Genomic DNA, 109,449 nt, shown 5'->3' with positions numbered 1-109,449 from the left:
CAGGAACAGCCCGAACATCAGCACCTGCAGAGCCGCGATCAGCGACCACATCCGCGCACTGCGGACCGCACTGGCCCGGTACTCCTGCGAGGCCGAGCGGTAGCGGTCCAGGAACAGCTGCTCGCCACCGATGCCACGCAGTACGCGCAGACCGGCGACTGTGTCGGCGGCCAGCTCGGTGGCCCGGCCGCCCTTGGCGCGCTGCGCGTCCGCGCGACGCTCCGCGGGACCCATCAGCGGCACGATCGAGAACGCCAGCACCGGTACGGCGATGGCCACCACCAGACCGAGCTGCGGCTCGTAGAGCAGCAGCCCGATGACCACGGCGAAACAGGTCAGCAGCGCGGCCACGAACCGGCCGAGCACCTCGACGAACCAGCCGATCTTCTCCACGTCGCCGCTGCTCACGGCGACCACCTCACCCGCGGCGATCCGGCGGGTCAGCAGCGACCCGAGCTCCGCGGCCTTGCGGAACAGCAGCTGCTGCAGGCGTGACGCCGTACTGATCCAGTTGGTGACCACGGCGCGGTGGAAGAACGAGTCGGCGCCGGCTTTCGCGGCGCCGAAGGCGAGCAACAGGCCGCCCGCCAGGAACAGCTTGGGCCAGGACAGGTCGATCACGGCCTGGACGGCCAGGCCGACGGCGATCGGCGCGGCGGCGATGCCGCCGAAGTAGAGGAGCCCCCAGAACAGCGCGATCGCCTGACCGCGCAGCTGCTGGTGCTCCAGCCAGAGAATGAGTCGGAGGCCGGACCGGGTGTCCGGCACACCCGGGTCGGCGAACGGAATGAGGCGCAGCGACATGACGTCTCACAAGAAGGCGTAGGAGGGTTGAAGAAGGCACCTGACCAGGCGAATGGATCAAGCCTAGGCGGGCCCGCCGACAGTCCGTCAAAGGGTTTTCGAGCCGGTAGTACAGTCTTCAAGTACGACGATGGAGAGGGAGCCGGGTGGAGGAACTGACGCGCAGGCGACGGCTGCTGATCCTCGGCATCTGCTGCTTCAGCCTCTTCATCGTCGGGCTGGACTCCACCATCGTGAACCTCGCGCTACCGGCCATCCGGGCCGATCTGGACGCGGACGTCTCCAAGCTCCAGTGGACCGTCGACGCGTACACGCTGGTGCTGGCGAGCCTGCTGATGGTGTCCGGCTCGACCGCGGACCGGGTCGGCCGGCGGCGGACGTTCCAGGCCGGGCTGGTGCTGTTCGGGATCGGGTCGCTGTTGTGCGCGTTCGCGCCGACCGTCGACCTGCTGATCGCGTTCCGGATGCTGCAGGCGGTCGGCGGTTCCATGCTCAACCCGGTCGCGATGTCGATCATCACCAACACGTTCACCGATCCGCGTGAGCGCGCGCAGGCGATCGGGATCTGGGGTGGGGTGGTCGGGCTTTCGATGGCCGTCGGGCCGGTCGTCGGTGGGGCGCTGGTCGACGCGGCGGGGTGGCCGTCGATCTTCTGGATCAACGTTCCGGTGGCGTTGGTCGCCGTACTGCTGACTGTGCTGTTCGTACCGGAGTCGCGGGCTGCGGTGCCGCGGCGGATCGATCCGGTCGGGCAGGTGCTGGTCGTGCTGCTGCTCGGCGGGGTGACGTACGGGATCATCGAAGGGCAGCGGGCGGGGTGGACGTCGCCGCTGATCATCGGGTGCTTCGTGCTCGCGATCGGGTCGCTCGTGTCGCTGGTGTCCTACGAGCGGCGGCGGGAGGAGCCGTTGCTGGAGCCGCGGTTCTTCCGGAGCGCGCCGTTCTCGGGGGCGACGCTGATCGCGGTCGCGGGGTTCTCGGCGCTGTCCGGGTTCCTGTTCCTGAACTCGTTGTACCTGCAGTCGGTGCGTGGGTTCTCGGCGTTGCACGCCGGGTTGCTCACGTTGCCGATGGCGGCGATGACGGTGGTGTTCGCTCCGCTGTCCGGCTGGCTGGTCGGGCATCGCGGGCCGCGGCTGCCGCTGGTGGTTGCCGGGAGCATGCTCGGCGCTTCCGGGCTGCTGTTGTCGCGGCTGACCGTCGACACTCCGACGCTGATGCTGCTGGGCGCCTATCTCGTCTTCGGGCTCGGGTTCGGGATGCTGAACGCGCCGATCACGAACGCGGCGGTGTCCGGGATGCCGCGATCCCAGGCCGGTGTCGCGGCCGCGATCGCGTCGACCAGTCGCCAGGTCGGCGTCTCGCTGGGCGTCGCGATCGCCGGGACAGTACTGACTGCGCGGCTGGTGGGTCCGCTCGAGAGCGGGTTCGTCGAGGCGGCTCAGTTGTGCTGGTACATCATCGCCGGCTGCGGGTTGCTCGTGCTGGTGCTCGGCCTGATCACGACCGGCCGGTGGGCACGCCGTACCGCTGCTTCTGTCGCGGAGGACCTCGTCAGGGCTCGATGAGTCCGGCGCGAGCGAGGGCTTTCAGGCGTCCTTTGAGGATCTTCTGGCGGCGCTCCTCGTCGGGGAACAGGTCGACGTACGCCGTGCCTTTCGCGGCCAGGAGGTCGTCGTCGAGGCGCCGTACCGTTCCGGCCGGGAAGCGATGGGTCATCGCGGCCTGGACGGCGGAGCTGTCGATGCCGGCGAGCAGGTCGGTCAGTTGCTCCTCGGTGGTCACGCCGAGGCGCGCGAGCACGCTGAGGATCCAGGCGTAGTGGTTGGTCTTCGCGTGCGGCGCGTCCGGGTAGCGCCGGGTCAGGTACGTCGTCAGCGTCGCGGTGGTCAGATCACGCGGCGTCTTGTCCGGCTGGGTCGCCGCCAGCTCGCGGTACAGCCGGTCGATCTCGGTGAACTCGTTGTCCGCCAGCTCCATCAACGCCGCCGCCAGCAGGAACCGCCGGTCGAACTCCGGCTTGCGGTCCGGCGGGATGTCCAGCTTGTACCGGATGTCGTGCTCGAACTCGGCCCACGCGTGCTGGACCGCCGTACGCACCTGGATCTCCATCGTCAGGTTCTTCAGTACGGCGTACTCCGGCAGCTCCCGGCGATGCGGGTTCAGCCGGACCAGGTAGTGCTTGCTCGCGTATCCGAACACGCCCTGCGCCCGGGTGTGCGCGCCCATGTCGGTGTGCTCGACGATCTCGAACTCCGCCTCGATCACCTCGCAGACCCGGTCCACCGCCTCGACCAGGAAGGTGATCACCCGGGCCGCGACCAGGTCGGTGATCTGGTTCAGCGGGTCGTCGTACTTCGGCCGGGCCGGGTCGTCCGGGTGCGGTTTCGACGCCTTCGCCAGGAACGACTCCGGGTCCTTCGCCCGGGCCGTGGCGCTCAGGTAGTTGATGCCCTCCTCCTCGCCGATCAACTCGTTGATCAGCGACTCCAGCTTCCGGGCACCCCCGACGTACTGCTGATGCACCCGCTCGTACAGGCCCGCCGCCTGCCGGGCCCACTCCCCAACCATGGCCGCACCCTAGTGGTCCTGGCGGGCCTAGGCGCGTCTATCGGAATCTAGTCCTGACACTAGAAAGCTGTAGAGAACGCCGACGACACGCTCTCCCGATCGCTACCGATATCTAAGGAAAACGCTAGACGCGGCCATACAGTGAAATGCATGGATCCGATCCGGAATCCCTATGCGCCCGGCGCCGGTCAGCGGCCGCCTGAGCTGGCCGGACGCGACACCGAGGTGCGGCAGTTCGAGGTGGTCCTCGAGCGGGTCGCGGCAGGCAGGCCGGAGCGGAGCCTGGTGCTCAGCGGACTCCGGGGTGTGGGTAAGACGGTGCTGCTCAACACCTTGCGGAGCCAGGCGATCAAGCGCGCCTGGGGCACCGGGAAGATCGAGGCCCGGCCGGACCAGAGCATCCGGCTGCCGATCGCGCAGGCGATCCACACCGCGATGCGCGAGCTCGGCCACCGGCACCGCGACGACGAGCGGGTCGACGAGTTCAGCGCCGTACTGAAGGCCTTCGCGCTGCGGACCGGAGCTCAGGACCGGAAGGGGATCCGCTGGCATCCGCCGGTCGAGGTGGCCGCGGCGAAGGGCCGGGCGGACTCGGGCGACCTGGAGATGGACCTGATCGAACTGTTCTCCGACGCGGCCGACCTGGCCGGCGACCTGTCCGTCGGGGTCGGGCTGTTCATCGACGAGATGCAGGACATCTCCGCCGACGACCTGTCCGCGTTGTGCGCGGCTTGTCACGAGATCTCCCAGCAGAGCGCGCCGCTGGTCGTCGTCGGAGCCGGTCTGCCGCATCTGCCCGCCGTACTGTCGGCCAGCAAGTCGTACTCCGAGCGGCTCTTCCGCTACATCCGCGTCGACCGCCTGGCCCGCGAGGCGTGCGACCGCGCGCTGATGATCCCCGCCGAGAGCGAGGGCGTCCAGTACGACGAGGAGGCGCTCGACGAGCTGTACGCCCAGACCGACGGCTACCCGTACTTCGTCCAGGCCTTCGCGCACGCCACCTGGGACCACGCCCCCACCTCCCCGATCACCATCAAGGACGTCGCCGTCGCCGCCCCCGAAGCCTCCGCCGAGCTCACCGTCGGCTTCTTCGGCTCCCGCTACGAACGCGCGACCCCCGCCGAACGCGAGTACATGCGCGCCATGGCCGAACTGGGCATCGGCGTCGGCGACGGCTCCGTCCCCACCGCCGAAGTCGCCAGCACCCTCAACCGCAAACCCCAGTCCCTCTCCCCCGCCCGCGACGGCCTCATCAAGAAAGGCCTCGTCTTCTCCGCCGAACGCGGCACCGTAGCCTTCACCGTCCCCCACTTCGGCAAATTCCTCCGAACCCGCACAGCCTGAAGAACCTTCCCACGCGTGCTACGCAGCCGCTCCTACGTCGCGACCGCTACGCCCGCTCCCACCCACCCCCCGGCTACCGCCGGTGCACCCCTTGCCAGGCTCCCGCCGGCCCCTTGCGTGCTATCGCCCGCCGTCTGCGCGCTTCCGCGCGCCATCTGCGTGCTGCCGCCCGCACTTGCGCGCTCCTCCGTCGCGCGCGCTCGACTACGGGGGCCGGCGCTGACCCGGGAACCAACTGTCCGAGCGCGCCGGCGCGTTGTCGGTGGTCGCTGATAGATCTGGTGCGCGCCGTCCAGCGAGCCGAAGGGGGCTGTGATGGAGAAGCGACCGCGCGTGGTGGTCAAGGTGGACGCCAGTGCCGACGGGAAGGTTGCTCTCACCCGGGACGCGCTGTTGATGCACCAGCCGAGCACGGATCTGTGGGCCGCGATGACGCCGCGTGCTGCCGATCCGGTTCCGCTCGACATCCTCGAGGTGCTCCGACAGCAGTACGGCTGCAACGCGATCCTGGAGGGCAGCGGCAGCCTGGTCACCGAGGACGAGGTTCCGGAAGAGCTGCCCACCTTCGACGGTGACACCGCCGGCCTCTACCAGCACTTCCTCCCACCGGACATCACCGGACAACCATCCCCGCCGCACATGTGGTTCACCGTCGTCGACAGCCGCGGGCGCGTGCGCTGGACCGAGAAGCATGAGAACTGGGACGTGCTGGTCCTGGTGGCGCGGTCGACTCCGGCCGACTACCTCGGCTACCTCCGACGCGAACGCATCTGCTACCTCGTCGTCGGCGAAGACCGCGTCGACCTGACAGAAGCAATCGCCGCAATGGGCACCGAGCTCGGCATCAGTTGCGTGCTGTCGAACGCCGGCGGCGGACTGAACGGCGCACTCTTGCGAGCATGTCTGTTCGACGAACTGCACCTGACGTTGGCGCCTGCTCTGATCGGCGGACTCGGCACCCCATCGGTGATGGACGGGCCGCCGCTCGCCGTCGGCGAGTCCCCGACCCCATTGCAGTTGCTCGCGGTGCACACCGACACCGGCGGCTCCGTTCGCCTGCATTACGCCGTGGCCGAAAACTCCGGGGGCGGCTCCTTGGCGCTGTGATGTGGGCCGCATCCATGGTGCCGGCGACCTCCTTCCGGTCACTGCCTTTGGTTCGTTTGTGGGGGATGGGGTGGAACTGGGGTTTCGGGAGGTGGTGGGGGGTGGGTAGGGTGGATCGTCGTGACGAGGGCGCGGACCGGGCGGCGTGGGGATGCGCCTGTGCGGACGCGGCGGGGTGGGCGGCACAGTCGGAAGAAGTCGTACAAGGCGCAGTGGTTTTCGGTGACTGCTTTGGCGGTGCTGGGGACTGTGGTGGTGGCACATCCGGGCGCTACTAATCAGCGGAGTCTGGCGGCTGAGGTGGTGGCGGGGGTGGCTGCTTCGGCTACTGAGATGCCGGTGAGTGTGGTGACGCCTACGCCGGTGGCGACGCCGACGCAGAGGTTCACGACGCCGCAGCGGCCGGCGCCGACGTTGACGCGGCCGCCGAAGCAGGCGAAGCCGAACTACTCGGTGTCCAGCGGGAAGCTGGCCGTCGTGCCGGGGTTCGACAAGGCGAGCGGGATCCGCGACAAGCTGACGTACCGGGTGGAGATCGAGCAGGGGTTGTCGGTCAACGGCGCGGCGGTCGCGCAGATCATCCACAAGACGCTGACGGACGCGCGCGGGTGGCAGGCGATCCACCCGGTGAACTTCGAGCGGACCGACAAGGTGGACGCCGACCTGCGGATCATCCTGGCGACGCCGACGCTGACCGACAAGCTGTGCCTGCCGCTCGACACCGGCGGTGAGGTGTCCTGCCGGGTCGAGGACCGGGTCGTGCTGAACGCGAAGCGCTGGATGTACGCGATCCCGGCGTACTCCGGGAACGTCGCGCTCTACCGCAACTACCTGGTCAACCACGAGGTGGGGCACGCGCTCGGTCACGGTCACTCCACCTGCAGCAAGGCGAAGACGCCGGCGCCGGTGATGATGCAGCAGACCAAGGGCCTGGCCGGCTGCCTGCCCAACGCCTGGCCGACGATCAAGGCCACCTGAGGCCGTACGACCTGAGCGAAACCCTCGTTCGTGAGAGGCTGGGCCCGAGGGGAGGCAGCAGCGATGTCGTCACAGGATTTCCCGACGTACGGCCGCGGTGAGCAACCGGAGCAGCCGGCCGAGGAGCACCACTACGCCCCGCCGACGCCGTACGGCGGCAGCAGCTACGGCGCCCCGCCTCCCGGCCAGCAGCAGCCGGGCCACTACGCCCAGCCGCAGCCTTATGGCACCCCACCCGGCCAGTACGGCGCCCCACCTCAGGCACCGCCGCCGCAAGCCCCGCCCGGCGGGTACACGCAGCCGCCGAACTACCGCCCCGGCAGCCCCTACGGCCCCGCCGCGCATCCACAGCAGCGCGAGCTGCCGCAGTACGGCCGCGAGCTTCCGGTCGCACCCCGTGATCCGCGCGCGGCCCGCGTCCTGCTGCTCGCCACGATCATCGCCGCCGTCTACGGCCTGCTCGTCCTGTCGGTCCAGAGGGTCGCCCTGCGCGAGATCTCCCAGGCGCCAGGCTCACCGCTGAATCACCCGCTCCGGACCGACGTCATCGACACGATCGGCCAGTTGCTGCTGCTCCTGGTCGGCGCGGCCGCGATCGTGATGTGGACGCGCGACGTGCTCGCCCGCCGCAAGGTCGGCCGCGACATCGAGCCCCCCGAGCTGGGCGGCCTGCTCCTGGTCGGGGTCTCGCTGGTGCCGATCCTGATCTGGGCGGGGATGGTGCTGTCGACCGGCATGGGCGCGATCGACGACTCGCTCGACCGGCTGCCCACGGCCTACGGCTGGGGCGGGATCGGCCTGCTGATCCTTGCCGCCGGCTTCCTTCTCGGTTACCGCGAGCTGAAGCCGGACGTGTCCAACCCGGTCGTCCAGGCCGCGTCGGCCCGCCCGCCCTGGGAGTGAGCATCCCGGTCGTCCTGGTCCCGGGTCTCGGCCTCGGGCCCAAGTCGTACGCACCCACCGTCGAGCACCTCACCACGCCGTACCGGATCGTCACCCTGCCCGGGTACGGCGAACCCGCCGGGCGCGGCGACGACCTCCGGCCACAAGCCCTGGGGACGGCGGTCGCCGACAAGATCCGGGAGCGGTCGGTGCTCGTCGGGCACTCGGCCAGCTGCCAGGTCGTGGTCGAGACCGCGGTCGCCTTCCCCGAGCTCGTGCACGCCCTGGTCCTGATCGCGCCGACCGGGGACGTGCGCGCAGCGAGCTGGCCGGACCTGGTCGCCCGCTGGCTGGGCTCGGCCGTCCCGGAATCACCGCGCCTGATCCCGGCGCTGTTTCCGCAGTACGCGCGTACGACGTTCGCCACGATCGCCCGCGCGGTCGAGGCGGCCCGTCGCCACGACCTGGCCGGGATCATCACCCGGGTGCGGGCCCCGATCGTGATCGTGCGCTGCCGCCACGACCACCTGTCCCCGGCCGAGTGGACGGACCGGCTGGCCGAGCTCACGCACTGTGAGTGCCGCACCCTGTCGACCGGCTCGCACATGCCGGTGCTGACCAACGGCCCGGAGCTGGCCGCTCTCATCCAGCGGGCAGCGGCTGCACCCAACCCAGCCTGAAGCGCTATCGTTGACGCGGTAGCAAAACCGATGCGGGAGCTCGCACGACGCGCGGGCTGAGAGGGCGACGCCGGTCGCCGACCGCCTGAACCTGACCGGGTAATGCCGGCGTAGGGAGCGGGTCACCATGACCAGTACTGCTGTTCGTCCTGCCAAGCGGACCGAGGCGCCGCTCGTCCTCACCACGGACGCGCCGCGCACGCTCGGCTTCTTCGACCAGTTCACCCTGTGGGGGAACCTGGGCATCTCTCTGTTCGGTCCGGTGACCGGTGCGCTGGTCGCGGCGTACACGGGCTCGCTGGCCCAGGGCCTGCTCGCGGTCGTGGTCGGCTGCGGCATCGGTGCGCTGGTGCTCGGCGGCGCGGCCGTGTTCGGTTCGCAGACCGGTGCGCCGGCGATGGCCTGCCTGCGCGGCCTGTTCGGCCGACGCGGTTCGATCGCGCCGACCGTGCTGAACATCGCGCAGAACGTCGGCTGGGCGACGATGGAGATCATCGTCATCTCGCAGGCCGCGGTGGCGGTGACGAGTGAACGCTGGCGCTGGTTGTTCGTCGTACTGGCCGGAGTGATCGCGACGGTGATGGCGGTCCGGCCGCTCGGCAGCGTGAAGGTGCTGCGAAAGTTCATGGTCTGGCTGGTGCTGATCTCGTCGGTCTACCTGTTCGTGCAGGTGCTCAGCAAGCCGGTGCAGGACCTCCCGCAGGACGGCGTCTTCGGCTTCTGGCCGGCTGTCGACCTGGCTGCCGCCGGCGTGGTGTCGTTTGCGCCGCTGGCCGCCGACTACACGCGGCACTCGCGCACGAACAAGGCTGCCTTTGCCGGATCGTCGCTCGGCTACGGCATCGCGGCGATCGTGTACTACTCCCTCGGTGTGTTCGCCGTCGCGACGCTCGGGACCAACAGCACCGACGTGATCACCGCGCTCGTCACGCTGCCGGCCGGTGCGATCGCGCTGTTCGTGCTGCTGGTGGACGAGGTCGACGAGGCGTACGCGAACGTCTACTCGACCACGATGGCCACGCACAACCTGATCGGCCACGTCGACCGGCGCTGGATCTCGATCGCGATCGGCGTGCTCGCGACCGGCCTCGCCCTGATGGTTGACCTGGGCAACTACACGCAGTTCCTCTACCTGATCGGCTCGGTCTTCGTCCCGCTGTTCGCGGTCGCGATCGCGGACTTCTTCGTGGTCAGCAAGATGAACTGGGACGTCTCCGGTACGGCGCGCTTCCGCTGGCAGCCCGCGCTCGCCTGGCTGATCGGCTTCGTCGCCTACCAGCTGGTGAATCCGGGCACGGTGAAGGGCTGGTCGCCGTTCTGGACCGACGTCCAGCAGTGGGTGTTCAACGACCAGCCGGTGCCGACCTGGCTCGGCGCGACGTACACCTCGATCATCGTGTCGATGCTGGCCGCGGTGCTGCTCGGCCGGATCGGTCGCCGACCGCTGGACAACTGACCCGGAGTAACCGGGATACTTGCGCAATGCTGAACTCCGCACTGCGCAGCCGGGCCGAGTACGCGGAACTGGGGGCCGACGGACTGGCCGCGCGTACCACGCCCGAGCGGGACGCGGCGACCGTGAAGGCCGTCGAGGAAGTGCTCCAGGGCCGTGTGTCGGTGCTCGACCTGTGCTGCGGGTACGGCCGGATCGCGCTACCGCTGCGCCGGGCCGGGAAGGTGGTGCGAGCGCTGGACATCTCGCCGAACCTGGTCGAGGCCGGCCGGGCGAAGGCGGCCGAGGAGGAGCTCCAGATCGACTGGGCGATCGGTTCGATGACCGACCTGCCGTACAAGTGGGACGCGTTCGACGCGGTGATCTGCCTGTGGACCGCGTTCCACGAGCTGTTCGCCGAGGACGAGCAGGTGTCCACGATCTGCGAGATCTCCCGGGTGCTGAAACCGGGCGGGATGGCCATCATCGAGGGCCCGGTCTGGGGTCCGGCGACGGCGGCCGAGATCGCCAACGGGATGCGCCAGGGACCGGAGCACCGGATCGTCACCACCGAGCACTTCGGCGCCAGCAGCGTGCACTTCATCCACGACGAGGCCAGCTACGGGCGCTTGTGCGCGGCTGCCGGAATCGAGGACTACAAGGTGTACAAGCGGGACTGGGGCGGCCGTCGCCGGCTGATCCTGGAGATCCACCAGCCCGGTAACGACTGACACGTCAGGAATTTGATTCACCGCGCCCGGATTCCTTCCAGGCAAGGGAAAACAAGAAGCAGATCCCCACTCCACACTGGGGATCTGCTCCTTTGTTCTTCGAGTGTAAATGCTTTCTGGCCGGCGCGTGAAAAGTCAGTTTTTTGCTTCGAGATTCAGCAAGAATCGTTTCGCGTCCAGCCCGCCGGCGTACCCGGTGAGGGCTCCGTTCGCGCCGATCACCCGGTGGCACGGCAGTACGACGCAGACCGGGTTCGCACCCAGCGCCGTACCGACCGCGCGGGCCGCCTTCGGCCGGTCGATGTCGCCGGCAACCGCGCCGTACGTCGTCGTCCGCCCGTAGCTCGTGTGCGACGGGAGGTCGGTCAGCACGAGCCGCTGGAACGGCGTCGCCAGCGCGAGGTCCACGTCCAGGTCGAACGCGTGCCGCCGACCGGACAGGTACTCGTCCAGTTGCCGCCGTACGTCGTCCAGCGCCCGGGGCTGCCGTAGTACGCGCGGGGACACGGCCTTCGCGAGGCGGTTGGTCATGGTTTCCTCGTCGCCGAACGAACTGGCCACGACGCGACCTTCGGCGACTGCGAGCAGCATGGTGCCGATCGGGGTGTCGTGCAGGGTGTAGGCGACGTCCGCGGTCGGGAAGACCGGTGGTTTGAGGTCCGGTGCGGTGAGCCGGGCCAGCCGGCTCTCGAGATCAGTCATCGTTCACTCCGAGTTTGGTGCGCAAGGTCGCGAGCGCGTCACTGACGAGTCGCCGCGACGCGGCAGGCGTGGTGTCCAGGGCGGCGGCCACGCCGTGGTGGTCCAGGTCGCCGACGTACTTGAGCGTGACGGCGAAGCGTTGGCGTTCGGGTAGCTGGTTGACGGCGTGCCAGAGGTCGGGGTCCGGCCAGTCCGCGGCGTCCGGGCCGGCGACCGCGATCGGCGGGGCCTCGTCGAGCGGGCTCTGTGGTCTTCGGGCCCGGTGTACGTCGGTCGCGCAGCGGGCCGTGATGGTCAGCAGCCAGCTGCGCAGGTTCTTCGCCGAGGTGAGCCCGGGGTAGGCGGCGAAAGCCTTTTCCCAGGCGCGCTGGGCCACGTCGTCGCCGTCGACCGGCCCGGCCAGCGCACGCGCCAGCCGTGCCACGTCCTGCCAGTGCGCGTCGACGAGCGCCTGGAACGGCGGCAGCGAGACCTTCTCCGGAGCCATCACGCCAGTAGAACGCATCTGCCCCAGGGGGTGTGAGTCCGGATCCCGAGATTGTGCAGTTACTCAGTAGACTTTAGTGCCAAGATTGCTGACATGACGACGACCTTGCTCACCCGCCGTCGCGTCATCGATCTTCTGCGGACGGCGAGCGCCACCTGTCGGTGACCGACTACACGCTCTAGTCACCCCGTTGTCCCCGGCGGTCATCCGCCGTACGAGGCCTGTCTGAAGCCGCCTCCACACCCCGTCCGGCTGTTGCCGGTCGTCCCTGCCCCGTTCCGAGGGAGAGACATGTCTGTACCTGCCTTGAACCGTCCTGCCCTGGCCGTAGTACCCGACCGCCTGGAGGAGCGGACCGTCGACGCCGACGTCTACCGGTCCGTCTTCCGTCGCCACGCCGCCGGTGTCGTGGTGATCACCGCGGACGCCGGCCACGGGCCGGCCGGGTTCACCGCCACCTCACTGGTCTCGGTCAGCCTGCTGCCGCCGCTCGTCTCGTTCGCCATCGCCACCAGCGCGTCCAGCTGGCCGACCGTCAGCAAGGTCGACGGCCTGGTGATCAACTTCCTGTCCGCCGACCAGCAGTCCATCGCCGGCCGGTTCGCCACCAGCGGCATCGACCGGTTCGCCGAGCCGACCCGCTGGTCCCGGCTGCGCACCGGTGAGCCGGTGCTGGACGAGGCGCCGAGCTTCCTGCGCGCCCAGGTCGAGCATCGATTCGCCGTCGGCGACCACTACCTGGTCGTCGCCCGCCTGACCACTCACTCCGAACGGCGTGAGCACGAGCCGTTGCTGTACCACGACGGCCGCTACGCCACCGCCACTCCGCACACGAAGGCCCACCATGTCTAGGTCCCGCAAGTTCGCCGTACTCGCCGCAGCAGCCGCCACCGTCGCCCTGGTCGCCGGCTGCGGTGGAGACGCTCAGGCCGGAGGTGGCGGCGCCGAGCTCGCTCTCGACGCCGCGCTGCCGACCACCGTCCCGGACGGCGTCAAGATCGTCGTCGGCGATCCCACCACCCAGAAGGCGCTGGAGCTGTCCGGCCAGACCGGCAAGGTGTCGAAGTTCGTCCAGTTCGCCAACCTCAGCGGCGGTCCGCAGACCACCGAGGCGTTCCGGGCCAAGGCGCTCGACGTCGGCTCGGTCGCGGAGATCCCGCCGATCCACGCCACCTGGACCGGTCTGCACGTCAAGATCGTCGCCTCCAAGTTCCGCCAGGACGCGCTCGACCACCCGATCTACCAGCTCGGCATCGCCCCGGGCACCACGGTCAAGACGCTGGCGGACCTGCGCGGCAAGAAGATCGCCTACAGCCCGGGTCAAGCGCAGGGCGCGCTCATCCTCAAGGTGCTGAAGAAGGCCGGGCTGACCAAGGAGGACGTCAAGCTGGTCGAGCTGCCCAGCACCGGCGACGTGTACTCGCAGGCGCTGGCCGGCAAGCAGGTCGAGGTCGCCCCGATCGGCGGTGTGCAGATCAAGCGGTACCTGACCAAGTACGGCAAGGACGGCGCGACCACGATCCAGCACGGGCTGCGCGACGACGCCGGTCACCTGTACGTGGCTACCGAGTCGCTCGAGGACTCGGGCAAGGCTGCCGCGATCCGCGCGTACGTCGCTGCCTGGGGTGCCGCCCAGGAGTGGATCGACAAGCACCCCAAGGAATGGGTCGCGGGGTACTACGTGAAGGACCAGGGCCTGACCGAGGCCGACGGCCAGTGGCTGGTCGAGAACGCCGGTCACCCGGACATCAGCGCCGACTGGAGTGACGCGATCCAGCGTCAGCAGGAGACGATCGAGTTGCTCGCCAAGGAGACCGGCAACCCGGTGATCCAGGCGAAGGACCTGTACGACCTGCGCTTCCAGACCGTCGCCGCCGACGCGATCAAGGGAGCCGCCAAATGAGTGCCACCACCCTGCCCGGCCTGCGCCCGAAGGAGGTGACCGGGGCTCCCGTCGTAGGCCGTCGCCGGCTCGGACCGGGGAAGCCGATCAAGGGCGGCGCTGTTCTCGGGCCGGTCCTGCTGCTGGTGATCTGGAGCATCGGGTCGGCGACCGGCTGGCTCGACGAACGGGTGCTCTCGGCGCCCTGGACCGTGGTCACCACCGCCGGCGACCTGATCGCCGACGGCCGGCTGCAGTCGAACCTGTGGACCTCCACCCAGCGGGCCTTCGTCGGACTCGGTCTCGGCATCGTGCTGGGCGTCGTACTCGCGCTGATCTCCGGCCTGTCCCGGCTCGGCGAGGCGGTCCTGGACGGGCCGATCCAGATCAAGCGGGCGATCCCGTCACTGGCCCTGCTGCCGCTGCTGATCCTGTGGCTCGGCATCGGCGAGTCGATGAAGATCGTCACCATCCTGCTCGGCGTCTTCGTGCCGATCTACATCCACACCCACAACGGCCTGCGCACGATCGACGCCCGGTACGTCGAGCTCGCCCAGACCGTCGGGTTGTCGCAGTGGGACTTCGTCCGCCGGGTGGTCCTGCCGGGCGCGCTGCCCGGGTTCCTGCTCGGCCTGCGGTTCGCGGTCACCGGCGCCTGGCTGTCGCTGGTCGTCGTCGAGCAGATCAACTCCACCAGCGGTATCGGCTACATGATGGAGCTGGCCCGCACGTACGGGCAGACCGACATCATCATCGTCGGCCTGGTCCTGTACGGCATCCTCGGCCTGCTGTCCGACGGCGCCGTCCGCCTGATCCAAAGGAAGGCCCTCTCATGGCGCCGCACACTGGACTCCTGACCGCTGCCGTCCAAGTTCGGGACCTGGTACGGCGGTACGACGACCGCGCCGTCCTGGACGGTGTCGACCTGGACATCGCGCCCGGCGAGTTCGTTGCCCTGCTCGGGAAGAGCGGCTCCGGCAAGAGCACGCTGCTGCGGGCACTGGCCGGGCTGGACTCGGGTGTCGACGGGTCCGGTGAGCTCGTCGTACCGACGAACGTGTCCGTCGTCTTCCAGGACTCGCGGTTGTTGCCGTGGGCACGGGTGCTGGACAACGTCGTACTCGGGCTGGGGACCGCCGACGAGCGCGGCCGGGAGAGCCTGGCGGAGGTCGGGCTCGCCGGACGTGAGAAGGCGTGGCCGAACGAGTTGTCCGGTGGTGAGCAGCAGCGGGTCGCGTTGGCGCGGTCGCTGGTCCGCGAGCCGGAGCTGCTGCTCGCGGACGAGCCGTTCGGGGCACTGGACGCGCTGACGCGGTTGAAGATGCACGTCCTGCTGCGGAAGCTGTGCGCCGCGCACCAGCCCGCCGTACTGCTGGTCACGCACGACGTCGACGAAGCGATCGTGCTGGCCGACCGGGTCATCGTGCTCGACGAGGGAAAGATCGTCGCTTCGGAGCTGATTTCGTTGAGTACCCCACGTAGCCCGTCCGACCCCGGGTTCGCCGCTGTCCGGACTCGCCTTCTCGATGCATTGGGGGTTTCGTTGTGAGCAAGCGCTTGCACCTGAACGCGTTTCTCATGAGCACTGGGCACCACGAGGCGTCCTGGCGGCTGCCGGAGAGCAACCCGTTCGCGAACACGTCGGTGGCGCACTACCAGCAGCTGGCGCAGATCGCCGAGCGCGGGAAGCTCGACTCGATCTTCTTCGCCGACTCACCGGTGCTGTTCGGGGACGTCGGCCGTCGTCCGGCGGGCTCGCTGGAGCCGACGGTCCTACTCACCACGATCGCTGCTGTCACCTCACGCATCGGGCTGATCGCCACCGCGTCGACGACGTACAACGAGCCGTTCAACCTGGCCCGGCGGTTCGCGAGCGTAGACCACGTGAGTGGCGGGCGTGCGGGCTGGAACGTGGTCACCACGGCGGGTCCGGAGGCCGCGAAGAACTTCAACCTGGCCGACCAGCCGGCACACGCCGAGCGGTACGACCGAGCCGCGGAGTTCCTCGAGGTCGCCTACAAGCTGTGGGACTCGTGGCAGGACGACGCTCCGATCGCCGACAAGGAGGCCGGCGTCTGGGCGCTGAACGACCGCGTGGTGCCGATCGACCACGTCGGCCGGCACTTCCAGGTCCGCGGGCCGCTCAACCTGCCGCGATCGCCGCAGGGGCACCCGCTGATCGTCCAGGCCGGCTCGTCGGAGGACGGGAAGGGCCTGGCCGCCCGGTACGCCGAGGCGGTCTTCACGGCCCAGCAGACGCTGGCGGACGCGCAGGACTTCTACCGCGACCTGAAGGCGCGGACGGCCGCGGTCGGGCGGGACCCGGACACGATCAAGATCCTGCCGGGGATCGTGCCGGTGATCGGCGGGACGGTCGAGGAGGCGTTGCGGCTCGAACGTGAGCTGGACGAGCTGATCCGGCCCGAGTACGCGCGGCTGCAGCTGGCCCGGACGTTGCGGGTCAAGCCGGAGGACCTCCCGTTCGACCAGCAACTGCCGGCCGACCTGCCGGACGAGGACGAGATCGAGGGCGCGAAGAGCCGCTACACGCTGATCGTCACGCTGGCGCGGCGGGAGCAGCTGACCGTGCGCGAGCTGATCGGCCGGCTGGGTGGCGGCCGCGGGCACCGAACCTTCAGCGGTACGCCGGAACAGGTCGCGGACGCGATCCAGGACTGGTTCGACGCGGACGCGGCCGACGGGTTCAACATCATGCCCGCCGTACTGCCGTCCGGGTTGACCGCCTTCGTGGACGAGGTCGTCCCGATCCTGCAGCGTCGTGGTCTCTTCCGCACCGACTACGAAGGAACCACGCTCCGCGAGCACTACGGTCTCGCGCGGCCCGCCGGGCGGACCGCTCCCGCGGAAGCAGCGGAGGTATCGGCCTGACAGTTGCCTCGGGCCCCGTCAGGTGGCGGGGCCCGAGCGCTGTCCTCGCGGCCCATCCCGCCCATCATCGCGACCACCTGCTGCCCGGGCTCGAACTCGCCGCCCGGCGCCCCGTCGACGGTCCCGGTCGCATCTCCATGCGCCCATGCTCGCGACGGCGTCAAGCGGTCGTGAGCAATCGTTTTCCGCTGTCGGCGTGCCTGCGTGACTTGGTGACTTGGGCCCGTGACAGAGTTGGTCACATGGGGCAGATGATGTCCAGCCAGGGCCCGCGCGTGGTGGCCCATCGCGGTGCCAGTGACACCAGTCCTGAGCACACCCTGGCGGCGTACCGCCGAGCGGTCGAGGCCGGGGCCGACGGGCTCGAGTGCGACGTCCGGCTCACCTCCGACGGGCATCTGGTCTGCGTCCACGACCGCCGGATCGAGCGCACCTCCAACGGCCGTGGCGTGCTGTCCACGATGAGCCTGGAGGAGCTGGAGGCCTTCGACTGGGGTTCCTGGAAGAACCCGTGGGCCGACCTCGACGACGAGGCCGAGCTGCCGAGTCCGGACATGCGGAAGGTGCTCACGCTCGACGAGCTGTTGTCCACGGTCCGCGACGCCGGCCGCCCGGTCGAGCTGGCGATCGAGACCAAGCACCCGACCCGGTACGCCGGACTGGTCGAGCGTCGCCTGATCGAGGCCCTCGACCGCTACGGGTGGGCGCACCCGAGGGTCGGCACCGAGTCGCCGGCCCGGGTGATGAGCTTCTCCTGGCTGTCCCTGCGCCGCCTGCGCACGATGGCGCCCAGCCTCCGCACCGTCCTGCTGATGGACCGCGTCCCGCTCCGCTTCCGCGACGGCTCCCTGCCCACCGGCGTCTCCTACGCCGGCCCCAGCCTGGAGATCGTCACCGCACACCCGGAGTACGTCGATCGCGCCCACAAGCACGGCCACCAGGTCCACGTCTGGACCGTCAACGCTGATGCCGACGTCCGCCACTGCCGCGACATCGGCGTCGACGCCATCATCACCGACCGCCCCGAAGCCGCCCTCAGAACCCTCGCCGAACCCCCAACGCCACCCCTTCCCTCCTACACGTTCCCGCCGAAACGCAGGCGTCCCTGACGACTAAGGTTCCACCTGAGGTGGCTCGTCGGTGGGGTTGGTCGCCCGCGCCCTCGCCAGCAACGTGTACACCTTGGTGTTCTCCGGGATGGTCTGCATCGCGTCGTGCTCGAGCTCGGCGATCTGGCGCTCGGCGTCGCGGATCGCCCCGGTCTCCTCGAGGTAGGTGAAGATCTCCGGCAGGCCCATCGTGGTGAAGTCGGGCAGCGTGTCCCCGACCGCGGGATTGCGCCGGAGAAAGGCGTCGGTGGCGAGCAGGACGCTGAAGATCGTCGGCCGGTTCAGCTGGATCTCGGACATCTCGCCGCGCACCTCACCGCTGAGGAACCGGACCTCCTCCAGCCCCCGGCGCAGGTTCGCCTCGGTGACGTCGTTCGTGATCATGGCCGCGTAGTCGAGGTTCCGGATCGCCGGCCCGAGCCTGCCGAGCTGATCGCCGTACTCGGCCGGTGCGATCAGCCGGAGCAGGTCGGTGGTCAGCTGCCCGGACGACCCCTTGCGCAACGCGATGGACCGGTACGTCGCCTCCGGGATCGTCTGCTTGCCCCACTGCAGCTCTGCCAGCATCGCGGCGTTGATCTGCCGCCCGTACTCGGCGATCACACCGGCCGCGGGAATCTCGGTCGTGTGCGAGTCGATGTTGGTCGCGCACAGGACCGCGGTGTGCTGCAACAGGTTGGCGATCTGTACGGCGGACGCGTCGTCGAACACCCGTCGTACCGACGGAAGGCCCCAGCGCTGGTCGTGCTGATCCGCAACGTCGTCGAGGATCACCCGGCCCAGGTACAGCAGCTCGAGGCTGGCGGACGCCCAGACGACCGACTCCGTGGGGATGTCCCAGTCCTGGCTGAACGCGTAGAGCAGCTGCGAGGGACGGAAGCGGGCGCTGTAGCGCAGCCGCTGCTTGAGCTGGCTGCCGACGGTCTCACTCAGCTCGTGGTCGAGCAGGCGGAACAGCCGCGGCACCACGCTGTCCTCGTAGAAGTCCCATTGCGCGTCCCGAAGCTCGACTACCGGCGGCTTGTCGTCGTCGTCGCCGTGGAACTTCCACCATGCCTCAACCATTGCGCCTCCACCGCGGCTGCCCTTCGTACCGGATCGAACCGGCGACCAGCTGCTCGTTCGGACCTGCCTCACCGGTGAGCTCGTCGGGCGTGCGCAGGCACAGCGTCACCATCACCCGGGCCCGATCGGGCGAACCGAGCCCGGCGGAGTGATAGGTCATCCCGTCCATCACCAGTACGTCGCCCGGATTCATCGGAACCTTGACGGCTTGGCCGGCGAGCTCGGGCTCCGGCGCCTCGTCCAGCCAGTACCCGCCGCCATTGCTCGGCTCGGACGTCGGCCACAAGTGCGATCCCGGAATCAGCGAGGGCCAGGCCTGTGGATCGTCTGGCGCACAGTCGAGCATCAGGAGCAGCGTGATCGGGCTGCGGCTCCAGTGCAGGAGGTCGCGATGCATACGCGTACCTCGCGAACCTCCGCCGTGATCGATCACCGCATGGTTGTGCCGGTTCGTCACCAGGACCCAGCTCGGCCCCAGGAGCTCTGCTGCTAGACCACGCAGACCGGGCTCCTCGAGTACGGCGGCGATCACCTCACCGGCCGGATCCTCCAACCGGACGGACTCGTCGGCCTGGACCGGACCGGCAGCTGTCGCCAAGGCCTGCGTCAGGTCGCGGCACCGCTCAGGGCCAACCGCGGCCTGTCGTCGGTAGTAGCCCTGGGTCCGGAGTAGATGCTGGGCGGAGTGCACCGAGTTCCTTTCGGAGTCAGGCAGGCAGCTGCCAGCAGACTGTGGCGCAGCCAGTCGTTGGACTGGAGTTCCTGCAACCGGTCGATGGTTCCGTAGTCGAAGACCGGCCACGGGCTCTCGGCGATCGTCCCATGCAGGAGTCCGTGCTCGACGGCTTGCGGCAGGATCTCGCGCTCCAGGCTCTCCCCGCTGCTGTGCTGCCAGCTGAGCCAGCTGTTCCGGTGCAGGAGGTACACGCCGGTCGACGACGCGTGCCGCAACGAGCTCGCGGGAGCCCGGCCGATCGTCTCGCCCCAGTGCGTGACATCGCCCGAATGTGCGTCGACACCGATCAGGCCCGAGTTCTGCACGCTGTCCGGCACCAGCAACTGGTGAACGGGCGCGACGAGGTCGACCGACTGGTACCAAGAGCTCAGGTCGACCGGCACGATCGTGTCCGCGTTCGCACACACGACCCAGCGCGTCCGGGCGGCCTCGACTGCCATCCGCAGCGCCTGGCCCGTCCCGACGAACTCGTCCTCGACGACCCGCACCGACTTGTCGAACTGGGGATACATCAGCCGGAACATCGCAGCCGCCGGCGCGTCACAGATCACCAGCACCTTCGCGCCGTCGGCGAGGAACTGGTCGGCCAGCATGACCATCACGGGCGGGACGTCTGTCAGCGGCACCAGGCTCTTGGGCAGCGAACGCTCGTCGCGCCGCAACCGCTTGTTGTAGCCACCCGCGAGCAGGACGAGAGTCACGTCCCCACGGCTCAACCTCATCTGCTCCTCGACCCCGATCGGGCTGATGTCAGCGGCACGCTGACGGGCTGGCTGAGCTCTGCCCACTGGAGAGTGACCGTGAGTCCCGCTGGGATCTCGTCCATCTCCGCGCACGCTTCCTCAGGGACATGAATCAACAGAACCGGCTGGTCCACGCTGCTGATCTTGACATTGCTGAGTTGGACGCACAGGTCCGCATCGCCGTTGCTCACATCTTCCTGCTCATCGGGGGCTCCGATCAACCAGCTCCGGTCCAACGGCCGGCCCCGCCACGCAAGCCGTACGACGGGTTCCAGCAGGTGCTCCTCACTTTCGTTGCGCACGGCTACTGTCAGGAGCCAGCCCGGCCGGGAGGAGTTACGGGCCCACGCGGACAGCCGCCCGACCGGTTGCACGAGGTCGAGGTTCTGCGCCCGCCGGCGCTCGGCCGCCAGGCCGATGATGCGGAGTTGGTAGGCGAGCACCAGCGTGCTCAACGCGGTGAACAGCGCGCCCGCCCACTCCGACGCCGGACCCGATCTGTCCAGGTTGACCGACGTACTGCTGAACAGGCCGTAGCCCATGATCAGGAAGACCACGAACGCTAGCGTGGCGGCCACGCCGAGGACGCCGTAGAACCACGCCTTGCTGGTCAGCACCCCGAACCATGCCGTCCGCCGGGCGTCGCCACCGTTCACCGGCCGGCCCGGAACTCCACGTGGCACTCGTCGCTCCTCGCGAACAGAAAGTCGGCACTTCCTCTGCGGTCTACATCCGGCGCACAGCCTGTCACGTTACGAGACCGCTCCGACAGGCTTTACCGCGCGGTAGTAGGCGGCGCCTCCGGTTGCTGTGTGTGACACCCGCTGCGTCTTTTGCCGCGACCGTGTCATGGATGGGCTGTGGGATGGGTCACTCGGGGTGAGAACGGGGGTGGTATGGCTGGGTAGCGGGATGAATGCAAGGCGTTATTGCAACGTTCAATTCCGTCGATTTCGTCTCGGTTTCTTGGCTAAACGTGTGATCTTCCGCGGCGGTATGTAACGGAATACACGCAGGTGTTTTCCCAGGCTGGAACGTGGGCAGATGTGCTTATGGCTGTTCCGATGATGAGGAGACCCTGCTTGTCCTCTGCGACCTTGCCTGCCGACGTGAGCGTCATGGACGTCGTACTGCCGCATGAAGTGTCCGCGGTAGCGGATGCCCGTCGCCGTCTGGCCGCCTACCTCAAGCGTTTGCGGGTCGCTGAAACTGCCCGTGACGACGCTCAGCTCGTCCTGTCCGAACTGCTCTCGAACGCGATCCGCTACGCACCGCCACTGCCGGCCGGTGAGGTCCGCGCGGCCTGGTGGATCGACAAGGCCGGCATCCACGTCGAGGTGACCGACGGCTGCGGTGACACCGAGCCGCAGCGGATCAGCGACGCCCACCCCGAGTCGATCGGCGGCCGCGGGCTGGCGATCGTCGACGTACTCACCTCCAGCTGGGACGTCCGCACCACCACCAGCCACCGCACCGTCCACGCGATCATCCCCAGCTGACCCGCCTCCGGGCTGACCCGCCTCCGGGCTGACCCGCCTCCGGGCTGGTCCTTCCCGTCGGTGCGGGTCGGCGGGTTGGCTGTCTTGGGTGCGGGGCTGCAAGACTGCGGGGTATGGGAAAGAAGTCGCGGCAGCGCACCAAGAACACGACGACCGTCACGCTGGATCCGGCCGACCTGGTCGATGTCGGGCCGCGCGAGCCCTGCCCGTGCGGGTCGGGGAAGCGGTTCAAGCAGTGCCACGGCAAGGACCGGGCGCAGGCGGCGGACACGTTCGTGGTGCGGCCGTTCGAGGGCCTGCCGTCCGAGTGTGACCTGATCGCGTTCCGCGAGATCGTCCCGTCCGGTACGGCGGAGGTCGTGCTGACCGGCGAGCACGCGGGCAAGGTCGTCAACCTGGTCACGCTGCTACCGATGGCGATGCCGGGCCTGGTGCGCGACGACGAGTCGATCTGGATCGGCCTGCAAACGCACGCGTCGTCCGGCGACCCGAGCCGCGACCTCGGGCACGCGATCACCGCCGCGCTGGAGACCGTGCCTGGCAACCCGATCCAGCTGGGCGACCTGCTGAAGGACGGCCCGCGGCTGCAGGACCTGATCGACACCTCGAAGCCGATCGAGGTGAAGGTGCACGAGGGCTTCGACTTCTGGATCGGCGAGAACGTCGAGGACCCGACCGGTGAGGTCGCCGCCGGCCTCGAGCGGGCGAACGCCGCCGCGGCGCCGACGGTCCGGCTCGAGTCGGTGGATGCGGCGTACTGGACGCAGATCGGCGACCGCCGCTACCTCCGCTGGGTGATGCCGCACACCGAGGACACCCTGCTGGACGCCCTGGCCCGTCTGCACGCCGCCGGCTCCTCCGCCCTGACCGAAGGCAGCCGCCTCATCGGCTCCTTCCGCGCCCTGGGCGTCCTGGCCCCCGTCTGGGAGCTCCCCGCCGACACCGAGGCAGCCGACGTGGAGAAGCCCGCCGCCGACTTCGCCGCAGCCCTCGAGAAGGCCCTGGCCACCGAGGCCCCCCTCACCACTGAACAACGAGCCGCCCGAGCCGGCCTCTCCAGCCGCCAACTAACCATCCGCTGACCACCCCACCCACCAACCGCCAGCAAACGCAGAAGCCACCCGCCGCCCACCCCGCCAGCGAAGGCAGAAGGCAGGCCCCGGTCACCCCGCCGGTGCACGCAGAAGGCACGCGCCGGTCACCCTGCCGCCTTCGGCGAAGAACCGGCGCCGGGTGGCTCCCCAAGGCGCGCGCCGGTGACCCCGCCGCCGGTGTAGTACCGGCACAGGGCGGCTCCCTCATGGAGCCAGGAACTCATGCGGCGCCCGGTCGCGCATCGCGCGGCCGGGCGCTGCTGATTTGTGCCGGTGAGGGCGGGAGGCACGCGGGGGTGACCCCGCCGGTGAGGCGCCCGCCAGTCACCCCGCAGCCGACGGCTAAGCACCAGCGTCGGGCGGCTTAGAAGGCGCGCCGGTCACCCTGCTGCCTATGGCGATGCACTGGCGCTGGGTGGCTCGCCAAGGCGCGTGCAGGTCACCCCGCCGCGGACGGCGAGGAACCGGCGCCGGGGCGGCTCCTTCGTGGAGCCGGGACTTGTGCAACACCCGGTCGGGCATCGGGCGGCTGGGTGCTGTTGGTTTGTGCTGGCGCGACTCGGTTAGGTGCGGTGGGCAACGTTGTGGTCTAGGCCGGGAGGCGGGGGCGCGCCTGCTACCGGGTAACGTGGACGGCCCAAGTCCTGCTGACGGGGGAGCAACAGGGCCTGGGCCTAGGCATGAAGAGTACTCAGATTGGTCTTCCGCCACAAGCCCCGATTTCACTCCGCGTGTCGTTGGGCTTACCGGGGCAGTCCAGTACCCGTCCGGTCACGCTCAGCCTGCCGCGAGTGGGGCGCGCAGAACCGGGCAGGACATGCAGCGCGGACCACCTCGACCGGAGCCCAGCTCCGAGCCGGAGATGCGGATGACATCGATCCCAGACTCCTCGAGTCGCGCGTTCGTCTCGACCGTCCGCTCGTACGCGATACACACCCGCGGCGCGACCGCGAGAGTGTTGTTCCCGTCGTCCCACTGCTCCCGTTCGGCGGTGACGGGGTCTAGACCAGTGTCGATCCGCCGGAGCGTGTCGATGCCCAGCGCCTTCGCCGCCGCAACGAGGAACGGCTCAGGCTCCGCGACATGCAGCTGGTCCCCGTCCGTGGTGACCGCGTGCGCCCGCATCTCCTCGGCCATGTTGGGATACATCAGTACGGCGTCGACGTCGACCATCGTGCAGACGGTGTCGAGATGCATCGTCGCGCGCTGCTGAGCAATCGGTACGGCGAGCACCGTGTGCACCAGTCCCTTCGCGAACACACGCCGCGCCAACCGCTCCACCCCGGCCGGTGTCGTCCGCTCGCCGACGCCAACGGCCAGCACGCCCGGACCGAGGGCCAGAACGTCCCCGCCCTCGACGTGTTCGAGCTGGTGGTCGTAGACCTTGTCCGCGCCGGCGAACCGTGGATGGAAGCGGTAGATCAGCTCGGTCAGCTGGGTCTCGCGGACCCGGGCCGGCATCGCCAGCGAGGTCACCGCGACCGAGTCCCTGATCCAGACACTCGAGTCCCGGGTGAAGAGCAGGTTGGGAAGCGGATCGATGAGGAAATCCTCATGCTCCAGCAGCGACGTGACTAGACCACCTGCGCGCACCTCGTCGTTCCGGACGCCGGCCATCAGCGCCTCGGCCAGGCGGGCCGGATCGAGGTCGCTCAAGGCCGAGCGAAGGTAGTCGCGCAGGGTGTCGCCGAGCCGGAGGTCCTCAGTGGTCCCGGTGACCGCGACCGACCGCGCCTCGGGGTCGCTGAGCGCCTCGGTGAGCAGCTCGCCGAGGTAGAGCACCTCGACGTCGCGGTCGCGCAGCGCCTGGGCGAACGCGTCGTGCTCGTCCTGCGCCCGGCCGACCCACGGGATGCCGTCGAAGAGCAGCTTGTCGTTGTTCCGCGGGGTGAGCCGGCGGAGCTCGTTGCCCGGCCGATGCAGCATCACTGTCCGCAGCGGTCCGACCTCACTGTCGACGCCGTACGCCTTGCCGACTTCCTGGGTCTCGGTCATCCGCCTGTCCCTTCTCCGGTCGTCCCAACCACGCTACGGCAGCCGCGTCCTCCGCGCCGGATGCCGCTCCGATCTGTCTGATTGTCCGACAATATGCCTGAATGGCCAAGCTCCGGCCGGCCCGGCTGCGGACTCTCGCCAGAGAAGATGCCCTGATCGGCCACCGGGCCTCCCGGGTTTTCCACAGGTCGTACGAAAGAACGAGATATCCACAGTCGCCCGGAACTGACGAGGTCGATCGGCTGCGGAGGAACTAGGCTGCGGTGCTGTGTCCGGTCATGACCTGCCTTCCGAGCCCTTCGAGCGAGCCGTCGCCTGCGTGATCCCGGCGAAGGACGAAGCGGAGCGGATTGCGGCCACGGTGGACGCGGTGCACAAGATCATCGGGGTGGACCTGGTCGTGGTCGTCGACGACGGCTCCGCGGACGGTACGGCGGAGGCCGCCGAGCGCGCCGGCGCGGTCGTGGCCCGGCACGAGCGGAACCGGGGGAAGGCGGCGGCGATGGAGACCGGAGCGGCGGCGGTCGCGGAGCGGGACGGCGCGCGAGCGCGGCACCTGCTGTTCCTCGACGCCGACCTGACCGACTCCGCGACCGCTGCCGCGCCGCTGATCGAGCCGGTGCAGACCGGCAAGGCGGACATGACGATCGGCACGCTGCCGGTGCAGCTGCGGCCGGACGGTTCAAAGGCCGGCGGTCACGGGTTCGTCGTCAAGCTCGCGCGGGCCGGGATCGAGGAGGCGACCGGCTGGTCCCCGGAGCAGCCGCTGTCCGGTCAGCGCTGCCTGACCCGGGTCGCCTTCGACGCCGCCGTACCGCTCGCCCCAGGGTTCGGCGTCGAGACCGCGCTGAGCATCGATCTCGGCCGCAAGGGCTTCCGCATCCTCGAGGTGCCGATCGACGTCAAGCACCGGGCGACCGGCACCGACCTGCGCGGCCAGTTACACCGCGGCCGGCAGTTCCTGCACGTCCGTCGTGCCCTCGCCGCGCGCAGCGCCCTGCCGGAGACCGGAGGGCCGTCGCTGCGCAGTCTGATCCCGCGGAAGCCTTCGCGATGAGCACCGACACAACTGACGCCAGCGCCGACCCCAAGCTTGCAGAGCGGTACGGTCGCCGCGCGGTCGCGCTCTACCTGGCCTGTACGGCGCTCATCGTGGCCGTCGGCCTGCTCGGCCCGTCCGTGGTCGTGCTGACCCTGACCAACCGGCACACGTGGCTGCCGTCGTACTGGTTCGACTCCAAGCCGAACGACTGGCTCGTCACGATGATGATCTACGTCGCCATCCTGCTCGGCGGGTACGGCGTCTACCTCGCGACCAAGGCGCTCAAGCACGGCTGGGCCCCGCGCGTCGACCGCTTGGTTGCCCTAGGCATCGGCACGACGCTGGCCATCACGCTGGTCCCGCCGATGGCGTCCGGCGACGTGCTGATCTACGCGGCGTACGGCCGGATCATGTCACTCGGCGGCGACCCGTACACGATCTCCCCGGCGGACACGATCCGGCTTGGGTACGACCCGGTGATCGCCGCGACCGAGCGGCCGTGGCAGGGCGCGAAGAGCGTCTACGGCCCGATCGCGACCTGGGTGCAGTGGCTCTCGTCGCTGATCGGCGGCGACTCGGCGCAGCTGACGGTCTGGATGCTGCAGCTGTCCGTCGCGATCAGCCTGATCGTCACCGGGCTGGTGCTGCTCAGGCTGGTCGGCAACAACCTGCCGAACCGGCGGCGCGTGGTGATGCTGGGGCTGGCCAACCCGTTGATCCTCTGGACGGTCCTGGCCGGTGCGCACAACGACGCGATCGCGGTGATGTTTGCGGTGCTCGCGCTGTGGCTGTTCCGGCGGCACGTGTTCTGGGCGGGCATCCTGATCGGCGTCGCGGGCTGTACGAAGCTGTCCATCGGGCTGGTCGGTGTGGCGATGCTGTGGGCGCTGCACAAGGACCGGCGGAAGGCTGCGATCTTCTGCGGCGGCGGTGCGCTGGCGATGGGCGGGCTGTACGCGTTCGTCGGTCTGCAGGCCTTCCAGCAGGCCCGGTCGCAGACGTCGTTCATCTCGACCGGCACGCCGCACAAGGTGCTGCTGAGCTTCTTCGACCTGTTCCTGCCGGGGCCGCTGGTGCGGACGTTCCTGGCGATCATCGCGTGGCTCGGCCTGATCGTCGTCGCGATCCTGCTGTCCCAGGTGTTCCCGAAGTCGCTGGTGCCGCAGACGCATCCGGACGACCCGACCCCGGCCGCGATCCGGTACACCGCGATCTACGCGATCGCCTGGATCCTGACGGCGATGTACTCCCTGCCCTGGTACGACCTGATCGCCTGGGTCGCGCTGGCGGCAGTGGCGGCGTCGAAGGTGGACGGGCTGATGGTCATACGCACGACCATGCTCGCGATCGCCTACGTCCCTGGCCGAGATCCGAACGCTCGCCAGGTGGCGGCCAGCCTGTCCGACTCGCTGGAGTGGTTCAGCGCCCGCCTGCGCGACACGATCTGCCCGGCGATCGAGTTGGCGGTGCTGATCGGGCTCATCGTGTGGGCCCGGCGCGGTGGCGCCCAGTGGTGGCCGTACGACTGGCCCCGCCGCCGGCAGAAAGCCGTGCCAGAGAAGGCCGAAGCACACTAGTCTCGCCGGGTGGAGAAACTGGTTGGGGCGGGCGACTTCGTGCGCGGCGAGCCGAACGACTACGTGGAACAGCTGCGGAACGAGTCGATGACGGTCGGGACGTATTCGATCCCGGCCGGGGGTGTGGACGACCAGCTGCCGCATCGCGAGGACGAGATCTACGTCGTCACGACCGGCCGGGCGACGTTGGTGACGCCGGGCAAGAACACCCCGGTCGAGCCGGGCGACGTGCTGTTCGTCCCGGCCGGGGAGGAGCATCGGTTCACCGACATCACCGAGGACCTGGCGCTGCTGGTGTTCTTCGCTCCTCCCTACACCGGGCGGGGATAGCGCGGGCGGTCGGGCTCAGCGCCAGAGCGGCTCCGCGGCGGCCACCGCTCGGGCGAGGACGGCCTTGACCGGTTGCTTGAGCTCGGCCGCGGCTGCCACCACGTCGTCGTACTCGGGCTGCACGTTGACGACCTGGCCGTCGTACCGGGCGATCTTCACGCTGATCTGCTGGCCGTCGACCTCGACCGTGCTGAACTCGCGGTCGGCGGCGTGCTTGCTGATCGGGAACTCGCGCAGGCCGATCGCCGTGGTCTCGGTCAGGATCACCCGGCGCACCGCGTCGGCGTTCGTGCTGCTGACGAGGACCGAGAGGGTGTGGGCCGGGCGGCCCTTCTTCATCAGGATCGGGGTCAGCCAGGCGTCGGCCGCCCCGGCCTCGAGCAGGCGGGCGAGCGTCTGCGGCCACAGCCGCGGGTCGAGGTCGTCGACGTTGGTCTCGTAGACGAGCTCGGTGGCCGGGCGGTCGCTGGTCTCGCCGACGACGACACGGACGACGTTCGGCACCTCGACCGGGTCGCGGCCGCCGGCGCCGACGCCGGTCCGGGTGATCCGCATCGGCGGCATCATCCCGAACTCGTCGGCCAGCGAGGCGAGCAGCGCGGCCCCGGTCGGCGTGGTCATCTCGTACGGCGCGGTGCCGCCGACGACCGGCGCGCCGGCCTCGGACAGCAGATGCAGTACGGCGGGACCGGGCACCGGAATGCCTCCGTGCTGACCGCGAACCTGCCGCCCACCACCGAGCGCGATCGTCGACACCACGACCCGCTCCAACCCGAGTGAGGCGGACGCCGCGGCGACCCCCACGATGTCCGCGATCGCATCCAGCGCACCCACCTCATGAAAGTGCACCGCATCCGGCTCAACCCCATGAGCAGACGCCTCCGCCCGAGCCAACCGAGCAAACGTATCCAGCGCCCTGGCCCGAACCGCCTCCTCCAGCTCAGCCCGCTGCAGCAACTCCCGCACATCCGCCCAAGCCCGAGTCGGACCATGAGCATGCCCATGCCCAACCGCCTGCTCGGAGTGGCGCTCCTCGCTCGACCCGGCGTCGCCGGTGTCGGTGGGATTGGTGGGGTCGGACGAGGCTCCGGCGTGCCCGGCTGCGCCCGGCTCGTTGCCGTGTCCGGCGTGCCCATGTCCGTGCCCGTGACCGGCGGAGTGCCCGTGGCCGTGGCCGGCATCCGGGATGGTTTCCGGGTGCGGCGTGCCTTCGACGCGGACGGTGGCTTTGGTGGCGGCTATCTGGTGCCGGGAGGTTTGCTCGACGGTGACGGACAACGACGAGTCCACGGCGGACACCGCGGAGTTCACCACCGCCAGATCGGCGCCTGCGTCCAGGAGGGCGCCCAGGAGCATGTCACCGGAGGCTCCGGCGGCGCAGTCGATCCAGGCGATCCTCACCGGTTCTCCTTGGTCTCACGCGGTGCCGAGCGTCGCGCCACGCGGGCCGCGAAGACGCCGGCCCCGAAGCCGTTGTCGATGTTCACCACGGTCACACCCGGCGCGCACGAGTTGAGCATCCCGAGCAACGCCGCGACGCCGCCGAACGAAGCGCCGTACCCGACCGACGTCGGTACGGCGACCAGCGGCACCCCGACCAGCCCGCCGATGACACTCGGCAGCGCCCCCTCCATGCCTGCGACCACGATCAAGCAGTCCGCAGCGTCCAGGCGCTCCCGGACCCCCATCACCCGGTGCAGCCCCGCCACGCCCACATCGTTGATCACATCCACCTCGGCCCCGAAGACCCGAGCCGTGGTCGCCGCCTCCGCCGCGACCGGCGCATCCGACGTGCCGGCCGCCACCACGGCGACCGTCCCGCGCAGCACGGGCGGCTCACCGAGCACCGCCGTACGGCCGACCGGATCGATGACCGCGGTCGGCAGGGCGGCGGCAACGGCCTCCTGCGCCTCGACGCTCAGGCGGGTGGCCAGTACGGCGTGCGTCGGGTGGGTGGCGTGCAGCGTGCGCAACAGTTCCACCACCTGGACAGGTGTCTTGCCGGCGCCGTAGACCACCTCGGCATCGCCGGTGCGCTCCAGTCGGTCGGTGTCGAGCCGCGCGTATCCGAGGTCGTGGACGCCCGGTTGTGGACCTGGATCAGGCAAATGTGTCACGTCGTGAATCTACGTTGCTCCTGACACCACCTCGTCGTCTGGTCCACCAAGCATCACCATGCGAACACTCTCCGCAATCACCTGAATACTCAGCTATGACGAGGAATGCTTTAGGCTTCCGTGCGTGTCTTCGTCGTTAGCCGGTGCATTCGGGATCGCCGCCTTGTTCGTGGCGGTCCTCGCCCTGGTGTTCGCCATTCAGGCGTTGCGGGGGCAGTCCGCGGCCGCCAAATCGGCCAAGCTGCCCGCAACCCCCAGCCCCGAACCTGAGCAGCAACCCCAGCAGCCGGAAGGCAAGCCGGGCACGGTCCGGTCCGAGCTGAAGAAGCTGGGCAAGGACCTCGAGGTGACCCGCGGCGAGCTCCGCGAGACGCTGCAGCACCTGGCAGTGGTCCGGTACGACGCTTTCGGTGACACCGGCGGCAAGCTGTCGTGGTCGATGGCGATCCTGGACGACAACGGCGACGGGGTCGTGCTGACGTCGATCAACAGCCGGACGGACGCCCGCACGTACGCCAAGGAGGTCAAGGCGTTCGCCAGCGATGCGAAGCTGTCCCCCGAGGAGGACGAGGCGATCGAGACCCTCCGCAAAGAGGCCGGCCCGACCGTAGAGGGCTGACGGCGCTTCGGCACAGACGGGCTAGCGGCGCTTCGGCACCCGAGCCACGAGCGCGCCGGCCTCGATCTCCGCGGTCAGTGACCGCCCAGGCCCGATCGGGTCGCCGTCGAGCTGCCGCTGGACGTCGACCGCCGCAGTGATCTCCACCTTCCGCCCGGTGAACCGCTCCAGGTACATGTCGGTCCGGTTCGTCCGCGTCATCAGCCGCCAGACCACGATCGGCCACTGGGTCACCCGCCGCGGCGCGATCACCACCACGTCGAGCAGCCCGTCGTCCGGCCGAGCGTCCGGGAGCAGCGGGATGTTGGCCTGCAGCATGCCGACGTTGCCGACCACCACGGTCCGCACCCGGCGCTCCAGCACCACGTCCTCGTCGAGCTCGATCCGGACCCGGACCGACGGGTGGTTGATGTTCTTCGCCGCCGACACCAGGTACGCCGTCCAGCCGATCTGCCGCTTCAGGTGCGGCGGCGCGTCGGAGATGATCGCCGCGTCCAGCCCGAGCCCGGCCATCACCGCGAACCGGTCGGTGTCCAGCTCGTCGCCGTGCACCTTGACCAGGTCGATCCGCCGGTCCCGGCCCTCCAGGATCCGCTCCAGCGCGTCGTCCAGGTCGAGCGGGATGTGCAGGTTCCGGGCCAGCAGGTTGCCGGTGCCGGCCGGAATCACGCCGACCGGGATCCCGGTGTGCGCCAGCGCCGCGCAGACCACCCGCACGGTCCCGTCGCCACCGGCGACCAGCACCAGGTCCGACTCGTGCTCGATCGCCCGCTTGGCCATCGCGTTCCCGGCGTCGTCCTCGCGCGTCTCCAGCCACAGCGGGTCGTCGAACCCGCGGACCGCCAGCGCCCGGGTCACCTTCCGCCGGAACGCGACCCCGTCGCCGACCTTGATCGGGTTCACGATCACGGCGGCCTTGGGCGGGATCGTCGTACCGTCGTCCTCGGTCGGGGTACGACGCCGCCGCCGCCGCAGCCCGGGCCGGAGCCCGAACCCGATCGACGTCGCGGTCAGGATCGCCAGCCCGAGCGCCCAGCCGCCGAGCACGTCGGACACGTAGTGCACGTTGAGCGCGACCCGGTCGGCCGAGGCGATCCACACCACCGCGATCGTGGGCAGCATCACCAGCAGCCGAAACCGGCGCCGCCACCCCCGGACCGACGGCAGTACGACGCCCAGCGCGCCGGCCATCACGAACGCGGCGGCGGCGTGGCCGGAGACGTACGACCAGCCCTCGGTCTCCACCAGCATCTGGGCCGGACGGGGCCGGTCGAAGAGGTGCTTGACCGTGTGCACCAGGACGAGCTCGGTCGCGGCCGAGACGAGCAGCCAGATCGTCAGCAGCCGGGCCCGCCGGTGCCAGAGGTACACCGCGACGACCACGATCACCGCCCGCATCGCCCAGGGCAGGAATACGTCACCGATCACGTGCCAGAAGTCCACCGTGTTCGGGTGGGTGGCGCCGTACTCCGCGGCGCGGTCGGCGACGGACTGGTCCCAGCGCTCCAGCGGTGCCCAGTGGTTGGCGACCAGGAGGGTGAGCACGGTGAACGGCAGCGCACCCAGCACGACCGTGAACGCACGGCCGACGTGACTGGGTGGATGGTGGTTCATGACCCGCTCGGTGCCCCCTCGAGTGACAGTGCGTCAACCACATCATCCCGAATAGACTTCGCCCCTTCTGACACGCCCCGATACCCTCGTCGTGTGATTGACGCGAAACTGCTCCGTGAGAACCCCGATGTCGTGCGTGCGGCCCTGACCAAGCGCGGCGAGAGTACGGACCTGGTCGACCAGATCCTGGTCGCCGACAGTGAGCGTCGATCGTCCATCTCCGCGTTCGAGGCGCTGCGGGCCGAGCAGAAGGGGCTCGGCAAGCAGGTCGCCCAGGCCAAGGGCGACGAGCGGGCCGCCCTGCTGGAGCGGACCAAGACCCTGGCCGCCGAGGTGAAGGCCACCGAGGCCAACGCGAACGACGCCGAGCGCCGGTTCGACGACCTGGCCCGCGCGCTGCCGAACCTGGTGTCCGACGAGGCGCCGGTCGGCGGCGAGGACGACTACGTCGTGGTCGAGGAGATCGGCAAGCCGCGCGACTTCGCCGCCGAGGGCTTCGAGCCCCGCGACCACCTCGAGCTGGGCGAGCTGCTCGGCGCGATCGACATGGAGCGCGGCGCGAAGATCTCCGGCTCGCGGTTCTACTTCCTCAAGGGCGCCGGCATGCTGCTGCAGCTGGGCATGCTCCAACTGGCGATCCAGCAGGCGGTCGAGGCCGGCTTCACCCCGATGATCACGCCGACGCTGGTCAAGCCCGAGGTGATGGGCGGCACCGGCTACCTGTCCGCGCACGACGACGTCTACCGGCTCGCCGACCCGGACCTCTACCTGGTCGGTACGTCGGAGGTGTCGCTGGCCGGCTACCACATGGACGAGATCCTCGATCTGTCCAACGGCCCGGTCCGGTACGCCGGCTGGTCGTCCTGCTACCGCAAGGAGGCCGGGTCGCACGGGAAGGACACCCGCGGGATCATCCGCGTCCACCAGTTCGACAAGGTCGAGATGTTCTCCTACTGCAGCCTGGAGGACGCCGCCGCCGAGCACCTGCGGCTGCTGAACTGGGAGAAGGAGATGCTCGACAAGATGGAGCTGTCCTACCGGGTGATCGACACCGCGACCGGTGACCTCGGCATCTCGGCGTACCGGAAGTTCGACTGCGAGGCGTGGGTGCCGACGCAGGGCCGGTACCGGGAGCTGACCTCGACGTCGAACTGCACCGACTTCCAGGCCCGCCGGCTGAACATCCGGCACCGCGACGCCGACGGCAAGACCCGGCCGGTCGCGACGCTGAACGGGACGCTGGCCACCACCCGCTGGATCGTCGCCATCCTGGAGACGCACCAGCTGGCCGACGGCTCGGTCCGGGTGCCGGCCGCACTGCGTCCGTACGTCGGTGGTCGTGAGGTCCTCGAACCGGTCGGCAGATGACGGACACCCCGCGGCCGACGGCCGTTGCCCTGGACATCGATGGCACCCTGCTGGACCACGACGAGCTGCTCTCCGAGGCGGTGGTCGACGCCGTACGTCGTACCGCCGCCGAGGTGCCGGTGATCCTGGCCACCGGGCGGGGCTGGCAGACCACCCGGCCGGTCGCCGAGCGACTCGGCCTGGCCGCCGGCGCGTTGGTTGTCTGTAGCAACGGTGCGCGGACGATGCGGTTCCCGGCCGGCCAGGTGGTGGACGAGCGGACCTTCGACCCGACCACGGTGATCGCGTCGGTGCGCAAGCACGCGCCGAACGCCCGGATGGCGGTCGAGGAGTACGACGGCAGCTACCTGGTCACCGCGCCGTTCCCGGACGGCGACCTCGGGTACGACGCGCAGATCCGGGTGGTCAGCGACGACCAGCTCGCGCCGGAACCCGTGACCCGGTTGATCATCCGGGACCCGGAGCAGTCGGAGGCGGACTTCGTCCACCTGGCGGAACGCCTCGGCCTGCACGGCGTCAGCTACTTCGTCGGCTGGACCGCATGGCTGGACATCGCCCCGGAGGGCGTGGACAAGTCGACCGGCCTGAAGGTCGCGCTCGCACAGTACGACCTGGACCGCTCCGGCCTGGTCGCGATCGGTGACGGACGCAACGACATCGAGATGCTGACGTACGCCGGTCTCGGCATCGCCATGGGGTCCGCGCCGGACGAGGTGAAGGCCGCCGCCGACGAGGTGACCAAGTCGGTCCAGGACGACGGCGTCGCCGCTGTCCTCAACCGTTGGTTCTGACCCACGGTTCCAGTTCAGCGCACCCCGGCAGCGACGCCAACCCTTTCGGTCGCCGTCGAAAGGCTTGACAGTTGTCCAGGGCAACCGAAAGGCCCGGAATCCCTGTTTTCACAGGGTTTCCGGGCCTATACCGTTGGTGTCCGATAGTCCGCTGGCGGGCCGAGTATCGGGTCAGGCGACTCGGCTGCTGCCGGTCCGGCGCTGCTGGCGTTGCTGGTCGACGACCGTGTCGAAGGCGTCCAGGACGGCGTTGACGGCCGGTCGCGGACGCGGGGTCTTGACGGCCGGGCTCTGGCCGCGGCGGGCGCGACGCAGGTGCCGCTTCACCGTCGAGAGCGAGCAGCCGAGCCGCATGGCCAGCGACTCCAGGCTGTCGTTCGGGTACTGGGTCCGCAGCCGCAGCACCTCTTCGTGGCTGACCGGCCGGCGGGTCCCACGGGCCCCGGCGAGCTGGTCGAAGTCGTCGGCCTGCACCTCGACGTCGAGCAGGTTGCGCATCGAACGCCGTTGTACAGCAGTGGTTCCGGCGACGAAGCCGCTCACGTCGTGCTCGGCGACCGCGCTGTACAGGCAGTCGGTGAACAGCGGACACGAAGCGCACAGGGCCTTCGCCTCCCGGACGAGCTGCTCGTACCGCTCGCGGGTCCGCCGGGTGGCGGAGGCGGGCGGCGGCTCTTCCATCAGCCGGTGCTGGAAAATGTCCGACCGGGCGATGCAGCCGGTCATTGCCCCTTCCGTGGTGGAAGATGTGTCGACAGCGGCTCGGGAACTGCTGCCCCCTGATCCCGCTAGATTGGCGCTGTTGACGGTCATGTGGCTCCCCAAGTATCAGGACCCGAATGAACGAACGATGAACGTCGTTCGGCCACGCGGATCCACTAGCTGATGGACCGACGAACTGTTGCCGACCCACCGTGTCGTCCCGAACGGGACGCACCGATCCATAACTGTTGACGCCGCTCCTGTGGTTTTGGTTGCAGCCAATTCCACAACAGTTTTTCGACGTTTGTGTGTGCTTCCAGGGTGGGGCTGCATCAGTCGCGCTGATCCAGAACAGGCTTACGACGCGGTCGCGTCGCCCCCGGTTCCCCGCCAGACCACCGCATGAAATCATGCGTAAACCGTGCTGCGCAGGGGAACTTGCTGCCTTTGCAGCATCCTGCCGTAACGGTCTGGTGACGTTGTTCAAGGCTCAATCAGATTGGTCAGAAACGTCTGAAACCGCCGTCTGATCGCTTGCGCCGGACGTGCTGGGAGGGGTAATGAGCATTCCTCACCCGGCCGGATACGGTGGCCTGGTGACGGCACCCGACGACCCGCGCCCGCCCCGTCTGATCGCCACCGATCTTGACGGAACCTTAGTACGCAGCGACGGAACGATCTCCGATCGCACTCGTTCGGCTGTGCTCGCGGCGCAGCACGCGGGAAGTGTTTTCGTGATGGTCACCGCCCGTCCACCTCGCTGGCTGCACGACCTGGCCGACCTGGTCGGCGAGCACGGGGTCGCGATCGTTGCCAACGGCGCTATTTTGTACGACGTCGTCCGCCGGCAGCCGATCCGGACCCGGATGATCGACCCGGCGGTCGCGCTCGAGGTCGCGCAGGCGATCCGCGCCGAGATTCCCGAAGTGGAGTTCGCAATCGAGCGCTCCAACCGCTACGGACAGGAGCCGCAGTACCTGAACCGCTGGCCGAAGCCCGACGACACGCTGGTCGCCGCCATCGACGTCCTGCTGTCCGAACCGGCCGCGAAGCTGCTCGTCCGGCACCCGAGCTTTCATTCCGACGAGTTGCTCGCGCGCATCAATCCCTTGGTGGCCGGGCGGGTCACGGCCAGCCACAGCGGCGGCACCAGCCTGGTGGAGATCTCCGCCAGTGGCGTGTCGAAGGCGGCCATGCTGGCCGATTTCGCTGCATCGCAAGGGATTGCGGCTAACGATTCGATCGCTTTCGGTGACTCGATCAACGACCTGCCGATGCTCGCCTGGGCCGGTACGTCGTACGGCGTGGCGAACGCGCACGCCGAAGTCCTTGCCGTGGTTGACGAAGTGTGCCCCACAAACGACGAGGACGGCGTCGCCGCCGTCCTCGAAGAGTTGTTTCAGCCTTTGAATTAAGGCGTTACAGATACATCCCGCCGCTGCCCGGGCCGTCGGTGTTGTTGGCCCGCGGCGCGCCGGGGAAGCCGGCGGCTTCCTCGCCGTGCATCTGCTGGCCGCCGGGGAGCGCGCGGCGCATGCCTTCCAGTTGCTGGCGGGCCGCCATCTGCTGGGCGAACAGCGCCGTCTGGATGCCGTGGAACAGGCCCTCCAGCCAGCCGACCAGCTGGGCCTGCGCGATCCGCAGCTCGGCCTCGGTCGGCACGGTGTCGTCGGTGAAGTCGAGGCTGAGCCGTTCCAGCTCGTCCACCAGCTCCGGCGCCAGGCCGCTCTCGAGCTCCTTGATGGAGACCTCGTGGATCGACTTCAGGCGCTGCCGGGAGGCTTCGTCGAGCGGTGCCGACTTCACCTCCTCGAGGAGCTGCCGGATCATGTTCGCGACCCGCATCACCTTGGCCGGCTGCTCGACGAGCTCGGTCACCGACCGGGGCTCGTCCTGCTCGTCGTGGTCGCTGTCGGAGCGCGGCGGCCCCTCGACGGCCATGCCGTCCGGCCCGACGATCAGCACCTTGCCGTCCTCGGTCCGCGCCCCGGCCATCGGAACTTCCTGGCCCTCGCTGCTGCTCTCGGTCATCTGCCCATCCTAGGCTCCCCTTTTCGGGGTTCGCGGGCGGGCTGTGGACAAACTCGACGCGACTACGTGGAGCGAGCGCGGTGCCGCCGTACTGCGTCCCGGTTGGCGCAGGCGGGGCTGCAGTAGCGCTGCCGGCCGGTGCGGGACAGGTCGGCGTAGACGTTGCCGCAGCCGTCGGTCGCGCACCGGCCGAGCCGGCTGATGCCGCGGCCCGCGAGGTGCAACGCCGTACCGGTGCTGATCAGGGTCGCGACCAGTCGCCCGACCGGGACCTTGTCCGGCCGGTAGTGCACGTGCCAGCCGTCGCCGGCGTGGTTGGTCAGCCGCGGATGCTCGGTGTACTTGGCCAGCATCGCGTTGATCAGGTCGACGCGGGACCGCTCGTCCTTGGCGTCGACCACTTCGAGCCACTCGTCCAGCGCAACCCGTACGGCGGCCAGGTCCGCAGCCGTCACGCGGCGCTCCCGCACCAGTCGGCTCTCGACACCGCTCTCCTCGCAGCGCTCGGCCAACTCCTCGGGCGTGTTCGCCGGTCGCGTGACCAGGTTGACGGCCAGCAGGACCGCGTCGGCCCCGTAAGGGTTGAGGTGCATAATGGCATTACATCACGATGGATCCATGACAGCCAGACGCGAAGCCCACCGCCATCGCTGGACGGTGGCGTCCTCCCATCAAGTCAGCGAAGGCCTGGTCGTCTACCAGCGGTGTGCCTGCGGCCAGTGGAGAGTCACGAGCACACCGCCGTACCCGGTCGCCTACCCCGAGCTCGCGCTAGTCGATGCGGCTGACCATCGGTAGCCGCGACCGCGTCAGCAGCCAGGCGAGCAGCCCGGCAAACAGCGGTACGGCGACCACGATGCCGCCGATCTCCAGCCACGGCACCACGAAGTGCGGTGATCCGAAGGCCGCGTGCGCTGTGTAGCCGTACAACGCGCCGACACCGACACCCAGCACACACCCGAGTTGTCCCAGCACCCACGCCTGTGCGGCCGCCAGGTTCCTGCGCCGGCGCGGTTGCGCACCGATCGCGGCGAGCGTCGCGAGGTCGGCCCGGCCTTCGGCGGCAGACAGCGACACCGAGATCGCCACGCCGAGCAGCGTGACCACGGTCGCCGCCGTCAGGATGCCGATCAGGAACTTGCGTGCGGGACTCTGGTACCCCTGCTCGATGGTCAGCAGGTCGTCGCGTCCGAGCAGCCGATGCGCCGCGGCCAGCTCGTCGTCGGTCGGCGTACGGCTCAGCTCGTACTCGACGCTGATCGTGTTGATGGTGCCGAGTTTGGCGGCCGCATCCGGGCTGATCAGCGCGTTGGCCCGCAGCAGCCGAATCGCGGGTACGCCGCCGGCGTAGACAGCCGGGTGGCGGGCGACCCGCTTGCTGCTGGTCGGGGTGTCGCTGATCAGCTCGACGGTGTCCTTGGTGGTCAGGTCGGACCTGGGCAGCAGGATCCGGCCCGCACGCAGCTCTGCGGCCGCGCGCTCGAGGCCGGCGAACTTCGCGACGTACGCCGGATCGACCACGAGCAGACTGAATCCGGCCTCGCCGACGGCCGTCTCCGGCGCGCGGGCGATGATCGTCGGCACGTACTCGCCGATCGGCTTGACCCCCGGTGCGGTGACGGTGCCGACGCGGAAGGTCTGCTCGGTCGGCAGCAGCGACGCGATCCGCTGCTCGGTGGCGGTCGAGTAGGGCACCGAACCAGATCCCCCGGTGTCGAACTGGACCGTCGCGTTACCCGACCGTCCCTCCGGCGTGTAGTCCTTCGTCTCCGCGGCGATCGCGTTCGATGCGGCGAAGGCGACCGCCGCCGTACTGGCGACGGCCATCATGATCGCCGCGGTGGCCGGTCCGGTGCGGTGGCGGTGCCGGGCTGCGTCGCGCAGCGCCAACCGGCCGCTCAACGGCAGGCGGCCGGCGAGGCCCGCGAGCTTGCCGACCAGGTTGGGGAGCATCCAGACCAACCCTGCGATGACCGCTGTGATCCCCAGTAAAACAAGGGCAATCGGGCCGGTTGGCGTCACCGTCGCCTGGTAGTCGGCATCCGACGGCAACGTCCGCCTCGCCTCGGCGAGCGCCGACGCGAGCATCGTGCTGCCTATCAGCACCGATGCGACACCCGCGATCACCATCACCACAGCAGGCTTGCGGATCTCCGCCGTACCGACGGTCGCGGCGAACCGTCCGGCCAACGCGGCCAGCGGAGCCTGCCGGCCAGCGGTCACCGCCGGGACGACGGCAGCGGCAAGACCGGCGAGCACGCCGAGCAGCGCGATCACGATCACGCTGACCCACGGGATCTGCCAGGAGAGGAACAGCGTCGAGTTCATCCGTTCCCACCAAGGCTTCCCGGCGACCAGTACGACGGCCGCCAGCAGCACGCCCGCGGTCACTCCGACCACACCGGCGAACAGGCCTTGCAGCAGGACGATCCGCCGTACGTCGCGCGCCGTACCGCCGGTCGCCATCACCAGGCCGAGCTCGCGGGTCTGCCGCCGGGCGCCGACCGCGAACGCGGTCCCGGCGAGCAGCACGATCTCCAACACGCCGAGTCCGATCGCCAGCGCCATCGCGGCGTACGGGCCGATGTCGCCCGATCCGCCGCCATACATCTCCGGCGGCGGGTTCAAGATATTTGCCCGCGGCAACAGGAACAGGCCGGTGTTGCGGAGCGGTGCGGCCAGGCTGGTTGCGTCGACCGCGTCGGGAAGGTCGACCAGGTACTGGACGGAAGACGTCGGGTCGACCGTGATCAACGGCGTGCCGGGCGTCGCCAGAACAGTCCGCGCGTGCGGCCGGTTCGTCGGCCGAACGATCCCGACGACCTGGTACGACGCTCCTTCCGCGCTACGCACCGTCGCACCGTCGAGTTCGCTGATGCCGAGGTATTTCGCCAGCGACGGCGAGATCGCGACCTCCGACGGCGACGCGGGGAGACGCCCTTCGTCGAGCCGGGTCAGGTCCCTCGCGAGCGGGCTGCTCGCATCACCGGTCACGACGCTGACCGCGCTGGTCGTCGACGGTCCCTGGATGTCGACGGTGCCGGCCTCGACGAGCATCCGCGCCAGCACGCTGCCGACTGGCAGCAACGGCCGCGGGTCGAAGGTCGCCGGCACCCGGACCGGCTTCTCGGCGCCCTCGGCGGGCGCCGGTTCCGACGACCCGAGCACGTGCGGCATGTCCATCGGCGCGAACCGGCCGTACTGCGAGACGGTGACGCTCGCGTCCGCCTGGCCGATGCTCAGCCTGGCCAGCGCCTCCCCAGACGGAGAGCTGGTCTTCAGCACGACTCCCATCCAGGTCGCGGCGAGAACCGGCAGGCCGATCAGTGCAGCGACCAGGAACGTCCGGCCCAACGATCTCCTGGTGGTGCGCCGGGCGATCCGGAGCGGCGGCCCCCAGCCTCCCATCAGCGGCTCTCCTGCAGCAGGGCGTCGGCCTCAGGGAGGGGACCGGACTGGCCTACCAGGACACCATCGCGCAGGTAGACGACGCGATCGGCCCAGGCAGCGTGCCTGGCGTCGTGGGTGACGAGCACACCGGCGATGCCGTGCTGGTCGCAGCGGTCCCGCAGCAGCTGGAGAACCGCTTCGCCGGTGTCGGAATCGAGAGCGCCGGTGGGTTCGTCGGCGAGGAGGAGGCGGCGCTCGCCGACGATTGCGCGGGCGATCGCGACTCGTTGCCGCTGGCCACCAGACATGTCCTCGGGGAATCGGTCGGCGAGATCACCGATGGCCACCTCCGTCAGGGCTTCTTCGGCGTACTTGCGGGCAACCCGGGTCCGGGCGCCGTCCAGCTCGAGCGGCAGCGCGACGTTCTCGGCCGCGGTCAAGGCCGGGATCAGGTTGAAGTCCTGGAAGACGTAGCCGATCCTGCGCCGGCGCAAAGCAGCCACCGCGTTCGGGCTCAGCGTGGTGAGACTGTTGCCGTCGACAAGTACTTCTCCTGCGGTCGGACGGTCGAGTCCACCGGCACACGTGAGCAGGGTGGACTTGCCCGAGCCCGACGGGCCCATGACAGCGACGAGCTCACCGGGTTCGACCGACAGGTCGACGTTTCGCAGCGCGTGCACGGCCTGCTCGCCTTGCCAGTGGGTCCTGGTCAGGTTGCGGATGTCGAGGATCATCGCTTCGCCTCCTGCTCCGGCGCTGGTACGGCGGCCTTCGAACCTGTGGACGGTTTGCCGCGGTGGCGTAAGAGCATGGCTTCGCAGTGATCGAGCCAGCGGATCTCTGCCTCGGCCGCGAAGATCATCGACTCCAGGACGAGCTGCCAGGAGATCTCGCTGTCCCGGCTGCCGCGCTTCAGCTTGGTCAGCTCCTGCAGCGACTGCATGGCCGCCATCCGCTGCCGCTGGACGACGGCGCTCACGTCGACACCCGGTACGGCGAGGGCCAGCGCGAGCTTGATCGCCAGCTCGTCGCGCGGCCGGGACTCGCGGGTGACCGGGGTGTCGAACCAGCCGGCCAGCTCGGCCCGGCCGGCCGCGGTGATCTCGTACATCGACCGGCCGTCACCCTCCGACGACGCGGCCCGGACCAGTCCGTCCCGCTCCAGGCGGGTGAGCGTGGTGTAGACCTGCCCGATGTTCAGCGGCCAGGTGGCGCCGGTCGCGGCCTCGAACTCACCGCGCAACTGGTAGCCGTACTTCGGATCCTGACGCAGCAGGGCCAGCAGTCCATGCTTGATCGACATGGATACTGAGTATGCATACCGAGTATGCGCAGGTCAACGCTTGCCCATCGAGCACGAGGGTAGCCCCCTCGGAATTTCGGTGGGCAACCCCCGAACTGCGTGGGCAGCCAGGGGGTTAGTCGGCGCCGACGAGGCGTCGGACGAGGCGGTCGGTGGTTGCGTCGACGTCGTATGGGCGGCCGGTGCCGGGGGTGAGTTGGTCCAGGACCAGGCCGTCGATCGCGAAGTGCAGCAGGCGGATCTCCTCGGCGCCGCCGGGGAGGCCGGCGTTGGAGTTGAAGGCGACGTCGGCGTCGAAGCCCTGCCGGAGGGTCCGGGACAGGATTTCGTGCAGGCCGGGCCGGCGGGCGGCCTCGAGCCGGAGCTCCAGCAGGGCCAGGGAAAGCTCGGGCCGGCCGAGCAGCCGCTCGACGATGTAGCGGACGTAGTCGACCATCAGGTCGATCCCCGGCTCGCGCTTGGCCAACGGTTCGAGCACGGCCTCGTCGGGCGCGAGTCGCTCGAAGATGCGCTCGCCGAGCGCGCCGAGGAGCGCGTCGCGGGTGCGGAAGTAGTTGGACGCCGTACCGGCGGGGAGTCCGGCTGCTGCGTCGACGGCGCGGTGCGTCAGGCCGCGGGCGCCGGCGTCCGCGAGGACGGCGAGGCCGGCGTCGGCGAGTTGGGTACGGCGTTCGGGGTTCCTCGGCATGTTGACAAGGCTAGCAGAGTTCCACTACAACTGTCGTACACAACAACGACAGCTGTAGTAGTCAGGAGAACGTATGCAACCCGCGGCATTCGGCGCGACCGTGGTCACCGACCGACCGGCGGAGGTCGCCGCCTTCTACCAGCAGCACTTCGACCTGCAGATCGCTATCGACCTCGGCTGGTTCGTGACGGTCCGTCGCGGCGAGGCGGACTGGGAGCTCGCGATCTGTCAGCGCGGGCACGAGACCGTGCCGGCCGCCGTCAACAAGCTGACCGAGAGCACGAACCTGTTCGGCTTCGTCGTCGAGGACGCCGACAAGGTCGCCCAGTCCTTGACCGAGGCGGGCGTGAAGCTCGAGACCGAGGTGGTCACCGAGGTGTTCGGGCAGCGGCACTTCTTCGTCCGCGACCCCGAGGGCACCTGGATCGACGTCATCCAGCTGGTCGCGCCGGACCCGGACTGGCTGGCCGCCAACCTGCCGGCCTCAGAGGGTTAGCAGAACCTTGCCGATCTGGGTGGACTGCTCGAGGGTCTCGTGGGCGCGGGCGACCTGGTCGAGGGGGAAGGTGGTGTGGACGATCGGCCGCACCTTCTTCTCCGCGACCAGCGGCCAGACGTGGCCGACCACCTCGGCGAGGATCCGGCCCTTGTCCTCGACCGAGCGGGCGCGCAGCCCGGTGCCGGTGATCGAGCCGCGGCGGGACATCAGCCGGCCGAGGTCGAGCTCGCCCTTCACGCCGCCCTGCAAGCCGATCACGACCAGCCGGCCGTCGTACGCGAGGGACTTCACGTTGTCGGCCAGGTACTTCGCGCCGATGATGTCGAGGATGACGTCCGCTCCGGCCTTGCCGGTCGCCTCGTTCACCACCGACGCCCACTCGGCTTCCTTGTAGTTGATCGCGACCTCGGCGCCGAGCCGGGTGCAGAACTCCATCTTGTCCGTGCTGCCGACCGTGCACAGCACGCGGGCTCCGTGCGCGACCGCTAGCTGGATCGCCATCGTCCCGATCCCGGACGCGCCACCATGGACGAGCAGCGTCTCGCCCGCCTTCAGGTGCGCGGTCATGAACACGTTCGACCACACCGTCGCGACCACCTCGGGCAGCGCGGCCGCGCTGACCAGGTCGAGCCCGTCCGGCACCGGCATCACCTGCGGCGCCGGTACGACGACCTTCTCGGCGTACCCGCCACCGGCGAGCAGCGCGCAGCACTCGTCGCCGACCGACCAGCCCTCGACCTCCGCGCCGACCGCGGAGATGGTGCCGGACACCTCGAGCCCGATCGTCCCGGGTGCGCCCGGCGGTGGTGGGTAGTGGCCCTGCCGCTGGAGCAGGTCGGCCCGGTTCACACCCGCGGCGACCACGTCGATGACGACCTCGTCGACAGCCGGCTTCGGATCCTCGATCTCACCGATCGTCAGAACGTCGATCCCGCCGGCACCCTCACACACGACAGCTCGCATGCAGCACACGGTACCCGCTAGCTCTCGACGATCTCGGCCATGTCTCGCGCGATACCGTCCAGGTGAATCGTGGCGCCTATCGAAGCGAACCAGTCCCATAGCTCAAGCGAATGGTAGAGCCGGTAGAACGTCGTGCGAGCACACCAGTCCGGCGGCAGGTCGCCGTACCCGTCGAGCAGGCCGTCGAGTTTCCCGGTGTCGCCGCGGATGGAATAGGACATGGTCTTGGCGAGGTCCATCAGGGGGTCGGCAGCGATCGCGTTCTCGACGTCGATGAAGCCGGTGATGCGCCAGGTCTCCGGATCCACCAGCACGTTGCCCTCGTGAAAGTCGTTGTGACACAGGGCTGGCGGCGTGCCGGGCAGTACGTCGTGTGCGTCGGCGTACTGCTGGATCTTGTTATGCAGTGTGCGGTCGCCGGTGAATTCTTTGAGTTTGTTGGCGAACTGACGGCGCATGTACTGCGTGTTGTCGGGTAGGGGGTCGATGATCCGGTCGGTCAGGTAGCCGTACGCCGGTTGCTCGATGCGATGGATCGCGGCCAGCAGCCGACCGAGTTGTTCGTACGTCGCTCGCCAGTCGGGCGGATCCGTCTCGGACAGCGGTACGCCGGGCAACTTGGAGAACACGGTGAAGCCGTCCTCGACCTGGAGCACGTGGGGAACTTGGTCGCCAAGGCCGGCGAGCAGTCCGTACACGTGGATCTCCTTGGCTTGTTTCCAGGCCAGGTCGGGGGTGTAGGCCTTGACGATGACCGGGGTGGTGCCTGGGCGTCGCACCTCGAAGACGGTGTTCTGTTGGCCACCGGTTCGCGGGATGATCTCGCTGCCTGGGAAGGCTGTGGCGATGGCTTCAGTCGTCAAGGTCTGACCAGGTGTCGACGTCGCGGGCGCCTCGGGTGGGGGTGGACCAGGTGAGGTCGAGGGGGGCGAGGGTACGGCGTACTGATCTGTTGTGGGGATCGCCGGCCTGGTTGATCGCTTGGGTGAGTTTGGTACGGCGGTACGCCGTGGCGAGGTGTTGTTCGTGGCCGTCCGGGTCCTGCAGGCCGTGGCCGTCGTGGTCGCCGAGGCCGTTGAGCAGGGTGGTGATGTCGTCGTTCGTCAGCCACGGGAGGTCGCAGCTGAGGACGACGACCACCGGAGCGGTGCCGTGGGCCAGGCCGGCTGCGATGCCTGCCAGCGGTCCGCCCGAGGGTGGATCCTCGACGGTCCACGCGACCGGGCGGCACGTCGTGCGCTCCGGGCCGACCACGACGGTCGCAGCTGCATCCGCCGTTGCCGTCAGCACCCGGTCGAGCAGCGTGACGCCGTCGAGCACCAGCATGGCCTTGTCCACTCCACCGAACCGGGTCGAACCACCCCCGGCCAGAATCAGCGCGTCGTACTCCACGCCACGCAGTCTTCCCCATCTGCGCTTTCGGGCACCATGGACTCATGAAGATCGCCGTCGTGCAGACCGCCAGCAGCTACGACAAGGCCGCCAACCGTGAGCTGGTGACCAGAGTCGTCGCCGACGCCGTACGCGAGCAACCGGACCTCGTCGTACTGCCGGAAGCGATCATGTCCGACTTCGCCGTCGAGGGCGGGTCGGTGGCGGAGGCGGCCGAGGCGCTGGACGGCGAGTTCGTCGCCACGCTGCGCAAGAGCGCGGTCGAGCACGGGGTGGCGATCGTGGCGGGCATGTTCGAGCGCAGCTGCGACCAGGACCGCCCGTACAACACCTTGCTGGCTGTCGGCGCGGACGGCTCGCTGCTGGGCGCCTACCGGAAGATCCATCTGTACGACGCCTTCGGCTACAAGGAGTCGGACCAGTTGACACCGGGTGATGTCGCGCCGGTCGTGGTCTCGATCGGCGGGCTGTCGTTCGGGCTGATGACGTGTTACGACCTGCGCTTCCCGGAGTTGTCGCGTGCTCTGGTGGACGCCGGCGCTCAGGTGCTCGTCGTACCGGCGGCCTGGGTTCGCGGGCCGCTGAAGGAGCACCACTGGACCACTCTGCTGACCGCGCGGGCTCTGGAGAACACCTGCTATGTGGCGGCCGCTGCGCAGAACGGGAAGAAGTACTGCGGCCTCAGCCAGGTCATCGACCCACAAGGGGTGGTGGTCGCCTCGGCCGGGGAGGCGGACGGACACGCCTTTGCCTCGGTCTCCGCCGACCGCCTCTCCGAGGTGCGGCACCGGAACCCGTCGCTGCAGAACCGGCGGTACACCGTGCAGCCTCGGTGAGTGGACTCACAGCCCGGGACCGGGTCCGAGCGGTTAGCCTCCTGGGGTGGCCGATGGGTTTGATCTGGAACATCACGGCGATCTCGAGGTCGGCGGTGGGCTGGTCGACCTGGCGGTCAACGTCCGGGTGGGGACGCCGCCGGGCTGGTTGGTCGAGCAGATCGCGGGCAGTCTGAGCGACCTGGCGTCGTACCCGCGGCAGGAGGCGGCGCTGGCAGCGGTCGCCGCGCGGCATCGGGTGACGCCGGATCGGGTGCTGCTGACGGCTGGGGCCGCGGAGGCGTTCGTGCTGGTCGCGCGGGCGTTCCGGCCGCGGCATGCGGTCGTCGTACATCCGCAGTTCACCGAACCGGAGGCGGCGCTGCGGTCGGCCGGGCATCTGGTGGACCGGGTGATCCTGCGGCCGGAGGACGGGTTCGTGCTCGATCCAGGCGCCGTACCCGACGATGCCGACCTCGTTGTCATCGGCAACCCGACCAATCCGACGTCTGTGCTGCATCGGGCCGACGACCTGCGTGAGTTGGCTCGACCCGGTCGGGTCCTGGTGGTCGACGAGGCGTTCATGGACGCCGTACCCGGTGAGCCGGAGTCGCTCGCCGGCGCGTCGATTCCGGGGCTGGTCGTGATCCGCAGCCTGACCAAGACGTGGGGGCTCGCGGGGTTGCGGGTCGGGTACGTGCTGGCCGCGCCGGGGCTGATCGAGCAGTTGGCCGCCGTACAGCCGCACTGGCCGGTGTCCACTCCTGCGCTGGCCGCGGCGATTGCCTGCAGCAACGAGCACGCGGTCGTCGAGGCTGCCCACGCGGCGGCTGACTTGGACCGGGATCGTGCCTATCTGCTGGACGCATTGGGGGATTCCGTCGCGACGTACGGCGTCGCGCGGGGCCCGTTCGTGCTCGTGCAGGTCGAGGGGGCCGACGTACTGCGGAATGCCTTGCGGGAGCGGGGATACGCGGTCCGGCGCGGGGACACGTTCCCCGGACTCGGGACCGACTGGCTGCGGATCGCCGTACGGCCGGAGGAGATCACCGACGCGTTCGTGAAGGTGTGGCACGACCTGTGCGGCCATCGCCGTGGAACCGAGTGGCCGCTGTAACCCGGGCGGGGTTTAGTACGTCTCCCATTTGCGCACAGGATGGTCGCAGAGTGCCTGCTCACGGTCCGGCACTCGCGGCCAACTGCGATGGGAGCAGCACGATGAGTCTGAACAACGACGACATGACGACCTCGTCCGACGGCGAAGAAGGCCTGGCGGACGGCGGCGCGACCGCGGGTGCGACGGACGGCGGGGCCGACGGCGGCGCCGACGAGTACGGGGGCTCGTCCGGCTCTGGCAGCTCTGGCAGTGAAGGGCCCGCGGACGGCGGCGCCAGCCAGGGCACGACCGATGGTGGTGCGGACGGCGGGGCCGGTGGTTACGGGTCCGGTGAGGGGCCTGCGGACGGTGGGGCGACTCCAGGTGGCACCGATGGCGGTGCCGACGGGGGAGCCGGCGGTGAAGGGCCCGCGGACGGTGGCGCCTCGCCCGGTGTCGGCGACGGCGGCGCCGACGGAGGTGCCGACGGAGGTGCCGACGGCGGTGCCGATGGCGGTGCCGATGGCGGTGCCGGGGGCGGCTCGGAAGGACCTGCTGACGGCGGCGCCGACCCGGGTGCGACCGACGGCGGGGCGGACGGTGGCGCCGACGGTGGGGCCAGCGGGAGCTCCGGAAGTTGGTGAGGACGGTGCCGGGGGCCGGGCCGCTGCCGGACGAGCGCCCGGCTCTCCGGCGCTGCGTAGCAGGTGAGCTGGACGAGTTCGCGCGCTCCTACTGGGGGAAGCGCGCGCTGCTGTCACACGGTCCGGACCTGCCGGCGCCGTACGACGATCTGTTCAGCCTGGAGGCCGCGGACGAACTGCTGTCTCGCCGCGGCCTGCGGACGCCGTTCCTGCGGATCGCGAAGAACGGTGCGGTCGTCGGGGACAAGGAGTTCACCGGCTCGGGTGGCGTCGGTGCGGAGATCGCCGACCAGGTGCGCGACGACAAGGTGGCTGCGCTGTTCGCCGACGGGCATACCGTCGTACTGCAGGCGCTGCACCGGACCTGGCCGGCGCTGGTCGACTTCGCGACGCAGCTGACGGTCGACGCGGGTCATCCGGTGCAGATCAACGCGTACATCACTCCTGCCGAGTCGCAGGGGTTTTCGGCGCACTACGACGTACACGACGTCTTCGTGCTGCAGGTGGCGGGCGAGAAGCACTGGACAGTACACGAGCCGGTGCACGTCGATCCGCTGCGCAACCAGCCGTGGACGGACCACTCCGCGGCGGTGGCGGCTGCTGCGCGAGACAAGGCTCCGGTGGTGGACGACGTACTGCGCCCTGGGGATGCGCTGTACGTGCCGCGCGGCTTCCTGCACTCGGCGAAGGCGCTAGGTGGGGTCAGTGCACACCTGACGGTCGGCCTGCACACCATGACTCGCTACCTGCTCGTGCAGGAGCTGGCCGCGCTCGCCGCAGACCAGGCTGCGCTGCGAACTGCGCTACCCCTCGGCTTCGACCCCGCGGACCCTGCTCAGCTCAGCGAGATCTTGCCGGAGGTGGCCGAGTTCTTCAGCAAGCAGATCCAGTCCGCTCGCCCCGAAGAGCTGGCGGCCCGTCTGGGCCGCCGGACCTGGCCCACCAGCCGCCCCGCGCCGCTGCCTCCCCTGGCCCACGCGGCCTCGATCGCCTCACTGGCTGTCGGCGCAACAGTCCACCTTCGCCCCGGCCTACGCTGCCGCGTCATCCCGGGCGACCCGGTAACCCTCCAGCTCCCCGACCGCACCATCACCCTTCCCGCAACCACCCTCGACGCGGTCCAGGCGCTGTGCGACGGGACCGACCACAAGCTCGGCGACCTACCCGGCCTCGACGAACAGGACCAACTGGTCCTCGTACGACGCCTGCTCACGGAGGCAGTCCTCGTCGCGACTAGTGCGTAGATTGGTTGCGACTGGCAATCACCAGGCCGAGGCTTGGTCAGCTCCGAGGTTGTGGCGTGAGGCAGGCAGACGTGGTGGCTGAAAGGTACCGACCAGAGACAGGCTGTGCCGCTCTGGCCGACCAGCGCCGCGACCCCCTGTTCGCCACGGCCCCACCCGCGACCCGCTGGCTCCTCATCGAGTCCCACACCGCTTGGCCCCGCACCGCCCTCACCGCGTTGCGTTCCAACCTCGGAACTGAGGTTGGGCGGCGGTGTGCGGAGCTGGGGTATCGGCCGGTGTTGATTCGGCGGTTCGGGCGGATTGACCGTGGGGTGCCGCGGAAGTGGGGGTTGGTGGATTGCCGGCCCGGGCGGGAGTCGATGCGATGGGGTGAGCTGCCGACGGACGGGCATCTGCTGGACGTGCTTGCCGGCGCGGATCCAGGTGAGGCCAGCGACGAGCCGGCGTACCTGGTGTGCACGCACGGGCGGCACGACGCGTGTTGCGCCGTACGCGGGCGACCGGTGGCGGCCGCGTTGGCGGCTGCTTATCCCGAACGCACCTGGGAGTGCAGCCACATCGGCGGCGACCGGTTCGCCGCGAACGTCGTCGTCCTGCCCCACAGCCTGTTCTACGGGCACGTCTCAGCACCCCGCGCCGTCGAGCTCGCCAAGCATCACGACGAGGGTCGCGTCGTACCTGACCTCCTCCGCGGATCAGGCGCGTTCATGCCTCCCGTCCAAGCCGCCCAGCACTACGCCCGAGCTGCCGGCCACTCGCTCGCCGTAGACGCACTCCTCCCGCAAGCCGTCCGCCAACTCCACCCCGACCACTGGCAAGTCGACCTGACCACCGGCACCACGCACGTCAGCGTCCAGCTCTCAGCGCACCTCGACACCGTCGACGCCCGCCTGACCTGCGCAGGCCGCACGCCATCCCAAGTCCGCCGCTTCGAACTGCACAGCCTCACCACCAGCTGACGTCCGGTAGACAGCCCCAGCGACCAGCGCCGGCTGTGGGAGCGCCGCCGCGAGATCTGATGCGTCTACTCGGGATCGGGTAGCTGACGGTCGTCAACGTGGGCGCCGAAGAACTCCGATTGGCGCGCCATGATCTCGCGCATGGGTGTGCCGCGGGGGACGCCGTACACCGTCCCGGGGAAGTCCAGGTCGCGCTGCACCTGCCAGAGCTCCTCGTGCCGGTCGGGCGAGAAGAGCGTGGCCGGGTCGCCGGCTGCGATCCATCCGATCGGGAGGACCGTGCCGGGTTCCAGGCGCGAGTTCACGTGCAGCACGCTGTTGATCCGGAGTTCCGCGCCCGCGCCGGCGACCGAACCGGGGAACAACGCGGCGCCCGTGGCGATGAAGACCTCGTCCTCGACCGTGGCGCCGTTCACGTGTGCATGGGGACCTACCAGGACCGCGTCGCCGAGCAGGGCGGGATGGTCGGCCCGGCCGCGCACCAGGGCGTTCTCCATCACCACACTGTTCGCACCGAGACGGACCTCGCCGTTCTCCGCCGTCAGCACGGCACCATGCAGGACGCGACTGCCTTCAGCCAGTACGACGGCGCCGCAGAGCACTGCCGATGGTGCGACGTAAGCGGATTCGGGCACGACCGGTCGTCGGCCGCGGTGTTCGAGCAGCATTGCGTGCTGTCCCTTCGCTGAGCATCACCTCGTCCTCGTCAGCTGTACCCGATTCGGCCTGCGGATCTCCACTGCCCGGGCCCTCACGCACCCGGGCGGCGGCGTCTCGGGCGACCGGTCCACATCGGAGGTGGGAGGTTCGGACGCCGGGACGATCCGGGTTGGAGAACCGCGAACGAGGAAAACATTAGAACAGATGTTCGATCGAACGCAACGAATCCTGACCCGTCAACTGACCCGTCAACCAGTGATGTCTCAGGACATCAGTGACGGTTCTGGGGCATCGGTGACTATGGATGTGTCAGGACTTCGGTTACGTTTCGGCCGTTGAATGCGATTGGCGCTAGCACTCGGAGCAGCAAGATCCAACCGGCTTGGAGAAGCACAGTATGGCTCTGACAAAGGACGGGCATCCGACGCAGGAGCTGCACACGCTGATTGCGTCGGCACTGAGCAAAGAGCCGATTGACTGGCATCGGCCGCACACCGGGCGGTCGGCCGCGTCCTTCGTCGTTGGCTTTGCTGACGGCTCGAGCGCCTTCGTGAAGGCTGCGGTCGATGACCAGGGAGCGAAAGGGCTCCGTACAGAGCATAAGATCGTCTCCAGTGTCGATAGCGACCTGGTCGCTCGGGAGCTGGCCTGGCTCGAGGACGGCGATCGCCCGGTCCTCGTGATGGAGGACCTGCGTGCTGCGCATTGGCCGGCCGACCATGACCCGGTGACGTGGAAGCCCGGTCAGTTCGATCTCCTGTTCGCGGCACTGCGGCGGGTCGGTGAGCTGCCCCCGCCGGCATCCCTTCCGTCAGCCCGGGACGGATTCCGGCCGCAGTGGCCGTTGATCGAGCGCGAGGCGGATGACTTCCTGGCGCTCGGCCTGTGCAGCGAGGCCTGGTTCAGCGCTGCGCTGGATGGACTGGTGGAAGCGGAGGGCAACGTCCCGGTCGAGGGTGATGCGCTGGTGCACAACGACGTCCGGAGCGACAATCTGTGTTTCGTCGGTCGACGCGTGGTGCTGGTGGACTGGGCCCAGGCCATTCGTGGGAATCCGCAGCAGGACCTCGCTTCGGCACTCGCTACGTTGCCACTCGAAGGCGGCCCGGATCCGTTCGACGTACTACCTGAAGGAGGGCCTTGGGCGGCCCACATCGCCGGTCAGTGCGCTCGCCGGGCCGCTCATGAGACGCAGGCTCCGCAGTGGCTCCGCAGGGTCTTTCAACGTATCGCCGTGATCTGCCTCAGCTGGGCATCCCGCTCGCTCGACCTGCCACCTTGGACCGGAGCCCGCTGGAGCGAGATCCGCTGACTACGGCAGCTGATCACACGCCGATCAACAAGGTCACTCACAGGCACGCCCGCGGGTGCGCCGCTGACCCGTCAACCGCCTGGGTTCAGCGGCGCTGCGTGGTGGAGTGCGGCAGTGTCCGATCGAGGACCAGGATCGTGGCCGCGGCCAGCAACGCCAGCCCCGAGAGGGCAAGCCACGGGAACTCGTGACGGACCTCGAAGAGCTGCGCGAAGAAGGCCGGCGCCAGCACGGACGCAAAGGTGAACGAGTACTGCCAGTAGGACAAGTACTTCCCATGCCCCACCACCGGCGCCACCGCCGCGGCCAGCGCGTTCGAGGTCGCCGCATGCAGTACGTCGGCAAACGCAAACACCGCCGTGGCCAGGATTAGACCGGGTACCACCAGTGCGGTCGGGATGTGCAGCAGCGACGCCATCAGCACGCCCCACACAGCCCACGTCACCCCGGCGACGATCAGCACGTTGGTACGACGACGGCTCTCGGTGTGCCGCACCACCAGCGTCTGTCCAGTCGCCAGTACGACGGAAACCGCCGCCAGCAACACGCCGACCAGCCACTTCGGCGCGGGCAGCGCCTCAGACACGTACACCGGCAGCGCAACGCCCATCAGCATGGTGCAGAGCGCCAGGACAGTGTTGGCGCCGATCAGCACCAGGAACGGCTTGTCCTTGCGCAGCAGCGGTGCCGGCCCGGTGTTGTCCTGCACCTGACGCGTGTGGTGCGACGGATGCAGCCGCAGCAGGAGCAGCCCGGCCAGGAAGAAGGTCACCGCGTTCAGCGCCATCGCAATGAGGAACGGTGTGTCCCCACCGACGGCCAGCAGTGCACCAGCAGCCAGTGCGCCGAGGCCGAAGCCACCCGCCTGCATCATGCCGCCCAGACCGAACCACCTGTCACGGTCGCCCTCGTCGGCGACGTCCGACAGCAGGCTGAAGATCGACGACCAGAACACCCGCTGACCGAACGTGGTCAAAAGCGCGCACAGGAACAGCAGCCACAGCGACCGCCCGAAGAAGAACCCGGTGAACGCCAGGCCCTGCGCGAACTGCGACCCGACCACCAGGGCCCGCGGCCCGACACGGTCGATCACCACACCTACACCGGCCGGTGCAGCGATCGAGAAGAGCGTCGCCACGGTCAGCAGGATGCCCGCCGTACCCAGTGGGATCTCTGCGACCCGCACGAAGTAGAGCAGCAGCAGCGGACCGGCGCAGCCGCCACCGAAGGAGTCGATCGCCAGGCCGGCGAGCAGCGGTAAGCGGCCGCGGACGTTCGGCAGGCCGAGGGACGTGGCTGTAGGCATGACAGAGTGCTCCGATCGCATCGACTCGGCCCACTCGCAGCTCAGCTACGAGACCACTCCACCAGGGGTGTTCCCCTGACTACAGTTGGGGCTCTTCGGCCAAAGACAGTAGCAAGTCCCGGCCGAGAGCCTCCAGCCCTTTTCAGTCGGCCACCGGGTCCGCGGCGGGCGTCCGCCGTACCGAGACGTGCCTGAGCGGCCGCCACGCGACCACTGTCATCAGCACCATGCCAACGAACGCACCGGCGAACGGCGCGGCCAGTCCGAAGTTCTGCGCCAGTACGCCGCCCAGCGCCGAGCCGATCGCCGCGCCGCCGACAGAGGCCAGCAGGTACACGCTGTTCACCCGCCCCATCAGCGGCTCTGGTGTTGCAAGCTGCCGCGCTGTGGTCGACACGATGCCCCACACCACCGCATGGACGCCGAACACCGCCATAGTCGCGCCGGCGACCCACGGACTCCGTGTCAGCGCGAGGATGAGGTGCACTGTCGTCTCGATGACCAGACCGGCCCGCAGCAGAGTCAGCGAGCCGACCCGTGGCTCGAGCAGGTGGTACACCGGCATGCCAAGCAGGCCACCGACCGCACCGACCGACACCAGCAGCCCGAACTGCGTCTCAGTCAGCCCGAGCCGCTCCCGCGCGAACAGCACCCAGGTCGCGAAGGCCGCACAGAACGTGATGTTCATGACCAGGATCGAACATGCCAGCGTCCGCACGCCCGCGTGCGCCCACAGCCAGCGGACCCCGTCCCGCACTTCGCTCCAGAGCGCCGTACCAGGCCTCTCTGGAAGCGGCGGACGTATGGCGACCCGCGCGATGAGTGCAGCTGCGGCGGCGAACGTGACGGCGTTGAACACCAGCGGTACGCCCGCGCCGACCGCGAACAGCAACGCGCCGAGCGGCGGCCCGCCGAGCAGCTGCACCAGCGTGCCAGTGGCGAACAACCGGGCGTTCGCCTTACCCAGGTGCTCCTTGGGTACGGCGCTCACCAGCAGCGCACCCGATGCGTTGTCGGCGAGCGTCTCCGCCGTACCGAGCAGGAACAGCGCGACGTAGATCGCCCACAGAGGTGAAGTGTCCAGCAGTACGGCGGCGCCCAGTCCGGCGAGGACGGTCGCGCGAAAGATGTCGGCGGCAACGATCATCAACCGGCGGTCGAGCCGGTCGACGAGCGCCCCGCTGAACAAGGCGAACAGCAACCACGGCAGTTGCTGGACGAACGCGGCCGCGCCGACCGCGGCGGGCTCGCGCGTGATCGAGGCGACGAGCAGCGGCCCGGCGGCGAGCATCGCGCCGTCGCCGAGGTTCGAGATGATCGAGGCCGGCCAGATCTTGCCGAAGTCGCGGCCGAGCTCCGAGGGCAGCAGAGCAGTACGGAGGGATCGCATCCAGATCTCCAGAGGGCATGACGGAACAGCCTGACAACCGGCGCCGCTCCGGCGCCGGCGGGTGATCCGGTCAGTCGCTGATCAGCGAGCCGACCGGACGGTGCGTGCCATGTCCTCGAACAGCCGAGACATTGCCCTCACCTCCGTCCGCACAACCACGCGGCCCGTCCGCCTCTCCGCAGAGGCTACAGTCCGCTCCCCGCCCCCGCACGCCCGTTGGCCGCGCCCCCGACCCCCGCGCTATCCTCAACGCTCGGCGACACGTCGCCTGGAGGGTTCGCATAGCGGCCGAGTGCGCTGGTCTTGAAAACCGGTATGGCGGGTGACCGTCATCGTGGGTTCGAATCCCACACCCTCCGCTCGAGAAGTCTGTGGCTATGGCGTGACGATGGGGAAGTTCTTGTCGCCTGGGTCCAGTGCTGCGGTGAGCCGGGCGAGGGCGCCGGCGTCGCCGGTCAGCTCGAGGCCTGCGGCAGCGAGGGCGTCGGCGGTCAGGCCGCCCAGTGCCAGCGCAGGCAGGGCCCGTTTGGTGGTCGTCAGCGTCGCGTCGGCGTCGCCCCGCTGTGGCCGGCCGCTGTACGTGAGGACACCATTTGCCAGCCGCAGTCGGTACTGCTCGCCTGTGTCTGTCAGTGCTACGTCGATCGTGAGCTTCTCGTCCCACGCCTTCGGCCCGTTGACCTGGATGGCGATGGCGTCGAACAGCATCGCCGGAGTGAGTTGCCCGATGACATCGGGAGCCGCCGTCTCGGTCGGCGTACCGAACTGGCCGTGGCGGAGCTCCGTGGCGCCGGACAGGTAGAAGTCGCGCCAGGTGCCGTTCTCCGAGCCGTAGCCGAGTTGCTCGTAGGTGTCGGCCAGGACCTCGCGCGCCGCGGCGTGGTCGGGCTGTGCGAACACGGCGTGGTTGGCGACCTCCGCGGCCCACCGGAAGTCACCGGCGTCAAAGGCGATCCGGGCGGCCGCGACCGTGGCGTCGATACCGCCGGCGAGATCTACGTACCGCTTCGCCCGCTCGACCGGCGGGTGCTCCCACAGATGCGCCGGATTGCCGTCGAACCAGCCGAGGTAGCGCTGGTAGATCGCCTTCACGTTGTGGCTCACCGAGCCGTAGTACCCGTGCGTGCTCCAGGCCTTCTCGAGCGCCGGCGGCAGCACCATTTACCTCGACGTCGCCGCCGAACAGATCGATGGTCTCGGTCAGGTACTGCGACCACCGGTGCGAGTCGCGGACCACCGCGCCACGCAAGGTCAGCAGGTTGTGCAGGTTGTGCGTGGCGTCCTCGGCAGCACACAACGCCTTGAAGTCGGGCAGGTAGATCAGGAATTCCGACGGCGCCTCGGTGTCGGGAGCCATCTGGAAGACCATGCGGACGCCGTCGACGGTTGTCTCGTAGCCGGTCGTCGTGACCAGGTCCGTCGGCTCCGTCAGAGAGACCGCGCCGATCGAGACGGTCTGGCCGAGCCCGGCGCCGACTCCGCCCTGTGGTCCGCGGGCCAGTGCCGCGCCGTACATGTACGCCGCCCGCCGGTTCATCGCCGTACCGGCGTAGACGTTCTCGGCGACCGCGTGCTCGATGAAGCCCTCGGGAGCGAAGATCCGAACCTGCCCGGCATCGACCTCGTCCTGGGAGACGAAGCCCTTGACGCCCCCGAAGTGGTCGACATGGGAGTGCGTGATCACCACGGCTTTCACGGGCCGGTCGCCACGGTGCTTGCGGTACAGCGCGAGCGCGGCCGCGCCGGTCTCCACCGACAGCAGCGTGTCGAAACGACGATGCCCTCCTCGCCTTCGACGAGAGTGGTGTTCGACAGGTCCATCCCGCGAACCTGGTAGATGCCGGGTACGACCTCGAAGAGCCCGTCGATCGCAGCCAGTTGCGACTGTCGCCACAGGCTCGGATGCACCGTGTCCGGGCAGTCGCCCGCCAGGAAGTCGTACGTCGAGTTGTCCCACAACACGGTTCCGTCCGCGCCGACGACCGCCTCCTCGATCGGTACGAGGAGGCCACGGTTCGCGTCCTCGACGTCCTGCTCGTCGGAGAACGGCATCGACGCAAGGGCGTCCTTGTGCTGGTCGCGGACAGTGACGCTGGCATCTCGGGAGGTCGTCATGCGCCCAACCCTCCGCGCGAACGATCCACCGCAGCATCCCCCGGACCGGATGAAGCCGGGCCACAATCCTCTCTACTGGCGGGCCATGGCGACCTTCAGGTCGGTGGTGGTGTCGACGATGAGGTCTCCGGAGAGGTCGATGGCGACGCGCTTGAGGGTGCCGGTGAAGGGGAAGTCGTCCTGGTAGTAGTCGTGGGCGACCCGGCTTCCGCTGTCCCGGCCGCAGGTGAGGCCCTCGGTGCTGAAGATGTTGGGTACGGAGTGCGGCATCTCGACGGCGCCGACCAGCTGGCCGTCGATGTAGAGCTGGCCTTGGGCGGGCACTCCCTTCCCGGCCTTGAAGTCTGGTTTGCCCGTCGGTTCGAACTCGTAGCGCAACGAGACATCGCCGTGGGGTACGTCGACGTCGGAGACGACCATGAAGAGATCCCGGCCGAGGAAGTTGTAGGCGAAGTGCAGCTTGTCGTCCTTCACGAACAGGCAGTAGCCGCCGACGCGGCCGCCATGCGCCACCAGCACTCCCTCAGCACCGTCGTCCGGGACCTGCACGTCGGCCGTGATGCTGAACGCGCGGTTGTAGACCTTCGGCGCCGCTGAGAACGGCACCGGCGCGCCGCCGGGGTAGTAGACGAAGGTCTCGCGTGGCTTGCCGATGGTCGGTCGCTCGACGTTCACTCGCTGGAGCATCGAGCCGTCGAGCGGCATCACGCCGTACTTGCCGGCCTCGGCCCACCAGCGGCCGACCATGTCGATCACCTTGTCGCGATGCTCGGCGGCCAGGTTCTCGGTCTCCGCGTAGTCGTTGCTCAGGTCGTACAGTTCCCAGTCGTTCGCCTCGAGATCGGCGAGGATCGTGGCGTCGATGGGGTCTCCGTAGTGGCGGTTCTTCTGCGCCGCCTCGGTGAAGTTCGGGCCCGGCCACGGGCAGACCGCGCGCCAGCCGTCGTGGTAGATCGCGCGGTGGCCGAACATCTCGAAGTACTGCGTGTGGTGCCGGGTGCCGACGTCGGAATCGTCGAAGGTGTGCGCGAAACTCACGCCCTCGATCGGCGCCTGGGTGACCCCGCGGATCTCCTTCGGCGGGGTCAGGCCGAGCGCGTCCAGCACCGTCGGGACCAGGTCGATGATGTGGGCGTACTGCGTCCGAAGCTCGCCGCGAGCGGAGATCCCGTCGGGCCAGGACACGATGCATGGGTCGCTGGTGCCGCCGCGATAGGTCTCGCGCTTCCAGCGCCGGAAGGGGGTGTTGCCGGCGTTCGTCCAGCCCCAGGGGTAGTGGTTGAAGACGTTCGGGCCGCCGATCTCCTCGATCCGTTCGAGGTTCTCCTCCATCGACTCGGGCACGTTGTTGAAGAACATCATCTCGTTCAGCGAACCGACCGGTCCGCCCTCCGAGCTGGCGCCGTTGTCGGAGATCATCACGAAGAGCGTATTGTCCAGCTCGCCGATCTCCTCGAGGAAGTCGATCACTCGCCCGAACTGGTGGTCGGTGTAGCTGAGGAAGCCGGCGTACACCTCCATCATTCGCGCGTAGACACGTTTCGCACTCTCCGGCAGGGTCTCCCACTCGGGTACGTCGGGGTCGTGCGCGGACAGCCGGGTGCCGGGCGGGAGGACGCCCAGCTCCAGTTGACGCGCGTGGACGACCGTGCGGTACTCGTCCCAGCCCGCGTCGAACTTGCCTTTGTACTTGTCCGCCCACTCCTTCGGCACATGGTGCGGCGCGTGCCCGGCGCCGGTGCAGTAGTGCAGGAAGAACGGCTTGTCCGGGGCGTTGACGTACGCGTCCTTGACGAACTCGATCGCCTTGTCGGCCAGATCGCTGCTCAGGTGGTACCCGTCCTCGGGACGCGCGGGCGGTTCGACCGAGTGGTTGTCGTAGACGAGCTCGGGGTACCACTGGTTGGTGTCTCCGCCGAGGAAGCCGTAGAACCGCTCGAAGCCTCGGCCGAGCGGCCAGCGGTCGTACGGACCGGCCGGCGTCTCGTGCTCGGGTGGAGACAGGTGCCACTTGCCGACCAGGAAGGTGTTGTAGCCCTGCGGCCTCAGCATCTCGCTGAGCATTCCCTTGTCGAACGGCAGAATCGCGTTGTAGCCCGGGTAGCCGGTGGACGTCTCGGCGATGGTGGCCAGCCCCAGCGAGTGGTGGTTCCGCCCGGTGAGGATGGCTCCGCGCGACGGTGAGCAGAGCGCCGTGGTGTGCATGTTGGTGTAGCGCAGGCCGTTGTCCGCCAGCCGGTCCAGCACCGGCGTGTCCACCAGTCCTCCGAAGCACGACAGCTGTCCGAAGCCGACGTCGTCGAGGACGAACATCAGTACGTTCGGCGCTCCGTCGCGCGCTCGTGGCGGTGTCGGCCACGCCGGACTCGACTCGTCGCTGGTCCGGCCCACAACCCCCGGGAACGGCTCTCCATCCTGGTACGTCACCAACTCGCCCATCTGCAGCGACCCCTCTCTGTCTGTCAGGACATGTCGGACCGAACGCCGGCCCGCCCGGGCGGGAACGACACGCCACCCCGCATCCACGCTCCCTGGCCGGGCTCGCGATCGGCTCATCCCGAGGGGATGAGGTGCCCGGGGCCTGGGAGTTCTGTGATTGGTTCCGGCGGACGGACAACCGGTCGTCGGCGTACGCCCCCTGCTGGTTGGGATCGAAAGGCTGCGCCGAGGCCTCGAGGTGGAGGAGCGGTGGCATGACCGCGTTCACGGTGTGGAAGTTCGATGATCCGGACGGCGCCGACCGGGCCGTGCGGGTGCTGCGGGATGCTCAGGCCGACGGGCTGGTGAAGATCCTCGACCATGCGGTGGTCAGCTGGCCGAAAGGGGAGTCCAAGCCGGCGACGCACCAGAGCCACGAGGAGACCTGGCGAGGCACCGGGTGGGGTGCGTTCTGGGGTGTGTTGCTCGGAGCGCTCTTCTTCGTGCCGATCATCGGTGGCGTCGTCGGTGCCGCGATCGGCGCGATCAGCAAGGCGACCGAGGACGTCGGCATCAGGAAGGAAGACCTCGAGCGGATCCGCACCGAAGTGACCGAGGGGACCTCCGCCCTGTTCGTCGTCACCGAGCAAGGGGACCTCGATCGCCTGGGCGAGCGCTTCCACGGCATGGGCAGCAAACTCGTCCACACCAACCTCACCGATGCCGAACGTCAAACCCTCCTGGAGACCTTCGGAAGCCGCTGACCGCTCACCCCGCCGGCTGCCGGTCGCAGGTGGCTGCTTGTTACTTGGTCGTGGCGCGGCGGTGGAGGCGGATCGCTGAGATCAGGAAGAAGATGCCGCCCAGCGTCGCGTACCCGGCGAGGGTGGTGAGCGACGGCTTCGCGTCGGCGGCCTGCAGGATGAAGCTGGTGCCGGCGAGGGTGGAGATTCCGCCGCTGAGGATCATCGCCCACTGGCCGCCGAGCCGGTGGCGCAAGATCGCGACGATCAGTTGAACGATGCCTGCGGTGATGGCCCAAACGCCCCACACCCGTAGGACATCGGGAATGCCGGAGGTGACGGCGACGGCCAACCCGACGGCGGCGAGCAGACTCACCGCCATGTTGACGTACAGCGGCACTCTCGGACGGTCGGCTCCCGAAGAGCGGAAGTCGATCACGGCCGCGGCGACGTCGAAGAGCGGGTAGATCACCAGCAGGGCGATGCTCGCCGGGTTGAGCGTCGAAGCGGTCAGGGCGAGCAGGCCCGCCCAGACGACGGCGAATCCGAAGCGGGCGTAGTACAGGTTCCGCAGGCCTTGTGCCGCGCTGGTGGCATCAGCTATGTCGCCGGCGACGATGGATCCGGACATCAGGTCCCTCTCTCGATGGTGAAGCGGTGGGTGATCCCGCCCGGCGGCGCCGAACTGGGAGACAGAACGATCGGTACACCTGATCTTGCGCAAGCTGGTCGGCGATTGTCAAGACCGATCGTTCTGTCTGCTAGCCTCGACGCAGTACTTCGAGGGAGGAAAGCGGATGTCGGAAGCGCGGTATCGGCTGCTCAAGACGGCTAGTGAACTCTTCTATGCCGAAGGCCTGCACGCGGTCGGCATCGATCGCGTGATCGCTGCCGCACCGGTGACGCGCGCCACGCTGTACAGGCACTTCCCGAGCAAGGACGACCTCGTCGTCGCCTACCTGACACAAGCCGACGAGGCGATCCGCGCACGGGTGGACGCGGCCCGGACTGAGGACGCATCCCCCGACGACGTCATACGAACTGTCGGCCGGTTCATCGCCGACGACATCCAGCGCCCCGGCTTCCGGGGCTGCGCGTTCCTCAACGCCGCCGCGGAGTACCCCGACCCGACTCATCCGGTCCACCAAGCGGTTCTCAGGCACCGGCAGTGGTTCCTGGCCACGATCACCGAGCTCTTCACGGACACCGGAAAGCCCGACCCGGAACCCGCCGCGCGGCACTTCATCATGCTCCGAGACGGCGCCATGACCGCCGGTTGCCTGACCGATCCGAAACCCATCACCGAAACCTTCCTGCGCGGAGTCGAAGGCCTCCTCACCTACCGCAGCCACCTGCAACCGCGCGCCTAGAACCAACCCGCAACGAAGACGGCTGAGCGCAGGGTCGTCTGCGGGTGGTCGTGGGAGGGTGGGGGGATGGAGATGCGGGTTCCGGTTCGGGGTGGTGAGGTTTGGGCTGAGCATGTGGCTGGGCCGGGGGTGCCAGTGGTTCTGCTGCACTCAGGGCTCGGGGATTCGCGGGGGTGGGATCCGGTGATGCCGCGGTTGGTGGAGCGGCATCGGGTGGTGCGGTACGACGTCCGCGGGTACGGGCGATCCGCTCCGCCGACGGGTGAGTTCTCGTTGGTCGGGGACTTGGTGAGTGTGCTCGATCAGCTGGGGCTCGAGGAGGTCGTGCTGGTCGGGTGCAGCCTGGGCGGGGATACGGCGCTGAGTTTGGCGTTGGACGAGCCGGCGCGGGTGCGGGCGCTGGTGCTGCTGTGTCCGGGCGTCAGCGGGTTTCCGATGCCTGAAGATCCGGAGGTCGATGCGGAATTCGAAGCGCTCGCGGAGAAGCGGGACGTGGCCGGGGCCGTGCAGCTTGGGCTGCGGCTGTGGGCGGCCGCCGGAGCCGACGAGGCGGTGGTTGCTCAGCTGGAGGCCGCCGTACCGGCGTGGTTCGACCAGGGCGACTTCCTGCGGAAGGGCCGGCCTGTCTACGACCGGCTGCACGAGATCCAGGCGCCGACCGTCGTGATGGTCGGCGACAAGGATCGGTCGATCCTCGCGGCCGTGGCCGGCGCGACCGCGGCCCGGATCCCCAACGCCGACTTCATCTGGCTGCCCGGCGCCGACCACTACCCGAGCCTCCGCTGTCCTGACCTGGTGGCCGAGACCATCCTCCGCCAGGCGGTCTGACCCTTGCTGTAGACCAGTTGAACCAGATAGGTTCATCAGGTCTAGATGGTCGAGTGGAAGGGAGCGCATGCGCGTCACCGTCTTCCCGACGCCTACCGAGCTCGGTCTCGCGCTGGCGGAGCGGATCGCCGACGGAATCGACGCGGCGCGTGGCGCCGGCCGGCCCTACGTGCTCGGCTGTCCCGGCGGCCGCAGCCCGGTCAGCACCTACACGGCACTCGCGGCCCTCGTCCGGAGCCGCGGATCGGACTTGTCCGGCCTGGTCATCGCGATGATGGACGAGTACGTCGAGCCGTCCGGCCAAGGCTTCGCGTACATCGCGCCCGCTCTCCCGCACAGTTGCCGCCGGTTCGCACGCGAGTGGATCGTCGAGCCGTTGTCAGCCGCGGCCGGGCCCGGCCGCGGCATCCGGCCCGAGCATGTCTGGGTGCCTGATCCGCAGGACCCCGAGGACTACGACCGCCGCCTGGAGGCAGCCGGTGGCGTCGACCTGTTCATCCTGGCCTCGGGTGCGTCCGACGGGCACATCGCCTTCAACGCAGCAGGTAGCGACCGCCACTCCCGATCCCGGGTCGCCCAGCTGACCGAGCCGCTCCGCCGCGACAACCTGGCGACCTTCCCGACCTTGGCCTCCCTCGACCAAGTCCCGTCGTACGGCGTCACTGTCGGCATCGAAACCATTGCCCGCCATTCCCGGTCGGCCGTCTTGGTTGCGCACGGCAACGACAAGCGGACGGCCGTCGCCCGGCTCCGCGCGGCCCGCCGGTACGACGCGCAGTGGCCGGCCACCATCGTGCACGAGTGCCCCGATCCCGCGCTCTTCGTCGACGAGACCACGACCTGAGGAGAGATTGCTTTGTCGCGCATCAAACTCGCCTACCTGGGCGGTGGCTCCACCCGCGCCGCGGGCACCATGGCGTCGTTCATGCACAAGGGCGAGCGGTTCGCCGGCTCGGAGGTCGTGCTGATCGACCTCGACGCCGACCGGCTCGCGCTGATCCGCGAGCTGGCCGAGCGGATGGCCAAGGCCGCGGGCGTCGACATCACGGTGACCGCCACGACCGACCGCCGCGAAGGCCTGCGGGACTGTGACGCGCTGCTGTCCAGCTTCCGCCCGGGTGGCTTCGCCGCGCGCGCTCTGGACGAGCGGATCCCGTTGAAACACGGGGTGATCGGGCAGGAGACCCAGGGCCCCGGTGGGTTCTTCATGGCGCTGCGGTCTGTCGCCGTGATGAAGGAGGTCGCGGCGGACATCGCGGCGGTCTGTCCACAGGTGAAGATCTTCAACTACACCAACCCGGTCAACATCGTCGCGCAGGCGATGACGTCGTACACCGACATCCCGACCGTGTCGCTGTGCGAGGGCCCGATCATCTTCCCGGAGTACGTCGCTCGCGCCGCCGGACTCGACCCGGAGAAGCTGAACGTCACCATGGCCGGCATCAACCACCTGTGCTGGAGCACCTTCAACGAGTACGACGGCCAGGACGTCATCCCGCTGCTGCGCGAAGGACTCGAGGCGCGCGACAAGGAGTTGGACGAGGACCAGCGTCGGCTGCTGCGGCTCGCCGTGACGATGGGGCGCGTGCCGTCGGAGTACTTCAAGTACTACTACTTCCGCGACGACATGCTGCGGCGCATGCAGGCCGATCCGAAGGTCCGCGCCGAGGTGATCCTGAACGCCGTACCCGGCTATTGGGAGCACTACACCGAGCAGTCCCGCTCCGACGATCCCGTGCTCGACCAGGCGCGATCGCGGGGTGGGATCCACGAGTTGGAGCTGGCGATCGACGCGATGCACGCGCATTTCAACGACACTGGCGACGTCTTGCCGGTGAACCTGCCGAACGCCGGTGGCGCGTTGCCCGGGTTCGACGAGGACGTCGTCGTCGAGGTCCCGACTCGGGTGGATGCGAGCGCGTTCACGCCGATCCCGCAGCCGGCCCTCGATCACTCGGTGGCGGGTCTCGTGAAGGCGTTGGCCGAGCACCAGGTACTCGCGGCGCACGCGGCGTGGGAGGGCGACAGCCGAGACGCGGTCCGGGCGCTGGCCGCGCACCCGCTGGTGCCGTCGCTGCCCACGGCGGAGGCGCTCTACCTGGAGATGGCACACGCACACGCGGCCCACCTGCCGGCGCGGTTGGTCCCGTAGGTGATGTACCTCGGGGTCGACGCCGGCAACAGTAAGACCGCGGCCATCCTCTGCATGAGCAGCGGGAAGGTCTGCGGAGCAGCTCGGTCCGGTATCGGCGACATCTACGGCGCCTCGCGGCCTGAGGAGGCAGTGGACTCCGTCGTCGATGCCGTCGAGCAGGCCGCGGGTGAGTCGATGGGCGACATCGCCGGCGCAGCGTTCCGGCTGGCCGGTGTGGACTGGCCGGAGGACCACGCGTTCTGGGTGGAGACCTTGTCGTCCCGGCTGCCGGGCTTGCGGCAGGTGTCGATTCTGAACGACGGCTTCGCCCCGATCCGTTGCATCGAGCCGTCTGGGGTCGGCGTGGCCGTCGTGGCCGGGACGGGGCCCGCTGTTGCCGGACGAGGACCCACGCAGCGCGAGTGGAGTGCAAGCTGGTGGATCCTGGAGCCGCTGGGCGCAGGTGGCATGGGCGACCGCGCGCTGCACGCCTTCTACCGGCACGCGCTCGGTCTGGGGCCGGAGACTGCGCTGACTGCGTCGTTGCTGCAGCTCTACGGGTACGACGACGTCGAGCAACTGCGGCACGCCTTCACCCAGCGAGTCGGGTCGCGGCCGTGGCAGGACAAGGCCCAGGCCGCCCGGGTAGTGCACGGCCTGGCGGCTGCTGGTGATGCCGTGGCCGTCGAGATCGTGCGGACTCAGGCGGCTCACTTGGCCGAGTACGCGAGGACGGCGGCTGTCCGGATTGGGTTCACGCCTGGCGTGGACGCCGTACCGGTGGCGTTGTCGGGGTCAGTGCTGACGGCGGAGGCGTCGCCGCTTGCAGAGGAGCTCGTCCGGGCGTTGCAGGTCGAGCTACCGGGGACAACGCCGGTCGTGACGTCGCTGCCGCCGGTTGCTGGTGCAGTGCTGGATGCGATGGCTGAGGCAGGGGTCGCGCTGACGCCGGAGGTGATCGAGGAGCTGCGGGCGACGATGCCTGCGGCCGACTTGCTCCGGACCTAGACGCCGGGACGGAACAGGTCCGCCTGGAAGCGGTAGGCATCGCCGCGGTACGTCGTACGGCTGATCAGTACGGGCAGGCCAGCCGTGTCGTAGGTGACCTCCTGGCCGACGAGGACCGGAGCGTCGGCGGTGAGGCCGAGCAGGTCGGCCTGCTCCGGTCCGGCGCCTAAGGCCTGCAGTGTGTAGGCACTGCGGGCCACCACGATGCCGCAGGTCTCCTCGAGCGCCTGGTACAGCGAGCGGTCGGTCAGGTCGACGTCGGCGAGTGCACGGGCTCGGTCCGCGATGAGCACGGAGTCGTCGAGGCAGATCGGCATCTCGTTCATCCCGCGCAGCCGATAGACCCGCAGCACCGGCGCAGCGGGGGCGATGCCGAGTAGCTCCGCCTCGTCGAGACTCGCCTGCCGCTCCCGTACGTCGAGAATGCGAGACGTCGGCCGCAGTCCGCGGGCACGGGCCATCTCGGTGAAGCTCTGCAGCACGCTCGGCGGCGTACCGACGACCTTCTCCGGCACGAACCAGCCACGCTGAGCGGACCGCTCCAGCAGCCCTTCGTCGGCGAGCCGCACCAAGGCCTGCCGCAGGGTCGCCCGGCTGACCCCCAACTGCTCGGCCAGCCCACGTTCACCCGGCAGCCGGCTCCCCGGCGCATAAACCCCACGCCGAAGCCCGCCCGTCAGTCGCCCGTAGGCAACCTCACCCGCCGACCGCTCCACCACCCCCGCATCCTAAGACCCCAACTGGCCTAACTGGTTCATTTCATGGGGAACGAGTGGTGTTCGTGCGTGACGGTCCAGCGGCCGTTCTCGCGGCGGAGGCCGATCGTCAGCCGCAGGCGCAGCGCAGGCTCGGCCTCGAACTCGGCGGGCGTGCCGCAGCGCAGGAGGGCGAACGCGAAGGCGACGTCCGAGCCCGCGGTCACCTCCAGCGAGTCCAGGGCGAACGACGCACCCGAGGCCTGCCACTCGAAGAACCCCGGCCACGTCGCGCGGTAGGCGTCGACACCGCGCACCCCGTCGTACGGCGGGGGCACGTCGAACATCACGATGTCCGGCGAGTGGTCGGCGAGCACCGTGTCCAGGTCGCCGGCGTGCACCGCGGTGACCCAGTTCTCGATCAGCGTGCGGACTTCCTGCTCGTTCGTCATCCTCGAGTCCTTTCGAAGGGGTTGTCACACCTACAACCCCGGCACCTCGAGGAAACTCATCGCGGCAGCTCGTCGGGCAGCCCGAAGGACGCGAAGTCCGCGTCCAGGAAGGACACCACCTCGACGATCTCCGACCCGCGGACGAAGATCACGTCCAGCCCGCCCGGCACGTACCGGTCGTGGTCCCACAGGTACGTCCCGAACGCGAGCTGCCCGTTCGCCCGGACCGGCAGGAACCGCCACTTCTCCCGCAGCGGCCCGTCCAGCAGGAACCGCCGGATCCCGGCCCGCCCGGAGAACCACTGCATCAGCGGCGGCATCGAGTACTTCGCGTCGTCGGCCAGCATCGCCACGATCGCGTTGACGTCACCGGCTTCCCACGCGGCTACGTACCGGCGTACCAGGTCACGCTCGGCGGACTCACCCAGCTCCCGCAGTGTCTCCTGCTGACTGGGCTGCAGCGAAGCCAGCACGGCGCGCGCCCGCTGCAGCGCGCTGTTGACCGCAGCAACCGACGTTCCGAGCAACTCGGCCACCTCACGCGCAGCAAACGCCAGTACGTCGCGCAGCAGCAAGACAGCACGCTGTAGCGCGGACAGGTGCTGCAGCGACGCCACGAACGCCAGCTCGACCGACTCCAGCGCCATGACTCGCGCCTCCGGACTCAGACGTGCGGTCCAGTCCAATCGGCGCGACGGGTACGGCTCCAGCCACTCCGCCTCGAAGGACGCGTTCAGGTCGGTCGGCAGCTCCCGCTTCCCGCGCTTGGCGATCAGCGTGAGGCAGCGGTTCGTGGCGATCTTGTAGAGCCAGGCCCGGATCGAACCGCGGTCCTCGTACCTGCCGAGGCCGCTCCAGGCCCGCACCAGCGTCTCCTGGACGGCGTCGTCCGCGTCGGCGTCCGACCCGAGCATCCGGTAGCAGTGCGCATGCAGCTCCCCACGCCACGGCCCCACCAGCTGTCCGAAGGCGTCCTCATCACCGCCTCTTGCGGCGTCGAGCAGCTCACGCATTAAGGGCACGCTAGCGACTGACTGGTCCAGCGAGCCAGCTTTGCCGCAGTCTTTCCGTTGTCCACAGCCTCCCGGCACCGCTCCAGACAGTCTGCGAGCTGCTCGAGCAGCAGCCCCTGGCCAAGCTCCAGCGTGGCCAGTGCAGCCGCTGCATTCAACAGTACGACGTCTCGCACAGCCCCACGCTCACCGTCGACCAGACCGCGCAGCACCCGTGCGTTGTACGCCGCATCACCACCTCGCAGCTCAGCCAACGACACCGGCCGCAACCCAAGCGATCGCGGGTCGAACACCACCTCGGACGCGCGGCCGCCGTACACGACCCAGACGCGTGAGAGGCCAGTAGTGGTCAGCTTGTCCAGCCCGTCGTCGCCACGGGCAACCAGAGCGGACCGGCCCTGCGCAGCGAGTGCACCGGCGAGCATCGGCAGCATCTGCGGGTTGGCGACACCGACCAGCTGGTGCTGCGGGTCTGCTGGGTTCAGCAGCGGTGCCAGCACGTTGAATGCGGTCGGCACGGCCAGCTCACGCCGTACGACGGCCACGTGGCGCAGCGCCGGGTTGAAGCGTGGAGCGAACAGGTAGGTCAGCCCGACGTCGGCGGCGACCCGCGCGGCCTCGTCAGCTGATAGGTCGAGCGGCACGCCCAGGTGCTCCACCAGGTCGGCAGAGCCGCCGGCGGAAGAGGAGGCAGCGCGTCCACCGTGCTTGACCACAGTCACGCCGGTGGAGGCCGCGACGACCGCAGCCATCGTGGAGATGTTGACCGCGCCGGTCCGGTCGCCGCCCGTGCCGACGATGTCGACGAACGGTCCCCGGATCCGCACCGGCGCTGCGTGCGAACGCAGTACCGACGCCAGGCCGCTGATCTCGTCGGCCGTCTCGCCCTTGGCGCGCAAGGCGATCAGGAAGCCGGAGATCTGGGCCGGCGACACGTCGCCCAGCACCAGCTGGTCCATCGCCCACGCGGTGTCCGCGGCGGTCAGGTCGGAGCCGGTCAGGAGCGCGGAGATCAGCCCGGACCAGGTCCGGAACGTTGTTGCCATCGGCAATCCTCGGGGTGCGGGGCCGCCCACGAGGAGAGATCACAACGGCCGCCTCGCAGGAGACGGCCGGGTGGGTACGCGGAAGCAGACCGTCTAGTCGACGGCCCACCAGTTGCCCGCGCACAGGAACATGCGCACGACTATAGCGTCAGGCGACGAGCTCCTCCGCGACGTTCCAGCCGCGGATGTGGTCGATGATGAAGGTCGGGACGAGGTGCGCGTCGTCGCCCAGGCTGCGGTCGGGGAAGTCGAAGACGGCGAGCATCAGTTGCATCGGGTAGGACGGGGCGCCCGGGCAAGTCCGGATCGGCGCGCCGTCGACGAAGAACGTCGCCTCGCCGGGGACCCACTGGACCGCGTAGCTGTGGAAGTCGCGCAGGTCGATCGGCAGCGGCACGACCTCGAAGTCCTGCGGCAGGATCGGGTCACGCAGTTGCTTCAGGCCCATGCCGACCCCGGTGGACACGCCCGGCACGATCGCGTCGCCGAACACCTCCATCACGCAGATCTCCCCGCACCGCTCCGGCTGGTCCTCGAGCCCGACCATCCACAGCGACACCATCGACCGCGGACTGATCTCGGCCCGGGCGCTCAGCTCGACGTACCCGCCGTACGGCGTCCAGCCCCAGAACGGCTCCTGCTCCTCCTGGACCACCAGGCCCTCGCGGTACGGCTGCTGGCCGATGGTGCTGCCGAGCGGGCCGGCGTAGTTGCCGGACTGGATCCCGGACACGCGCAGGTCCGGCTTGTGGTCGCCGTCGCACCACAGGCCTTGGTCGGTGGGGATGCTGAGCGTGAGGCAGGAGTCATCCAGGGTGTACGACGCGGCTGACGCCGTACGCGAGCTCCAGTGCGGGAGGTAGTACGGCGACCACACGGACAGGTCCAGCGAGGAGCCGTCGAAGTGGTCCTCGAACACCAGGTCACCACGGGTGGCAGGCATGCCACCATCATGGGCCCTGTCACATCAATGTGGCGCGATCCGTCAGGGAGATGACGGCGTACGGACGGGAGACAGTGAGCAGTGGACGACCACGACCAGCTTGCGCGGCAGTTCGAGCAGCACCGAGGGCACCTGCGTGCGGTGGCGTACCGGATGCTCGGCTCACTGGCTGAGGCCGAGGACGCGGTGCAGGAGGCGTGGCTGCGGCTGAGCCGGACCGACGTGAGTGACGTGGGCAATCTGGGCGGCTGGCTGACCACTGTGGTGTCGCGCGTCTGTCTGGACACGCTCCGCAGTCGCAAGTCGAGGCGGGAGGATTTCGTCCCGGACCCGATCGTGACGCGGGAGGACTCTGCGCCGGGGCCGGAGGAGCAGGCCGTCGAGGTCGACGCGATCGGGCTGGCGCTGCTCGTCGTACTCGAGACTCTGGCGCCGGCGGAGCGGCTCGCGTTCGTGCTGCACGACATGTTCGGGGTCAGCTTCGACGAGATCGCGCAGATCGTGGACAAGTCGCCCGCCGCGACCCGGCAGTTGGCCAGCCGGGCGCGCCGCCGCGTCCAGGGTGCGCCCGCGGGTGACGGGGATCCGGGCCGCCGCCGGGAGATCGTCGAAGCCTTCCTGGCCGCCTCACGCGGCGGCGACTTCGAGGCCCTACTCGCACTCCTCGACCCCGACGTCGTCCTGCGCGCCGACGCCGGCGACGCCACCGCGGAGTTCGCCGGCCCGGCGGTCTCGAAGCTCGTCCGCGGCGCCCGCGCCGTCGTCGAACAGGCGCTCCTCTTCAGCCGCATGGCCCCCTACACCGAGCTCACCCTCGTCAACGGCCACCCCGGCGCCGCCACCATCGTCAACGGCCGCCTGATGGGCGTCATGGATCTGGTCGTCGTCGACAACAAGATCACCGAAATCAACATCCTCGCCGACCTCAACCGCCTCGCCGAGCTGCCTGTTCCGGCTTGATCAGTGCCAACACCCGCCTGGCCTGCGCTTCAGCGGTGCCGGGCGGGTTCCGGTCGGCACTGGGTCCTCCCGGCCCGACCAAGGTCAACCAGAAGGCCGCCCAGAGACAGCGAGCTGAGTGGAACCGAGCCGGATCGACGGCGAACCGGTCGGCGAAGCCGGTCCAGTCGGTCTCCCGGCCGGAGAGGTGCTCGACCAGGTTGGCGAGCTCGACGGCAAGATCGCCGCGGCCCGCGTCCTCGAAGTCGACGATCCGGACACGGGTGCCGTCCCAGAGGTAGTTCTCCAGGTTCGGATCGCCGTGGGCGACGACTGGATCCGGTACGTCGGTCAGCTCGTCGGCAGTCTCCAGCCAGGCCTGCGCGGCTGAGCCGATGACGCCTGGCGTCTTCCGCAGTACGGCGAGTCCCCGCCGGACCCGGTCGACGAGGGCCGCCAGGTCGATCGGCTGCAGCTCATCAGGAGGTATCGACCAGAGCGTTCGCAGCGCGTTGCCGAGGGCGTCGAGCCGAGGACCGTCCAGGGACCCACTGAGAGGGAAACCGGGGACGACTGTCATCGCGATCGACGGAGGAGGGCCGGTCCGGTCGAGTGGGGTCGGGGCGAGATCCGGTGCGTGGCGGTTGATCAGCGTCAGGGCGGCCCACTCGCGGTCGGGTTCGTCACGGGGCCAGGAGCGGTAGCGCTTGGTCAACACCGAACCGTCGACTTCGACCGCATGTGTGGGAGCCATCCAGAAAAGTTTGGCCGGGGTGTCAATTCTGGCGGGGTTCCTTCGACGTCTGGGTGAGAGCGGACGTGCGAGGGAGTGGTTGGGATGACTGCGCAGGTTGTCGGGTCGGTTGCCGATGGTGTGGTGGCGGGGTTGTTGGGGGCGGGGTTCAACGGGGGGATCTGGCTGCCGGGGAGCGCGGAGTACGACGTTCAGCGGCAGTCTGTGATTCCTACGGTGGACTCGCGGCCGGTAGTGGCTGCGGAGGCCTACGGGCGGACCGACGTGCAGGCGGTGGTGCGGACGGCCCGGGAGTACGGCGTGCCGGTCGCGGTGCAGGCGACTGGACACGGGACTCGGGTCCCGGCTGACGGCGGGATCCTGCTGAAGACGACGTCGATGAGCAGTGTGCTGGTCGACCCGGAGCGGCGGATCGCGAAGGTGGGCCCGGGAGCTCGGTGGGGCGCCGTACTCGACGCCGCACGCGAGTTCGGGCTCGCGCCGCTGTCGGGCTCACACCGCGACGTCGGCGTCACCGGCTACACGTTGGGTGGCGGGGTCGGTTGGCTGGCGCGGAAGTACGGGTTCGCAGCTGACAGCGTGATCCGGGCCGAGATCGTCACCGCAGACGGCCGGTTCGTCACCGCGAGCGCCGAGCAGCACCCGGACCTGTTCTGGGCGATCCGCGGCGGCACCGGTAACTTCGGCATCGTCACCTCGCTCGAGTTCCGGCTGTACCCGGTCCGCCAGGTCCACGCCGGCATCGTGTACTACGGCGCCGACCACGCGGCCGCCATCCTGCGCCGTTACCGCGACTGGACCTCCACGATCCCCAACGAGCTGAGCACAGCCGTCGTACTCACCAAGGACGACGGTGTCGCCATCAAGGTGATGTACGCCGGTGCCGCCGACGTCGCCGAGCACCTGCTGAAGCCACTCTTCGAAGTCGCCGGACCGCGACTGGCCGGCGAGCTCCGGACGATCGAGTACGCCGACGCCGCGATGGGCGGCACGCCCGCCCGGCACCTCGACTTCCTCGACGAGTTGTCGGACGACCTGATCGACACGCTGACCGCAGCGGACGCGACCGTGGAGATCCGGCACTGGGGTGGCGCGATGGCGCATCCCGGGCCCGGCGCCGGCCCGGTCGGTCACCGGAGTGCGTCGTACTCGCTGATCGTCGACCGCGAGCAGCCGCACCTGCCGAGCTCCGGTCGCACCTTCGTGAACTTCCTGGGCGATCCGAGCAAGGCGGACACGGCGTACGCGCCGGAGGACCTGCGCCGGCTCCGCGAGGTGAAGCGGGCCTACGACCCGACGAACTTCTTCCACCTGAACGCCAACATCAGGCCATGACAAAGCGACCCCGCGTCCTCAGGTTCCAGAGGGCGCGGGGTCGCTGGGGCGTCAGCGGAGAGGCCGACGGATCAGACCGTGCCTTCGTTTCCGTAGACGGAGACGTGCACGTGGTCGTAGTGGTTCGCGGTCGCGCCGCCGCGGTCCTCCATCCAGCGCCAGCCTTCGCTGCTGCGCTGCACGGTCCAGATGCGCTGCGCCCAGATCAGCTCGCTGATCCCGAGCTTTTGGTAGTTCGCCTTCAGCCAGGCGGCGACCTCGTCGCCCTCCGAGCCGCTGACCATGATGTCGAGCGCGCGGCCGGTGGAGTGCTCGGAACCGCTGTCACCGGCGCGGAGCCCGCCGTACGACGTGATGTTCGGGAACTTCGCGCAGACGGCCCGGTGCACCCGGATCGCGTCCTGGGTCAGCCCGTCCTCGACGGCCGAGCCCGACTCGCAGGCGGCCTGCGAGATGGTGCCCGCGGTGCTCGCGACCGGCTTGGTGGCCGACAGGTACGCCGCCTTGACCCAGCGGGACTTGCCGTCCCGGACGATCTCGGCCCAGATGCCGTCGATCTTGCCGGTGACGGAGACCTGGGTGCCCTTCGGCACGACGTCGAGCAGCACACCCGTGAGGGGGACGGACCAGACGTTCAGGTCGGTGGTGGTGTACTTCGAGCCGGTCACCTTCGGCGGGGTCGCGCCGGCCGCAGCGGCGGCGCGGGTCTTCGTCGCGGTCGGCTTCGGGATCGGCGCCTGCTTCTTCAGGTGCTTCGCCGTCGGCGACGCCTTCGGCTTCGGAGCCGGGGTGGCGACCTTGATCGGGGGACGGAGGGCGTCCCGGCTGATCGCCGACTCACGCTGCACCTGCAGGGATGAGGTGGCGGTCGGGGTGTCGAGCTTGACTTCCTGGTCGGGGAACGCGGCTGCCGAGCCGGTGGCTACCAGGGCCACCGCCGCACCGGGGATCACCACCTTCGCGATACCGGGCTGGATCACCTTCGGGCGCGGTTGACGGTGCCGCGCCTGTCTATGCCGTCCTGCAGCCACTGACCTTCCCAATCTGTCGAGACCAAACCGTTATCGACCGGAGGAGTCAAGCACACATCCCGGCCGGGGTTCGAATCGACCCCCGTTCTTAACGCATTACGAACATCCAATTGGGGTACCGGGCGTAATCCGCCCGCTATCCGGAAGTTATCCGTCCGAGATCAAGCGATTGGGCCATTTTCGTGTGGTCGTTTCAGCACAGAGCGTCAGTGATCGCCCGCCCGATCCAGGCTTGGTAACGGTCGACCGGCCAGCCGCGAGTCAGTACCAGCAGCTCGTAGAGCTCGACCGAGATGTAGGTCCACAGCACGTCGGCGACCTCGTCGAGCGTGATGCCGGCGCGCAGCTGGCCGCTCTCGAGCAGATGCCGGCCGAGCATCGTCATCCCGGTCAGCCGCTCGTCCAGCAGCGTCTGCCAGGTCTCCCGGAGCGTGTCGTCGTGATGCCGGCCGTCCCGGATTGCGATCTGGACCCGGGCTGACCGCTGCTGCCGGCCGGCGAGACCGTCGACGTACAGCTCGATCTTGCGCCGTACGTCGGGTTCCGCCTGGATGGCCCGGGCTTCCGGGCGCTCGGCCATCGGGACCGGCTCGTCGTCGCCGGCGATGACGAAGTCGAACACCGCCTTGGCCAGCGCGGCCTTGGTGCCGAAGCCCTTGTAGATGCTCTCCGCCGAGACGCCGGACCGCTTGGCGACCGCGGTGATCGTGGTCGCCTGGAAGCCGTCCGCCTCGAACAGGTCCCTGGCCGCGACCACGACGTCGCGCCGCCGTTGCCGGGCGCGCTCGCGCCGGCCGGAGGCGTCGTACTGCCTCTTGACTTCTGCCATCACCGGTCCCATGGTTTTAGGTACAGGCTCACTGTATCGAATTCCAGGGGGAAAGATGAACACCGACGTGACCTCAGCGGGGGAGATCGCCACCCGGGCGATCCGGATCATGGCCGACGGGACGCGGGGCGACTTCGACGCGCTGGTTCATCCGGCCGCCGTCAACTCCGAGGACAACGTCGAGCCGCCGGCCTGCCGGGTCGGCGGGCCCGAGGGCTACTACCAGACCGCGCTCTGGCTGCGGACCGCGTTCGCGGACCTGGCCTACGAGATCCACCACGTCGTTGCCAACGGCGATCTGGTGGCGATCCACTCGACGATGAGCGGCCGGCACGTCGCGCCGTTCGCGGTCCACACCGAGTCCGGCGCCGTCGACACGGTGTTCCCGCCGACCGGCAAGACCTTCGCCATCACCCAGTCGCACTGGCTGCGGATCGAGGACGGCAAGGTGATCGACCACTGGGCGAACCGCGACGACCTCGGCCAGGCCAAGCAACTCGGCTGGGTCCCGCCGACCCCGGCGTACCTGTTCAAGATGGCTCGCGCGAAGTCCCGCGCCAAGCGCGCGGCATAGACCGGACCGTCAGGCCATCACAATCGAGCGCGGTCCAGCGATCCCGCGCTCGCGCGGCCGCTGCGTCGGCGATTGTGATGGGCTGGCGGTCCGCCAGTGTGATCCAGTCGGCGGCGGAGACGGCTGCCGGCTGGTTGACTGCGGGCGTGGACGAGCTGGGATTCCGGGTCGAGGGCGGGGCGGTGGCCCGGCTGGTGATCGACCGCGTCGAGAAGCGGAACGCGCTGACGCGGGCGATGTGGGAGGCCCTGCCCGGGGTGCTCGCCGAGCTGGCCGCCGACGACGCGGTGAAGGTCCTCCTGGTGACCGGCGCCGGGCCGACCTTCTCGGCCGGCGCGGACATCGGGGAGCTGATCTCCGGCACCGATCCGGCCGATCCGATGGCGGAGCTCCGCGCGTTCAACCTGCGGGCGCAGGCGGCGTTTCGGGAGTTCCCGAGGCCGACGGTCGCGGTGGTCCGCGGGCACTGCATCGGCGGCGGGCTCGAGCTCGCCGTGAACTGCGACTTCCGGTTCGCGGCGTACGACGCGACGTTCGGCGTGACGCCGGCCCGGATCGGCGTGGTCTATCCCCCGGATGCGATCAAGGTCCTGCTCGACCTGGTCGGTCCGGCGACGACGAAGTACCTGCTGTTCAGTGGCGAGCTCCTGACCGCTGCACAGGCCGAGCTCAAGGGACTGGTCGACCGGGTGGTCGATCCGGCTGACCTGGACGCCGAGGTCGCGGCGTTCGCGGCGACTCTGGTGTCGCGGTCGCAGCTGACGATCCGCTCGGCCAAGGAGTCGGTCAACGCGCTGCTCGCCGGCGCGGACGCCGACACTCAGGCGCGACGGCGCTACCAGGAGACGATCGCGACCGGCGAGCTGGCCGAAGGCATCGCGGCGTTCACCGAACGGCGGGCGCCGCAGTTCCCCTCAGGCGCTGATCAGCGTCCCGCGTAGCTCGACTCGGTCGCCGACGATGGCCGAGATGCGCGCGGCGACGGCTTCGGCGCCGGCATCGTCGGCCACGTCGATCAGGACGATGCCGGCCACCTGTGGGTCGGCAGGGACGAACGGCCCGGCGGTGGCGGTCTGCTCGTCGTTGCGGATCCGCACGATCCGGCCCTCGCTGGGCAACTGCAGCTCCTCGGCGCTGACGACCTCGGCCAGCTCGGCCTTGACTTCGGGTATCCGGCGGGCGGCGTCCGCCCCGTAGATCATTACGACGTACTTCATGGGCTCACGGTAGCGACGAGGACGGACAGAACCCCGCGGGGCAGGGCGCCCGCGGGGTTCTGAGCTTCAGATCTGTCGGTGTCAGTACCAGTGCCTTCGTCCGCCGACGGCACGGCCGGTGGACCCGAGCAGGAACAGCACGGCCCCGACGAGCAGCACGATGATGCCGAGCGTCCACAGGATCGAGATGTTCAGCACGAGACCCAGGACCAACAGGATCAGTCCGAGGATGAGCATGAAGCCTCCTTGTCGAGGGGCCGCCGGGCGGAAGTGGCGGCCGCAGGAATCCGGTGCCCACTCCGGCCGCCGTAAACCTCCAACACCTGTTTGACCTCAGTGGGTGGCGACTGCCTGCAACTGTCGCTCCACAGGGCGCTTGCGGCTCAGCAGCACGGCGCAGCCCGCGACGCCGACGGCTAGGCACGCCCACACCGCCCAGAACGCGATCCGGTATCCATGTGTCAGCGCGGTCGGGGTGGAGCCCGTCGTACTGGCCGCTGCGACCGCGGAGAGGGCTGCGATGCCCACTGCGCCGCCGATCTGGAAGCTGGCGCTTTGCAGGCCGGAGGCGACACCGGAGTCCTCGCCGGCGACGTCGCTGAGCGAGGCGATCGACCCAGCCACGGTCCCTGCGCCCAAGCCGGCGCCGAAGATCGTCAGGCCCCAGAAGGCGAGCTCGAAGTACCCGGACTGGACGGTCAGCTGCGTCATCAACGTCGTACCGGCACCTGCGACCAGTAGCGAGGCGAAGGCGACCCGGCGCGGCCCGAGCCGGGTGACCAGGTGCTGGCCGATGATCGACGCCACCACAGCAGCCGCCGCGAGTACGGCGGACATCAGCCCGTAGCGGACCGCGGACACACCAAGAGCGAACTGGGCGTACTGCGTGTAGACGTAGTTCAGCCCGAACGCCGCCAGGCCCCAGCTGATCGTGATCAGGTTACCGCCGACCAGAGCCCGCGACCGGAAGATCCGCAGCGGCACGAGTGGTGCGGCCGACCGCTGCTCCACCAGCACGAACAGCCCGAACAGCAGAGCGGACAACAGCACCAGCGCGAGCGTCCGGCCAATAGGTGAGTGCGGTGCCTCGACGACGGCGTACACGAGCACGATGAGCGCAGCGGTCACCGTGACCGCACCGGCGACGTCGAACCCGCGCCGGCCCGGTCCACGGCTCTCCTGCAGCAGCACGGGCGCCAGTATGACGACCAGCAGGCACACCGGCACGTTGATGAAGAAGATCCACTGCCAGCCCAGTCCGTCGGTGACCGGGCCGCCGATGAGCGATCCCGCCGTACCGCCGACTCCACTGGTCGCTCCCCAGATGCCCAGCGCCTTGTTGCGGTCCGGTCCGTCCGGGAAGGTCGTCATCACGATCGCCAGCGCACTGGGCAGCAGTACGGCGGCCGACGCGCCCTGCAGGCCACGTGCCAGCACCAGTGCGTCACCACTCCACGCGAAGCCGCACAGCAGCGACGACGCGGCGAATAGCACCAGTCCGGTAATGAACACCCGCCTCCGGCCGAGCAGGTCGGAGATGCGCCCGCCCAGCAGGAGCAGGCCGCCGAACATCAGCGCGTACCCGCTGGGCACCCACTGCACGCCACCGGCCGAGAAGGTGAGCTCACGCTCGATCGACGGGACCGCGACCAGCACGATCGACGCGTCCAGGATGATCATGAACCCGGTCAGGCACAGCAAAGCCAGCGCCCACCAGCGCTTGGACTCGGTAACCATGTGAGATCTCCAGTACGGCGGGCCGCCCCGGCTGGGCGTGCACTCGGCGGAGACGTCGGTGCTGCCCGGCCCACCTCGACATTTCTGTCGAAAGTCGCCCGGTGGGTACGACGTACCGGGTGAGAGGGGGTCACAGCGGCCTCCGGGAGCGACAGGATGGTGCCTGTGAAGTACGTGCTGCTGATCTACACCAACCCCGAGAGCTGGGCGAGCCTGTCCGCCGAGCAACGCGACGGTCTGTCCCGTGCGCACGACGAGCTCACCCGTGAGCTCAGTGAGCAGGGCCTGCTGGTCAGTGCCGCCGGCCTGGCCGACCCCATCACCAGCCGGACCGTCTCGGTGCGCGACGACACCACCACGACCACGGACGGGCCGTACGCTGAGGCCAAGGAGCACCTGGCCGGGTTCTACCTGGTCGAGTGCGACGACATCGACCAGGCGATCGGCTATGCCGCCCGGATGCCGGACGCGAAGTACGTCGCCGTGGAGGTGCGACCGGTGATGGACGCGTCCGGGCTGGAGATGTGACCGAGCCCGCGGCCTTCGAGCTCCTGCTGCGGGAGCAGGCGCCGCAGGTGCTGAGCGCGCTGGTCCGGCACTACGGGCACTTCGACCTGGCCGAGGAAGCGGTCCAGGAGGCACTGCTCGCGGCCGCGCAGCAGTGGCCGGACGAGGGCGTCCCGGACAACCCCCGCGGTTGGCTGATCCGGGTCGGGTCGCGGCGACTGACCGATCTGCTGCGGAGCGAGTCGGCCCGGCGTCGGCGGGAGGAGAACGCGGCTCAGCTCGCCGCGCCGGAGGAGTTCGTTGCCGCCGGCCCCGACATCGACGATCCGGGCGGTCGGGACGACACGCTGACCTTGCTCTTCCTGTGCTGCCATCCGGCCCTGTCGCCGGCCTCGCAGATCGCGCTGACGCTGCGCGCGGTCGGCGGTCTCACCACCGCGCAGATCGCAGCCGCGTTCCTGGTGCCGGAGGCAACGATGGCACAGCGGATCAGCCGGGCCAAGCGCAGCATCAAGCAGGCGGGCAGCACGTTCGAGCTGCCTCCGGAGGCCGAGCGGGACGAGCGGATGGGCGCCGTACTGCATGTCCTCTACCTGATCTTCAACGAGGGCTACACCGCGTCGTCCGGTGCGTCGCTGCACAGTGCGGAGCTCACCACCGAGGCGATCCGGCTCGTGCGCGGCGTACGGCGGCTGTTGCCTGACGACGGTGAGGTCGCCGGGCTACTGGCGCTGATGCTGCTGACGGACGCGCGTCGGCTCGCCCGCACTGGGCCTGACGGTGCACTGGTCCCGCTGGCCGAGCAGGACCGGTCGAAGTGGAACAAGGCAGCCATCGTCGAGGGCGAGGCGCTGGTGACCGATGCACTGGCGCGTACGCAGCTTGGGCCGTACCAGGTGCAGGCGGCGATCGCTGCCGTGCATGACACGGCCGAGCACGCCGACGACACGGACTGGCGGCAGATTGTCGCGCTGTACGAGGTGCTCGAGCACATGGTCGACAACCCCATGGTCAAGCTCAACCACGCCGTCGCGGTGGCCATGGCGACCGGTCCGAAGGAGGGCCTCGCCGTACTCGAGCCGCTGGAGTCCGACGACCGGATGACCGACCACCATCGCCTGGAGGCCGTGCGCGCCCACCTGCTGGAGATGTCGGGTGATCTGGCCGGTGCGCGGGAGAGCTACCTGCTGGCGGCGCGTCGTACGACGAGCGTGCCCGAGCGCAACTACCTGCAGTCGAAGGCAGACCGGCTGGCCTAAGTCGCGATGCACCCGACGGTGTGTCAAGTTGGAGGGGTGGATCTCACCAGGGCCTCGCTCCTCCGCGAGATGCTGACCGGCACCGAGCTCGGGAGCCGGACGACGGACTTCGCTCACTCGCTGCGGCGGTTCACCACGCGGACCGGCGGCCTGATGCTGTTCGGCCCGCCCGACGACGAGCCCTGGCACCTGACTGCGCACCTGGACGACGAGCTGCACCGGGCCGGCGTGGAGGACGTCCGGCCGTCGCTGGTCCGCTGGTCGCCGCCGCCGGGCGCACCGCCGCACCTAGCGATCGGCCTGGACCGGCTGCGCGACGCCGGCCGTGGCGAGTCCCTGCTGGTCGTGGCCGAGGAGCACCCGGCGGACACGCTGCTCGAGCGCATCAGCGACGTACGGCGACGCGGTACGACGATCTTCAGCATCGGCAACGGGGACAAGGAGCTGACGTCGCTCAGCCATGAGGCGCTGGTGCCGGAGTTGCTGGTGCCGGACGGGTTCGGCTGGACCAGCCGGCAGATCGAGCTCGACCACGACGAGCCGCAGGCCGCGATGACCGACCTCGAGCCCCGGACGACGGAGGGTTTCGAGATGGCGCAGCACCTGGTCAGCCTGGCCGCCGCCGACGAGGACGCAGGCATGCCCAGCTGGCGCCGCCGCCTCCGCGCCGCGATCGAGCGCCTCGGCGGCGAGCCAGGGTGACCGTTGGTCAGTTGTCCAGGTAGAGCGCCGCCAGCCGCGGCAGGTGGGCGTGCAGGTCGTCCTCGTCGTCGAAGTCGATCTCCTGCCCGGCCGGCAGGTCCGGTGTGTCCGGCGCCTCCGCGTCGACCGCCTTCCAGTAGGCCGCCTCGTCGCCGGCCACGTTCTTGTACGCGTGGCTGCCGACGTGCAGCAGCCCCTCGCCGTCGAATCCCTCGAAGCCCTCCGGCCGGTCCTCGTCGACCACGTCGGCCAGGGAGTCCGGGTCGGCCAGCGCCGCCTCCCAGACCTCCCGCCCCTGCGCGACCAACCAGCCCCGGAACGAGTCGAACCCGTCCTCCGAGGCCCCCGAGTTGATCAGGTACGCCGCCGCCCACAGGTCCCACCGGTACGACTCGACCTGCAACCGCGCGAGCTCGACTCCGAACCCGGCGATCTCCTCGGCCTCCAGCCCGCCCAGCAGCTTGGTCAGCGCGTCCGCAACCCCATCCGGATCCACCACGGTGTCGTCCACCCCACCGCGCGCACCCTCGACCAATCCCCAGAACCCGTCCCTGTCCACCCTCACAGCGTCCCTCCGCGGCCGGGACCTGTCGAGGTCCCGGCCCGCGCTCAGACGCGCTGGAAGGTGGTGATCAGGATTCCTTCGCCGACGGTGCTGTTCTGGGCGAGGCGCCAGGTGGTTCTGCCGGGGGTCTCGGCGAAGAGTTTGCGGCCGGTGCCGAGGAGGACGGGGAAGGTCATCAGGTGGAGCTCGTCGACCAGGTCGGCGGCGAGCAGGGCCTGGGCGAGCTGGATGCTGCCGGGGACCTGGATCTCGCCTGCGACCTCGGTCTTGAGCTTGGCGACCTCGTCGCGGACGTCGCCGGACAGGACCCGGGTGTTGTTCCACTTCGGGTCCTTCAGCGTGCCGGAGACGACGTACTTGAGCATGCTGTTGTACCTGTCACAGCTCCTTCGCGAAGTCGCGCAGGACCGGGGCCAGCACCGGCGGCTCGACGTTGTGGTTCTCGCCCGGCACCGGCAGCAACCGCGCGGTCGGCAGCAGCTCGGCGACCGCCTCGGGGCCGACCTTCAGGTACGGCGGGGTGTTGTCGCCGTGCATCACCAGGACCGGAACGTTCACCGCGGACCAGCGATCCGTCGGCAGCGGGTTGCCGGACATCGTGGTGCCCATGATGCGGCCGTCGTACGCGATCGTGCCCGCGATCTGCTCGACGCCGGTCCAGATCGGGGTGCCGCGCATCGCGTCGACGAACTCCGGCGGCATCAGCGCCGCCGCGGTCATGAACAGCTCGACTGCGTCACCCGGGCGGCCGGCCTCGACGCTCGCCTCGAGCCGCTCGACGTAGTCGGTGGGCAGCGGCGGGCGGGCGTCGTCGACGACCACCGGCGGCTCGAACAGCGCGAGCGCTGCGATCGGCAGGCCGGCAGCCGCCGCGTCCAGCGCCAGCAGGCCGCCGGAGGACCAGCCGAACAGGATCGCCGGCTCCCCGGCGTCCTCGATCAGCGCGGCGAGGTCCTCGATCTCGCGCTGGATCGCGTACGGCTTGGTGTCGGTGCTCTCGCCCCGGCCGCGCCGGTCGTAGACGTAGACCCGGAACTCGTCGCTCAGCAGCTTGGCCACTTCGGCGTTCGACGGGTTCACGGCCCGGTGCGCGGTGGCGCCGTCGATCATGATCAGCGGCCGGCCCGCCCCGGTGGCGTCGAAAGCGATCGTGGTGCCGTCAGCGGACTTCACGGTGCTCATCTGCGTGCCCTCCCTGTGGTGTCGTTCGGAACTAGACCGTACAGTACTCACAACGGAACTGGACTGTCTAGTATGATTTTGGGAAATCTTCGAGGAGGACCCCGTGGACCAACGCCAACGGGCTGCCGTCTGGCAGCCTGACCAGGCCGTCGAGATCGAGGGTGAGGGCCGGACGCCGCGCAAGCGCCGCGCGATCCTGGCAGCGGCCACCGAGGTCTTCCTGCAGCACGGGTACCTGGGCGCCAGCATGGACCTGGTCGCCGCCAAGGCCGGCGTCTCCAAGCAGACCGTCTACAAGCAGTTCGAGAACAAGGAGCGCCTGTTCGCCGAGATCGTCGGCGGCACCAGCGACCAGCTGCTCGACGGCCTGACCAAGGCGTACGCCGAGAAGCTCGACGGAGCCACCGACGCACGGGAAGCCCTCGGCAACCTGGCGCGCTACTTCCTCGACAGCCTCACGAACAGCAGCGTGCTGCAGCTACGCCGACTCGTCATCGCGGAGGCGGACCGCTTCCCGGAGGTCTGTGGCGCCTGGTTCCACAGCGGCTTCGAGCGATCACTGGAGGCGCTGGGCATCGCCTTGACCAGCCTGACCGACCGCGGCATGCTCCGTGAGCTCCCCGACCCGACGCTCGCGGCGTATCAGTTCGCCGGTCTGGTCATGTACAAGCCGATGAACCGCGCGATGTTCGCCGGCACCGAGGCCCGGCCGCCGGCCGACGAGTTCGACCAACTGGCCGACCAGGCCACCGAGGTCTTCCTCGCCGCCTACGGTCTAGAGAGTTCCGCGCGTTGAGGTCCTGACGACCAGCTCGGGTGTGAAGGTGACGCGCTGGTGCTCGTGGTCCGGGTTGGACGACTCGTCGAGGAGTAGCTCGGCGGCCGTGCGGCCCAGCAGCTGCCGGGGCTGACGGACGGAAGTCAGCGGTACGGCGGCCGCCGCGGCGAACTCGATGTCGTCGTACCCGACGATGGCGAGGTCCTCGGGAACGCGCAGGCCGAGACTCACGCACTGCTGCAGCAAGCCCAACGCCAGCAGGTCGTTCGCGCAGAACGCGGCGGTCGGGCGGCGGGTCGCCGGGAGGCCGGCAAGTCGTTGCCCTGCGCCCCTGCCTTCGGCGACGGTGAGGGCGCCGGTGGTGAGCTCGATCAGGTTCTCCGGGGCCTTGCCGGCCTTGCGGAGTGCGCGGCGGGCGCCGTCGCGACGGTCGATGACCTGGCCGATCGTGTTCGGCCCGCCGACGTACGCGATCCGGTCGTGGCCGAGCTCGAGCAGGTGCGCGATGGCGAGCTCGCCGCCGAGGATGTCGTTCACCGCGACCGAGCAGTGCTCGTTGTCGTCGATCGCGCGGTCCACCACGACGACCGGCGTACCGCGGGCGGGGAGTTTGCGCAGGCGGGACGAGTTCTGGTCGATCGGGGTGATCAGCACGCCCTGGACGCGCTGCTGCTCGAGCAGGTCGAGGTAGTCGGCCTCGCGGTCGGCGTCCTCGTTGCTGTTGCACAGGAACACCGACAGGCCGGCCGCACGGGCCGCGTCCTCGACGCCCTTGGCGACGTCGGTGAAGAACGGGTTGCCGGCGTCGAGCATCAGGTACGCGAGGATCCGGCTGCTGCCGGCGCGGAGCTGGCGGGCCGACTCGTTCCGCACGAAGCCCAGCGAGGCCATCGCCGCCTCGACCTTGGCCCGGGTCACCGGGCTGACCACCTCAGGCCGGTTCAGCACGTTCGACACGGTCCCCAAGGACACTCCGGCCGCCGCTGCAACCGCCTTCACCCCGGCCGCATGCTGCTTCGCCTTCCGCCGCCGCCCACCAGTGGATTCCTTGCGACTGCCTGACGGCCGGTTGACGGTGCTTGAGGCCTGGTCCGGCGCGTTGTCTGCTGCCATGCGCGGCCTCCCGGCGTCAAGGTCCCACGGGACGGGTTTGAAACGTCTTAGCAGCCGAGAGCGTACCTGTTTTCCGGCCGTTTTCCGCAGTCCCGCGTCCGGGATCGGCCGTTCGGGCCGGACGAGCCCTTGACGGCAAAAGCCGTTCGCCCGTACGTTCGTGCAATCTTCTTGAAACCTTTCAGCAACTCAGCCGCCCCGAGTTGGAGGTGACCATGCCCGACGCCACGCCGCTGTTCCCGGACCTCTCGGTGGCGGAGAACATCGCGATGGGCCGCCAGCCTCTGGGTCGTTTCAAAACCATCGACCGGGCCGCGATGGTCCATCAGGCCGCCCAGCTGTTCACCCGGCTCGGCGTGTCGATCGACCCGAACCCGGCCGGCCCGCGGCCTGTCGATCGGCCCGCCGACCGAATTCACCGCGGCCAACATCGACCGGTTCAACTTCTGAGGACTGCCTTGTGAATCGCTACTGCTTCTGCCTCCAGGTCAGACCCGACCGTTTGGAGGAGTACGTCGAGCGGCACCGGAACGTCTGGCCGGAGATGCAGGCCGCGTTACGGGAGACCGGGTGGCACAACTACTCGCTCTTCCTCCGCGACGACGGCCTGCTGATCGGGTACGTCGAGGCCGAGGACCTGGAGGCGGCGCAGAAAGCGATGGCTGCGACCGAGGTCAACACCCGGTGGCAGGCCCAGATGACCGAATTCTTCACGGGGATCGACGGGCGTCCGCCGGACGAGTCGTTCCTGTTGCTGCCCGAGATCTTCCATTTGAAAGAGGACCAGACCCCATGACTACCGATGCTGTGAAGACCGCCCTGAGCCGCCAGGAGATCGAGCTGCCCTCGTGGGCGTTCGGGAACTCGGGGACCCGGTTCAAGGTGTTCAGCCAGCCCGGTGTGCCGCGCTCGCCGGAGGAGAAGATCGCCGACGCCGCTGTAGTGCACAAGTACACCGGCGTGGCCCCGAGCGTCGCGCTGCACATCCCCTGGGACAAGGTGGACGACTACGCGGCGCTGGCGGCGTACGCGAAGGAGCAGGGTGTCCGGCTCGGCGCGATCAACTCCAACGTGTTCCAGGACGACGACTACAAGCTCGGCAGCGTCACCAACCCCGACCCGGCGGTACGGCGGAAGGCCACGGACCACCTGCTCGAGTGCGTGGACATCATGGACGCGACCGGGTCCCGCGACCTGAAGCTGTGGTTCTCCGACGGCACCAACTACCCGGGCCAGGACGACATCCAGGACCGGCAGGACCGGCTGGCCGCGGCGCTGAAGGAGGTCTACGACCGGCTCGGTGACGACCAGCGGATGCTGCTGGAGTACAAGCTGTTCGAGCCGGCCTTCTACACCACGGACGTGCCGGACTGGGGTACGTCGTACGCGCACTGCCTGGAGCTGGGGCCGAAGGCGACCGTCTGCATCGACACCGGGCACCACGCGCCGTCGACCAACATCGAGTTCATCGTCGCCTTCCTGCTCCGGGCCAAGAAGCTCGGCGCGTTCGACTTCAACAGCCGGTTCTACGCCGACGACGACCTGATGGTCGGGGCGGCCGACCCGTTCCAGCTGTTCCGGATCATGAACGAGATCGTCCGTGGCGACGCCCTCGACCCGGACCGCGGGATCGCCTTCATGCTCGACCAGTGCCACAACATCGAGGTGAAGATCCCGGCCATCATCCGCTCGGTGATGAACGTCCAGGAGGCCACCGCGAAGGCGCTGCTGGTCGACCGGGACGCACTGCGGAAGGCGCAGCAGGACGGCGATGTGCTGGAAGCCAACGCCGCGCTGATGGACGCCTACAACACCGACGTCCGGCCGCTGCTCGCCGAGCTGCGCGAGTCGCAGGGCCTGGACCCGAACCCGGTCGCCGCCTACCAGCGCAGCGGCTACTACGAGCAGATCGTCAAGGACCGAGCCGACGGCCAGCAGGCCGGATGGGGAGCATGACAGTGAGCGACACCGCAGCCGAGCTCGTTGCGCGTAGCAACAGACTGGGTGCCGATCCGCGCAACACGAACTACGCCGGCGGGAACACCTCGGCGAAGGGCACGACGATCGACCCGGTCACCCAGCAGCCGGTCGACCTGGTGTGGGTGAAGGGGTCCGGCGGCGACCTCGGCACGCTGACCGCCGCCGGCCTCGCCGTACTGCGGCTGGACCGGCTGAACTCGCTGGTCGACGTGTACCCCGGCGTCGACCGTGAGGACGAGATGGTCGCCGCGTTCGACTACTGCCTGCACGGCAAGGGCGGGGCCGCGCCCTCGATCGACACCGCGATGCACGGGCTGGTCGACGCTCCACACGTCGATCACCTGCACCCGGACTCCGGGATCGCGCTGGCGACCGCGGCCGACGGCGAGAAGCTCACCGCCGAGTGCTTCGGCGACCGGGTGGTCTGGGTGCCGTGGCGGCGGCCCGGCTTCCAGCTCGGTCTCGACATCGCGGCGGTGAAGCGGGAGAACCCGCAGGCGACCGGCTGCATCCTCGGCGGCCACGGCATCACCGCCTGGGGTGACACCTCCGAGGAGTGCGAGGCGAACTCCCTCGACATCATCCGTACGGCGGAGCGCTTCCTGGCCGAGCGCGGCAAGCCGGAGCCGTTCGGCCCCATCGTTCCGGGCTTCGAGCCGCTCGACGCCACGGCACGTCGCGAACGCGCCGCCGCCTTGGCCCCGGTCATTCGGGGTCTCGCGTCGACCGACAAGCCTCAGGTCGGCCACTACAACGACTCCGAGGTCGTGCTCGAGTTCACCGCTCGGGAGAAGCTGGGCGAACTGGCGGCGCTCGGCACCTCGTGTCCCGATCACTTCCTGCGGACGAAGGTCCGTCCGCTGGTCCTCGACCTCCCGCCGACGGCGCCGATCGAGGACGCGATCATCCGGTTGCGGGAGCTGCATCTGCAGTACCGCGAGGACTACGCGGCGTACTACGACCGGCACGCGCAGCCGGACAGCCCGCCGATGCGCGGCGCGGACCCGGCGATCGTGCTCGTGCCCGGGGTAGGCATGTTCAGCTTCGGCAAGGACAAGCAGACTGCGCGGGTGGCCGGCGAGTTCTATGTGAACGCGATCAACGTGATGCGTGGGGCCGAGGCGGTGTCGACGTACGCGCCGATCGACGAGCGCGAGAAGTTCCGGATCGAGTACTGGGCGCTCGAAGAGGCCAAGCTGCAGCGGATGCCGGCGCCGAAGCCGCTCGCGACCCGGGTGGCCTTCGTCACCGGTGGTGGGTCCGGGATCGGCAAGGCGATCGCGCAGCGGCTGGCCGCCGAGGGCGCCTGCGTCGTAGTGGCGGACCTGGATCTGGCGGCGGCCGAGGCGGTGGCCAAGGAGATCGGCTCGTCCGACGTCGCGGTTGCCGTGGGCGCCGACGTGTCCTCCGCGGAGGCGGTCGAAGCGGCGCTGCGGGAGGCCGTGCTGTCCTTCGGCGGCGTCGACCTGATCGTCAACAACGCCGGGCTGTCCATCTCGAAGTCGTTGCTGGAGACAACGGATCGGGACTGGGACCTGCAGCACGACGTGATGGCGAAGGGGTCGTTCCTGGTGTCCCGGGCGGCCGCGAAGGTGATGATCGACCAGGGCATCGGCGGCGACATCGTCTACATCTCCAGCAAGAACTCCGTCTTCGCCGGCCCGAACAACGTCGCGTACGGCGCGGCCAAGGCCGACCAGGCGCACCAGGTCCGCCTGCTCGCCGCCGAGCTCGGCGAGCACGGGATCCGCGTCAACGGCGTGAACCCCGATGGCGTCGTCCGCGGCTCGGGGATCTTCGCAAAGGGCTGGGGCGCGCAGCGGGCCGCGGTGTACGGCGTACCGGAGTCGGAGCTGGGTGCGTACTACGCGCAGCGGACGCTGCTGAAGCGGGAGGTGCTGCCGGAGCACGTGGCGGCGGCCGTGTTCGCGTTGACCGGTGGGGAGCTCACTCACACGACCGGTCTGCACGTTCCCGTCGATGCCGGCGTAGCTGCCGCGTTCCTGCGTTAGGAGGGGTGGAATGACCGAGCTGGATGTTCGCCCGGGGCTGGAGCGAATCACGACGCGCAAGACCAGGATCGGTCTGGTCGCGGGCGGTCTGGGCGCCTACTGGCCGCAGTTCCCCGACCTGCTGCCGCAGTTGCAGGCGTCCGCGCGGCGGGTGTCTTCGCGGTTCGCTGACATGGACTGTGAGGTCGTTGACGTCGGGTTCATCTCGGACGCGCAGGAAGGTGCGGTGGCGGCGGAGAAGCTGCGGCTCGCTGACTGCGACCTGATCGTCGGGTTCCTGACGACGTACATGACTGCGTCGATGCTGGTGCCGGTCGCGCAGCGCAGCGGTGCGCCCGTGCTGCTGCTCAACCTGCAGCCGACCGAGTCGATGAATCATGCGACCTTCGACACCGGTGCGTGGCTCGCGTACTGCGGCGCCTGTCCGCTGCCGGAGATGGCGAACGCGTTCGAGCGGTGCGGGATCGACTTCCGGTCGGTGTCGGGGTACCTCGAGGACGAGCGGGCGTGGGCGCGGATCGATCGGTGGATCCGGGCCGCCGGCGTCCGGGCGGCGTTCCGGCACGGCCGGCACGGTCTGCTCGGGCACCTGTACCCGGGCATGATGGACGTGATCACCGATCCGACGCTGGTGTCGTCGCAGCTCGGCGGGCACGTCGAGATCCTGGAGATCGACGACCTGCGGGTGCGGGTCGAGCAGGTGACCGAGGCGGAGACCGCGGCCCGGATGGACCTGGCCCGGGAGATCTTCACGCTCGACGACTCCGTGGTCGAGGAGGACTTCCGGTGGGGCGCGACCGTGTCGGTCGCGCTGGACCGGCTGGTCGAGGACTTCTCCCTGGATTCCTTGGCCTACTACCACCGCGGACTCGACGGGGAGATGCACGAGCGGGTCGCGGCCGGGATGATCCTGGGCGCCTCGTTGCTGACGGCAAGGGGTATCCCGGCGGCCGGTGAGTACGAGCTGCGGACGTCGCTGGCGATGCTGGTGATGGATCGGCTGGGCGCGGGTGGTTCGTTCACCGAGCTGCAGGCGCTGAACTTCCACGACAACGTGGTCGAGATGGGCCACGACGGACCGGCGCACCTGGCGATCAGCTCGGACAAGCCGTTGCTGCGCGGGCTCGGGGTATACCACGGCAAGCGTGGCTGGGGTGTGTCGGTCGAGTTCGACGTGAAGCACGGGCCGGTGACGGCCTGCGGGCTTGGGCAGCGCCGGGACGGTTCGTTCAACCTGATTGCGTCCGAGGGCACCGTCGTACCCGGGCCGTTGCTGCAGATCGGGAACACCACCTCGCGGGTCGACTTCGGGTGCGACCCGGGTGAGTGGACCGACGCGTGGTCCGGGTCGGGCGTCGCGCACCACTGGGCGCTCGGGACCGGTCACCGCGCCAAGGACCTGGCGGCGGTTGCCGACCTCCTCCATCTCGACCTGACCGTCGTCTCACCATGAAGCGCGTCGCGGCGGTGGATCTGGGCGCGTCCAGCGGGCGCGTCATGCTCGGCTCCGTCGGTGACGGCGTTCTCGAGCTCTCCGAGATCCACCGCTTCTGGAACGGCCCGGTGCAGGTCCACGACACCCTGCACTGGGACATCCTCCACCTCTACCGCGCCATGCTCGAAGGCCTCCACCAGGCCGGCTCCGTCGACTCGATCGGCATCGACTCCTGGGCCGTCGACTACGGCCTGCTGGACGCCGACGGCCACCTCCTCGCCAACCCGATCCACTACCGCGACGCCCGCACCGACGGGGTGATGGAGCGGGTGCTGGAGAAGGTCTCGGTTGCCGAGCTGTACGACGTGACGGGCCTGCAGCAGTTGCCGTTCAACACCATCTACCAGTTGGCCGTCGAGGGATTGCTCGAGCAGGCGGACAAGCTGCTGATGATTCCCGATCTTCTGGCCTACTGGCTCACGGGGGAGATCGGGGTGGAGCGGACCAACGCGTCCACCACCCAGCTGTACGACGTACGGAGTCGGGCGTGGAGCGAGTCGCTGGCCTCGCGGGTTGGTGTATCGATGAAGGTGCTGCCGGAGTTGCGGGACCCGGGAGCCGTGATCGGGACCGTGTTGCCGGAGACCGGGCTGGTGTCCGGTACGCCGGTGATCGCTGTGGGCTCGCATGACACGGCGTCGTCCGTGGTCGCGGTGCCGGCGGGTGACGAGCGGTTTGCGTACATCTCGTCGGGAACGTGGTCGCTGGTGGGGCTGGAGCTGGATGCGCCGGTGCTCTCCGACGAGGCGCGGGAGGCCAACTTCACCAACGAGGGCGGTGTCGACGGACGGATCCGGTTCCTGAAGAACGTCATGGGGCTGTGGATCCTGCAGGAGTGCCAGCGGATCTGGGGCGACGACGACCTGCCCGGACTGCTGCGGGACGCCGCCGGCGCGCCGCCGTTCGCCGTACTGATCGACCCGGACGCCCCCGAGTTCCTTGCGCCGGGCAACATGCCGGCCCGGATCGACGAGCACTGCCGGGCGAGCGGGCAGGAGCCGCCGCCGTCGAGAGCAGCCGTCGTCCGGTGTGTGCTCGAGAGCCTTGCGCTGGCCTACCGCCGTACGCTGCGGTCGGCCCAGGTGATCGCAGACCGCCCGGTCGACGTACTCCACGTCATCGGCGGCGGCTCGCAGAACGAGCTGCTCTGCCAACTGACCGCCGACGCGTGCGGACTGCCCGTGCTCGCCGGCCCGGTCGAGGCCTCCGCCCTCGGCAATGTCCTTGTCCAGGCTCGTGCCCTGGGCGAACCCCTGCCGGACCTGAGCGCCATGCGCGCGCTGGTCCGCGCTACCCATCGCCTGCGGCGCTACGAGCCGCAGGGAAAACCGGCCGACTGGGACGCCGCCGAGTCCCGGGTGTTCGGAACAAGGTGATCCGTAATGACCGTCCTCCCCCAGGAAATCCGTCCGCTTGCGCGCCGGGTGCCGCCGCGTGAGATCAGCCATGACGACCTGCAGCTGCTCCGGCTGCTCGCGACCGGGCTGCCGGTGGACAGTGTGGCCCGCCGGCTCGACCTGTCCGAGCGGACCGTCCGCCGCCGTACCCGGATGATCTGCGACCGCCTCGGCTTCGGCACGGCCATCGAGGCGATCGTCTGGGCTGCCCGCCGCGGCCTGGTCTGACCGCTCACCCTCCCCTGCCTGCTCCGGGCGGGTCCGGCGTACGAACGGTTGCCTCGGGCACCTATCGTTTCATGGCTTCCGGGGTGCGTTAGCGGCCCGGGGGGTTCGGGTACCGGAGGATCCGAACGTCGAGCGAGGAGGAACGATGGACGGAATGACCGTCCTGTGGATCGTTGTCGCACTGGCGGTGCTGGTGATCGTCGTGGCGCTGATCGCCGGAGCGATGTCCAAGCGCCGGGCCTAGCGGGAACGGCAGGAGGCGTACGAGCACGAGCAGCAGGCCAGGACGTCGGCGGCACGCGCGGACAAGCAGCAGGCCGCGGCCGATGAGGTCGAGGCGCGGGCACGCAAGGCGCGGGCGATCGCCGACGAGAAGGCGGCCGAGGCACGCCGGCTCGAAGCCGGCGCCAGCGAGCGGCGCGAAGCCGCGGCCGACGCTCGCACCGAGGCCGACGAGCACCGCACCCAGGCCCGGGACCTGCACCCCGACCAGCACACACCCCACGCCGCCAGCTGGGGCAAGGACCGCGACCGGGAGAGCACGGCGGCCTGGGACAAGGACAGCGACCGGGACAACACGACGGCCTGGGACAAGGACCGCGACCAGGAGAGCACGACGGCCTGGGGCCGGGACGGGCAGCCGACGGACGAGCACTGGGCCGACGGGCAGCACCCGGACGACCCGCGCCGTCAGACCCGACCGGACGAACAACCTCCCAAACGGCTGAGGCACTGACACACCAGACGCACGGATCCCGCCGGGACGCAGCGCTCCACCGGCGGGATCCGTGCGTTCAGATCAGGTAGCGGAACTCCGGCGAGCTCGGGTCGATCCGCTCGATCTCCAGCGGCGCGGCCTCCATCCGGGACAGCAGCCCGTCCAGGTCGCCGGCCCGGCTGATCTCGATGCCGACCAGCGCCACCCCGGTCTCGCGGTTGTTCCGCTTCACGTACTCGAACAACGTGATGTCGTCGTCCGGCCCGAGCACCTCGTCCAGGAACGCCCGCAGCGCACCGGGCTCCTGCGGGAACGTCACCAGGAAGTAGTGCTTCAGGCCTTCGTACACCAGCGAGCGCTCGAGGATCTCGCCGTACCGGCTGACGTCGTTGTTGCCGCCGGACAGCAGGCAGACCACGGTCTCGCCGGGACGTACGTCGAGACCGTTGCCCAGAGCGCCAGTCGACAGCGCGCCCGCGGGCTCGGCGATCAGGCCGTCGGTCTGGTACAGCTCGAGCATCTCGCTGCAGACCAGGCCTTCCGGCACGGACATCATCTCGACGCCGGCCTTCGCGACCAACGGCAACGTGACGTCGCCGACTCGCCGCACTGCGGCACCGTCCACGAAGCTGTCCAGGTGCGCCAGCGTCACCGGCTCACCGGCCTCGAGCGCCGCCGCCATGCTCGCCGCCCCGGCCGGCTCCACACCGACGATCCGTACGCCGGGATGGCGCTCGGCCAGCCAGGTCGCGACACCAGCGATCAACCCACCGCCACCGACCGGTACGACGAGTACGTCGGGCGCGTGGCCGAGTTGGTCGACGAGCTCGACCGCGACGGTCCCTTGCCCGGCAACGGTTCTCGGGTCGTCGAACGCGGGCACCATCGTCGCGCCGCTCGCCTCGGCGTCCGCGAGGGCTGCCGCGGCCGCGTCGTCGTACGTGTCGCCGGTGACGATCACCTGGATCTGCTTGCCACCGAGGGCCGCGATCCGGTCGCGCTTCTGGCGGGGCGTCGTACGCGGCACGTAGACCTTGCCCTGGACACCGAGAATGTGGCACGAGTACGCCAGGCCCTGGCCGTGGTTGCCCGCACTTGCACAGACCACGCCGGCCGCCTTCAGCTCGTCGCCGAGCTGGGCGATCAGGTTGTAGGCGCCGCGGAGCTTGTAGGACCGGCCGATCTGCAGGTCTTCGCGCTTGAGCCAGACCTGGGCGCCGGTGCGTTCGGACAGCCGGAGGTTGCGTTGCAACGGCGTACGCACAGCGACCCCGTCGAGCCGCTTGACCGCTTCGTCGACGGCTGCCGCGTCAACCGCCTTCTGGTCTGGGCCGCTGGTGGATCGAGCGACTGAACTACTGCCCTGCATGAGCTTCCTTCCCGTGCATTTGCACGATCTTCGCCGATTCGCTCGATGCACAAGACAATTCGCGTCCACAGTACGGACGACTCACTACCTTTGCGCAAACAGGCCCTTGCCTCAGGCGTGAAACGGCTCTTCACTGGGCAGTCTAGTTTTCATACGCTCACTCGGTGTAACGGCCAGGGTCCTGGACGGGATGAACCGAGTAAAGCCGGTCACAGTGGACTGGAGGGCACGGATGGAACTGATTCCGTTCAGTCTGTGGGGAGACGCCCTGTGGTGTGGTCAGGAGGTCGTGCGGGAGGCCCCGCACGAGCAGGCGATCCGAAGCCTGTTCCCGGACCCCATCCCAGCGCGAGGAGCAGACCTGGACACCGACGCGGACCTGGTCCCGGAACCGCGCAACCGTTTCGATCCCCGATCCATCGCCGTAAGGGTGCAGGGGAAGGTTGTCGGCTACCTGCCGAGGGACGATGCGCACCGGTACCACCCGGTGCTCTCAGAGCTGGTGGCGCAAGGCCTGCAACCGCAGGTGCCGTGCCACCTGTGGGTGAGTGAGTGGGAACCGGCCGACTGGGAGGGCAGGGGAGACCAGGGCACGGAGTTTCACGCGAGTGTCGCGGTGGCCCTCGGGCAGCCGCACATGCTGGTTCCGGTGAACCTGCCCCCACCGGGCAGCTTCCACCTGCTGCCGCCGGGCAGCGGCATCGTCGTACCGGGCAGTGAGGTCCATCCGGACGTCCTGGCGCCGTTCTTCCGGGCCGAGGGCGAGTGCTGGGCGTACGCCACCATGCACGCGCTCGAGGAGGAGGACGGGATCCAGGACCGCCACCGGATCGTGGTCGAGATCAGACTCGACGACGAACCGGTCGGACGGCTGAGCCCGCGGTTGAGCGCGGAGTTCCTGCCGGCCATCCACTACCTGGCCGACATGCGCGCCGAGACTGCCGCTCGCGTCGCCGTCCGCGGCGACCGCGCGGCATCGGAGGTGATCCTCTATGCGGCTCGGAGTCACGACCTGCCGGCCACCTGGCCGGACGGCCTGACCCGCTCCCCAGTCGCGTCCCCCCAATGGCACTACTGGGCTACGAAGGAAGCCAACTAGGCGGCTGCGCAGTACTCACCACGCCCTTTGGCGGGTACTGCGGAGCTACTTGTTCCAACTGGTCTCCGCCCTGAAATGGGTTTGCCGAGCAGAGGTGCGTCGCGTTGGGTGGGGGCGTGACGGAACTGCGTACTGAGAGGCTGTTGCTGCGGCGATGGCAGGAGTCCGACCTGGAGCCCTGGGCTGAGATGAACGCGGATCCCGAGGTGCGGGAGCATCTCGGTGACGTGATGACGCGGGAGCAGAGCGATGCGTCGGTCGCGCTCTTCCAGCAGGAGTTCGATGCCCGCGGCTACGGCTGGTGGGCGGTCGAGGCCGGCGGCAGGTTCATCGGCTTCGCCGGCCTCGACGACGTCGACCCGGAGGTGCCGTTCACCGGCGTCGAGATCGGCTGGCGCCTCGCCCGCTCCTCCTGGGGCCACGGCTACGCCACCGAGGCCGCCCGCGCAGTCCTCGCCTACGCCTTCGACACCCTCGACCTCCCCGAGATCCTCGCCATCACCACCGCCACCAACTACCGCTCCCAGGCAGTCATGCGCCGCCTGGGCATGACCCACAACCCCACCGACACCTTCGAAGACCCCACCGCCCCCGAGGGCCCCCTCCGCCCCCAGGTCGTCTTCCGAATCGGGCGTCAGGGGGAGAGGTAGAAGAGTTCGGGGTCGGCTTCGTCGAGGCCGTGGAGGATGCCGGTGGCGGTCCAGCCGGCGTGTTGCAGGAGTTGCTGCATCGGGAGGTTCGAGACGTTGGTCGAGGTGAACAGCTTCTCGGTGGTGCAGGAGGTCTTGGCCGCGTCGAGCAAGCATCGGCCGATCCCTTGGCGCCGGGCGCCGGCGTCGACCATCAGCATGGTGACGAAGCCTTGCTCGAAGAACGTGTACTCCAGGGTGACGTAGCCGACCAGCCGGTGCGACTCGTCCTCGGCGGCCAGGACCAGGTCCTGTTCGCACCAGCGGCGGATCGCGTCGGCTCGGGCTTCGTCACCGGCTGCGGCGATCGCATCGACCTCGGTCAGCGACTTCCAGTCCGCCGCGGCTGCCCGCCGTACCGTCACGTCCATGCCCGGCATCCTGACACGCCACCCGACTGGGAAGCGCGCGATTTAGGCCGAGCGCGTCTGCAGTCAGTCGTCGTCGCGGAGGAGCTTCTCCAGGAGTGGCGAGAGGGTCCTGCGCTCGGCCGGTGTGAGCCGGCGTAGCACCAGAGCGCGCTCGGCGACGGTCGCGGAGATCTCGTCCCGAAGGTCCACACCGGCCGGCGTGAGCTGAAGCAGCTTGACCCGGCGGTCGCTGCCGGGAACGCGGCAGACCAGGCCGCGCTCCTCGAGTTGGTCGGCGAGGTTGGTGATGTACGACCGATCGCACGTCAGCCGCTCGGCCAGGTCACGCATCGGCGCCGGCTCGGTCAGCATCAGTACGGCGCGCGCCAGATGCACCGGCAGCCCGAGCGACCCGACGACGTCGGCGAAGTCCGACTTCGACTTCGCCGAGATGTCGATGAACATCTGCGACAGCCGGTGCGCCTCTTCCACGCGCGTCTCCCGATTCCCCATGACGGCATGGTACTCAACCGACTCAATAGTTGAGTCAGTCACGCATTGATGTATGGTGGAGCTAATGATTGACTGACTCAACAATGGAGTGACCCTATGAGATCGACGGTGTCCGCCTTCGATCCGGTCCGGATCGGCGGCCGGATCATCACCGAGGGCACCCAGCCGTCGGTGGTCGGTCAGGGCTACCCGGACACGCCGGGTGTGCACTCGGCCGAGCAGGTCGAGGCATGGCGTCGGGTGACAGACGCCGTACATGCCGAGGGCTCGCGCTGGTCGAGGACGGCACCGCAGACCTACACCGACTACCCCACATTGAACCGAAGGGAGACGCCATGAGCTTCACGACCCGCAACGGCACCCGAGGAGCCCGCCAGCCCAAGGCCGGCCGCCTGATGAAGTGGATGAACGAGCGGGCCGCCCGACGGATCCGCACCAAGGGCGGCAAGTTCATGGGATTCAACGCACTGGTGCTGACAACTGTCGGGGCCAAGAGCGGTGCTGTCCGCACCAACCCGGTCGGTTGGTTCCCGACCGGTGACGACGACAGTTGGCTCATTGTCGCGTCCGCGGCGGGCGGGCCGAAGAATCCGGCCTGGTACTACAACCTCGCCGCGCACCCCGCCGACGTCACCATCGAGATGGCCGGCACCAAGGTCGCCGTCGTCGCGGAGGAGCTCCATGGCGCCGACCGCAAGGAAGCCTGGCGCGGGATCACCGCGGCCGCTCCTCGATTCGCGCAGTACCAGGAGAAGACCGACCGCGAGCTGCCGGTCATCCGCCTGCGTCGCCGGGCCGCGTGACGCCTACTGGAAGGCCGCGACGAGGAAGGCGGGGAAGCGGTTCATCTCGTGCTTGGGGGAGGTGGGGGCGATGGCGGGTGCGGGTTCGGCGGTTCGAGTGAGGGTGAAGCCGTGGGCTTGGAGGGTGTTGAGGTAGGTGGAGAGCGTGCGGTGGTTGGCGCCGACCTGCTGGCGTAGCGTCGAGAGGATGCCGTCGGCCTGCCAGTAGCGCTCGTCGTAGTAGGTGCCGTTGGACGGCCAGGCGCCGGAAACGCCTTCTACCCCTGGGAAACAGGGATGCAGGATCGCGAAGGCGAAGGTGCCGCCTGGGCGCAGCAGTCGGCGGACGTTCGCCAAGGCGCCGGCCAGGTTGTCGATGTCGGCGAGTGCCATGCTGCAGACGGCGGCGTCGTACTCCTCGCCCTGCAGGAGTTGCGGGTCGGAGGCGTCCGCCTGGAGGTACTGGATGCCGAGCGGCTCCTGCTCCTCGAGCTCACGAGCCTTGGCGAGCATCGCGGGCGAGACGTCGACACCGACCACGGATCCGCCTTGACGCGCGAGGCCCCGGCTGATCCGGCCGTGGCCGCAGGCAACATCCAGCACTCGTTTGCCGTCGACTTCGCCCAGGAGGTCGAAGAGCGCGGTCGTGACGGGATCGGTGAGGTCGTCCGTCCAGCCGGAGGCGTAGTAGTCGGCAACATCGTCGTACCGCGCGACTGTCGTCATGTTGTCGACACTATCGACGGACCTGTGGCCGAACACGCGCCCGCGCGTCTGCTCTCAGTTAACGTAGTTGAGACGCGTCCGGCCAGCTCATGCGTAGGCACTTGGGGCTGCCGTTGAGTCGAGTGGGGTCTCCGCCAGGTGGTGGGACCGTTGCCGCCTCCACCTGGATGCCGCCGCGGGCGACGTAGAAGTTCTGCGCGCTGGTGTTCTGCTGCAGCACCCACAGGTACATCGCGTTGCCGTTCGCCTGGTCGACGACAGCCTGCGCAGCGCGGGTCATCAGCTGCGTGCCTACGCCGGTACGACGATTCGTGTTGTAGACATGCAGATTGTCGACAAGACTGCCCCACCGCGGGTCGTGATCGAACATCACATGCACGAATCCGACCAACTGCCCGTCGTCCTCGGCAAGAACCGTGGCAGTCCTGTCCGGTGCAGCCAGCCGCCCCGACCACACCGCCCGCCGCTCGCTCTCAACGTCCCCGTCGAGAAACGAGTCGGCGTACGCGCCCCGATAGTGCCGCCGCCAGCTGTCCGCATGCAGCCACGCCACCTGGTCGGCGTCCTCGGCGCTCGCCGCCCGAAACTCCACCGGCATCTGCACTCCTCCGTCTCACCGAAAACCTATCGAAGGAACTTCCGCACCGATCGGTTGTCCATTTCGTGGTCGGCATGGCGCTGTGGTTCGCGACGGAGAGTGGTGGAAAGAATGGGGAGCGTGGCGGACGAGGGCAGGCGGGTGACGGTTTCGCGGTGGTGGCACGGTGCCGTCGCGGCGGTTTGCTCCCGCTCGAGACCGGTGAGTGTCTGGATCCCGGGATCCCGTTCGTCGGAACTGTGTGACGAGTTCCGAGAGGAGTCGAGATGCTGGTTGAGGTCAATGGAGTCGAGCTGTGGGTGGAGACGTCCGGGGACCCGGCGGATCCGCCGGTGTTGCTGATCGGTGTCACCGTCGAGAGCTGGCCGGACGAGCTGTGTACGACGCTCGCCGGGCGCCATGTGGTCCGCTACGACCTGCGTGACGCCGGCCAGTCGACGTACGTCGACCCGGACGCGCCCGTCTACAACCTGCGCGACCTGGTGACGGATGCGTCCGAGCTGCTGGTGGCGCTGGAGCTCGGGCGTACGCACGTGGTCGGGATGGGCGTCGGCGGGTTCATCGCGCAGCTGCTCGCGCTCGACCACCCCGACCAGGTCGCCTCGCTGACTCTCATCTCCACGCGGCCGGTCGCGCCCGGCCGGATCGACCGCGACCTGCCCGACCACGACCCGGAGGTGATGAAGCAACTCTTCGGCCGCCGGCAGCCCGATTGGACCGACCGCGACAGCGTGATCGACTACATGACCGGCTCGGCATCGCTGCTCGCCGGCTCAGCCGGATTCGACGAACAGGACGCCCGTACCACTGCCGGCAAGGTCTTCGACCGATCCCGCCGTACGGTGGAAGCCCAACGCGCCAGCCACCTCGGCACCGTGTTCGCCGCCATCAACTGCCGCCCCCGCTGGCGCAACCGCCTCCCCAAGATCACCGCCCCGACCCTGGTCATCCACGGCGACGAGGACCCGTTCTTCCCCCACGGAAACGGCGAAGCGCTAGCCAACGAAATCCCGTCCGCCACCCTCCTGACCCTCCCCGACACCGGCCAAGGCCTACCCCGCCCCACCTGGCCAACAATCACCAAAGCCCTCCTGAACCACACCTCACTACCGTGACCACATGACATCCCCGCTCCGACACATCACGGAGGCCAACCGCGCAAGCTGGAACGCCATCGCTCCGGTGCGCCACGGGGAGCCCGCCGAGTTCTTCGAGAACGGCGGGCTCGCGCTGGAGGACTTCGAGAAGGAGCTCGCCGGCGACGTACGAGACAAACGTGTTCTGCAACTCGCCTGCTCCTGCGGTGATCAGGTCCTGTCCTGGGCCAGCCTCGGAGCCGACGCAACCGGAGTCGACATCTCGGACGTCGCCATCGACATGGCCGAACGGAAGGCCGCCGCGGCCGGGATCGCTGCAGACTTCCGCCAAGCGGACATGTTCGATCTCCCGGCGGACCTGGTCGACCTCGACCTCATCTATCTGAGCTGGGGCGCCATCTGCTGGGTCCCGGACCTGAACGAGTTCGCGCGGATCGTGGCCGAGCGTCTCCGCCCCGGTGGGTCGGTCCTGATCTGCGAGCACCATCCGATCTGGGAGGTCCTCGCCGTACGCGGGGACAACCACCTGGCCATAGCCGGTGACTACTTCGGCCGCGCCGTACCGCGTGCTGACACCGACGACGCCAAACGCCCCTTCGGAGCGCGCGGCCAGTCCGAGCCCCCGCCGTTCTCCGCGTTTGTCTGGCCAACCAGCGACGTCATCACGGCCCTGACCACGGCCGGCCTCCACCTGAACACCTTCTTCGAGGCCGCCTCCCCCGACATCTACCCCGGCCTGGGCGAGGTCGCCGCAAAGCTCCCCGCCTACTACGCCCTCAAGGCAACCAAACCGCAGCCGACGGCAGGACTTGGTTGAGGCTGCTGCGGGTTGCTGGCAGGGTCGCGGTTGTGATTGATGACTTTGCGAAGGCGTATCTGCAGGACGAGCTTCGGTGGGTTCGGGAGGCGGTGGTGGCGAAGCTCGAGGGGCTTTCCGAGTACGACGTACGGCGGCCGCTGACCGGCACCGGGACCAACCTGCTGGGGCTGGTGAAGCATCTGGCGACCTCGGAGGCGAGGTACCTCGGGGAGGTCTTCGGCCGGCCGTTTCCCGAGCCCCTGCCTCGATGGGACGACGAGTCTCAGCGCGGCACTGACATGTGGGCCACCGAGCATGAGACCCGCGCGGAGATCATCGATCGCTACCGCCGAGTCTGGGATCACGCGGACGCGACGATCGATGCCCTTTCCATCGACGCTCCCGGCCACGTCCCCTGGTGGCCGCGGCCCAACGTCAAGCTGTTCAACGTCATGGTCCACCGCCTGACCGAAACCAGCCGGCACGCCGGCCACGCCGACATCCTGCGCGAACAGCTCGACGGCACCGTTGACGCCGCCCAGCACCGAGACGCTGCTTTCTGGGAGCAACGTCGTACCCAAGTCGAAGCGGCCGCGAGAGCCGCGTCCGAATGATCTGTCAGGGCAAGTCTTCGAGGACTCGGATGCCGCAGAAGTCGGTGGAGAAGTGACCGGTCAGCGCCCGGATCACCCCGGCGTGGCAGACCGCGATGAACGGCTCGGAGTGCCCCGCGGCCTGTCTGCGTAGCGCTTTGATCGCCCGCTCGCGTACGGCGGACAGCGGCTCCCACAGCCGAGTCTCTCCAGCCGGCCACTCGCCCCCGCATGCCTCGAAGTCACTGCTGAGAGCCTGTACGTCGCTCAGCGACCGCCACGACAACGTCGAGTCCGGCAACCAAACCCCGGCTCACCATGACGAACAAGAATCACTCTGGGCATGCCCGCATTGATACCCCACCCCGCGCCCGTCGACGCGTTCGCCGTACGACGGCGGGATCTGTGGCAGGCTGCGGGGATGGGTGGGACTCGACTTGACCATGTTCGCGCGAACGTGGCCGACCTCGACGCAGCCGTCGAGTGGTACGCGAAGGTTCTCGGCTTCGAGGTGGAGGCCTACTGGCCACCTGATGCGCCGAACTACGCGCACTTCGTGACACAGTCCGGTGCGACGTTCGCAGTTATGGTGGCCGAGGGGCGAGGCGGGCGGTTCAACTTCACCGTCGACGACCCGGATGCCTTGTGGGACAAGGTGAAGGACCTGGCCGTGGTGGTCGAGCCACTGTTCGACACGCCGTACGGAACGCGGAAGTTCACCATCGCCGACCCGGACGGCAACGAGCTGGGATTCGCGCGCAACGAGCTGACCTAGGTGTCGTAGCCGAGGCCGTCCCAGGGGGCGTAGTAGGCGATGAAGTCGCCGGGCTCGATGTGGATGGAGTAGTCGCCTTCGAACTTGTCAACCACCCAGCCGAAGGTCACGCCCTCGACCTCCTTGGTGAACGGCTCGACCTCGATCGGCTCCAGCACGTACTTGCCGAGCTCGGCGAGCCTGGCAGCGACGAGCTCGTCCGCACCGGCCGAACCCGCCTGCCCGGGAGGAAGCCCGGCAGCACGCGCCACCTTGTCGACCCGCACCTCGTCGAATGTCCCGTCGGCCTTCCACAAATACAACCCGACGTACCCCGAAGCCTGATCGAACAGCTCGTCGCTCAGAAAGAACTTCCGCCCATCCTCGGCGGACCCGGCGTACGGCACGTGATAGTCATCAGGCACGATCCCGAACCGCGCAGGCGGCTCCTCCACAGCATCTCCTCCACCCGGCGACGAACACCCAGTCAGTACGACGATCAGCGAAAGCGCAACCGCCCCCAGCAGCCCGCGCCACATCCTCGCCCCCAGCACGACCATCGACTCCCCCACGCCGCACAACCTACTACCGAAATCACCCCGGCCGCCCCAACCCCGTCCGACCGTTTGCCGCCCTGACTGGGGCGCTACCGCGGAGTGAGCCTGGTGCCTGTGGAGGCGCTGATGACTGCTCGGTCTCCGAGGGGCTTGGTCAGGGTGACGACTGCTGGCGTCGACACGCCGATCGCTCGGCAGGCAACGCCGGCCGGCGGATTGCCGTGGGTTCCACCGACGATCACCATGTCGTCGTACTCCAGGACGTGAGCTCGAAGGTCGCGGTCGCAGGCTCCGTGAAAGAAGGTGAAGGTGAGCCTGCTGCCGTCGATCCGAGTGAGGCTCTGGACCTGGAGGAAACCAGGTGGCAGCTCGGGGAGACCGGCCGGTGGAGCGGGTTCGATCACGGGTTTGAGCACGTCCTCAGGGACTGCGACGGCGACGATCGATCTGGACAGACCTTTCGCGGTAAAGGACCAGGCGGGCACGGTCGCCGTACCCTTGCTCGTCGTCACCTCGGCGGTCCGCAGGGAAGCACTTGTGATCGTGAGACTGCAGGGCGCGGCTTTCATGTGCTTGCAGTTGTCGTAAGTGTCTCCGATCGCCGCGGTCAGTGCAGGACGGGCGTCGAGCAGGCTGACCGGACGGCTCGATCCGTCCGCGAACTCGATGCTGGACGTGCCGCCTGATCCGAGCCGAACGCCAGGCGCGACGGTCACGTGCCCAGCGAGCCAGGCCACCTTCTGCTCGGTCGTGTCGAACGCGAGCCCGGGCGTCCTGGTTGAGTACAAGAAGATTCCCTCAGGAGCCTTCGGGATGCCCGCAGCCCTGACAACCTCCGCCACGACACCCGCCCGCTCGACGAACGCCGGACTCCCAGGCGCAACCGGAACCAGCTTCGGATCCGGCGCTGGCATCTCGGCGACAGGCGTTGCACTACCTGCTCCTCCCGCCGGCGCTGGCGCTGCTTCGGTCCCACACGCCGCAAGCGCAAGACCAACCAGAAGCACGGCAGGCCCCAGGTACGCACGATCTCTCACCCGGCGGCCAATTGCCCTCATACCCGGTAAGACGCGCCACGCGTGGCGATCTGTTGCATTCCCCGCCATGCCCCGAGTATCCGCCCCACCGCCGTACCAAAGACCGAGCGCGGCTCCGGCTTGCCGACCCCCTCGGGAGGTCTAGGCGTGCGCTTCGCGACATAGTCTTCGCCAATGACCGAGCTACTGCCTGAGCCGTTCCAGTCGCGGCTAGGTCGCCTCGCCGTCGAAGTTGTCGTCGGCAGTCAGGCCACTGCGACCGCGCAGGCCATCGACCTCGCTTGTGACCTCATTTCAGCCGATCTGGCCCCAGAGGCAGTTGTCGATGTGGCAGCACTCAGCCCGAACGAGACCTGGCGCGACGCGGGTCCGGTCGTCCTGACGATGTTCGAAACTCTCGGCATGCCTGTCCCAGACCCATCCGATACAACCGCTGAGTGGGATTTCCTGCTCCGGGCCTTCGGCTTCTGGGACCTGTCGATAGCCAACTTCTACGGGCCGTTCATGGACCGACTCCCGGCCTGGGACGACCAGAGCCCGATCGAGCGCACGCTCACTCTTCTCCTCGAGGAACTCGACCGTGAAACGACACTGAGGCGGAAGTCAGCCGTCGTCGAACAAATGCGTGCGGCCGTGCGCGCCGAGTTCGCTTGATGCAGCGCAGGGTGGGCAACGGGCCGGCGTCGGGGCTGCGTGGTGGCTAGTTGTTGCGGTGGGCTACTAGTCTCGTGAAGCCGAGGGTTTTGCCGGCGTCGGTACGGAGCATTTGGGCTTCCCATTGGGGTGCGCTGCTGTCGCGGTCGCAGGCCTCGTTCCACTGGAGCCAATCTCGCCATCCTTCGGGCAGCCGATCGGCGACCTCGACGGTGACGAGGCCGGTCTTCTCCCAGTGCCGGCGCCACCAGGCCGGGCTGTGCCACGCGCAGAAGTCCCATTTCCAGTACGGCTCGAGGCCCGGCGGGGGAAGCGTCTCGCACTCCTCGGCAAGACCGGGCTGAACCATGCCGAGCTGACCACCGGGTTTCACGAAGCGCGAATAGTAGCCGAGATAGAGGTCGTCGGTGCCGAAGTAGTGGTAGGCGCCGATGCTGAAGAGCACGTCGAAGAATCCCTCGGCGAAGGGCAGCGCATGGGCCTCGGCATGGATCGGGTGAACCTGGTCCAACACGTCAGCCTCGGCAATACGTTGCAGGTTCTCGTCGGGCTTGATCCACAAATCAGTCGCCCACACCTCGACACCGAATTCCTTGGCCAGAAAGATCGAGCTCAGCGCAGTGCCACATCCCATGTCGAGAACCCGCATCCCGGCCTCGAGCGTCATGACATCGCTCAACGCCTCCGCTTGCCACACCGCATTCGGTCCCATCACCCCGTCAACCATCCACCGAGCCGAATATTTGGCAGACCGCGGGTACCGCTCGTTCCTCAGCAACACAGCAAGCTCGTCATCATCCATGAGCCCGGAGTGTGTCGGCAGCGCGTACGACGGGCAACCGGTTATCGGCGCCTCGCCGTACCAACGAATCGCGCACCCATGGCTCTACGCTTCCGACGTGGCATTCAGGTGGTGGCGGAAGCGCAGAGGTCTGACCGGCGAGTTCGACGTACCGGAGGACAGTGATCGCTGCCGTGCGATGACAGAGGCTTGGAAGCGCAATTGGCCCGACGCCGACCCGATCGGCCATCGGCTGCGAGGACCCTATTGCGAACGCTGGATCCGGTTTCACAGCCTGCCGGAGTCGAAGCGCTATGCCGATTCTGCCGAGGAGTACGCCGAGATCGTCCGGCGACATCGCACGGTCCTGGCAGAGTTGCCGGGCGGCGGCACCCTCGAACATCTCGTAGTCATCGCTGAGGACTGCGGATCACAAGATCTGGCAACGGGCTGGTCCAAGAAGCACGTACCCGGTGCGTGGCCATGGCGACGAGTCGAGGGCGACGACCCAGACGTCGGCTTCTCCTACCTGTGGGTGCGCACAGGACTGACCGACTCTCAATCGGATGCGCTGCTGACCGCTGCCGCCGACAACCAAGCTCGCGTCATCGTCGCCGACCCAGACCTGACCTGGCTGTTCTGCCCGTACGACGGCGGCGCGGACGTGATCCTCCCAGACACCCCCACCCGAGACGCCATCCGCGACCGCCACACCGATTGGCTCTCACCCCATCCATCCGGACTCTGACCCAATCCGCTCCGTCACGGCGATCGTCGTCAGGCAGCCCGACCGTTTGGTGGAGATGTCGTCGATGACGGTCAGAAGGCCGCCGCCGATGCTGGTTGTGAGGCCGCGGGCGGCCGGGCCGGATAGCTCGACCGCTTGCGGTGTCGGACCGCAGCGGGACCGTGCCGCAGGAATGCACGTTGGGGTCGATACGTGGCGCATGTGGTTGCGTCGATCCAAGGATCGGATCGAGGTCGATGAAGAGCTCGCCACTCACGTGGTGGTCCGGTCAGAAGCCACTCGAGTTGACGATGTCTCCATAGCGAGTAGGCCGGCCGTTCCTTGCTGTTTGCGCAGATGAGCCCGGGTGGTCCCGAGTCGCCTGAGGGTTACGGTGCGGGTGTGATTTTCAACGACCCGGACGGTCCGTGGACCGCGGCGGCGTACCTTGCCGAAGACGAGTCTTTCGAGGGTGTTCAGCACGGCATCGGTGACTCCGGCGGAACGCTCTGCGGCATCTCTGAGGACGAGGTTGCCATCGTGCGGCGTCCGTTCTGGGGCGACGGAGCCGGGGACTGTCGGACTTGCGCATTCCGTCTGGCCGAGGCCGCCACGACTGATCCTTAGCCCGCCCCCGACCTCGTGACTTTGGCTTGGTGAAGGTCGTCGGGCTATTATCTGATCAGATAAGGTCTAGGAGTGCCGGGATGGACAAAGACAGTCAGGCAGTCATTGAACTGCTCAACCGCGCCCTCGCCGAGAGCGGGCTGTCTCAGGCTGCGTTCGCTACGGCCCTCGGGACATCTGCTTCGCGCTTCTCGACCTACCGGTCTGGCAAGACAAAGCCGACAGCGCAGTTCTTGATGCGGGCCGGTCGGATCGCTCGTGCTCTCCAGGCAGCGCGTGAGTATCGGATCATGACTGCCCCGGCGACCGCGACGGCAATCCGCGAGGCGAGTGACGAGGATTGGGCGTGGCGGATGCTGCTCCAAGGCCGCGACCACCTGCGCTTGCTGTTGGACCGTCACGATGGTTCCGAAGCCGCTTGGGAGGCAGCACCGGGACCGACTGGTCAGGCGGGCTTCGATGCGCTGCTCGCCGTCCTGACCGCGCACGAATTCGAGACAGCCGGCGAAGATCCACCCGAGTGGACCAAAAACAAGGCTCTCCTGGACCCCTGGATCCCCGAGCATCCGTTCCTCGAGCGCGCCGAGATCATCGAGCAAACCCCGGCCTACTTGGCCGAGGCGAACATCTTCGTCCCTGCCCGCGACCTGGTGACCGCATGAGCGACGCGCGCAACGAATTCTCGGCCGCCGAGATCATCGATCTTCTCTCCGAGCTCGACAAACGGCTGAGAACGCGTGGCATCGCTGCATCGGTCTTCGTCGTCGGAGGTGCTGCGATTGCAGTGACCTCGGGTGACAACCCCCGCCGTACGGAGGGCATCGATGCGATCACGCGCGACGAGGTCGTGGTCGACGAATCTCGTGCGATGGCAAGCCAACTAAAGCTCCCCGAGGACTGGCTGAACACCCGAGCCAGCCCGTGGATGCCGCCACTCCCGGAAGGTGCGTTGCGGCGCAGTGACACGCCCGGTCTGCACATCACCTACGCCACCGACGAGTTCCTGTTGGCCACCAAGTTGGTTGCCCAGCGTCGCAAGGACGCCGGCGACATCGTCGCGCTCGCCAGGCGTCTCGGAATGGAGAAGGCATCTGCTGACGAACTCGGCAGGCTGATCTACACCTACTACACCGACGAAGATTCGCTCGAGTTCATCCTCGACGGCAAGGACGTCGACCGCGAGATACAACTGCTGTCAGTCCGGGCCGAGCGACTGTTGGCAAGTCACCAGTCCGACTCGAAACGCGCGGTACCAACCGACGGTGCTCAACCTTCAGCCGTACGTCGTCATCCCCGCCAGACCTCCCGCGAGCGCAGCTAGCCGGAACGACGATCTCGTCGACGCGGAGGTGGTCGCACGTCCGCGCGATGCTGCTGACCGACTCCGCGCATGCGGGGTCGGCGCTCAGCGCCGCGCGTTTGGAGACTGTGGACTGCGAGGCGCATCGCGACCAGGCACCTGCTTCCTGCTGTGCGGGCGGAATGTGAGCGTGCGAAGGCACGGCCTCGGCAGATCCGGGCTTCTGTCACGGGCGTAGTCGACAAGCGTCGGCCAGCGCTTCCAGGGGTGACGGACGCGAGCGTATCTTGAGGGTGTGGGGTCAAGGTCCTTGCCGCAACGCGCAGTCCGCGCGGTCGGCGAAAGCGCGCTTTCGGAGCGGCTCACCCGCGCTCAGGAGTTGGCGTACGGGCCGCTGGCCGAGCGGGTACGACGCAGCCCGCTGCATACCGACGTACTCGGGCATTCGTTGCATCCCTCGCTTACCGACGTGACCGCCGGGTGCTGGCTCGGCACGTCTCTTCTCGACCTCGCCGGTGGGTCCGAGTCGCGTCGCGGGGCGGCGCTCCTCGCCGGCTTCGGCCTGCTGGCGTCGGTGCCGACGGCTCTCGCAGGCGCCGCCGACTGGGCGGAACTGTCAGGCGCCGAACGCAGGATCGGTACGGTCCACGGGCTCGGCGCGGACGCCGCAATCTTCCTGTTCGCCGGCTCGCTCGTCGCGCGCGTGCGCGGCAAGCACCGGCTCGGCACAAAGCTTGCCGTCGCCGGGAACCTGGTCATCGCAGGTGCGGGCTTCCTCGGCGGCCACCTAGCCCTGCACCGCGGAACAGCCCGCCGACCTCCCAGGGCGGAGCGCAACTAGTGGGGACTGGTGTGGGGTGCGGAGAGAGTCGCTAAGGACGATAACCGCTTCCGTGCCGGCGCAGCGGCGGTCTCCATGCCGTTCGACGGGTTGGCGGTCTTCTCCTGCGTCGACTGGCTAGGCGAGGATGCCTCAGGCGGTGGGAGCAGGCGCGGACGACCAGTCACGTCTGAGAAGGCCGTACACCCAGGAGTCCGATACCTCGCCGTTGACGATGCAGTCCTCGCGCAGCGTTCCTTCGCGGACGAAGCCGAGCTTCTCCAGCACGCGGGCGGAGGCCGCGTTGCGCGTGTCCGCCTCGGCCTGGACTCGGTTCAGGTCCAGCGTGTCGAACGCCCACTGCAGCACGGCGCGCGCGGCCTCCGTCGCGTACCCGTGGCCCCATGCCGCATCGCCGTAGCAGTAGCCCATCGACGCGCTGCGGTAGTCGGGGTTCCACTGGTTCAGACTGCACCAGCCGATGAACGCCCCGTCGGAAACACGGTCCACGGCCAGCCGCGCCCCGGTCCCTTCCGCTGCCATCTGCCGGCATACCGCTATGAACCGCTCGGCGCGCCCACGCTCGCTCCAGGGTGGCGAGTCCCAATAGCGGAGTACGTAGGCACTGCTGTGCATCGCAAAGAGGACGTCGGCATCCGCGTCGTCGAACGGCCGCAGCCGCAGGCGATCGGTGTGCAGCGTGGGAGCAGGCAGAGACATGGGTGCAATGTTGCCTCCCATGAGGGGCGACTGCGCGACGTGGGTGGCGGCCTGAGGCCGCGTGCGTGGGGATCGAGCGGGCGAGGATTGGTATCCGATCGGCTGTCGGATTCGCCGTACGCCGTTCGTAGCGTACGTGGAGGCGGACAGCGGGTCCGCCCGAGCCGAAGGAGCACACATGCCCGAGTACCTCATCTACTTCAACCAGCAGTGGGTGGGTGACCACACCGAGGAGTGGTTCGGCGGGCGTGGGCCGCTCGCCAGGGCGGTCGTGGACGAGATGAAGGCAGCCGGCGTCTACGTCTTCGCCGGGGGACTGGAGGAGGAAGACGGCCCGGTCTACAGCGCCGACCCCACCGGTGGCGACGTACTGGTCACTGACGGACCGTACGTCGAGACCAAGGAGTACCTGGGCGGCTTCGCCGTGGTGGACGTGCCCGATGACGAAACCGCCAAGGTCTGGGCAGCCAAGGTCGCAGAGGCCTGCGGCTGGCCGCACGAGATCCGCCGCTTCAAGCCCCAACCTCAGCGCAAGTGATGCACTTCCCCAAGACCGCCTGACGCCTGACCACGACCTCATCGTGAGCGACTCCCGGCCCACGGTGAGGTCGCGGCCCCTTCGCCGTTCGATCGGCCCCCGATGCCGCCTCACCTGCAATGCGTACGCCGGCATCGTCCGGGAAGCACGCCTCGCACCGAGTGGTCCCTTCCGGCCCGATGGATGGATTCGGCTCTCAGGGATGGTGGCAGTCCGGAAGCTCCATCAACGCCTTGGTGGCCGGATGATCGAGCGGCCAGCGGGATGGGTGTAGCTGGCGGTCGGATGCCAGGCCTGCGTGTGCGCGTGTCCCGCCGCGCGACTCGGCGGCCTCGACTTCGAAAGACCCGCCATGACCAAATCAGTGCCATCACGACAACTGCCAGGACGGGCAGCAGAGACAGCGACCGTACGATCGGGCTGAGACCGGCATCCGTGGCGATGGCCACGCCGGCCGAGACGACGCCAATGGCGAAGTACGCGGCGATGCCAGCCGGGGTGTGGCGCCAATCGCCGCTCATAGTGTCAACGGCAGCCGAAAACTGACCAGCTTGCGGCAACTGAATGTTGACCATCTTCTGGTTCATGGTTCGTCGGTCGGGGCGGTGGGGACGCGG

The 109,449-nt window shown here is 68.9% G+C and carries 119 protein-coding genes, 1 tRNA gene, 1 pseudogene and 1 riboswitch (1 of these 122 only partly in view); of the genes and pseudogenes, 66 read left to right on the top strand and 55 right to left on the bottom strand.

Annotated elements, in window-relative coordinates:
• On the bottom strand, positions 1-804 hold the 5' portion of the coding sequence (locus ACIBGM_RS37710; RefSeq protein ID WP_360522778.1) for an ABC transporter ATP-binding protein. Its footprint begins 960 nt before the window's first position; only the first 804 of its 1,764 coding nucleotides appear in the window; the start codon lies at positions 802-804; the stop codon falls past the left edge of the window.
• A gap of 146 nt (positions 805-950) precedes the next feature.
• Between ACIBGM_RS37710 and ACIBGM_RS37705 the strand changes: the two genes are divergently transcribed.
• Entirely contained in the window at positions 951-2,372 is a 1,422-nt protein-coding gene (locus tag ACIBGM_RS37705) for an MFS transporter (RefSeq protein WP_360522775.1), read from the top strand.
• On the opposite strand, the gene ACIBGM_RS37700 is transcribed toward ACIBGM_RS37705, so the two are convergent.
• Complete coding sequence (locus tag ACIBGM_RS37700) at positions 2,359-3,375, bottom strand: (p)ppGpp synthetase (RefSeq protein ID WP_360522772.1); 1,017 nt, start codon at positions 3,373-3,375, stop codon at positions 2,359-2,361. The two genes, ACIBGM_RS37705 and ACIBGM_RS37700, sit on opposite strands and share 14 nt — an antisense overlap.
• 150 nt (positions 3,376-3,525) lie before the next feature.
• On the opposite strand from ACIBGM_RS37700, the gene ACIBGM_RS37695 reads away from it, so the two are divergent.
• From ACIBGM_RS37695 to ACIBGM_RS37665, 7 genes are all read left to right on the top strand, one after another.
• Positions 3,526-4,719 (top strand): ATP-binding protein, encoded by a 1,194-nt coding sequence (locus ACIBGM_RS37695; protein WP_360522769.1) that lies wholly within the window; start codon positions 3,526-3,528, stop codon positions 4,717-4,719.
• 315 nt (positions 4,720-5,034) lie between these two features.
• Positions 5,035-5,826 (top strand): RibD family protein, encoded by a 792-nt coding sequence (locus ACIBGM_RS37690; RefSeq protein WP_396388258.1) that lies wholly within the window; start codon positions 5,035-5,037, stop codon positions 5,824-5,826.
• A gap of 333 nt (positions 5,827-6,159) precedes the next feature.
• A complete protein-coding gene (locus ACIBGM_RS37685; RefSeq protein ID WP_396388257.1) occupies positions 6,160-6,804 on the top strand; it encodes a DUF3152 domain-containing protein in 645 nt (214 codons plus the stop codon).
• A 63-nt stretch (positions 6,805-6,867) separates the two neighbouring features.
• On the top strand, positions 6,868-7,707 hold the full coding sequence (locus ACIBGM_RS37680; protein WP_360522757.1) for a hypothetical protein: 840 nt from the start codon (positions 6,868-6,870) through the stop codon (positions 7,705-7,707).
• Positions 7,704-8,366 (top strand): alpha/beta hydrolase, encoded by a 663-nt coding sequence (locus ACIBGM_RS37675; protein ID WP_360522754.1) that lies wholly within the window; start codon positions 7,704-7,706, stop codon positions 8,364-8,366. The genes ACIBGM_RS37680 and ACIBGM_RS37675 overlap by 4 nt, the downstream gene beginning before the upstream one ends.
• Before the next feature lie 22 nt (positions 8,367-8,388).
• A riboswitch (TPP riboswitch) is annotated at positions 8,389-8,500 on the top strand.
• Complete coding sequence (locus tag ACIBGM_RS37670; protein WP_396388256.1) at positions 8,494-9,822, top strand: purine-cytosine permease family protein; 1,329 nt, start codon at positions 8,494-8,496, stop codon at positions 9,820-9,822. Its footprint overlaps the riboswitch before it by 7 nt.
• 26 nt (positions 9,823-9,848) lie before the next feature.
• Positions 9,849-10,529, top strand: coding sequence for a class I SAM-dependent methyltransferase (locus tag ACIBGM_RS37665; RefSeq protein WP_396388255.1), 681 nt, complete (start codon positions 9,849-9,851; stop codon positions 10,527-10,529).
• Positions 10,530-10,664: 135 nt separating this feature from the next.
• Here the strand turns inward: ACIBGM_RS37665 and ACIBGM_RS37660 are convergent, their stop codons facing one another.
• Positions 10,665-11,231: a methylated-DNA--[protein]-cysteine S-methyltransferase gene (locus ACIBGM_RS37660; protein ID WP_360522745.1), complete on the bottom strand. Its 567-nt coding sequence runs from the start codon at positions 11,229-11,231 to the stop codon at positions 10,665-10,667.
• Positions 11,224-11,718 carry an RNA polymerase sigma factor gene (locus ACIBGM_RS37655; RefSeq protein WP_396388254.1) on the bottom strand — a complete coding sequence of 165 codons (495 nt, stop codon included), beginning with the start codon at positions 11,716-11,718 and terminating at the stop codon, positions 11,224-11,226. The genes ACIBGM_RS37660 and ACIBGM_RS37655 overlap by 8 nt, the downstream gene beginning before the upstream one ends.
• 291 nt (positions 11,719-12,009) lie before the next feature.
• Between ACIBGM_RS37655 and ACIBGM_RS37650 the strand changes: the two genes are divergently transcribed.
• The 6 genes from ACIBGM_RS37650 to ACIBGM_RS37625 all read left to right on the top strand — a co-directional run bounded on the left by ACIBGM_RS37650 (position 12,010) and on the right by ACIBGM_RS37625 (position 17,598).
• On the top strand, positions 12,010-12,570 hold the full coding sequence (locus tag ACIBGM_RS37650) for a flavin reductase family protein (protein WP_360522739.1): 561 nt from the start codon (positions 12,010-12,012) through the stop codon (positions 12,568-12,570).
• The gene (locus ACIBGM_RS37645; protein ID WP_360522736.1) at positions 12,563-13,621 is read left to right on the top strand and encodes an ABC transporter substrate-binding protein; all 1,059 of its coding nucleotides are present in this window, start codon (positions 12,563-12,565) and stop codon (positions 13,619-13,621) included. The genes ACIBGM_RS37650 and ACIBGM_RS37645 overlap by 8 nt, the downstream gene beginning before the upstream one ends.
• Positions 13,618-14,457 (top strand): ABC transporter permease, encoded by an 840-nt coding sequence (locus tag ACIBGM_RS37640; protein ID WP_360522733.1) that lies wholly within the window; start codon positions 13,618-13,620, stop codon positions 14,455-14,457. The genes ACIBGM_RS37645 and ACIBGM_RS37640 overlap by 4 nt, the downstream gene beginning before the upstream one ends.
• Positions 14,433-15,149, top strand: coding sequence for an ABC transporter ATP-binding protein (locus ACIBGM_RS37635; protein ID WP_360522730.1), 717 nt, complete (start codon positions 14,433-14,435; stop codon positions 15,147-15,149). Before ACIBGM_RS37640 ends, ACIBGM_RS37635 begins: the two co-directional genes overlap by 25 nt.
• Positions 15,146-16,489: an LLM class flavin-dependent oxidoreductase gene (locus ACIBGM_RS37630; RefSeq protein ID WP_396388253.1), complete on the top strand. Its 1,344-nt coding sequence runs from the start codon at positions 15,146-15,148 to the stop codon at positions 16,487-16,489. The genes ACIBGM_RS37635 and ACIBGM_RS37630 overlap by 4 nt, the downstream gene beginning before the upstream one ends.
• 242 nt (positions 16,490-16,731) lie before the next feature.
• The gene (locus tag ACIBGM_RS37625) at positions 16,732-17,598 is read left to right on the top strand and encodes a glycerophosphodiester phosphodiesterase (RefSeq protein ID WP_360522724.1); all 867 of its coding nucleotides are present in this window, start codon (positions 16,732-16,734) and stop codon (positions 17,596-17,598) included.
• Between the two features lie 3 nt (positions 17,599-17,601).
• Here the strand turns inward: ACIBGM_RS37625 and ACIBGM_RS37620 are convergent, their stop codons facing one another.
• From ACIBGM_RS37620 to ACIBGM_RS37605, 4 genes are read right to left on the bottom strand one after another with little or no spacing between them, the layout of a single operon-like run.
• On the bottom strand, positions 17,602-18,663 hold the full coding sequence (locus tag ACIBGM_RS37620; RefSeq protein ID WP_360522721.1) for a polyprenyl synthetase family protein: 1,062 nt from the start codon (positions 18,661-18,663) through the stop codon (positions 17,602-17,604).
• Positions 18,656-19,261: a phytanoyl-CoA dioxygenase family protein gene (locus tag ACIBGM_RS37615; RefSeq protein ID WP_360522718.1), complete on the bottom strand. Its 606-nt coding sequence runs from the start codon at positions 19,259-19,261 to the stop codon at positions 18,656-18,658. The genes ACIBGM_RS37620 and ACIBGM_RS37615 overlap by 8 nt, the downstream gene beginning before the upstream one ends.
• An 8-nt stretch (positions 19,262-19,269) precedes the next feature.
• On the bottom strand, positions 19,270-20,121 hold the full coding sequence (locus ACIBGM_RS37610; RefSeq protein WP_360522715.1) for an NDP-sugar synthase: 852 nt from the start codon (positions 20,119-20,121) through the stop codon (positions 19,270-19,272).
• Positions 20,118-20,825 (bottom strand): hypothetical protein, encoded by a 708-nt coding sequence (locus ACIBGM_RS37605; protein WP_360522712.1) that lies wholly within the window; start codon positions 20,823-20,825, stop codon positions 20,118-20,120. The genes ACIBGM_RS37610 and ACIBGM_RS37605 overlap by 4 nt, the downstream gene beginning before the upstream one ends.
• A 399-nt stretch (positions 20,826-21,224) precedes the next feature.
• Here ACIBGM_RS37605 and ACIBGM_RS37600 point away from each other — a divergent pair, with 399 nt between their 5' ends.
• Both ACIBGM_RS37600 and ACIBGM_RS37595 read left to right on the top strand, forming a co-directional pair.
• Entirely contained in the window at positions 21,225-21,641 is a 417-nt protein-coding gene (locus ACIBGM_RS37600; RefSeq protein WP_360522709.1) for an ATP-binding protein, read from the top strand.
• 113 nt (positions 21,642-21,754) lie between these two features.
• Entirely contained in the window at positions 21,755-22,723 is a 969-nt protein-coding gene (locus ACIBGM_RS37595) for a DUF5926 family protein (protein WP_360522706.1), read from the top strand.
• A 789-nt stretch (positions 22,724-23,512) separates the two neighbouring features.
• On the opposite strand, the gene ACIBGM_RS37590 is transcribed toward ACIBGM_RS37595, so the two are convergent.
• Complete coding sequence (locus ACIBGM_RS37590) at positions 23,513-24,730, bottom strand: arginine deiminase (RefSeq protein WP_360522703.1); 1,218 nt, start codon at positions 24,728-24,730, stop codon at positions 23,513-23,515.
• A gap of 268 nt (positions 24,731-24,998) precedes the next feature.
• Here ACIBGM_RS37590 and ACIBGM_RS37585 point away from each other — a divergent pair, with 268 nt between their 5' ends.
• From ACIBGM_RS37585 to ACIBGM_RS37575, 3 genes are read left to right on the top strand one after another with little or no spacing between them, the layout of a single operon-like run.
• Positions 24,999-25,787, top strand: coding sequence for a glycosyltransferase (locus ACIBGM_RS37585; RefSeq protein ID WP_360522700.1), 789 nt, complete (start codon positions 24,999-25,001; stop codon positions 25,785-25,787).
• Positions 25,784-27,349 (top strand): glycosyltransferase 87 family protein, encoded by a 1,566-nt coding sequence (locus ACIBGM_RS37580; RefSeq protein ID WP_360522697.1) that lies wholly within the window; start codon positions 25,784-25,786, stop codon positions 27,347-27,349. Before ACIBGM_RS37585 ends, ACIBGM_RS37580 begins: the two co-directional genes overlap by 4 nt.
• Before the next feature lie 9 nt (positions 27,350-27,358).
• Entirely contained in the window at positions 27,359-27,679 is a 321-nt protein-coding gene (locus ACIBGM_RS37575; protein ID WP_360522694.1) for a cupin domain-containing protein, read from the top strand.
• A gap of 15 nt (positions 27,680-27,694) precedes the next feature.
• On the opposite strand, the gene larC is transcribed toward ACIBGM_RS37575, so the two are convergent.
• Both larC and larB read right to left on the bottom strand, forming a co-directional pair.
• A complete protein-coding gene (gene larC, locus ACIBGM_RS37570; protein WP_360522691.1) occupies positions 27,695-29,080 on the bottom strand; it encodes a nickel pincer cofactor biosynthesis protein LarC in 1,386 nt (461 codons plus the stop codon).
• Positions 29,077-29,796, bottom strand: a complete 720-nt coding sequence (larB, locus tag ACIBGM_RS37565) for a nickel pincer cofactor biosynthesis protein LarB (protein ID WP_360522688.1) — start codon at positions 29,794-29,796, stop codon at positions 29,077-29,079. Before larB ends, larC begins: the two co-directional genes overlap by 4 nt.
• 124 nt (positions 29,797-29,920) lie before the next feature.
• On the opposite strand from larB, the gene ACIBGM_RS37560 reads away from it, so the two are divergent.
• The gene (locus ACIBGM_RS37560) at positions 29,921-30,415 is read left to right on the top strand and encodes a DUF4446 family protein (protein WP_360522685.1); all 495 of its coding nucleotides are present in this window, start codon (positions 29,921-29,923) and stop codon (positions 30,413-30,415) included.
• A 21-nt stretch (positions 30,416-30,436) separates the two neighbouring features.
• Here ACIBGM_RS37560 and ACIBGM_RS37555 read toward each other — a convergent pair whose 3' ends face one another.
• Positions 30,437-32,029: a diacylglycerol kinase family protein gene (locus tag ACIBGM_RS37555; protein WP_396388252.1), complete on the bottom strand. Its 1,593-nt coding sequence runs from the start codon at positions 32,027-32,029 to the stop codon at positions 30,437-30,439.
• Positions 32,030-32,122: 93 nt separating this feature from the next.
• Here ACIBGM_RS37555 and serS point away from each other — a divergent pair, with 93 nt between their 5' ends.
• Together serS and ACIBGM_RS37545 are read left to right on the top strand one after the other, a co-directional pair.
• Complete coding sequence (gene serS, locus ACIBGM_RS37550) at positions 32,123-33,397, top strand: serine--tRNA ligase (RefSeq protein ID WP_396388251.1); 1,275 nt, start codon at positions 32,123-32,125, stop codon at positions 33,395-33,397.
• Positions 33,394-34,188: an HAD family hydrolase gene (locus tag ACIBGM_RS37545; RefSeq protein ID WP_360522676.1), complete on the top strand. Its 795-nt coding sequence runs from the start codon at positions 33,394-33,396 to the stop codon at positions 34,186-34,188. Before serS ends, ACIBGM_RS37545 begins: the two co-directional genes overlap by 4 nt.
• Before the next feature lie 171 nt (positions 34,189-34,359).
• On the opposite strand, the gene ACIBGM_RS37540 is transcribed toward ACIBGM_RS37545, so the two are convergent.
• Positions 34,360-34,914, bottom strand: coding sequence for a WhiB family transcriptional regulator (locus tag ACIBGM_RS37540; RefSeq protein WP_360522673.1), 555 nt, complete (start codon positions 34,912-34,914; stop codon positions 34,360-34,362).
• A gap of 536 nt (positions 34,915-35,450) precedes the next feature.
• Between ACIBGM_RS37540 and ACIBGM_RS37535 the strand changes: the two genes are divergently transcribed.
• Complete coding sequence (locus ACIBGM_RS37535) at positions 35,451-36,305, top strand: HAD-IIB family hydrolase (RefSeq protein ID WP_396388250.1); 855 nt, start codon at positions 35,451-35,453, stop codon at positions 36,303-36,305.
• 4 nt (positions 36,306-36,309) lie between these two features.
• Here ACIBGM_RS37535 and ACIBGM_RS37530 read toward each other — a convergent pair whose 3' ends face one another.
• The 6 genes from ACIBGM_RS37530 to ACIBGM_RS37505 form a co-directional block, all read right to left on the bottom strand.
• Positions 36,310-36,921 (bottom strand): bacterial proteasome activator family protein, encoded by a 612-nt coding sequence (locus ACIBGM_RS37530; RefSeq protein ID WP_360522666.1) that lies wholly within the window; start codon positions 36,919-36,921, stop codon positions 36,310-36,312.
• Positions 36,922-36,983: 62 nt separating this feature from the next.
• Positions 36,984-37,514 carry a CGNR zinc finger domain-containing protein gene (locus tag ACIBGM_RS37525; RefSeq protein WP_396388249.1) on the bottom strand — a complete coding sequence of 177 codons (531 nt, stop codon included), beginning with the start codon at positions 37,512-37,514 and terminating at the stop codon, positions 36,984-36,986.
• A gap of 178 nt (positions 37,515-37,692) precedes the next feature.
• Entirely contained in the window at positions 37,693-40,329 is a 2,637-nt protein-coding gene (locus tag ACIBGM_RS37520) for an FtsX-like permease family protein (RefSeq protein ID WP_396388248.1), read from the bottom strand.
• Positions 40,329-41,045, bottom strand: a complete 717-nt coding sequence (locus ACIBGM_RS37515) for an ABC transporter ATP-binding protein (RefSeq protein ID WP_396388247.1) — start codon at positions 41,043-41,045, stop codon at positions 40,329-40,331. The genes ACIBGM_RS37520 and ACIBGM_RS37515 overlap by 1 nt, the downstream gene beginning before the upstream one ends.
• Positions 41,042-41,614 (bottom strand): PadR family transcriptional regulator, encoded by a 573-nt coding sequence (locus tag ACIBGM_RS37510; RefSeq protein ID WP_396388246.1) that lies wholly within the window; start codon positions 41,612-41,614, stop codon positions 41,042-41,044. Before ACIBGM_RS37510 ends, ACIBGM_RS37515 begins: the two co-directional genes overlap by 4 nt.
• 115 nt (positions 41,615-41,729) lie before the next feature.
• Positions 41,730-42,302, bottom strand: a complete 573-nt coding sequence (locus ACIBGM_RS37505; RefSeq protein WP_360522651.1) for a TetR/AcrR family transcriptional regulator — start codon at positions 42,300-42,302, stop codon at positions 41,730-41,732.
• A gap of 73 nt (positions 42,303-42,375) precedes the next feature.
• On the opposite strand from ACIBGM_RS37505, the gene ACIBGM_RS37500 reads away from it, so the two are divergent.
• Complete coding sequence (locus tag ACIBGM_RS37500) at positions 42,376-42,798, top strand: VOC family protein (RefSeq protein WP_360522648.1); 423 nt, start codon at positions 42,376-42,378, stop codon at positions 42,796-42,798.
• On the opposite strand, the gene ACIBGM_RS37495 is transcribed toward ACIBGM_RS37500, so the two are convergent.
• The 3 genes from ACIBGM_RS37495 to ACIBGM_RS37485 are packed head-to-tail and all read right to left on the bottom strand — an operon-like array spanning position 42,787 to position 45,156.
• Positions 42,787-43,764 carry an NAD(P)H-quinone oxidoreductase gene (locus ACIBGM_RS37495; RefSeq protein WP_360522645.1) on the bottom strand — a complete coding sequence of 326 codons (978 nt, stop codon included), beginning with the start codon at positions 43,762-43,764 and terminating at the stop codon, positions 42,787-42,789. The genes ACIBGM_RS37500 and ACIBGM_RS37495 overlap by 12 nt on opposite strands.
• Before the next feature lie 17 nt (positions 43,765-43,781).
• Positions 43,782-44,627, bottom strand: coding sequence for an aminoglycoside phosphotransferase family protein (locus ACIBGM_RS37490; protein ID WP_360522642.1), 846 nt, complete (start codon positions 44,625-44,627; stop codon positions 43,782-43,784).
• Entirely contained in the window at positions 44,617-45,156 is a 540-nt protein-coding gene (locus ACIBGM_RS37485) for an NTP transferase domain-containing protein (protein ID WP_360522639.1), read from the bottom strand. Before ACIBGM_RS37485 ends, ACIBGM_RS37490 begins: the two co-directional genes overlap by 11 nt.
• Before the next feature lie 44 nt (positions 45,157-45,200).
• Between ACIBGM_RS37485 and ACIBGM_RS37480 the strand changes: the two genes are divergently transcribed.
• The 5 genes from ACIBGM_RS37480 (at position 45,201) to ACIBGM_RS37460 (ending at position 49,917) form a co-directional block, all read left to right on the top strand.
• Positions 45,201-45,992, top strand: coding sequence for a carbon-nitrogen hydrolase family protein (locus tag ACIBGM_RS37480; RefSeq protein WP_360522636.1), 792 nt, complete (start codon positions 45,201-45,203; stop codon positions 45,990-45,992).
• A gap of 46 nt (positions 45,993-46,038) precedes the next feature.
• Positions 46,039-47,088 (top strand): Rv2231c family pyridoxal phosphate-dependent protein CobC, encoded by a 1,050-nt coding sequence (gene cobC / locus ACIBGM_RS37475; RefSeq protein ID WP_360522633.1) that lies wholly within the window; start codon positions 46,039-46,041, stop codon positions 47,086-47,088.
• A 101-nt stretch (positions 47,089-47,189) separates the two neighbouring features.
• Positions 47,190-47,711 carry a BatC protein gene (locus ACIBGM_RS37470; RefSeq protein WP_396388244.1) on the top strand — a complete coding sequence of 174 codons (522 nt, stop codon included), beginning with the start codon at positions 47,190-47,192 and terminating at the stop codon, positions 47,709-47,711.
• On the top strand, positions 47,708-48,955 hold the full coding sequence (locus ACIBGM_RS37465) for a JmjC domain-containing protein (protein WP_360522627.1): 1,248 nt from the start codon (positions 47,708-47,710) through the stop codon (positions 48,953-48,955). The genes ACIBGM_RS37470 and ACIBGM_RS37465 overlap by 4 nt, the downstream gene beginning before the upstream one ends.
• Positions 48,956-49,317: 362 nt before the next feature.
• Positions 49,318-49,917 (top strand): sucrase ferredoxin, encoded by a 600-nt coding sequence (locus ACIBGM_RS37460; RefSeq protein ID WP_360522624.1) that lies wholly within the window; start codon positions 49,318-49,320, stop codon positions 49,915-49,917.
• A 65-nt stretch (positions 49,918-49,982) separates the two neighbouring features.
• Here the strand turns inward: ACIBGM_RS37460 and ACIBGM_RS37455 are convergent, their stop codons facing one another.
• Positions 49,983-50,552 (bottom strand): gamma carbonic anhydrase family protein, encoded by a 570-nt coding sequence (locus ACIBGM_RS37455; RefSeq protein ID WP_360522621.1) that lies wholly within the window; start codon positions 50,550-50,552, stop codon positions 49,983-49,985.
• A 422-nt stretch (positions 50,553-50,974) separates the two neighbouring features.
• Here ACIBGM_RS37455 and ACIBGM_RS37450 point away from each other — a divergent pair, with 422 nt between their 5' ends.
• Entirely contained in the window at positions 50,975-51,889 is a 915-nt protein-coding gene (locus ACIBGM_RS37450) for a phosphotransferase (RefSeq protein WP_396388243.1), read from the top strand.
• Between the two features lie 85 nt (positions 51,890-51,974).
• On the opposite strand, the gene ACIBGM_RS37445 is transcribed toward ACIBGM_RS37450, so the two are convergent.
• The gene (locus tag ACIBGM_RS37445) at positions 51,975-53,195 is read right to left on the bottom strand and encodes an MFS transporter (RefSeq protein WP_360522615.1); all 1,221 of its coding nucleotides are present in this window, start codon (positions 53,193-53,195) and stop codon (positions 51,975-51,977) included.
• Positions 53,196-53,337: 142 nt separating this feature from the next.
• The gene (locus tag ACIBGM_RS37440) at positions 53,338-54,585 is read right to left on the bottom strand and encodes an MFS transporter (RefSeq protein ID WP_396388241.1); all 1,248 of its coding nucleotides are present in this window, start codon (positions 54,583-54,585) and stop codon (positions 53,338-53,340) included.
• A 270-nt stretch (positions 54,586-54,855) separates the two neighbouring features.
• Here ACIBGM_RS37440 and ACIBGM_RS37435 point away from each other — a divergent pair.
• Positions 54,856-54,944 (top strand) — tRNA-Ser (locus ACIBGM_RS37435).
• Between the two features lie 16 nt (positions 54,945-54,960).
• On the opposite strand, the gene ACIBGM_RS37430 is transcribed toward ACIBGM_RS37435, so the two are convergent.
• The 4 genes and pseudogenes from ACIBGM_RS37430 to ACIBGM_RS37415 all read right to left on the bottom strand — a co-directional run bounded on the left by ACIBGM_RS37430 (position 54,961) and on the right by ACIBGM_RS37415 (position 59,139).
• Positions 54,961-55,689: an alkyl sulfatase dimerization domain-containing protein gene (locus ACIBGM_RS37430; RefSeq protein WP_396388240.1), complete on the bottom strand. Its 729-nt coding sequence runs from the start codon at positions 55,687-55,689 to the stop codon at positions 54,961-54,963.
• 487 nt (positions 55,690-56,176) lie between these two features.
• A pseudogene (locus tag ACIBGM_RS37425) lies at positions 56,177-56,338 on the bottom strand (MBL fold metallo-hydrolase); the annotation flags it as partial.
• Positions 56,278-56,700, bottom strand: coding sequence for a hypothetical protein (locus tag ACIBGM_RS37420; RefSeq protein ID WP_396388239.1), 423 nt, complete (start codon positions 56,698-56,700; stop codon positions 56,278-56,280). The gene ACIBGM_RS37420 and the pseudogene ACIBGM_RS37425, both read right to left, overlap by 61 nt.
• 72 nt (positions 56,701-56,772) lie before the next feature.
• On the bottom strand, positions 56,773-59,139 hold the full coding sequence (locus tag ACIBGM_RS37415; protein ID WP_360534899.1) for an arylsulfatase: 2,367 nt from the start codon (positions 59,137-59,139) through the stop codon (positions 56,773-56,775).
• Between the two features lie 254 nt (positions 59,140-59,393).
• On the opposite strand from ACIBGM_RS37415, the gene ACIBGM_RS37410 reads away from it, so the two are divergent.
• Positions 59,394-59,882, top strand: coding sequence for a DUF1269 domain-containing protein (locus tag ACIBGM_RS37410; protein ID WP_360534901.1), 489 nt, complete (start codon positions 59,394-59,396; stop codon positions 59,880-59,882).
• A gap of 40 nt (positions 59,883-59,922) precedes the next feature.
• Here the strand turns inward: ACIBGM_RS37410 and ACIBGM_RS37405 are convergent, their stop codons facing one another.
• Positions 59,923-60,492, bottom strand: coding sequence for a hypothetical protein (locus ACIBGM_RS37405; protein ID WP_360534903.1), 570 nt, complete (start codon positions 60,490-60,492; stop codon positions 59,923-59,925).
• A gap of 166 nt (positions 60,493-60,658) precedes the next feature.
• Here ACIBGM_RS37405 and ACIBGM_RS37400 point away from each other — a divergent pair, with 166 nt between their 5' ends.
• From ACIBGM_RS37400 to ACIBGM_RS37380, 5 genes are all read left to right on the top strand, one after another.
• Positions 60,659-61,231 (top strand): TetR/AcrR family transcriptional regulator, encoded by a 573-nt coding sequence (locus ACIBGM_RS37400; protein ID WP_360534905.1) that lies wholly within the window; start codon positions 60,659-60,661, stop codon positions 61,229-61,231.
• 66 nt (positions 61,232-61,297) lie between these two features.
• Positions 61,298-62,059, top strand: a complete 762-nt coding sequence (locus tag ACIBGM_RS37395; RefSeq protein WP_396388238.1) for an alpha/beta fold hydrolase — start codon at positions 61,298-61,300, stop codon at positions 62,057-62,059.
• A 67-nt stretch (positions 62,060-62,126) separates the two neighbouring features.
• Positions 62,127-62,903, top strand: coding sequence for a 6-phosphogluconolactonase (locus ACIBGM_RS37390; protein ID WP_396388237.1), 777 nt, complete (start codon positions 62,127-62,129; stop codon positions 62,901-62,903).
• Positions 62,904-62,915: 12 nt separating this feature from the next.
• Positions 62,916-64,211, top strand: coding sequence for a glycoside hydrolase (locus ACIBGM_RS37385; RefSeq protein WP_360534909.1), 1,296 nt, complete (start codon positions 62,916-62,918; stop codon positions 64,209-64,211).
• A gap of 3 nt (positions 64,212-64,214) precedes the next feature.
• Positions 64,215-65,201, top strand: coding sequence for an N-acetylglucosamine kinase (locus ACIBGM_RS37380; protein ID WP_396388371.1), 987 nt, complete (start codon positions 64,215-64,217; stop codon positions 65,199-65,201).
• Here ACIBGM_RS37380 and ACIBGM_RS37375 read toward each other — a convergent pair.
• From ACIBGM_RS37375 to ACIBGM_RS37355, 5 genes are all read right to left on the bottom strand, one after another.
• Entirely contained in the window at positions 65,198-65,920 is a 723-nt protein-coding gene (locus tag ACIBGM_RS37375) for a GntR family transcriptional regulator (RefSeq protein WP_360534913.1), read from the bottom strand. The two genes, ACIBGM_RS37380 and ACIBGM_RS37375, sit on opposite strands and share 4 nt — an antisense overlap.
• Before the next feature lie 35 nt (positions 65,921-65,955).
• A complete protein-coding gene (locus tag ACIBGM_RS37370) occupies positions 65,956-66,348 on the bottom strand; it encodes an SgcJ/EcaC family oxidoreductase (RefSeq protein ID WP_360534915.1) in 393 nt (130 codons plus the stop codon).
• Between the two features lie 56 nt (positions 66,349-66,404).
• Entirely contained in the window at positions 66,405-67,361 is a 957-nt protein-coding gene (locus ACIBGM_RS37365; RefSeq protein ID WP_396388236.1) for a sigma-70 family RNA polymerase sigma factor, read from the bottom strand.
• Positions 67,361-68,407 carry an anthranilate phosphoribosyltransferase gene (gene trpD / locus ACIBGM_RS37360; protein ID WP_396388234.1) on the bottom strand — a complete coding sequence of 349 codons (1,047 nt, stop codon included), beginning with the start codon at positions 68,405-68,407 and terminating at the stop codon, positions 67,361-67,363. The genes ACIBGM_RS37365 and trpD overlap by 1 nt, the downstream gene beginning before the upstream one ends.
• Before the next feature lie 148 nt (positions 68,408-68,555).
• Complete coding sequence (locus ACIBGM_RS37355) at positions 68,556-69,350, bottom strand: glycoside hydrolase family 16 protein (RefSeq protein WP_396388233.1); 795 nt, start codon at positions 69,348-69,350, stop codon at positions 68,556-68,558.
• An 81-nt stretch (positions 69,351-69,431) separates the two neighbouring features.
• Here ACIBGM_RS37355 and ACIBGM_RS37350 point away from each other — a divergent pair, with 81 nt between their 5' ends.
• Positions 69,432-70,310 carry a sigma-70 family RNA polymerase sigma factor gene (locus tag ACIBGM_RS37350; protein ID WP_360534923.1) on the top strand — a complete coding sequence of 293 codons (879 nt, stop codon included), beginning with the start codon at positions 69,432-69,434 and terminating at the stop codon, positions 70,308-70,310.
• Here the strand turns inward: ACIBGM_RS37350 and ACIBGM_RS37345 are convergent.
• On the bottom strand, positions 70,276-71,043 hold the full coding sequence (locus ACIBGM_RS37345) for a phosphotransferase (RefSeq protein ID WP_360534925.1): 768 nt from the start codon (positions 71,041-71,043) through the stop codon (positions 70,276-70,278). The genes ACIBGM_RS37350 and ACIBGM_RS37345 overlap by 35 nt on opposite strands.
• 84 nt (positions 71,044-71,127) lie before the next feature.
• Here ACIBGM_RS37345 and ACIBGM_RS37340 point away from each other — a divergent pair, with 84 nt between their 5' ends.
• Positions 71,128-72,378 carry an FAD-binding oxidoreductase gene (locus ACIBGM_RS37340; protein ID WP_360534927.1) on the top strand — a complete coding sequence of 417 codons (1,251 nt, stop codon included), beginning with the start codon at positions 71,128-71,130 and terminating at the stop codon, positions 72,376-72,378.
• A 71-nt stretch (positions 72,379-72,449) separates the two neighbouring features.
• Here ACIBGM_RS37340 and ACIBGM_RS37335 read toward each other — a convergent pair whose 3' ends face one another.
• Both ACIBGM_RS37335 and ACIBGM_RS37330 read right to left on the bottom strand, forming a co-directional pair.
• A complete protein-coding gene (locus tag ACIBGM_RS37335; RefSeq protein ID WP_360534929.1) occupies positions 72,450-73,358 on the bottom strand; it encodes an SH3 domain-containing protein in 909 nt (302 codons plus the stop codon).
• A gap of 244 nt (positions 73,359-73,602) precedes the next feature.
• Positions 73,603-74,238, bottom strand: a complete 636-nt coding sequence (locus ACIBGM_RS37330) for a TetR/AcrR family transcriptional regulator (RefSeq protein WP_396388232.1) — start codon at positions 74,236-74,238, stop codon at positions 73,603-73,605.
• A 55-nt stretch (positions 74,239-74,293) separates the two neighbouring features.
• On the opposite strand from ACIBGM_RS37330, the gene ACIBGM_RS37325 reads away from it, so the two are divergent.
• Entirely contained in the window at positions 74,294-74,812 is a 519-nt protein-coding gene (locus ACIBGM_RS37325; protein WP_396388231.1) for an ester cyclase, read from the top strand.
• A 146-nt stretch (positions 74,813-74,958) separates the two neighbouring features.
• Positions 74,959-75,753, top strand: a complete 795-nt coding sequence (locus tag ACIBGM_RS37320) for an enoyl-CoA hydratase/isomerase family protein (RefSeq protein ID WP_396388230.1) — start codon at positions 74,959-74,961, stop codon at positions 75,751-75,753.
• Here the strand turns inward: ACIBGM_RS37320 and ACIBGM_RS37315 are convergent.
• The 3 genes from ACIBGM_RS37315 to ACIBGM_RS37305 all read right to left on the bottom strand — a co-directional run bounded on the left by ACIBGM_RS37315 (position 75,727) and on the right by ACIBGM_RS37305 (position 77,766).
• Positions 75,727-76,029: a YciI family protein gene (locus ACIBGM_RS37315; RefSeq protein ID WP_396388229.1), complete on the bottom strand. Its 303-nt coding sequence runs from the start codon at positions 76,027-76,029 to the stop codon at positions 75,727-75,729. The genes ACIBGM_RS37320 and ACIBGM_RS37315 overlap by 27 nt on opposite strands.
• 81 nt (positions 76,030-76,110) lie before the next feature.
• Positions 76,111-76,266 carry a DUF6131 family protein gene (locus ACIBGM_RS37310; RefSeq protein WP_360534939.1) on the bottom strand — a complete coding sequence of 52 codons (156 nt, stop codon included), beginning with the start codon at positions 76,264-76,266 and terminating at the stop codon, positions 76,111-76,113.
• A 96-nt stretch (positions 76,267-76,362) separates the two neighbouring features.
• Positions 76,363-77,766, bottom strand: coding sequence for an MFS transporter (locus ACIBGM_RS37305; RefSeq protein WP_396388228.1), 1,404 nt, complete (start codon positions 77,764-77,766; stop codon positions 76,363-76,365).
• 156 nt (positions 77,767-77,922) lie between these two features.
• On the opposite strand from ACIBGM_RS37305, the gene ACIBGM_RS37300 reads away from it, so the two are divergent.
• The 3 genes from ACIBGM_RS37300 to ACIBGM_RS37290 are packed head-to-tail and all read left to right on the top strand — an operon-like array spanning position 77,923 to position 80,234.
• Complete coding sequence (locus tag ACIBGM_RS37300; RefSeq protein WP_396388227.1) at positions 77,923-78,294, top strand: YciI family protein; 372 nt, start codon at positions 77,923-77,925, stop codon at positions 78,292-78,294.
• The gene (locus ACIBGM_RS37295; RefSeq protein WP_396388226.1) at positions 78,291-79,532 is read left to right on the top strand and encodes an RNA polymerase sigma factor; all 1,242 of its coding nucleotides are present in this window, start codon (positions 78,291-78,293) and stop codon (positions 79,530-79,532) included. The genes ACIBGM_RS37300 and ACIBGM_RS37295 overlap by 4 nt, the downstream gene beginning before the upstream one ends.
• 36 nt (positions 79,533-79,568) lie before the next feature.
• Positions 79,569-80,234 carry a hypothetical protein gene (locus ACIBGM_RS37290; RefSeq protein WP_360534947.1) on the top strand — a complete coding sequence of 222 codons (666 nt, stop codon included), beginning with the start codon at positions 79,569-79,571 and terminating at the stop codon, positions 80,232-80,234.
• A gap of 7 nt (positions 80,235-80,241) precedes the next feature.
• Here ACIBGM_RS37290 and ACIBGM_RS37285 read toward each other — a convergent pair whose 3' ends face one another.
• The 3 genes from ACIBGM_RS37285 to ACIBGM_RS37275 are packed head-to-tail and all read right to left on the bottom strand — an operon-like array spanning position 80,242 to position 81,981.
• Positions 80,242-80,793: a DUF4240 domain-containing protein gene (locus tag ACIBGM_RS37285; protein WP_396388225.1), complete on the bottom strand. Its 552-nt coding sequence runs from the start codon at positions 80,791-80,793 to the stop codon at positions 80,242-80,244.
• Between the two features lie 50 nt (positions 80,794-80,843).
• Positions 80,844-81,164 (bottom strand): dihydrofolate reductase family protein, encoded by a 321-nt coding sequence (locus ACIBGM_RS37280; protein ID WP_396388224.1) that lies wholly within the window; start codon positions 81,162-81,164, stop codon positions 80,844-80,846.
• Positions 81,165-81,177: 13 nt separating this feature from the next.
• Complete coding sequence (locus tag ACIBGM_RS37275; RefSeq protein ID WP_396388223.1) at positions 81,178-81,981, bottom strand: alpha/beta fold hydrolase; 804 nt, start codon at positions 81,979-81,981, stop codon at positions 81,178-81,180.
• A 103-nt stretch (positions 81,982-82,084) separates the two neighbouring features.
• Here ACIBGM_RS37275 and ACIBGM_RS37270 point away from each other — a divergent pair, with 103 nt between their 5' ends.
• Entirely contained in the window at positions 82,085-82,777 is a 693-nt protein-coding gene (locus tag ACIBGM_RS37270) for a TetR/AcrR family transcriptional regulator (RefSeq protein ID WP_360534955.1), read from the top strand.
• On the opposite strand, the gene ACIBGM_RS37265 is transcribed toward ACIBGM_RS37270, so the two are convergent.
• Positions 82,757-83,872, bottom strand: a complete 1,116-nt coding sequence (locus ACIBGM_RS37265; protein WP_396388222.1) for a LacI family DNA-binding transcriptional regulator — start codon at positions 83,870-83,872, stop codon at positions 82,757-82,759. The two genes, ACIBGM_RS37270 and ACIBGM_RS37265, sit on opposite strands and share 21 nt — an antisense overlap.
• 215 nt (positions 83,873-84,087) lie before the next feature.
• Between ACIBGM_RS37265 and ACIBGM_RS37260 the strand changes: the two genes are divergently transcribed.
• The 7 genes from ACIBGM_RS37260 to ACIBGM_RS37230 are packed head-to-tail and all read left to right on the top strand — an operon-like array spanning position 84,088 to position 90,984.
• Positions 84,088-84,336 (top strand): hypothetical protein, encoded by a 249-nt coding sequence (locus tag ACIBGM_RS37260; RefSeq protein WP_396388221.1) that lies wholly within the window; start codon positions 84,088-84,090, stop codon positions 84,334-84,336.
• Positions 84,333-84,668 (top strand): L-rhamnose mutarotase, encoded by a 336-nt coding sequence (locus tag ACIBGM_RS37255; protein ID WP_360534961.1) that lies wholly within the window; start codon positions 84,333-84,335, stop codon positions 84,666-84,668. Before ACIBGM_RS37260 ends, ACIBGM_RS37255 begins: the two co-directional genes overlap by 4 nt.
• Positions 84,665-85,828, top strand: a complete 1,164-nt coding sequence (gene rhaI, locus ACIBGM_RS37250; RefSeq protein WP_396388220.1) for an L-rhamnose isomerase — start codon at positions 84,665-84,667, stop codon at positions 85,826-85,828. Before ACIBGM_RS37255 ends, rhaI begins: the two co-directional genes overlap by 4 nt.
• The gene (locus ACIBGM_RS37245) at positions 85,825-87,864 is read left to right on the top strand and encodes a bifunctional aldolase/short-chain dehydrogenase (RefSeq protein WP_396388219.1); all 2,040 of its coding nucleotides are present in this window, start codon (positions 85,825-85,827) and stop codon (positions 87,862-87,864) included. The genes rhaI and ACIBGM_RS37245 overlap by 4 nt, the downstream gene beginning before the upstream one ends.
• Positions 87,865-87,874: 10 nt before the next feature.
• On the top strand, positions 87,875-89,317 hold the full coding sequence (locus ACIBGM_RS37240; protein WP_396388218.1) for an arabinose isomerase: 1,443 nt from the start codon (positions 87,875-87,877) through the stop codon (positions 89,315-89,317).
• Entirely contained in the window at positions 89,314-90,735 is a 1,422-nt protein-coding gene (locus ACIBGM_RS37235; RefSeq protein ID WP_360534969.1) for a rhamnulokinase family protein, read from the top strand. Before ACIBGM_RS37240 ends, ACIBGM_RS37235 begins: the two co-directional genes overlap by 4 nt.
• Before the next feature lie 6 nt (positions 90,736-90,741).
• Positions 90,742-90,984: a LuxR C-terminal-related transcriptional regulator gene (locus ACIBGM_RS37230; protein ID WP_360534971.1), complete on the top strand. Its 243-nt coding sequence runs from the start codon at positions 90,742-90,744 to the stop codon at positions 90,982-90,984.
• 794 nt (positions 90,985-91,778) lie between these two features.
• On the opposite strand, the gene ilvA is transcribed toward ACIBGM_RS37230, so the two are convergent.
• The gene (gene ilvA / locus ACIBGM_RS37225; RefSeq protein WP_396388217.1) at positions 91,779-93,071 is read right to left on the bottom strand and encodes a threonine ammonia-lyase IlvA; all 1,293 of its coding nucleotides are present in this window, start codon (positions 93,069-93,071) and stop codon (positions 91,779-91,781) included.
• Between the two features lie 232 nt (positions 93,072-93,303).
• Here ilvA and ACIBGM_RS37220 point away from each other — a divergent pair, with 232 nt between their 5' ends.
• The gene (locus ACIBGM_RS37220; RefSeq protein WP_396388216.1) at positions 93,304-94,170 is read left to right on the top strand and encodes a hypothetical protein; all 867 of its coding nucleotides are present in this window, start codon (positions 93,304-93,306) and stop codon (positions 94,168-94,170) included.
• A 116-nt stretch (positions 94,171-94,286) separates the two neighbouring features.
• Positions 94,287-94,820, top strand: a complete 534-nt coding sequence (locus tag ACIBGM_RS37215) for a GNAT family N-acetyltransferase (RefSeq protein WP_396388215.1) — start codon at positions 94,287-94,289, stop codon at positions 94,818-94,820.
• Here the strand turns inward: ACIBGM_RS37215 and ACIBGM_RS37210 are convergent.
• Both ACIBGM_RS37210 and ACIBGM_RS37205 read right to left on the bottom strand, forming a co-directional pair.
• Positions 94,805-95,230 carry a GNAT family N-acetyltransferase gene (locus ACIBGM_RS37210; protein ID WP_396388214.1) on the bottom strand — a complete coding sequence of 142 codons (426 nt, stop codon included), beginning with the start codon at positions 95,228-95,230 and terminating at the stop codon, positions 94,805-94,807. The genes ACIBGM_RS37215 and ACIBGM_RS37210 overlap by 16 nt on opposite strands.
• A 63-nt stretch (positions 95,231-95,293) precedes the next feature.
• The gene (locus ACIBGM_RS37205) at positions 95,294-95,722 is read right to left on the bottom strand and encodes a MarR family winged helix-turn-helix transcriptional regulator (protein WP_396388212.1); all 429 of its coding nucleotides are present in this window, start codon (positions 95,720-95,722) and stop codon (positions 95,294-95,296) included.
• Positions 95,723-95,818: 96 nt separating this feature from the next.
• Here ACIBGM_RS37205 and ACIBGM_RS37200 point away from each other — a divergent pair, with 96 nt between their 5' ends.
• Together ACIBGM_RS37200 and ACIBGM_RS37195 are read left to right on the top strand one after the other, a co-directional pair.
• On the top strand, positions 95,819-96,061 hold the full coding sequence (locus ACIBGM_RS37200; protein ID WP_360538007.1) for a hypothetical protein: 243 nt from the start codon (positions 95,819-95,821) through the stop codon (positions 96,059-96,061).
• Positions 96,058-96,525, top strand: a complete 468-nt coding sequence (locus tag ACIBGM_RS37195; RefSeq protein ID WP_360538005.1) for a nitroreductase/quinone reductase family protein — start codon at positions 96,058-96,060, stop codon at positions 96,523-96,525. The genes ACIBGM_RS37200 and ACIBGM_RS37195 overlap by 4 nt, the downstream gene beginning before the upstream one ends.
• Positions 96,526-96,528: 3 nt before the next feature.
• Here ACIBGM_RS37195 and ACIBGM_RS37190 read toward each other — a convergent pair whose 3' ends face one another.
• Positions 96,529-97,230, bottom strand: coding sequence for a class I SAM-dependent methyltransferase (locus ACIBGM_RS37190; protein ID WP_360538004.1), 702 nt, complete (start codon positions 97,228-97,230; stop codon positions 96,529-96,531).
• 58 nt (positions 97,231-97,288) lie between these two features.
• Positions 97,289-97,828: a GNAT family N-acetyltransferase gene (locus tag ACIBGM_RS37185; protein ID WP_360538002.1), complete on the bottom strand. Its 540-nt coding sequence runs from the start codon at positions 97,826-97,828 to the stop codon at positions 97,289-97,291.
• Positions 97,829-98,094: 266 nt separating this feature from the next.
• Between ACIBGM_RS37185 and ACIBGM_RS37180 the strand changes: the two genes are divergently transcribed.
• From ACIBGM_RS37180 to ACIBGM_RS37170, 3 genes are read left to right on the top strand one after another with little or no spacing between them, the layout of a single operon-like run.
• Positions 98,095-98,943 carry an alpha/beta hydrolase gene (locus tag ACIBGM_RS37180; RefSeq protein ID WP_360538000.1) on the top strand — a complete coding sequence of 283 codons (849 nt, stop codon included), beginning with the start codon at positions 98,095-98,097 and terminating at the stop codon, positions 98,941-98,943.
• A 4-nt stretch (positions 98,944-98,947) separates the two neighbouring features.
• Positions 98,948-99,742 carry a class I SAM-dependent methyltransferase gene (locus ACIBGM_RS37175; RefSeq protein WP_360537998.1) on the top strand — a complete coding sequence of 265 codons (795 nt, stop codon included), beginning with the start codon at positions 98,948-98,950 and terminating at the stop codon, positions 99,740-99,742.
• Between the two features lie 32 nt (positions 99,743-99,774).
• Entirely contained in the window at positions 99,775-100,338 is a 564-nt protein-coding gene (locus tag ACIBGM_RS37170) for a DinB family protein (protein WP_360537996.1), read from the top strand.
• 4 nt (positions 100,339-100,342) lie between these two features.
• Here the strand turns inward: ACIBGM_RS37170 and ACIBGM_RS37165 are convergent, their stop codons facing one another.
• Entirely contained in the window at positions 100,343-100,618 is a 276-nt protein-coding gene (locus tag ACIBGM_RS37165) for a histidine phosphatase family protein (protein ID WP_360537994.1), read from the bottom strand.
• A gap of 42 nt (positions 100,619-100,660) precedes the next feature.
• Between ACIBGM_RS37165 and ACIBGM_RS37160 the strand changes: the two genes are divergently transcribed.
• Positions 100,661-101,092: a VOC family protein gene (locus tag ACIBGM_RS37160; RefSeq protein WP_360537992.1), complete on the top strand. Its 432-nt coding sequence runs from the start codon at positions 100,661-100,663 to the stop codon at positions 101,090-101,092.
• On the opposite strand, the gene ACIBGM_RS37155 is transcribed toward ACIBGM_RS37160, so the two are convergent.
• Positions 101,089-101,643, bottom strand: coding sequence for a hypothetical protein (locus tag ACIBGM_RS37155; RefSeq protein ID WP_360537990.1), 555 nt, complete (start codon positions 101,641-101,643; stop codon positions 101,089-101,091). The two genes, ACIBGM_RS37160 and ACIBGM_RS37155, sit on opposite strands and share 4 nt — an antisense overlap.
• Positions 101,644-101,717: 74 nt before the next feature.
• Positions 101,718-102,416, bottom strand: coding sequence for a hypothetical protein (locus ACIBGM_RS37150; protein WP_360537988.1), 699 nt, complete (start codon positions 102,414-102,416; stop codon positions 101,718-101,720).
• Positions 102,417-102,839: 423 nt separating this feature from the next.
• Here ACIBGM_RS37150 and ACIBGM_RS37145 point away from each other — a divergent pair, with 423 nt between their 5' ends.
• On the top strand, positions 102,840-103,319 hold the full coding sequence (locus ACIBGM_RS37145; RefSeq protein WP_360537986.1) for a hypothetical protein: 480 nt from the start codon (positions 102,840-102,842) through the stop codon (positions 103,317-103,319).
• Positions 103,320-103,365: 46 nt separating this feature from the next.
• Here the strand turns inward: ACIBGM_RS37145 and ACIBGM_RS37140 are convergent, their stop codons facing one another.
• Positions 103,366-103,986, bottom strand: a complete 621-nt coding sequence (locus ACIBGM_RS37140; protein ID WP_360537984.1) for a methyltransferase domain-containing protein — start codon at positions 103,984-103,986, stop codon at positions 103,366-103,368.
• On the opposite strand from ACIBGM_RS37140, the gene ACIBGM_RS37135 reads away from it, so the two are divergent.
• From ACIBGM_RS37135 to ACIBGM_RS37120, 4 genes are all read left to right on the top strand, one after another.
• The gene (locus tag ACIBGM_RS37135) at positions 103,985-104,848 is read left to right on the top strand and encodes a hypothetical protein (RefSeq protein WP_360537982.1); all 864 of its coding nucleotides are present in this window, start codon (positions 103,985-103,987) and stop codon (positions 104,846-104,848) included. The genes ACIBGM_RS37140 and ACIBGM_RS37135 overlap by 2 nt on opposite strands.
• Before the next feature lie 686 nt (positions 104,849-105,534).
• Positions 105,535-106,116 (top strand): helix-turn-helix transcriptional regulator, encoded by a 582-nt coding sequence (locus ACIBGM_RS37130; RefSeq protein ID WP_360537978.1) that lies wholly within the window; start codon positions 105,535-105,537, stop codon positions 106,114-106,116.
• Positions 106,113-106,775, top strand: a complete 663-nt coding sequence (locus ACIBGM_RS37125) for a hypothetical protein (protein WP_360537976.1) — start codon at positions 106,113-106,115, stop codon at positions 106,773-106,775. The genes ACIBGM_RS37130 and ACIBGM_RS37125 overlap by 4 nt, the downstream gene beginning before the upstream one ends.
• A gap of 274 nt (positions 106,776-107,049) precedes the next feature.
• Entirely contained in the window at positions 107,050-107,595 is a 546-nt protein-coding gene (locus ACIBGM_RS37120; RefSeq protein ID WP_360537974.1) for a DUF2231 domain-containing protein, read from the top strand.
• Between the two features lie 132 nt (positions 107,596-107,727).
• Here the strand turns inward: ACIBGM_RS37120 and ACIBGM_RS37115 are convergent, their stop codons facing one another.
• A complete protein-coding gene (locus tag ACIBGM_RS37115; protein ID WP_360537972.1) occupies positions 107,728-108,294 on the bottom strand; it encodes a GNAT family protein in 567 nt (188 codons plus the stop codon).
• Between the two features lie 178 nt (positions 108,295-108,472).
• Between ACIBGM_RS37115 and ACIBGM_RS37110 the strand changes: the two genes are divergently transcribed.
• Positions 108,473-108,832: a YciI family protein gene (locus ACIBGM_RS37110; protein ID WP_360537970.1), complete on the top strand. Its 360-nt coding sequence runs from the start codon at positions 108,473-108,475 to the stop codon at positions 108,830-108,832.
• Positions 108,833-109,449 lie beyond the last annotated feature (617 nt).

Origin of the sequence: Kribbella sp. NPDC050470, assembly GCF_044458365.1 — a bacterium.
Classification (GTDB): Bacteria; Actinomycetota; Actinomycetes; order Propionibacteriales; family Kribbellaceae; genus Kribbella.
This window is presented reverse-complemented; position numbering and strand designations above follow the sequence as displayed.

Bases quoted from the DNA above. Each gene is read 5' to 3' on its own strand.
- ACIBGM_RS37160 (WP_360537992.1), top strand. From the start codon at position 100,661: ATGCCCGCATTGATACCCCACCCCGCGCCCGTCGACGCGTTCGCCGTA.
- ACIBGM_RS37345 (WP_360534925.1), bottom strand. From the start codon at position 71,043: ATGGCTCCCACACATGCGGTCGAAGTCGACGGTTCGGTGTTGACCAAG.
- ACIBGM_RS37280 (WP_396388224.1), bottom strand. From the start codon at position 81,164: ATGCTCAAGTACGTCGTCTCCGGCACGCTGAAGGACCCGAAGTGGAAC.
- ACIBGM_RS37640 (WP_360522733.1), top strand. From the start codon at position 13,618: ATGAGTGCCACCACCCTGCCCGGCCTGCGCCCGAAGGAGGTGACCGGG.
- ACIBGM_RS37580 (WP_360522697.1), top strand. From the start codon at position 25,784: ATGAGCACCGACACAACTGACGCCAGCGCCGACCCCAAGCTTGCAGAG.
- ACIBGM_RS37135 (WP_360537982.1), top strand. From the start codon at position 103,985: ATGACATCGCTCAACGCCTCCGCTTGCCACACCGCATTCGGTCCCATC.
- ACIBGM_RS37400 (WP_360534905.1), top strand. From the start codon at position 60,659: ATGTCGGAAGCGCGGTATCGGCTGCTCAAGACGGCTAGTGAACTCTTC.
- ACIBGM_RS37495 (WP_360522645.1), bottom strand. From the start codon at position 43,764: ATGCGAGCTGTCGTGTGTGAGGGTGCCGGCGGGATCGACGTTCTGACG.
- ACIBGM_RS37245 (WP_396388219.1), top strand. From the start codon at position 85,825: ATGACAGTGAGCGACACCGCAGCCGAGCTCGTTGCGCGTAGCAACAGA.
- ACIBGM_RS37190 (WP_360538004.1), bottom strand. From the start codon at position 97,230: ATGACGACAGTCGCGCGGTACGACGATGTTGCCGACTACTACGCCTCC.
- ACIBGM_RS37620 (WP_360522721.1), bottom strand. From the start codon at position 18,663: ATGGTTGAGGCATGGTGGAAGTTCCACGGCGACGACGACGACAAGCCG.
- ACIBGM_RS37460 (WP_360522624.1), top strand. From the start codon at position 49,318: ATGCGATGGGGTGAGCTGCCGACGGACGGGCATCTGCTGGACGTGCTT.
- ACIBGM_RS37125 (WP_360537976.1), top strand. From the start codon at position 106,113: ATGAGCGACGCGCGCAACGAATTCTCGGCCGCCGAGATCATCGATCTT.
- ACIBGM_RS37510 (WP_396388246.1), bottom strand. From the start codon at position 41,614: ATGTCGATCAAGCATGGACTGCTGGCCCTGCTGCGTCAGGATCCGAAG.
- ACIBGM_RS37300 (WP_396388227.1), top strand. From the start codon at position 77,923: ATGGTGCCTGTGAAGTACGTGCTGCTGATCTACACCAACCCCGAGAGC.
- ACIBGM_RS37595 (WP_360522706.1), top strand. From the start codon at position 21,755: ATGGGAAAGAAGTCGCGGCAGCGCACCAAGAACACGACGACCGTCACG.
- ACIBGM_RS37420 (WP_396388239.1), bottom strand. From the start codon at position 56,700: ATGACGACCTCCCGAGATGCCAGCGTCACTGTCCGCGACCAGCACAAG.
- ilvA (WP_396388217.1), bottom strand. From the start codon at position 93,071: ATGCAGGGCAGTAGTTCAGTCGCTCGATCCACCAGCGGCCCAGACCAG.
- ACIBGM_RS37325 (WP_396388231.1), top strand. From the start codon at position 74,294: ATGAACACCGACGTGACCTCAGCGGGGGAGATCGCCACCCGGGCGATC.
- ACIBGM_RS37555 (WP_396388252.1), bottom strand. From the start codon at position 32,029: ATGAACCACCATCCACCCAGTCACGTCGGCCGTGCGTTCACGGTCGTG.
- ACIBGM_RS37395 (WP_396388238.1), top strand. From the start codon at position 61,298: ATGGAGATGCGGGTTCCGGTTCGGGGTGGTGAGGTTTGGGCTGAGCAT.
- ACIBGM_RS37185 (WP_360538002.1), bottom strand. From the start codon at position 97,828: ATGCCGGTGGAGTTTCGGGCGGCGAGCGCCGAGGACGCCGACCAGGTG.
- ACIBGM_RS37145 (WP_360537986.1), top strand. From the start codon at position 102,840: ATGACCGAGCTACTGCCTGAGCCGTTCCAGTCGCGGCTAGGTCGCCTC.
- ACIBGM_RS37240 (WP_396388218.1), top strand. From the start codon at position 87,875: ATGACCGAGCTGGATGTTCGCCCGGGGCTGGAGCGAATCACGACGCGC.
- ACIBGM_RS37355 (WP_396388233.1), bottom strand. From the start codon at position 69,350: ATGCCTGCCACCCGTGGTGACCTGGTGTTCGAGGACCACTTCGACGGC.
- ACIBGM_RS37340 (WP_360534927.1), top strand. From the start codon at position 71,128: ATGACTGCGCAGGTTGTCGGGTCGGTTGCCGATGGTGTGGTGGCGGGG.
- ACIBGM_RS37365 (WP_396388236.1), bottom strand. From the start codon at position 67,361: ATGCGTGAGCTGCTCGACGCCGCAAGAGGCGGTGATGAGGACGCCTTC.
- ACIBGM_RS37110 (WP_360537970.1), top strand. From the start codon at position 108,473: ATGCCCGAGTACCTCATCTACTTCAACCAGCAGTGGGTGGGTGACCAC.
- ACIBGM_RS37140 (WP_360537984.1), bottom strand. From the start codon at position 103,986: ATGACGCTCGAGGCCGGGATGCGGGTTCTCGACATGGGATGTGGCACT.
- ACIBGM_RS37205 (WP_396388212.1), bottom strand. From the start codon at position 95,722: ATGGGGAATCGGGAGACGCGCGTGGAAGAGGCGCACCGGCTGTCGCAG.
- ACIBGM_RS37305 (WP_396388228.1), bottom strand. From the start codon at position 77,766: ATGGTTACCGAGTCCAAGCGCTGGTGGGCGCTGGCTTTGCTGTGCCTG.
- ACIBGM_RS37200 (WP_360538007.1), top strand. From the start codon at position 95,819: ATGAGATCGACGGTGTCCGCCTTCGATCCGGTCCGGATCGGCGGCCGG.
- ACIBGM_RS37330 (WP_396388232.1), bottom strand. From the start codon at position 74,238: ATGGCAGAAGTCAAGAGGCAGTACGACGCCTCCGGCCGGCGCGAGCGC.
- ACIBGM_RS37450 (WP_396388243.1), top strand. From the start codon at position 50,975: ATGGCTCTGACAAAGGACGGGCATCCGACGCAGGAGCTGCACACGCTG.
- ACIBGM_RS37700 (WP_360522772.1), bottom strand. From the start codon at position 3,375: ATGGTTGGGGAGTGGGCCCGGCAGGCGGCGGGCCTGTACGAGCGGGTG.
- ACIBGM_RS37545 (WP_360522676.1), top strand. From the start codon at position 33,394: ATGACGGACACCCCGCGGCCGACGGCCGTTGCCCTGGACATCGATGGC.
- ACIBGM_RS37315 (WP_396388229.1), bottom strand. From the start codon at position 76,029: ATGAAGTACGTCGTAATGATCTACGGGGCGGACGCCGCCCGCCGGATA.
- rhaI (WP_396388220.1), top strand. From the start codon at position 84,665: ATGACTACCGATGCTGTGAAGACCGCCCTGAGCCGCCAGGAGATCGAG.
- ACIBGM_RS37645 (WP_360522736.1), top strand. From the start codon at position 12,563: ATGTCTAGGTCCCGCAAGTTCGCCGTACTCGCCGCAGCAGCCGCCACC.
- ACIBGM_RS37380 (WP_396388371.1), top strand. From the start codon at position 64,215: ATGTACCTCGGGGTCGACGCCGGCAACAGTAAGACCGCGGCCATCCTC.
- ACIBGM_RS37660 (WP_360522745.1), bottom strand. From the start codon at position 11,231: ATGACTGATCTCGAGAGCCGGCTGGCCCGGCTCACCGCACCGGACCTC.
- ACIBGM_RS37210 (WP_396388214.1), bottom strand. From the start codon at position 95,230: ATGGACGTGACGGTACGGCGGGCAGCCGCGGCGGACTGGAAGTCGCTG.
- ACIBGM_RS37310 (WP_360534939.1), bottom strand. From the start codon at position 76,266: ATGCTCATCCTCGGACTGATCCTGTTGGTCCTGGGTCTCGTGCTGAAC.
- ACIBGM_RS37515 (WP_396388247.1), bottom strand. From the start codon at position 41,045: ATGATCCTCGACATCCGCAACCTGACCAGGACCCACTGGCAAGGCGAG.
- ACIBGM_RS37370 (WP_360534915.1), bottom strand. From the start codon at position 66,348: ATGACGAACGAGCAGGAAGTCCGCACGCTGATCGAGAACTGGGTCACC.
- ACIBGM_RS37405 (WP_360534903.1), bottom strand. From the start codon at position 60,492: ATGTCCGGATCCATCGTCGCCGGCGACATAGCTGATGCCACCAGCGCG.
- ACIBGM_RS37115 (WP_360537972.1), bottom strand. From the start codon at position 108,294: ATGTCTCTGCCTGCTCCCACGCTGCACACCGATCGCCTGCGGCTGCGG.
- ACIBGM_RS37230 (WP_360534971.1), top strand. From the start codon at position 90,742: ATGACCGTCCTCCCCCAGGAAATCCGTCCGCTTGCGCGCCGGGTGCCG.
- ACIBGM_RS37665 (WP_396388255.1), top strand. From the start codon at position 9,849: ATGCTGAACTCCGCACTGCGCAGCCGGGCCGAGTACGCGGAACTGGGG.
- ACIBGM_RS37275 (WP_396388223.1), bottom strand. From the start codon at position 81,981: ATGAGCACCGTGAAGTCCGCTGACGGCACCACGATCGCTTTCGACGCC.
- ACIBGM_RS37695 (WP_360522769.1), top strand. From the start codon at position 3,526: ATGGATCCGATCCGGAATCCCTATGCGCCCGGCGCCGGTCAGCGGCCG.
- ACIBGM_RS37175 (WP_360537998.1), top strand. From the start codon at position 98,948: ATGACATCCCCGCTCCGACACATCACGGAGGCCAACCGCGCAAGCTGG.
- ACIBGM_RS37415 (WP_360534899.1), bottom strand. From the start codon at position 59,139: ATGGGCGAGTTGGTGACGTACCAGGATGGAGAGCCGTTCCCGGGGGTT.
- ACIBGM_RS37505 (WP_360522651.1), bottom strand. From the start codon at position 42,302: ATGCCGAGGAACCCCGAACGCCGTACCCAACTCGCCGACGCCGGCCTC.
- trpD (WP_396388234.1), bottom strand. From the start codon at position 68,407: ATGGCAACAACGTTCCGGACCTGGTCCGGGCTGATCTCCGCGCTCCTG.
- ACIBGM_RS37690 (WP_396388258.1), top strand. From the start codon at position 5,035: ATGGAGAAGCGACCGCGCGTGGTGGTCAAGGTGGACGCCAGTGCCGAC.
- ACIBGM_RS37480 (WP_360522636.1), top strand. From the start codon at position 45,201: ATGAAGATCGCCGTCGTGCAGACCGCCAGCAGCTACGACAAGGCCGCC.
- ACIBGM_RS37195 (WP_360538005.1), top strand. From the start codon at position 96,058: ATGAGCTTCACGACCCGCAACGGCACCCGAGGAGCCCGCCAGCCCAAG.
- ACIBGM_RS37470 (WP_396388244.1), top strand. From the start codon at position 47,190: ATGAGTCTGAACAACGACGACATGACGACCTCGTCCGACGGCGAAGAA.
- ACIBGM_RS37235 (WP_360534969.1), top strand. From the start codon at position 89,314: ATGAAGCGCGTCGCGGCGGTGGATCTGGGCGCGTCCAGCGGGCGCGTC.
- ACIBGM_RS37655 (WP_396388254.1), bottom strand. From the start codon at position 11,718: ATGGCTCCGGAGAAGGTCTCGCTGCCGCCGTTCCAGGCGCTCGTCGAC.
- ACIBGM_RS37635 (WP_360522730.1), top strand. From the start codon at position 14,433: ATGGCGCCGCACACTGGACTCCTGACCGCTGCCGTCCAAGTTCGGGAC.
- ACIBGM_RS37540 (WP_360522673.1), bottom strand. From the start codon at position 34,914: ATGACCGGCTGCATCGCCCGGTCGGACATTTTCCAGCACCGGCTGATG.
- ACIBGM_RS37685 (WP_396388257.1), top strand. From the start codon at position 6,160: ATGCCGGTGAGTGTGGTGACGCCTACGCCGGTGGCGACGCCGACGCAG.
- ACIBGM_RS37410 (WP_360534901.1), top strand. From the start codon at position 59,394: ATGACCGCGTTCACGGTGTGGAAGTTCGATGATCCGGACGGCGCCGAC.
- ACIBGM_RS37525 (WP_396388249.1), bottom strand. From the start codon at position 37,514: ATGCACCTCAACCCTTACGGGGCCGACGCGGTCCTGCTGGCCGTCAAC.
- ACIBGM_RS37180 (WP_360538000.1), top strand. From the start codon at position 98,095: ATGCTGGTTGAGGTCAATGGAGTCGAGCTGTGGGTGGAGACGTCCGGG.
- ACIBGM_RS37590 (WP_360522703.1), bottom strand. From the start codon at position 24,730: ATGACCGAGACCCAGGAAGTCGGCAAGGCGTACGGCGTCGACAGTGAG.
- ACIBGM_RS37265 (WP_396388222.1), bottom strand. From the start codon at position 83,872: ATGGCAGCAGACAACGCGCCGGACCAGGCCTCAAGCACCGTCAACCGG.
- ACIBGM_RS37390 (WP_396388237.1), top strand. From the start codon at position 62,127: ATGCGCGTCACCGTCTTCCCGACGCCTACCGAGCTCGGTCTCGCGCTG.
- ACIBGM_RS37530 (WP_360522666.1), bottom strand. From the start codon at position 36,921: ATGACCGAGAGCAGCAGCGAGGGCCAGGAAGTTCCGATGGCCGGGGCG.
- ACIBGM_RS37500 (WP_360522648.1), top strand. From the start codon at position 42,376: ATGCAACCCGCGGCATTCGGCGCGACCGTGGTCACCGACCGACCGGCG.
- ACIBGM_RS37220 (WP_396388216.1), top strand. From the start codon at position 93,304: ATGGAACTGATTCCGTTCAGTCTGTGGGGAGACGCCCTGTGGTGTGGT.
- ACIBGM_RS37520 (WP_396388248.1), bottom strand. From the start codon at position 40,329: ATGGGAGGCTGGGGGCCGCCGCTCCGGATCGCCCGGCGCACCACCAGG.
- ACIBGM_RS37610 (WP_360522715.1), bottom strand. From the start codon at position 20,121: ATGAGGTTGAGCCGTGGGGACGTGACTCTCGTCCTGCTCGCGGGTGGC.
- ACIBGM_RS37260 (WP_396388221.1), top strand. From the start codon at position 84,088: ATGCCCGACGCCACGCCGCTGTTCCCGGACCTCTCGGTGGCGGAGAAC.
- ACIBGM_RS37130 (WP_360537978.1), top strand. From the start codon at position 105,535: ATGGACAAAGACAGTCAGGCAGTCATTGAACTGCTCAACCGCGCCCTC.
- ACIBGM_RS37440 (WP_396388241.1), bottom strand. From the start codon at position 54,585: ATGCGATCCCTCCGTACTGCTCTGCTGCCCTCGGAGCTCGGCCGCGAC.
- ACIBGM_RS37670 (WP_396388256.1), top strand. From the start codon at position 8,494: ATGACCAGTACTGCTGTTCGTCCTGCCAAGCGGACCGAGGCGCCGCTC.
- ACIBGM_RS37535 (WP_396388250.1), top strand. From the start codon at position 35,451: ATGAGCATTCCTCACCCGGCCGGATACGGTGGCCTGGTGACGGCACCC.
- ACIBGM_RS37445 (WP_360522615.1), bottom strand. From the start codon at position 53,195: ATGCCTACAGCCACGTCCCTCGGCCTGCCGAACGTCCGCGGCCGCTTA.
- ACIBGM_RS37650 (WP_360522739.1), top strand. From the start codon at position 12,010: ATGTCTGTACCTGCCTTGAACCGTCCTGCCCTGGCCGTAGTACCCGAC.
- ACIBGM_RS37625 (WP_360522724.1), top strand. From the start codon at position 16,732: ATGGGGCAGATGATGTCCAGCCAGGGCCCGCGCGTGGTGGCCCATCGC.
- ACIBGM_RS37680 (WP_360522757.1), top strand. From the start codon at position 6,868: ATGTCGTCACAGGATTTCCCGACGTACGGCCGCGGTGAGCAACCGGAG.